Here is a 115,343-nt window from a genome sequence, read left to right as displayed (position 1 = left end):
TTGCGATTATTTGAGAGACTCTATTACAGGTTACTTTTTATCTCAGTACATCTACGGAGAGATAAATTTCAGCTGTAATGTTTCAATTTTCAGCTTGTTCCAGATTGTTAAAGAGCAATATTTCACAACACACTGTGCCTTACGGCCGCAGTACGTTTTGAAATAGTTTTTTTATATGGTGGAGCTAAGCGGGATCGAACCGCTGACCTCCTGCGTGCAAGGCAGGCGCTCTCCCAGCTGAGCTATAGCCCCATATAAAAAGCAAAATACCTTATCGGCATAACTCATTCTCAGACAAGGCGCAGTCACGCGACGTTTATGGGTATAAACGAGTGTGTCTGTAACGCACTATGAGGATGAGTTGGTGGGTCTGAGTGGACTTGAACCACCGACCTCACCCTTATCAGGGGTGCGCTCTAACCACCTGAGCTACAGACCCAACAAGGTACTAAAGCCCGACTAATCTCTCAGTCCGGCCTTATTTGCTCGTTACTTTCTATCAGACAATCTGTGTGGACACTGCGCAATGCGTATCGTTAGGTAAGGAGGTGATCCAACCGCAGGTTCCCCTACGGTTACCTTGTTACGACTTCACCCCAGTCATGAATCACAAAGTGGTAAGCGCCCTCCCGAAGGTTAAGCTACCTACTTCTTTTGCAACCCACTCCCATGGTGTGACGGGCGGTGTGTACAAGGCCCGGGAACGTATTCACCGTAGCATTCTGATCTACGATTACTAGCGATTCCGACTTCATGGAGTCGAGTTGCAGACTCCAATCCGGACTACGACAGACTTTATGTGGTCCGCTTGCTCTCGCGAGTTCGCTTCACTTTGTATCTGCCATTGTAGCACGTGTGTAGCCCTACTCGTAAGGGCCATGATGACTTGACGTCATCCCCACCTTCCTCCGGTTTATCACCGGCAGTCTCCCTTGAGTTCCCACCATTACGTGCTGGCAACAAAGGATAAGGGTTGCGCTCGTTGCGGGACTTAACCCAACATTTCACAACACGAGCTGACGACAGCCATGCAGCACCTGTCTCACAGTTCCCGAAGGCACCGAAGCATCTCTGCTAAGTTCTGTGGATGTCAAGAGTAGGTAAGGTTCTTCGCGTTGCATCGAATTAAACCACATGCTCCACCGCTTGTGCGGGCCCCCGTCAATTCATTTGAGTTTTAACCTTGCGGCCGTACTCCCCAGGCGGTCGACTTAACGCGTTAGCTCCGGAAGCCACGCCTCAAGGGCACAACCTCCAAGTCGACATCGTTTACAGCGTGGACTACCAGGGTATCTAATCCTGTTTGCTCCCCACGCTTTCGCACCTGAGCGTCAGTCTTTGTCCAGGGGGCCGCCTTCGCCACCGGTATTCCTCCAGATCTCTACGCATTTCACCGCTACACCTGGAATTCTACCCCCCTCTACAAGACTCTAGCTTGCCAGTTTCAAATGCAGTTCCCACGTTAAGCGCGGGGATTTCACATCTGACTTAACAAACCGCCTGCGTGCGCTTTACGCCCAGTAATTCCGATTAACGCTTGCACCCTCCGTATTACCGCGGCTGCTGGCACGGAGTTAGCCGGTGCTTCTTCTGCGAGTAACGTCAATCAATCGTGCTATTAACACGACTGCCTTCCTCCTCGCTGAAAGTGCTTTACAACCCGAAGGCCTTCTTCACACACGCGGCATGGCTGCATCAGGCTTGCGCCCATTGTGCAATATTCCCCACTGCTGCCTCCCGTAGGAGTCTGGACCGTGTCTCAGTTCCAGTGTGGCTGGTCATCCTCTCAGACCAGCTAGGGATCGTCGCCTAGGTGAGCCATTACCCCACCTACTAGCTAATCCCATCTGGGCACATCCGATGGCGTGAGGCCCTAAGGTCCCCCACTTTGCTCTTGCGAGGTCATGCGGTATTAGCTACCGTTTCCAGTAGTTATCCCCCTCCATCAGGCAGTTTCCCAGACATTACTCACCCGTCCGCCGCTCGCCGGCAAAGTAGTAAACTACTTCCCGCTGCCGCTCGACTTGCATGTGTTAGGCCTGCCGCCAGCGTTCAATCTGAGCCATGATCAAACTCTTCAATTTAAGATTTGTTTGATTTGCTGCTAATAAAAACAGCGATGCTCAAAGATTACTTTCTGCAAATAAGCATTCGAACCGAAGTTCAAATGTGTACTGCTTTGGTCACTCTTCAAGACTTTGATATTTCTTCTGCCTGCCGAAACAGGCTTCGATATCGTCTTGCGAGTGCCCACACAGATTGTCTGATAAATTGTTAAAGAGCGTTCGTTACCCGTTTGCCTTTCGGCGAATCTTACGGTAACGCGGGAGGCAGATAATACGCTTTCCCGCTGAAGAGTCAAGAGTTTCTTTGGTTTCTTTCGAAGTCAAAATCATTCTTTTCGCTTCCTGACCCGGCGAAGTCTGTTTCGTTGTTCCCGGTCAGTGGAGGCGCATTATAGGGAGTTCCTGACAGCCTGCAACCCCTAATTTGAAAAAACTTTTCAACCGCTGAATCTTTAGTCAAAACGCCTTTAAATTGGCAGTTTTTGCAGCACCGGGAAGCCATAACCCTGCAAAACGGGTAATAAAACGTCAGTATCTGCATTCAACGCCATGCAGTAAGCAATATTATCTTCCTGAGAAGAAACTACATTTTCTTGAGAAGAGATGAGCCAAGCAGTGCGACGAGCAATTGCGGCACCGGAATCGACCATGCGAGTACCTTCAGGCAACACTTGCGCCAACTCTTCTACTAATAGAGGGAAATGAGTGCACCCCAATACAATGGTGTCCGGCGGCTCACGCATTGCCAACCATGGGTGGAGGATTTTCTTTAATGTTTCGATAGGTACAGCACCACCATGCAACTTGGACTCTGCCAGTTCCACCAGCTCAGATGAACCCAGCAATTCAATTTTGCAATCGGTAGCAAAGCGCTCAATCAAGTCCCGTGTATAAGAAGCATGTACCGTGCCACGGGTAGCCAATAAGCCAACAACACCATTGCGGGTTAATCGCACCGCCGGTTTGATAGCAGGAACAACCCCAACCACAGGGAATGCAAAGCGTTCACGTAAAGCAGGAAGTACTACTGTGCTGGCGGTGTTACAGGCAATGACGACGATTGCCAGCGGATGGCGCTGCTGCACCGCAGTGACAATTTCCAGAACGCGTTCAACGATAAACTCACCGGACTTCTCCCCATAAGGGAAAGCGACATTGTCGAAAGCATATATATAGTGGAGATCCGGCAACAACTGCCGAATCTCTTGATAGACAGATAGCCCGCCAACACCTGAGTCAAAAATCAGTGCTGTCGGGCGAGGGGCAGTATCAGCCTTAGAAGTTATAGCTTCCGGTGAGGTAATACTCTCGTCCAGCGGTTTTATAGCCATAAGCCGTTTCGTAATCTTTATCAAACAGGTTAGCAATTCTACCACGAACTGTAAGATGAGAAGTAACCGGATAACTCGCTGAAACATCTACCGTGCTATAACTCGGTAATTCACGTTGAGTCGAGCTATAGGCTGAGGTGCTATTGTCATAGCGTTTACCGTAGTACTGATAAGAAACGTCCATATCCAGATTGAACATTGTCCAATCTAATTGATACTTGGCTTGCTGTTTAGAACGACGGGCTAAAACTTCATTATTCTTATCATTACGCGGATCCATATATTGCAATGTGATCTGGTGATTGAAAATGCCGGTATCGACGCTACCTGTCCATTCAACCCCTTTTATCGTTGCCGAATCAACATTGTAATACTGCCCTTTGTATGTATTTGGGTCGGAGAAGTAATCGATCAGGTTTTCAATTTTGTAGCGATAAGCAGACAAACGCCAATCAAGTGGGCCAGTCAATCCTTCCAGACCTGCCTCCCATTGGCGGGACTCCTCAGGTTTCAAATCACTGTTTGATATGATATCAAAGCGCTGCGAACCATACTGCTGACCCAGTGACGGGGCCAAAAATCCTGTTCCATAGGATAGTGTCGCACGATAATCGGGGATAAATTCCCAACCTGCGGCGGTTTGCCAGGTCTCATGCCAGCCAAACTGCTCATCTTTATCTTCACGGCCCGAGGCTTCCAGCGTCACACTACCTATCTTCTGCTGCCCGCTAAGATACAAACCGGTATTATCCCGCTTATATGTATCAGAGATAGTGGTACTCGATGAGGTCAAACGCTGTTGCTGCCAGTCAACGCCAGCACTCAGCGTTGCACTCTCAAAACTGTATGTATTACCCCATTGCACGTTACGCTGATCCATATCGTCCAGCGTAGTCGCCTCGCCATAACGCCCATATTGGCTGCTGTAGTTATAATCTTTGTATTTCTGATAGCTACCGATTAATTGAGAGGAGAAAGCCCCCGCAGCATAACGTAGCCCTGCGTCATAAGTATGGTTATATAATCGCTCCTCATCGCCACTGTAAGCAGGGGAAGAAATACTGCCAACATCGTAATCAGTATTGTTGGTGTAACCATAACCTCTGACGAAACCGGATATATCTTGGTTGAACTGATGCTCTAGCCCTGCCCAAAAATTTTTATTACGAAAACCATCCCGATCGCTATCCACTGGATTAGGTGAGTCGGGTTTAATGTTAAAACCGTTCGTGGTTTGATAGCCGCCCGCTATCGTCGCTAAAGTATCACCAAAACGTTGGCGAACGCTGCCGTCATATTGCTGGTAACCTTTAGAACCAACCCCGGCATTAATCTGCCCACCTTCCTGGTCTGACTGTGTAATCACGTTAATTACACCACCAATCGCCCCAGAGCCATATACGGCAGAGCGAGGCCCGCGAATATATTCAACACGTTGCACCAGAGAGAGAGGTATTTGATTAAAGTCGACACTATTGATGATACCGGTTCGCGCCAGAGGAATGCCATCGATCAGCACTAATACATGGCGGGCTTCGGTACCACGGATATACATAGAAGAGCCTTGGCCTAGCCCCCCGGTTTGGGCAATATCCACGCCAGGTAGCCGGCGCATCACTTCATTGAGGCTTTTTGCCTGCCAGCGGTCGATATCATCACGCGTTACTACATCGGTGGGTGCCAATACCGTGGAAACTGGCTGTTTGAAACGGTTGGCGGTAACCACCATTTCGTCTTTATTACCTGTTGTGGTGCTGTCCTGGGCCCATCCAGAAAATGCCGTCACAGAAAGGGCTGTGATCAGCGTATATTTTTTAATTGTCATGAATACAAGCATCCAAACTCAATTGGCGGATGCCGCAGTGCCATGGCCGATAGTTCGCGACGACCACGCATATTGCGACGTAATACCGGCAGGTCTTCGGGCTTGGGATCTCTGATGTCACGTCTTCTTCATTACTTAAATGAATTAATACCGTGAAATAGAGCTGGCGATGACTTCCCGCCCTTGCGGACAGTGTCTGGTTGAAACCTATCGCCGTAACTTCCCCTTACCGCTGCGCGTCAGCTCCGGATTTACACCGGATTCCCTTTTAACTCGTAGGTGTTTAAGTAACAGCATGAGGCCGGACCGCAATGCTACGATCAAGTAAAATAGATGTCTAGACTTCCATCCTCGTTATAGGGAATAAACACAACAAAACTGGACATCACTCCCACTTTCCCTACAATCCGCAGCAATACCTCTCTTTTATAATGGCCAGACGAGAAGAAACATGACTCCCGACATCCTGCCAACAGACAGTTACGACCAACAACTGGCGGAAAAATCTGCCCGTATTCAGACGATGATGTTGCCGTTTCAGGCACCTGCTGCGGAAATATTCCGTTCTCCGGCAGAGCATTACCGCATGAGAGCCGAGTTTCGCGTTTGGCACGATGAAGATGACTTGTACCACATCATGTTTGACCAGCAGACCAAACAGCGTATCCGTGTTGAACAGTTCCCGGTGGCAAGTTTGTTGATCAATCGTCTGATGAGTGCGCTGATGACGGCCATCAGGGCCGAACCGATTTTGCGGCGTAAACTGTTCCAGATTGATTACTTATCTACCCTAAGCGGTAAATTGATCGCCTCTTTGCTGTATCACCGTCAATTAGATGAAGAGTGGCAGCAGAAGGCGCTGGAATTGCGTGAAAAGCTACGCGAACAAGGTTTTGATCTGCAACTGATTGGCCGGGCATCGAAAACTAAAATCATGCTAGATCACGACTATATCGATGAAGTGTTACCGGTTGCTGGGCGTGAAATGATTTATCGTCAGGTGGAGAATAGTTTCACCCAACCGAATGCAGCGGTGAATATTCATATGCTGGAATGGGCGATTGATGCCACTAAAAACGCCAGCGGTGATGTATTGGAGTTGTATTGCGGTAATGGTAATTTCTCGTTGGCGCTAGCACGCAATTTTGCACGGGTGTTGGCAACAGAAATCGCTAAACCCTCAGTGGCAGCAGCACAATACAATATCGCGGCAAATAATATCGATAACGTGCAAATTATCCGCATGTCGGCTGAAGAGTTTACCCAGGCAATGCAAGGTGTACGCGAGTTTAACCGTTTGAAGGGTATTGATCTGAGCAGTTATAACTGCGAGACCATTTTTGTCGATCCCCCGCGCAGCGGGCTGGATAGCGAGACAGTCAAGCTGGTACAAGGTTATCCGCGTATCCTTTATATCTCCTGTAACCCTGAAACGCTGTGCGCCAATCTGGAACAGTTACAACAGACACATAAAATCAGCCGATTAGCACTGTTCGATCAGTTCCCCTACACCCATCATATGGAGTGTGGGGTATTGCTGGAAAAGCGCGGCTGACAGGCAATAGATAAGTAAAAGGGCAACGCGATGTTGCCCTTTTTCGTTTTAAAATATGTCGTTTTAAAACATATCGCTTTCAGGTTATTGCGGCTGCTGGTTATCCGAATTATCTGGCTCAGATTCTGATTGCACCAACTTACGTGCTTTTAGCTTAAACAAGATCCAGAACACCAACACGACACAGAGAATAGAAGGAACGAAATTAGAACCAATTGCCGGATGCTCAACCCGAACAATCGCGCTATACAGCAAAATCCCGAGCAGGAAACACGCGGAGGCCAGTACTGGCAAGCCATGTGGCATGGCGAAATTGAGGTAGCGCTGATGCAAACAATATACGGCTAATATTAACGTTAGCAGCGGAAAAACTGAAAAAGGCACAAACGCGCTGAATAACGTGTTAAATGAACCATTTATTGCCAGGCCAGTAATCAACGCCAGCAGCAGGGTGCCGATTTCACGGCGAGACTGTTCCATCATTTTCCTTACCTTATTAAGTGCGAGATACGGCGAGTTTTTCCTGCTCGCGGCGATACCAATAATAAGCGCCCTTGGAGATCATCCGCAGTTGTAAGACCAAGCGTTCCTCTAACTGTCGCCGTTGTTCAATATCCACGTCCAGCACTTCTGCACCAGCACTGAAGACAATTGTGACCATGGCCTCAGCCTGAGCTTCAGTGAAGCTGCGTGGCATGTGGTTTTCCAATTCGAGGTAATCTGCCAGCTCAGCAATAAAATGCTGAATTTCACGTGCCACTGCGGCACGAAATGCGGCGGACGTGCCGGAACGCTCGCGCAGCAATAAGCGAAATGCATTCGGGTTATTACCGATAAATTCCATAAATGTAGATACGGAGGTACGGATAACACTGCCGCCCTTGGCAATCCGCTGGCGAGCCTGACGCATCAGTTGGCGCAACATCAGGCCGCTTTCATCGACCATTGTCAGGCCAAGTTCGTCGACATCGCGAAAATGCCGGTAGAAAGAAGTCGGTGCGATACCAGCTTCGCGAGAGACTTCCCGCAAGCTAAGGCTGGCGAAACTCCGCTCAGCGCTCAGTTGGCTGAACGCCGCTTCGATAAGGGAACGACGAGTCCGCTCTTTTTGTTGTGCTCTGACGCCCATAATCGTGCCCAAGGGATATCCAAATTCTCAATCTAAGATATATAGTCAGCAATATACCAAACTTTATAGTAACAACCGTTATACAAACGTATCATCCCAATACTGAATTGCCGCTTTACAACACACATCACGGTGATTTACCCATGGTTGATTGATTTATACCTGTCATCTTTCAATTTACAGATGTGTTGGCTGCATCTTGAAATCTATTGGGTATCTGGTTGGGATGATGTTAATGTATCGTTGTAATTTTGTATAAGAATAGGTCTCTCCTACATGCAACAGCACTTCCATTTTGATGCCATTGTTATTGGCTCGGGTCCTGGCGGTGAAGGTGCCGCTATGGGGTTGGTCAAGCAAGGTGCCCGTGTTGCCGTAATTGAACGGTATAATAATGTGGGCGGTGGATGTACCCATTGGGGCACTATCCCTTCCAAAGCTTTGCGCCACGCCGTTAGCCGTATTATCGAATTCAACCAAAATCCACTCTACAGCGACAATGCCCGAACCATCAGTTCTTCTTTCGCTGATATTTTAAACCATGCTGATCGTGTTATTAATCAACAGACACGTATGCGTCAGGGTTTTTACGATCGCAATCACTGCCATATGTTTTCAGGCGATGCCAGCTTTATTGATGCCAATACTATCAACGTGCGTTATGCCGATGGCACCAACGATACACTACGCGCTGATAACATTGTTATTGCTACAGGTTCACGCCCCTATCGCCCGGCGAATGTTGATTTTAGCCATGAACGGATTTACGACAGCGATACCATTTTACAGCTCAGCCATGAACCTCAGCACGTCATTATCTATGGCGCAGGGGTTATTGGTTGTGAATATGCTTCAATCTTCCGTGGTTTGAGCGTCAAAGTTGATTTAATCAATACCCGCGACCGCCTACTGGCCTTCCTTGATCAGGAAATGTCAGATGCCCTCTCTTACCACTTCTGGAATAACGGTGTCGTTATCCGTCACAACGAAGAGTTTGAGCAAATTGAGGGAACCCTTGATGGGGTTATTGTCCATCTGAAATCAGGTAAAAAGGTCAAAGCAGACTGCTTGTTGTATGCCAATGGTCGTACCGGTAATACCGGCGGTTTAGGGTTGGAAAACATCGGCCTGGAAGCTGATAGCCGTGGTCTGCTGAAGGTCAATAGCATGTACCAGACAGCGCTGCCCCATGTGTATGCGGTGGGTGATGTGATTGGTTACCCGAGTCTGGCCTCTGCGGCCTATGATCAGGGGCGTATCGCGGCACAAGCAATGATCAAAGGCGAAGCCAACGTTCATTTGATCGAGGATATTCCGACGGGTATTTACACCATCCCGGAAATCAGTTCGGTTGGGAAAACCGAGCAAGATTTGACCGCGATGAAAGTGCCCTACGAGGTCGGCCGGGCGCAATTTAAACATCTGGCGCGCGCGCAAATCGTCGGGATGGATACCGGTAGCTTAAAAATCCTGTTCCATCGAGAAACCAAGCAAATCTTGGGTATTCATTGCTTTGGCGAACGTGCAGCGGAAATTATCCACATCGGACAGGCAATTATGGAACAGAAAGGAGAAGGCAATACTATCGAATATTTCGTTAATACAACCTTCAACTATCCGACGATGGCTGAAGCCTATCGTGTGGCAGCACTGAACGGTTTAAACCGCCTGTTCTAGCTTTTCCTTTATAACATCTGGATTCATACGCGGTTGCATGTGTTCACGTATCGCCTCGGCCAGTTGCTCATAGCGGCCACGCAGTGGGGAACCGGGGCGGTACACCAACGCGATAGTGCGTTTAGGCACAGGCTTGTAGCACTCCAGATAGCATACGCCATCACGCTTGCGCTCATTCGGTACCGCCAACGACGGCAGCAAAGTAATGCCGCTCCCCGCAGCCACCATATTACGCAGAGTTTCCAAACTGGTGGCGCGGAAATGGGTGTCTTCCTCTGCACCGGCCTGGAAACAGAAGCCCATCGCCTGATCGCGCAGGCAGTGGCCATCTTCCAACATCAATAATTTCTCACCCGCCAGCTCATGCATTTGCACTCTGTCACGATCGGCCCATGGATGATCGGCATAAATAGCCAGGCTCATCGGCTCATCAAATAGCGGAACTTCGATAAAAGCTTCGGTCTCTTTGACCAGTGCCAGAATGGCACAGTCCAGCTTGCCACTGTCCAACTGAGCCAGAAGATTCTGGGTTTGTGCTTCATGCAGATACATTTCCAATTTCGGGAATGCCTTATGCAACATGGGAATGATTTGCGGCAACAAATAAGGCCCGACAGTAGGTATCAGGCCGATATGCAGTGGACCGGACATGCTTTCGCCCTGCAAGCTGGCCATCTCTTTCAGTACCTTTACTTCTCGCAATATAGTTCTGGCTTGTTCCACTAGCAACAGCCCAGCCTGCGTAAACAAGACCTTACGGCTAGTGCGCTCCAGCAACATCACGCCCAACTCATCTTCCAGCTTACGAATCTGACCACTTAATGTGGGTTGGCTGACATGGCAAGAGTCGGCAGCACGCCGGAAATGCCTGAATTCAGCCAGCGCCACCAAGTATTCTAAATCACGAATATTCATCTGTGCTCCGCTTTATGATAGCCATTGACGATAGATAAGATAGCAATCAGTGATTAGATCTATCAAGTGATAAAATGAATAATGTGCCCCAACGAAAAGATATTCATAAAAATTTAAATATTTTATTTTTTAATTAAGGAGTTACAGATGTTTACTAGCCAAGAAGGTAAAAAAATCCCACAAGTAACTTTCCATACCCGTCAGGGGGACCAGTGGGTTGATGTAACCACCGACGATTTGTTCAGCAATAAAACAGTGATTGTATTTTCACTACCGGGTGCATTTACCCCGACTTGTTCTTCCAGCCATCTGCCACGCTATAACGAACTGGCCGCTGTGTTTAAACAGCACGGTGTTGATAGCATTCTGTGCGTATCAGTCAACGATACCTTCGTGATGAATGCCTGGAAAGCTGACCAGCATGCTGAAAATATTACTTTCGTTCCAGATGGTAACGGCGAATTCACCAAGGGCATGAACATGCTGGTTGAGAAAGCTGATCTGGGCTTCGGTCCACGTTCATGGCGTTACTCGATGCTGGTGCGTAACGGTGTGGTTGAGAAAATGTTTGTGGAGCCAAATAAGCCGGGTGACCCGTTTGAAGTGTCCGATGCCGATACCATGCTGAAATATCTGGCACCCGACTTTAAAGTACAGGAGTCGGTATCTGTCTTTACCAAACCGGGCTGCCCATTCTGTGCCAAAGCGAAACAAATGCTGCAAGAACGCGGGATTCAGTATGAGGAGATCGTGCTGGGTAAAGATGCGACAACCGTCAGCTTGCGTGCTGTCACTGGTCGTGGAACTGTGCCACAAGTATTTATTGGTGGCCGTCATATTGGTGGCAGTGATGATTTGGAAAATTACTTATCTGCTTAATAATATTAATAGAGTGAAGATAATGTGAATACCCAAAGTCATTGGAGTTACAGGTAGGCGGCAAGTGAACTCATCTCGATGAGCTTACTTATTTTTAAGGTCAAGACCAGTAAGTGATTCGGGTGACAAATCTGCCGGGAGCAGATTTGAACGCTGCTGGCAGCGGCCTCGCAGAGGCGAGGCCCAAGGATGGGCCGAGTAACAAATGTAGCCAGCAACCCTGTAGCTTCAAATACGAAGGGTATACTTGGTAGGCTTCGGCCTACCCTTTTTATGTTAGGAGCAGACATGAAAACCTTAAACGTTGATGTCGCCGTAATTGGCGGCGGCACTGCCGGACTTGGCGCTTATCGCGCTGCCAAACTGTCAACCCCAAGTGTGGTGATGATTGAAGGTGGCGAATACGGTACCACCTGTGCACGCGTTGGTTGCATGCCATCCAAACTGCTGATTGCAGCAGCCGAAGCCGTACATCATATTGAAAAAGCGCCTAAATTTGGTATTCACCCGCAAGGCGATATTCTGATTAATGGCCGTGAAGTGATGAGTCGTGTTAAACGTGAGCGCGACCGGTTTGTTGGTTTTGTGCTGGAGGGTGTAGATAACATTCCAGCCGCGGACAAAATTCAAGGCTATGCCCGTTTCATTGATGATAATACGCTACAAGTTGATGATCATACGCGTATTGTTGCGCAGCGTATCGTGATTGCGACTGGCTCCCGCCCAACCTGGCCCACAGCCTGGGATGAGCTGGGTGACCGACTGATAGTTAATGATGATGTGTTTAGCTGGGATGACCTACCCGAATCTGTTGCGGTATTCGGACCTGGTGTTATTGGTCTGGAACTCGGTCAGGCACTGCACCGGCTGGGCGTTCAAGTAAAAATGTTCGGTGTCGGTGGTGGTGTTGGCCCACTGACTGACAGCATTGTACGTAATTACGCCGCGAAAGCCTTGGGTGAAGAGTTCTATCTTGACCCAGACGTGAAAGTGGAAGTCATGCAGCGTGAGGGGGATAAAGTCTTTATCCGCTATCTGGATAAAACCGGTAAACCGCAAGAGACCATGGTTGATTACGTGTTAGCTGCCACTGGTCGTCGCCCTAATGTGGATAAACTGGGTCTGGAAAATACGTCCCTCATTCTGGACGAACGAGGGGTTCCGCAAGCTGATCGACTTACCCTGCAAACCAGCGTGCCACATATCTTTATCGCCGGTGATGCCAGTAACCAATTACCATTACTGCATGAGGCTAGCGATCAAGCCCGTATCGCCGGAGTGAATGCAGGTGGATTCCCTGAAGTGGTTCCCGGCTTACGTCGCAGCCCTATCTCGGTTGTTTTCTCTGACCCACAAATTGCGATGGTAGGCTCAACCTTCCGTGAGTTATCACAAAAATTCAGTGCATGTGGTTGTTTTGAAATCGGTGAAGTCTCTTTTGAAAATCAGGGGCGCTCGCGTGTCATGCTGAAAAACAAAGGTATTTTGCGCGTTTATGGCGAACAGGGAACCGGCCGTTTCCTCGGCGCCGAGATGATGGGGCCGAGTGCCGAACATATCGCACATCTGTTAGCTTGGGCACATCAACAACAGATGACCATCAATCAAATGCTGGATATGCCATTTTATCACCCAGTCATTGAAGAAGGCTTGCGTACTGCGCTGCGTGATTTACAGTCCAAGTTAAGGTTGGGTACCGATGAGGCTGAACGCTGCCTGCGCTGCCCAGGTGACTAATTTAACTCGCGGAAGTTTTTTTGTTTTCCCACACCGGGCTTTATGCCCGGTTTTTTATTCCTTATTTTGCGCACTGCTTCCATGAATTGAATCATCCCGCTTGGCATCTGAAGCCGTAATGCCCACTATTTGTTCAATTCTAGTCGTTTTAAAACGGCACTAGTGGGTCTATCACTATTGATTTGATACCACTAATGATACTAAAATGGAGGTACTATGAAAGACATGGACAGTCGGGTTGCTCAGATTAAAGCTAACCCCGCTGGGGTTAAATTCCGCGAACTCGTCAAAATCTGTAATTTTTACTTTGGCTTTCCCAGGCATTACTCCAGTAGTCATCATGTCTATGGTACTCCCTGGCAAGGAGACCCTCGGATCAACATTCAAAAGGACAGCAGCGGAATGGCCAAATTTTATCAGGTAAAACAGGTGATCGCTGCATTGGCTAAACTCGAGGAAATGGATAATGGTTAACATCGAACACTATACGTATCGGATTACTTGGTCGGCAGAAGATAATGAGTTTGTTGGTTTGTGTGCGGAATTCCCTGGCTTGTCATGGCTTGCAAAAGAGCGCTTCGAAGCCTTGGCAGGTATCACTGCGTTGGTTGCCGATATTCTGCGCGACATGCAGACTCATGGTGAAATACCACCACAACCCTTGGCAGAAAAGCATTATAGCGGGAAACTGGTTCTTCGCTTACCACCGGAACAGCACCGGCGTCTGGCAATTAATGCCTCGGAGGAAGGAATTAGTCTAAACCGCTATCTGTGCGCTCGGTTGGCTATCTGAATAAGACTAAACAGGGCGAAGTTTATCCCCTGTTTAGCCAAACTACTCGCCTTATAGATTGCCGTGCTCGTTACCGCTATTACTCGCGTTTATTTTTTAAATCAAAACCAATGGGCAGAGCTAATGTTATTTGCCCATGCAATAACAACTCGGCAGGTGGTTTAGGTAATGGCTGAGCACGTTTAATAAGTGCCAATGCTTCATGATCTAAAATAGCGGCCCCACTGCTTTTTATAAGCTGAGCAGATAGAACATGCCCATCTTTATTGACCACAAAACGGATAGTGGCGATGCCTTGTTGTCGCTGTTTTCTGGCTCTGGGTGGATAGCGTTTAAACTCCACCAGATGCCCTTGCAAGCGGCTTCGCCAATTCATTTTAACCTTTTGTTTATGCACGGAATCACTATTTGCTGCGGCAGCAATTTGATGGCTCTCGCCAGATAGTGTTGTGCTGGCTACGGCTGCTGGCGGAGAAGGCTTATTGCGGTTTTCTGGTGTTTCCTCAATGACAGGTTTACGCGGTTTCATTACTTGCTGTTGTGGACGTTTTATTTTCACTGGTTCTTCTACAGGTTCTTCTTCAGTGATTTCCACCTCTTTCTCAACTAGCAGTACAGCATTAGGTTGCTCAGGTGCTGTCAGCAAATTACTCACGTCTTCTGGTTGAGCTTCCTGTTGTTCAACCTGCGGTTCGTTAAAAGTCTGTTGTATTCCCACCACCGGATTTTGTTCCACGTTTTGGGTGAACTGCGTTTCTGCCGACAAGGTAAGCATCACTGCCGCCGGGGCGTCATCAGGATGTTTAACCAGTACAGATTCGGTACTCAGCAACCAGAGCAGGTACATATGGGTGCTGCTGGTAAACATGGCACTCCCCCACCAAAGAAGAGTGCGGGTATTATTTTTTCTTATCATCATGAATTAAATCGCCATATTCCTTTATCTTCCATGAGTTACCAACAGTGACTCGCCAAAAGCGTTATTCTTCAGCAAATGCTACATGCAGGCGATCCGCTAACGGTTTAAACAGATAATTGAGTAATGATCTTTCCCCGGTTCGGATAAAGACATCAACAGACATACCGGGCCGGATGGCCAACTCGGTTTGAGACATATCAATAGCGACGGTTAAAGGGTAATAAGGCTGTGAGGTTTGCGGATGCTGTATACGGTCGGCCCCAACATGTAATACAGAACCGTATAATTTAGGGGTATTACTCTGATTAAAAGCAGAAAAATTGAGATCAACGGGTAAGCCTGCTCTGGCCTTATCAATTAGCTCTACTGGTAACTGGGCTTCAACTAATAATGGTTGCCCACTGGGGACCAGTTCCATTAATGTTTGCCCGCTACTCACCACGCCTCCCACCGTATGCTGAGCCAGAGCAATAACCGCACCACTGACTGGGGCATATATCCGGGTATTATCCAACTCATATTCTGCTATGCTCAAACGCTGCTTCAAGTCTTGGGTATTTTGCTGCGCTTTCGCTAATTGCTCACGATTCTCACTTTGATACTGTTCACGCCGTTGTGAAATATGCTGTTCGGTTTCATCAATTAGTTTATGAGCCTCTTCAATATCACTGGTATCCTGCTCTACCCGTGCATGGAGTGATATCGCCTGACGCTCCATATCCAGTAACTGATTGTTAGCAACATGACCATTTTTCGCCAACAGTTGAACACCTTGTAATTGTCGTTGGAATAAGTCCGATTGACGCTGATTATTACGCCGCATCGCCTGCAAGCCATTCAACCGGTCTTGATGACGCGTAATTTGTACGGATAAGCGAGCAATCTCACTCAATTGAGCCTGGCGACGGTGATGGAAAAGTTGTTGCTGCAAGACAATATTACGTTCAACCAGCGGTTGGGTTGGATGCAGGAGTAATGTTTCAGGAAAAATAATTTCACTCACACCATCCTGCTCAGCGGTTAAGCGAGCCTCCTGCGCCAAAGCACTTAAGTACTGATTTTTCAGGCTATCCCGCTGACTACGAATCACTGAATCATCCATGGTGATGAGTAATTGCCCTATGGTTACCTCTTCCCCTTCAGCAATATGTAACTGTTGGATACGCCCCCCTTGCAGGGGCTGGATAACTTTGCGATTTTCAGCAACCACAACCTGGCCAATAACCGCAATCCCTTTATCCAGTGGTGCCAGCGCAGCCCAAAGTAAAAAACCAATAAAACCACCGACAACCAGTAACCCACCAAGATTTAGATAGTAGCAACTATTTATCTGTGGCCGTAATCGGTTTTGCTGCTGATGGTTTTCATCAGTAACTGGAAAACGGCTTGATTCAGGTAGCATTGTTTTATCTCCCTCCGTGGTGTTTATTTTTGTGATGCGGTGCGAATGGGAGCAACGTCATATGACACCCCACTACCCCAGCCATTACGCGTGTTAAATGCTTTGGTCTCAGGTTCAACTGCTGCTTTATCTTTTATTTTCAATATGCTCTGAGTACGATCAAACAGCTCTATTTGCCCACTTTTTAAAAACAATAAGTAATCACTACCCGATAACAGTTCTGGTTTATGGGTGACCATCACAATCGTGCTGCCCTGCTGTTTTAGCTGGCAAATGCCAGCTAATAAGGCTTTTTCACCTTCTTTATCCAAACTGGCATTTGGCTCATCTAATACGATAAGCCTTGGTATCCCATACACAGCCCGCGCCAAGGCGATTCGCTGCCGCTGGCCGCCGGATAACCCTTCGCCTTCGTCTCCTAGCTGAGAGTCATAGCCTTGCGGTAGATGCAGAATCAAGTCATGCACATCGGCTAATTGTGCGGCAGCAATAACTTTTGCATTATCAATCGGGCCAAAACGCGCAATGTTTTCAGCAATTGAACCGCGAAATAGCTGAATATCTTGGGGTAGATAACCAATAAAGGCCCCTAAATGGCTTTTATCCCACTGAGAAATGTCTGCACTGTCTAGACGAACCGAGCCACTGAATGCAGATTGGCTTGCGACCAACAACTTCGCCAGAGTGGATTTACCACTGCCTGACGGCCCCAAAATGCCAAGCACATCACCGGGTTGCAGTTCAAAGTTGATAGATTGCAATACCGGAATATGTGTTCCCGGTTTGCAAACTGTAAGTTGTGTGACGCTTAATTTGCCCTGTGGAGGCGGCAAAATCATACCAGTAGCGGGTTGAGGCTGTTGCGCCAACAGATAAGAGAGACGTTGGTAGGCCAGTCGCGTGTGACTCCACTGTTTCCAAACCGCAATCAGTTGATCAATTGGCCCTAACACCCGACCGACCAAGATAGAGCCAGCAATCATCACACCTGCGGTAATAGCACCATCGATTACCAACAACGCGCCTAGCCCCAACATCATAGATTGCAACGCCTGACGGCTAGATTTGGATAAAGCCGTCACGCGGCTGCTTTTATCGCTGGCAACATTTTGCTGATAGAGAAATTGAGAGTGTTGCCTCAGCCAGCGTTCACGTAAGGCTTTTAACATCCCCATTGCTTGGATGGCATCTGCATTGCGCAAATTCGCATTAGCATGCTGTGTTGCTTGTGCCGTGATTATTGAGGCTTCTTTTAGCGGCTTTTTACATATCCAATGATTGAGCCAAGCCAAAAATATCAATATACAAGCGCCGGCGGCTGCCAGTGCCCCCAGCCAAGGGTGGAGGAGAAAAATCACCAGCAAATACAACGGGAACCACGGCGCATCAAAAAAGGCAAACAAAGCACTGCCCGTCGCGAACTGGCGCAGAGAAGTTAAATCATTCAATGCCTGAGCCGCAGGTGTTTTATGGCCCATAAGTTGGGAAGCAAAAGCAGCATTAAAGACTCGTTGATTAAGCTGCATATCAATACGTGTGCCCAGCCGAATAACTACCGCACTGCGAATCCATTCTAATAGTCCAATAAAGGCAAATATGCTCAATACTAGAATCGTCAGCATTAATAGCGTCATGGTATTCGCTGAAGCGAGAACACGATCATAAACTTGTAGCATGTAGATTGCGGGTGCCAACATCAGCAGATTGATTACAGCAGTAAATAGCCCTATACCCCAGAGACTTTTTTTATGATGGGCCAGAGCTGAGAATATCGTTGGCGATGCCGACGAAGAGCTAGCGTTTTTGCTTGATTCCATGGCATCAATTTCCATACAGAATGTATATTCTTCGTAATAATTCCTGCGACTGATATTAAATTAAAGTAATATATATTTATCAGAACAGATTGATGTTCAAAAGAAAGTCATTTTCAGAAAAGCAACAAAATGAACTACCGCCTATATAGTAATAAAAAGTGAATTAGAGGATATGGCGGTAGTATTATTTTTCTAACCAGAAAGTCATTTGTCGGTTGTCTTTATTACGCGGCTAATAATATGTCACTCCCGTCAGTTACACCAATAGTGTCAATAACCGGCATATCAACAATAACGTCAAACTGAGTGGCAGTCGCCATATCGTTAAGTGGTATGTTTACATCAATACCTTGGGCTTTGAGGAGTTCCAGCATAGGGGTAGCATTACCTCTCAATAAATTGTAAATGCCTTCACCCTCGCCACCTTGGTAAGGTTTTCCTGGCTCTGCATGCATCGTTCTGGACAATGAACATACCGAATAATAAAAATCACCGTCAATACTTAAACTATCTAGTCTCAACTGTACTTGATCAAGCTGCTTAGGGGTATTAGAGGTGTTATCTGCATTAGGAACAAATGAATTACCAAATTCTAAGGATTGGATGTAATTCCCCCGTTCCATGAAGCCATTATCGCCCAATAGAGTTCCACCAATAATTAGCGCGGCTGGCCCATCTGGGTTTTGAAACTCAGCCAGAGCGATTCTATTATTATTCATATCAGTGCCGCTGGAAAAAGTATAATTATCATGGATGTTGGGTATGTTAATTAAGTCACCATAAGCCGCAGCCCACTGGTGAGTATAAGAGGAAATAGTTTCATATTTAATTGATTCATTGTATTTTAGAGTTACTGTCATAATGATATCCTTTTAATTTTAAATAATATTTAATCATTGAACTATCTTTACTACTGAATAAATTATTTAATCCACTTAAATAATTTTAAAGTTAATATACGACACTAACTTTGTTAAACGTTAAGCGGCTAATAATAGCTCACTGCTATCAGCCACGGTGTCAATGACGGGTATATCAACAATAACGTCAAACTGACTGGCAAGCGCCAAGTCTTTGAGTGGCGTGTTTACATCTACACCTTGGGATTCGAGTATTTTTAGTATGGAAGCGTTATTGCCTCTCAGCAAGCCATAGACACCAAGATCCATATCACTCGGATAGCTATTATCTCTAAGCATTGCATAAAGGATCTCTAAAACAGAGATATCAATATCACTTGAGATATCTAATCCGCTGAATTTCAGTTGCACTTGCTGGAGTTGAAGCTGATGAAACTGAGGATCCTCCAAGTTAATATCAGGAATAGGAATTAAATTCGCACCAAATTGCAGACTTTCGTTTTCACCGGGGATTATGGGAGACACTTCGGATAACTTCACTCCGTGAGCTTCCATAACCATCGCCGCGTGTACTCCCTTAGATTCCATCACTATTGCAGCTTTACTTTGAGGGGAGCTATTTTGAATCGCGAGTTTTATACCAACGGTGGGCGAATTTGGACCAGCCGAGTAAATACTATATCCTCCGTCACCCGACTTTTGAGCTATATCACCAAAATCAGTGGCCCACCAGTAGGTATAAGAAGAGATAGTTTCATTTTTAAATTCTTCATGATACTTAATCGTCACAGTCATATTAAAATCCCTTTAATTAAAAATATCACTCATCATTAAGTTATATTATTCTGTAGGTAAATTAATCTGCGAATTTTAATCTAATATTTAAAATATCAATATGAACCACCGCCGCAGCCAAGAAGAAACCAGATCTACCAGAGTACGGTGGTGGCGCACTTATACTCATTACAAATACACTGACACATATTACACAGCAGCGAGAATCAACCAGAAAATCCTTTCCCGGCGGTTCTATTTATTAAGCGGCTAACAACATATCGCTGCTTTCAATCACACCAACGGTATCAATCATTGGTGCATCTGACGCCATAACGTCAAATTGGCTGGCGATTGGCATATCCTTCAGTGGGGTATTCACATCAATACCCTTAGCGGCGAGGATTTCCAACAATGGTTCTGCATTGCCTCTCATCAAACCGTAGGTGGCTTTATGCATATCCCCTTGATGGTTTTCTACCATTGTTTTGGTAGGGTCAAATTCACCGGTCAGATCTATGCCACTCAATTTCACTTCCACTTGGTCAAGCTGTTTACCAGTGATATCTGAGTTATCTTTCAAGTTTTTACCCAACTCCAAGTTTGCCATTTTCCCGTGGAAGGTATGGTGGGCCATATTATAGTTCAAATCACCCTCTACGATCATTGCAGTACTAGCACCACTATGAGAGCTGCCAATTGAATATTGGTTACCACTAAACCACCCCCCGCCAGAAAATTGACCAACGTCCTTGGCATAGCCTGGTGCCTGCGTGTCTTTTATATCACCATGAATGGTAGCCCACTGCTGAGTATAAGAGGTTAGAGTGTCGTTACTGAATTGGCTTTGATATTGGATCGTTACTGTCATGATAAATTTCCTTATTGTTAACAACCATTATATGACTCATCACTGAGTCAGTGTGACTACAGACGAAGTTATTATTCCATCTGAAGATTTTAAATTCATATTTAGTATGTTTATTTAAGGCTTCATATTTAACATTGATAACTAAAATTTATATTCAAAACCGCCCTGAATAGTTCGACCACGATTTGGCGCAAAAGAAAGTGAATCACCATAACTGACTATATAAGCGCGATTAGTTATATTTTCTATTGTGCTACGCAAAGTTAAATTATTAGTTACCTTATAACTAGCATAAAGATCAAATAAGGTATATTTCGGCCAATCCGCAACATAAGCGGTATTAGCGTGGCCGTAGCTATTAATAACCGATGCGTCTTGATGTCCTTTGTTATAGCGAATAATGGTGCCGAGATCTAGCTTTTTATCAAATAATCTTCCACCTAAAGTTAAACTGCCACGATCACCGGGCAAATAAGCAGAAGAACCAAATAAGTTATTCCCCGCCAAGCAATCAATCATATTGTTCATGTTATCATTTTCGAGAGGATAAATACCATCCTTATTAGATGTAAAGGTTTGCGCTCCACCTAACCAAGCCCTTTTAGAACAAAAGTTATTAACACCAATCATTCTGGTATAATTTAAACTGGTATAAAAAAAACCCATGTCATAGCTTAATTGATATTCAAGACCACGAAAACGGGCTGCCAATAAATTATTAATGTAGGTAGCATTTGCAAAGGAACCGTAACCTAGCAGTGGTTTGGTCTTGGATAATTCAAGATTAATATAATTGCTGACGCGGGTATCAAAGTAGGCCATTTTGGCCACCAGGCGGTCTTGTTCACTAAACAGATTACTGTGTTGAATATTAATGCCCGCTTCCCAGGCTTTGGAATGCTCTGCGGCCAGAAACGGATTGGGCAAAATCCAGCCGTGACCATGTGCACTGCCGGTCGCCAGCACTTCGGTAATCGCCGGTGGCCGCCAGGATTTGCCGTAATTACCAAAAAACTCCAGCCACTGCACACCAGGTTTGATACCGATAGCCAAGGTGGGCGAAAGCTGTTGTTCACGGCGATCCACATCCCAGGTCATTTTGACCGTGTTATTATAGGAGCACCGCCTGTTTTCAGCGAGATGTTGCTCATGTATCTTTGTGTTGCATGGGTTTTCACGGGAATAGTTGCTAAGGAAAGATTTGCTCTGCATCCAGGTATTACCCTTTAAGCGAAATTGATCATAACGCAGGCCACCTTCCAGCCGCAGCCAGTCTGCATGTTCGTAATTCAACTGGGCAAAGGTGCTGGTCATGGTGCGCTTGCCGGGTGGGGTGACACCCAGCATTGTTTCTTGAGTTGAGTTGCCGGTGGAGCGGTCACTAAACCACTCGAGGCCATATTTGACTTGTAATTGATGGTGGTCGGCGAAGGTAAAGTAATTGGTATTTTGCAGTTGTAAACCACGGGTGTTCAAACGGGTTTGAGTCCAAAACTTTTTACAAAAAACGGCATCAGAACACAGGGTATCGGTTTCATCATTGGTATCAACGTAATAGATTTTAGCCGCCACATCCAGCCAGGCAATATGTTCAGGCTTGAGGCTATAATCCAACCCTATACTACGGTTCAGCACATCACTTACGCTGCTCTTTTTCCAGCCCATTTTAATTCTACGGTAGGGATCTGACTTATCGACAATCTGCGTTAACATACTGGCATTGGGGCTATTTATTTGCGTTTGCAAATAGCTGAGTACCAGCCGTTGGTCGGCGGGCAAATTCCAGCCCAGTTTAGCGAGCCGTGAGCTCATTTTATAGTTGGCAAATTCAACTTTGTTATTTGTAATTTCTCTGCCTAAAACTGGGGCGGCTTCTCTGCCAAAACGAAGAGCACCAATATCCCCTTTATTGCCGGGCCAATAATCTTTTAGATTGCGCTCACTGGCAGCAATTAATAGATCACCATATTCATTACCCAGCGCCAGGACACCACCACCAATAAACTGAGTGCCATTATCACCGGTCATGGCACGTATTTGCCCCCCCAGTTCTTTGCCCGGTTCGAGGAAATCACTGGCATTGACTGTATTAAAGGTGGCAACCCCACCAATGACGCCAGCACCGCCCATACCGCTGGTGGCCCCCTTTTCAATCACAACACTACTCAATATTTCTGGATCGATATACATCACACCATGGCGCTGACCATGACCGCTTTTCATAAAGTTTTGCCGCATGCCGTCAATATTCATATTGACGCGGCCGTAGTCTTGGATACCACGGATATTCACGGAAAGCGCGGGGTCTTGCTGGCTGACGCTGGAATAGACACCGGGAGTTTGTTCCAATATATCTGCCGCATGGCGGGCAGGGCGATTATCCAATTGTTCGCGAGAGATTTCACTGACTGAGTGCAGCTCATCATATACCCAGTCACCGTCCTGGGAGTTATTCGCTCCTTCTACCTTGAGTTTATCCAATAGCATATCATTTTCAGCCGAAGGGGTTACCGTTGCCTCCGCACGAACTTTGCCAGAATAGCCTTGCGCTGTTGCCAGAGCTATAAATATACCAAGGGCAATTTTATTCATTGAGGTTATTATTTTTCTTTTATCTCTCACTATATTGTCCATTTATTAGATTTCATCCTTACGATATGAATATAATTAACCTGTTAACTATTTTAGTTCTTGAATAGCAGACGTGATAATGGCCAGCAATAAATCTAATGCCGGATAACCAGAGATGTTTGAACAAAGGAAAGTCATTATCTATTAACGATATGACTGACCTTTTTCAAAATAGAAAAATCATAAAGAATTAAATCTAATAGCAGCCCAGCCACTTTATTAATGGATCAGGTAATGCAGGAATAAAATAGGTTTTCGGCTATTTTGAATTATATGTCTCTATTTTTAATCTTAGTAGAGGTTTCACTACAACGCCACTGGTTGATAATGATTATCATAATCACTAAGAGGTATAAACTCAACTGAATATTAAAATTAAAATCTTATTAGGCTGAAAATATTGGTTTTATAACGTAGATTAAATAAGAAAAATAATCGTTAGAGTAACGTCAATCAAAATAAAACAATATGAAAAATAACATGTAAATTATTTCAAATACGTTTAAATGTAAAATGGGCCACTATAAAGCGGCCCATTATCAATATTAATAGCTAACTAATTAAATTAGGCGTGCTTTCGCTTCGACAATAGCAGAAGCCACTTGCTGTGGTGAGACCCCACCTTTAGCAACACGTTTATCCAGGCAAGATTGCAATGCCAGAATCGGATAAACATCATCGCCAATCACTGCGCTGAACTTCTGCAAATCAGCCAGCAAGAGTGCTTCCAGCGCTTTACCCTGACGAATAGCTTCAACGACCGCTTCACCAACAATATGGTGCGCCTCACGGAAGGGTACGCCCTTGGCGACCAGATAATCAGCCAGTTCAGTGGCATTGGCGTAACCCTGTTCTGCCGCTTCTTTACAACGTGGCCGTTTTACCTGAATACCGTCTAATACCAGCGCCGCCATATGCAGGCAATCGAGCCAGGTATCCAACGCATCAAACAGCCCTTCTTTGTCTTCCTGCATGTCTTTGTTATAAGCAAGAGGCAAGCCTTTCAACGTCATCATCATTCCGGTCAATGCACCTTGTACCCGGCCACATTTACCACGGATTAATTCCAACGCATCTGGGTTTTTCTTCTGTGGCATCAAGGAAGAACCGGAGGTCACACGATCCGATAAATCAACAAAAGCCGCTTCGCCACTGTTGAAGAAGATCAGATCCTCAGCAAAACGAGACAAATGCACCATGCCGATGCTGGCATCAGACAGTAGCTCTAAGACGTGGTCGCGGTCTGAAACACTGTCGAGGCTGTTGCGAGTGGCAGAGGCGAAACCTAACCAGCTAGCCAGTTGTTCGCGATCGATGTCATAGGCAGTACCTGCCAATGCCCCACTGCCCAATGGGCTGACATCCAAGCGCGTCAGGGTATCTTGCAGTCGGCTTTGGTCACGCGACAGCATTTCTGCATACGCCAGACACCAGTGAGCAAAAGTCACCGGTTGAGCACGTTGCAAGTGGGTATAACCCGGCATGACGGCATCCTGATTCGCTTCGGCTGTGGCAACCAGCGCCTGCTGCAACTGCTTAACCGCAGTTTGTAATTCAGTAATCTGGAATTTGCACCACAATTTCAGATCGGTCGCCACCTGATCATTACGGCTACGGCCGGTATGCAGTTTTTTACCTAAATCGCCAACTTTATCAATCAGTTTGGTTTCGACCCAACTGTGAATATCTTCAGCATCACTGTGCAAGATAGCCTGCGGATCGGCCTGCACTTCTTTTTGCAATGCATCAAGTGCCTGTTCCAGTTGTTGCTGTTCGGTAGCCGTTAATACCCCAACCGTCACTAGCGCTTTCGACCAGGCAACAGAACCGATAATATCCTGCTCCGCCAGCCGATAATCAAACCGCAGTGAATCGTTGAATTGCTTGAAACGCTGATCTGCCGCCTGACTGAACCGCCCGCCCCACAATGCCATAATCTTTCTTCCCTAGTTTCAGAATAAAAACTCATAATATACCCAAAGTAGTTGGAGTGGCAGCAAGGCAGCAAACGCACGAATCCCGTTGAGCTGACTCAAGTCAGTGATTCGGGTGAGTAAGAGCCGCTAACAGCGCTGCAACTTCAAATAAGAAGGGTATTTAGGCCAGAATACGTGTGCCAATTGGCTCACCATTAAACAGTGCCGGTAACTGATCCGCATGACGCCAACTGGCAATATCTACCGGGCGGCCTAGTGAGCGTGCTGCATCCAGTGCTGCGTTCACTTTAACTACCATACCATCGGTGATGATGCCTTGAGCAATGAGTTGCTCGGCCTTTTGCGCCGTCATTTCAGCAATCCGTTGGCCTTTACCATCCAGTATGCCACTAACATCAGACAACAAGATCAAATCTGCCCCAAGGGTGGCGGCTAACGCGGTGGCTGCCTGATCGGCATTCACATTCATCAGTTGGCCGTCGGCAGTAATACCAATGGAGCTGATAATGGGCATGTAATCCGCAGCCAGCAAGGTATTCACCAAAGTAGGTGATCCCGGCTGAGCATTACCCACATGCCCCAGCTCGGCATCCAGTAGCGTTACCGAGACGGTTCCACCATCGCCCAGACACAAGCCAACAGCATTAATATTATGTTTCACCGCCCAAGACAGCAGGGTTTTGTTAGCGGTGCCAGCCAGTGCGCCGGTAATGATATCAATCTGATCAGCAGGGGTGACGCGTAAGCCGTTTTTCTTCACTACTGGCAAAGCGAGTTTTTTCATCAGAATGTCAACCAGACAACCGCCACCGTGCATAATCACTAGCGGGCGCTCATGCTTTTCGCGATAAGTCACCAATGCAGTAAACAGGCGTTCCAGCGCTTCTTCGCTGTCGAGCAACACGCCACCTAATTTAATGACTAACGGATTCATCATTTTTGCGCCTTATTTAATCGGGTAAAATTTATGGGTTTACAGGCATGACCGCAACCAGCAATTTCGGCTAGTGACTTACCTTGCCCCACAACAGAGACTCGGTTTCTGTAAAACCAAAACGTATATTCATGCATTGTACAGCCTGAGCTGCCGCACCTTTCAGTAGGTTATCTTCAGTAGCGACAATAATTAAATGTTCGCCTTGCACCGAGAAACCAATATCGCAGAAAGGCAAACCAACCACCGCTTTCAACGCGGGAACACCCTGCTGATACAACCGCACCAGCGGTTTATCCTGATAAGCATGGTGATACGCGTCGGCAATATCTTGCGCCGTAATACCCGCGTTCAGACGGCAGGTAATGGTCGCCAAAATGCCCCGGGCGAAATTACCCAAGTGCGGGGTAAAAATAACTGGCGTGCCAAGGTGAGCCACAATTTCTGGATGATGACGATGATTAAACAAGCCGTAGGGCTGTAAACTCACTTCACAGAAACTGTTGCCGATACTGGCCTTACGCCCTGCGCCGCTGACGCCACTGACCGCATTAATCACCGGCCACTGTGCTTCATTCAATAATTTGCTATCAACCAACGGCTTAAGCGCTAATTGCGATGCGGTTGGATAACAGCCTGGTACCGCGATCAACTGTGCCTGCTTAATCTCTTCTGCCTGCCATTCAGCAAGCCCATAGACGGCTTTATCCAGCCAATCGGGATGTTTATGTTCAAAACCATAATACTGACGGTAAAACGCCGTATCTTTAACCCGAAACGCACCGGAGAGATCGAATACTACACAACCGGCAGCTAAAAATTGCGGCGCTAAATCATGGCTGACCTCGTGGGCGGTAGCGAGGAACACAACATCAACCCCTTTTGCCGCCTGAGCCACATCCACCAAGGGTTGCAGCGGGAGATCAATAATGCCTTTTAGCTGCGGATGCAGGTCAGAAAGTAATTTTCCTGCATCTGCACTTTGCGCTGAAACCGTTAAACCGGTTATGTTCATATGTGGGTGACGACTCAGGTAAGCCGTAAGCTCCGCTCCGGCATAACCACTGGCACCAACAATTAGCGTATTCAACATGGGTTCAGTTCACCTTACCCTGCTTACTTGACGTTGCAGCAGTGCTTATTACTCACTTGCCGCCTACCTGCAACTCCAAGTACTTTGGGTATAAAAATGTAATTCGGTATAAAGACATAAGTAGTCAAAACCGGTATTTGGGTTTTCAGCAAGGTTTTGCTGTTCCCCTCGTGATTGAGCGTTGACATTTTCGTAAATTTAAGGGTGTTTTTCGGTTCCCTTACGCTCAAGCTTAATGTATTTTTATTCATAATTACTGCATGAATATTGATACTATCCTAACCAAAGGCTGTCAACAGTGAAGATGAAATTACCTCCATTTATTGAGCTGTATCGGGCGTTAATCGCGACGCCATCGATCAGCGCAACCGATAGCGCTCTCGATCAAAGTAATGAGGCGTTAATCAACTTGTTGGCCGGATGGTTTGCAGACTTGGGTTTTCGTGTCGAGATCCAACCCGTGCCCGATACACGCCACAAATTTAATCTGCTTGCCAGCATTGGAGAAGGCAATGGTGGATTATTGCTGGCGGGTCATACCGATACAGTGCCTTTTGATGAAGGGCGTTGGACGCGCTCACCGTTCACCCTGACCGAACATGACAATAAGTTGTATGGTTTGGGTACCGCCGACATGAAAGGCTTTTTCGCCTTTATTCTGGATGCGGTGCGCGATATCGATGCCAGCAAACTGAGCAAGCCGCTGTATATTCTGGCAACCGCCGATGAAGAAACCACCATGGCAGGCGCGCGCTACTTTGCCGCCTCCAGCCAGTTGCGCCCAGATTTTGCCATTATCGGTGAGCCAACCTCGCTGCAACCGGTGCGGGCGCACAAAGGGCATATTTCCAATGCTATCCGAATTACCGGTCAGTCTGGGCATTCTAGCGATCCGGCACGTGGGGTGAATGCCATTGATTTAATGCATGAATCTATCACTCAATTGATGAAGCTACGCACCAAGTTGCAAGAGCGTTATCACAATCCGGCGTTTACTATTCCGTATCCCACCATGAATTTTGGTCATATTAACGGCGGTGATGCGGCAAACCGTATCTGTGCTTGCTGCGAATTGCATATGGATATCCGCCCGTTGCCGGGCCTGACATTAAGTGATCTGAATGAGTTAATGACCGAAGCGCTGACACCGGTAAGCCAGCGCTGGCCAGGCCGTTTGAGCATTGACGAACTGCATCCACCGATCCCAGGCTATGAATGCCCAACCGATCACCATATGGTAGGGGTTATCGAGAAATTATTGGGTGAGCGTACCGCGGTGGTGAACTACTGCACCGAAGCGCCGTTTATCCAGCAAGTGTGCCCAACTCTGGTGCTGGGACCCGGTTCGATCGATCAAGCCCATCAGCCAGATGAATTTATCGATATGGCCTTTATCGAGCCAACCCGCGAGCTGATTGGTCAGTTGGTTGACCATTTCTGCCAGCAGTAATTACCTCTTATGGGGTAGGCGATCAATTTTGCCTATTAGGAAGACTGATAACCTGACCTTGGTAATTAAATTTCAGCAATATCCCTAAAATTGATGTTTTTTTGCTAAAAATAGTGTCAATTGGAGTATGGAATTGAACGTGGCGAGTGGAATTGTCCATCTCGGCCTTTTGGGTGAAATTAATTTACAAAAAGAAACCATAAAAGTTTATACCCAAAGTCATTGGCGTTGCAGGTAGGCAGCAAGTGAAAGACAAATCGGTTGAAGACCGATTTGAACAGCATTTATGCTAGCCCGCAGGGTGAGCCTCTTTGAGGCTCATTAATCCCGATAAGCTGACACCGGTCAGTGATTCAGGTGAGTAAGCGTCGCTAACCACCCTGCGGCGTCAAGGGCGAAGGGGATATGGGTCAGGGGTCATATGAACGAACAATATTCCGCAATGCGAAGTAACGTCAGTATGCTCGGTACGCTACTCGGGGACACCATCAAAGAAGCGCTTGGTGAACACATCCTTGAAAAAGTAGAAACCATCCGTAAATTATCCAAATCTTCGCGTGCTGGTAATGAAGCGAGCCGTCAAGAACTGCTGACCACGCTGCAAAATCTGTCCAACGACGAGCTGCTGCCGGTAGCCCGTGCTTTTAGCCAATTCCTCAATCTGACGAATACGGCAGAGCAATATCACAGTATTTCACCACACGGTGAAGCCGCAAGTAACCCAGAAGCTCTGGCCCAGCTTTTCACTCGCTTAAAAGATAAAAAGCTGAGTGAGAAAGATATGCGCAGCGCGGTTGATGAGTTATCCATTGAGTTGGTGTTAACCGCTCACCCAACCGAAATTACACGTCGCACCCTGATCCACAAACTGGTGGAAGTGAATACCTGCCTGAGCCAGTTGGATCACAATGACTTAGCCGATTACGAACGCAACAAGATCATGCGTCGTTTGCGCCAGTTAGTTGCACAATCGTGGCATACTGACGAAATTCGTAAAATACGCCCTTCCCCAGTAGATGAAGCCAAATGGGGCTTTGCCGTGGTTGAAAACAGCCTGTGGGAAGGTGTGCCCGCATTCCTGCGTGAGTTTAACGAGCAGTTACAAAACTCGCTCGATTACCGCTTGCCTGTAGAGGCCGTGCCAATACGCTTCACCTCTTGGATGGGGGGGGACCGTGACGGTAACCCGAACGTTACCGCTGAAATTACCCGCCATGTGCTGTTACTCAGCCGTTGGAAAGCCACCGACCTGTTCTTGCGTGATATTCAAGTGTTGGTATCAGAGCTGTCCATGTCGGAATGTACCCCGGAACTGCGTGAATTGGCCGGTGGCGAAGAGGTGGTCGAACCTTATCGCGAATTAATGAAACGCGTCCGTACCCAGTTGACCAATACTCAGGCTTATCTGGAAGACCGTCTGAAAGGCGAACGTGTCTTGCCACCGACTGATTTGCTGGTGAGTAATGACCAACTGTGGGACCCACTTTACGCCTGTTATCAGTCTCTGAAAGCCTGTGGCATGGAGATCATTGCTAACGGCCAACTGCTGGACACCCTGCGCCGCGTACGCTGTTTTGGTGTGCCATTGGTGCGTATCGATGTACGCCAGGAAAGTACCCGCCACACCGATGCCATCGCTGAACTGACCCGTTATCTGGGCCTCGGCGATTATGAAAGCTGGTCTGAGGCGGACAAACAAGCCTTCCTGATCCGCGAGCTGAACTCCAAGCGCCCACTGGTTCCGCTGAAATGGGAACCGAGTGCTAATACACAAGAAGTGCTGGAAACGTGCCGGGTGATTGCCGAAGCACCACAAGGCTCTATCGCCGCTTACGTTATCTCCATGGCTAAAGTGCCATCAGACGTGCTGGCAGTACATTTACTGCTGAAAGAAGCGGGTTGCCCATTCACGCTGCCAGTTGCGCCATTGTTCGAAACCCTTGATGACCTGAACAATGCCGACGAAGTAATGACCCAGTTGCTAAATATCGACTGGTATCGCGGCCTGATCCAAGGCAAGCAGATGGTGATGATTGGCTATTCCGACTCGGCAAAAGATGCCGGCGTAATGGCAGCATCCTGGGCGCAATATCGGGCGCAAGATGCGTTGATCAAAACCTGTGAGAAGGCTGGTATCTCTCTGACGCTGTTCCACGGTCGTGGCGGTTCTATCGGCCGTGGCGGTGCGCCTGCACATGCAGCTCTGCTCTCTCAGCCTCCGGGTAGCTTAAAAGGCGGCTTACGCGTCACTGAACAAGGCGAGATGATCCGCTTTAAATTTGGGCTGCCGGAAGTCACTATCAGCAGTCTGGCGCTGTATGCCGGAGCGATTCTGGAAGCCAATCTGTTACCGCCGCCAGAGCCGAAGAAAGAGTGGGTTGAGGTGATGGACATTCTATCGGACGCTTCCTGCGATATGTATCGCGGCTACGTGCGTGAGAATCCTGAGTTTGTCCCTTACTTCCGCGCCGCGACCCCAGAGCTGGAATTAGGTAAGTTGCCATTGGGTTCTCGCCCGGCAAAACGCCGTGCGGATGGCGGAGTCGAGAGCTTACGTGCCATTCCATGGATTTTCGCTTGGACACAAAACCGCCTGATGCTACCTGCCTGGCTGGGTGCGGGGGCCGGTTTGCAAAAAGCGATTGATGCCGGTAAGAAAGAAGTATTAGCCACGATGTGTCGTGACTGGCCATTCTTCTCTACCCGTATCGGGATGCTGGAAATGGTGTTCGCCAAAGCTGATTTGTGGCTGGCGGAGTATTACGACCAACGTTTAGTGGATAAATCACTGTGGCCGTTGGGTCAGCAATTACGTGACCAGTTAGCCGCGGATATTAAAGTGGTGCTGGCTATCGCCAACGATGACCACTTGATGGCTGATTTACCGTGGATTGCGGAATCGATCGCGTTGCGTAATGTGTATACCGATCCACTGAACGTGCTGCAAGCTGAGCTGTTGCACCGTTCGCGCCAGCATGAGCACCCAGATGCCCGTGTTGAGCAGGCATTGATGGTGACTATCGCCGGTGTCGCTGCGGGCATGCGCAATACAGGTTAACCATTGATTTTGGGGGAAGCGATTCCCCTGATTATCTTTTGTTTACTTGATGATTATGATGAAAAGGGGCCAGCGCCCCTTTAACAACTTACGGCCTCACCCCAAGAGTATGGCAAATCGCATAACTCAACTCTGCCCGATTCAAGGTATAGAAATGGAAATCCTTCACCCCTTCACGGCTTAAAATCTTCACCATATCCATCGCCACTGAGGCACCCACCATTTTGCGCGTCTCAGGATCATTATCCAGCCCTTCGAAAATACTGGTCATCCAGTGTGGTACCCGCACGTTGGTCATGGTGGCAAAGCGCTGAAGCTGTTTAAAATTGGATACCGGTAAAATGCCCGGCACGATTTCAACGTCGATGCCGGTAGCCACACAGCGGTCGCGAAAACGCAGATAGCTCTCAACATCAAAGAAGAACTGGGTAATTGCCCGGTTAGCACCCGCATCAATCTTACGTTTGAGGTTGATCAGGTCAGCTTGCGCGCTTTTAGCTTCAGGATGGACTTCTGGATAAGCCGCCACCGAGATATCAAAATCCCCTACGTCTTTCAGCAAGGTCACCAAATCAGATGCGTACATTTCTGGTTTACCACTATCCGGTGGCAAATCCCCTCGCAGAGCAACGATATGACGGATACCGCTGTTCCAGTAATCGGTAGCAATATCACGTAACTGAGTCGGTGAAGCATCAATGCAGGTCAGATGTGGTGCGGCTTCCAGGCCAGTGCGCTCTTTTATCCCTTTGATGATGCTGTGGGTACGATCGCGCTCGCCAGAGTTCGCGCCATAAGTCACCGAGACAAACTTGGGTTTCAGGGTGCTCAGACGATCAATCGAACTCCACAGGGTCTCTTCCATCTCGCTGGTACGCGGCGGGAAAAACTCAAAAGAAACATTAATCTGACCCTGCAACTCTGACAGACTTTGATTCAGCGCTTCCCGCTGGTTGGCGTGGAAAAAACTCATACCCTGTTACTCCATTGTCGTTATGACGACTTATGTTATCTGTTACCGCTCATTTATGAGCGTCTATACGTTTAGACGGCTAAATAGAAAATGACGGAAGTTGGCTAAAGAGTCAACTTTTAAATAAGTTTAGGGTGATGATTAATCTTCACACGCCATACGCGGAAAATTCATGTAGACCTCTAACCCTTGAAGTTACAGGGGTTCGCGGTATTCGCTTACTGCCTGTCAGCAATATGCGCTCTTGGGGACCGGCATTAAAGAGGGGATGGGTTAAAGAGGCAGTTTCGCCTCCTCCGCTTAAGCAGAAGAGGCGAGTTAATGCAAATTACAGCAATTGAGACAGGCGGTTTAAATCAGACTGAATTGCACCAGCAGTAACATCACGCCCGGCACCTGGGCCACGAATGACCAGTGGGTTATCGCGATACCAACGGCTCTCAATGGCAAAGACGTTATCGCACGGCAGCAATGAGGCCAGCGGATGGTCAGCACGGACTGCTTCAACGCCCACTCGAGCCTTACCATTAGCATCAAAGCGTGCCACGTAACGTAACACCAACCCCATCTCATTCGCGGCTTCTAAGCGCTGAATCATTTGCTGATTCAATGCTTCGCCATTTTCAAAGAACTGATCTACCGACCCCACATCAGCACCAGCAGGCACCAGCGACTCCACCCGCACCTGATTCGGTTCAATGTCATAACCCGCTTCACGGGCCAGAATCACCAGTTTACGCATCACATCCTGGCCTGAAAGATCCACCCGTGGATCTGGCTCAGTCAGACCTTGTTGCCAGGCTTGATCTACTAATTCGGTAAAGGGTACCGTGCCGTCAAATTGCAGGAATAACCACGACAGCGTGCCGGAGAAGATACCACTGATCGCCAAGATACTGTCGCCGCTATCACGTAGATCACGCACCGTGTGGTTAACCGGTAAGCCAGCGCCCACCGTGGCGTTGTACAGCCAGTGGCGGCCGGTTTTGGCAAAAGCATCGCGAATTTGGCGGTAGTTATTGCTACTGGATGCTCCGGCCAGTTTGTTGGCGCTGATAACGTGGAAACCGTAGCTGGCGAAATCCAGATATTGTCCGGCCAGCGACTCACTAGCGGTCACATCCAGCACCACCAAATCATCAAACGGGTGTGCTCGCATCCATAAAAACAGCGACTCTTCATCCTGCTCTTTGGCTTCGTCATCATAAAATGCCAATGTCCGACTGGCATCCAGCCCATCGTAACTTAACAGGCTGCGGCGGCTATCCACCACACCTGCTAGCACAAACTCAAAACCACTGCGCGCCGAGATATTCTTCTGCTCGCGGGCGAACAGTTCCAGCCAGCGGGCACCAATATTACCTTTGCCAAACAGCATCAGACCAATGCGTTTTTCTGCACGGAACAGTGACTGGTGCAAGCCCTGAATCAGGTGTTCAGTCGGACCAAGGCGCAAAACGGCCACCATGCTGATCCCATCTTCTGCCTGCCAAATAAACTCAACTGGCTGATCTTTTAACTGTTGGTAGAACCGGTGGCTGTGCAGTGGGTTCTTGCAAACCCCCGCGCCCACCAGTGCGACCAGTGCCAGCCCTTCGCGTAGGGATAATTTACCCGGCAGCGCGGCATCTTCCAGCACTCTTAGTGCACTGTTAACTACTTCGGAGGTATAGCAGAGTTGCAACAGATTGCGATCGGGATGAATACCGGTGGCTAGCGGTTTGATTTGCGCACGTTTGAGTAGCAAATCAATCTCTTTCTGCGCCAGCGAGAAATCGTGATGACCGGCAATCTGCAATTCGATCAGGCAGACATCATCATGGCTGGTAACGATTTTCGCCCCCGAACCTGATGCCAGTACGCGCTCAATGCGGGTTGAACCCTGCTCTGGCTGATAACTACAACGCAGTTGTAAATCGATATCGCTGCCTGAAACCGGCTGTAGCGTGCGGGTATGCAGCACCGGTGCTGCCAGACGGGCCAATTCACTGGCTTCATCCAATCGTAGCAACGGTAACAGACAGGCATCTTTTACTTTGCGTGGGTCAGCACTGTATACCCCAGCAACATCACTCCAGATGGTCACGCGCTCGACACCCGCCAGCGCCCCGACTTGTGTCGCCGAGTAGTCACTGCCGTTACGCCCCAGCAGCACGGTTTCACCGGAATTACTGCGCGAGATAAACCCTGTCACCACCAAACGTTGATGTGGGTGCTGGGCCATTAATTGTTGTAACAGCGGGTAAGAACGGCCTTCATCGATTTGTGGTTGTGCCGCACGCTCTGCACGCAGGAAACTACGGGCATCCAGCCAGGTGGCGTTCATATCCTGCTTGTTTAAAACCGCCGCCATCAAACGGGCGGACCAAATCTCACCGTGCCCCACCACTTCGGCGTAAATTGCATCGTCGACTTTGTTATCCAGCAGGCCCGCCAGACGCTCCAAATCATGGATAAACTCACTAATCAGCGGTTCGGCCATTTCTGGAGACAATAAACCACTGATCAGATCATGTTGATAACGACGTAAATTTTGTTGCACCTGATGAGCAGAAAGACGATCACTTTGGCTCAGTTTCAACCAGCTAATCAGTTGGTTGGTGGTACTGCCTGCCGCAGACACCACCATCAGATCACCAGGATGACTGTAATTGGCCATAATATTGGCCACCCGCAGGTAACACTTCACATCCGCAAGGCTACTACCACCAAACTTATGCAGTTGACGGCCGGTCACCGCCGCTGCTACCGCTGTTGCATTCATGCTTACCTCGTTCCCGCCAACTGGAAAGCATTTTCCAAATCGGCAATCAAATCTTCGCTGTCTTCAATACCCACGGAAATGCGCAACAAGCTGTCAGTAATACCTGCGGCAATGCGCGCTTCTGGTGCCATACCGGCATGGGTCATGGTCGCTGCATGGGAAATCAGACTTTCCACACCGCCCAAAGACTCCGCCAGAGTAAATAACTCAAGGGCTGAGAGGAAGCGACGCAGTAGCTGTTCATCACCATCAAGCTCAAAACTGAGCATCGCACCGAAACCAGACTGCTGACGGCAGGCAATTTCGTGGCCGGGATGTTGTGGCAGAGAAGGATGATACAGCTTTTTCACTAAAGGCTGCTGCTGTAAATAACGAACAATCTCATCCGCGTTACGTTGCTGCTGAGCCATACGTGGCGACAAGGTACGCAAACCGCGTAATAACAGGTAGCTATCAAATGCTGCCCCCGTTACCCCGATATTATTCGCCCACCATGCCAGCTCAACCGCCAGCTCAGGATCTTTGGCAATTACCGCACCAGCGACCACATCAGAGTGACCATTTAGGTATTTAGTACAGGAGTGAACCACCAAATCCGCCCCTAAAGAGAGTGGCTGCTGCAAGGCAGGGCTGAGGAACGTGTTATCACAAACCGTCAGAGCACCTACTGCATGTGCCGCCTTGCAGATAGCGGCAATATCTACCACCCGTAGCAGCGGATTACTGGGTGTTTCAATCAATATAAGCTTGGGTTTTTCCGCCAAGGCCCGGCTCAATGCCGTTTCATCACCCTGATCGACAAACAGCACCCGATAAGCACCGCGCTTGCTCAGACTATCGAATAAACGATAACTGCCGCCGTAACAGTCGTGTGGGGCGACCAGCAAGTCACCCGGTTTTAGGAATGTGGTGCAAACCAAATGAATCGCCGACATCCCGCTGCTGGTCATGACTGCACCCGCACCACCTTCCAGTTCCGCCAGTGCACGCTGTACCACATCGCGCGTCGGATTCCCGCGACGTGAATAATCATGTGCGCGCGGCTGATTAAAATCGATAAAATTATAGGTACTGGAGAGGTGAATCGGGGGGACAACGCAGCCGTATTGCTCGTCATCGTTCAACCCGCTACGGACTGCTATTGTTGCCTGTTTACGCGTCATATGGATTTCCACCAGCCGGTTATCAAGAAAATGTTACGCCAGATTAGACGCACAAATTACGGACGTCAATACATCTGGACATCTAAACTTCTTTGCGTATAGATTGAGCAATGGAATAATAACCGCTAAAATTGTAGAGGCTTTAACTATCTTAATGATGTCAGTGAGTTTTCGGTGGTGTTTTGTTTAACCGCAAAGACCATATCGAAAGGTAACGGCTATCAATAAGTAGTAAAATGATTAAATGGGTGATGTTGCTCTAGTAAAATCGACATTTATTTAGTGAGAACAGCGAAGATCGGGCATAATTGGCCGGTTTTCAGAATTTTGTATTTTCCCGACAAATTTAAGGTGTCCCATGGCTGAGTGGAACGGCGAGTATGTCAGCCCTTACGCTGAACACGGTAAGAAAAGCGAACAGGTCAAAAAAATTACGGTATCCATTCCGCTGAAGGTGTTAAAAATCCTCACCGATGAACGGACCCGCCGCCAGGTGAACAACCTGCGCCACGCCACCAACAGTGAATTGTTGTGTGAGGCCTTTTTGCATGCATTTACCGGCCAGCCGCTACCGAATGACGAAGACCTGCGTAAAGAACGTAGCGATGAAATCCCGGAAGCCGCGAAAATTTTAATGCGTGAGTTGGGTGTTGACCCCGATACCTGGGAATACTAATCCCCAGCTACCACTCGGTTCATTAGTCATAGTGAACCTGAAATGTAGAAACAAAAAAGGCACCCGAAGGTGCCTTTTTCATCTGACGGGCAATAATTACTTCTTAGCGCCCGGCATGCTGAAACGCTTGTTAAAGCGGTCAACACGGCCACCGGTAGCAACATCACGCTGCTTGCCAGTGTAGAACGGGTGGCATTCGCCGCACACGTCCAGATTCAGGTCATGACCAACAGTAGAGTTGATCTTGATAACGTTACCGCAAGAGCAAGAAGCAGTAACTTGTTCGTATTTAGGGTGGATACCTTGTTTCATGGAAAACCTCTATATTTAGGCCGTGTCGCTATCCAGCCCTGTTCCGCCAGACACCACACGATTGATAAATAACAATTTGATTGTTAACGAACAGCTGCGGATAAAGTAAGCAACGGTTGTTAACAGGATTTGATATCGAATTATACCAAAGGCGGCGAATCATACAGAATTTGACCAAACCGCGCAATCGAATCCGCACATTGTGAAGCACGCAGTGTAAACTGTTCAATCTTTATTTAGACCCGTCATACTTCAAGTTGCATGTGCGTTGGCTGTGCTCAATAACCCGAATCACTTACTCATGTAAGCTCATCGGGATTTTCTCGCTTGCCGCCTTCCTGCAACTCGAATTATTTAGGGTATAGGCCAATTGTACTTATTTAGACCAATTTTAGTTATCAGGATGAAAACACATGTCCGTTGTTCAAGTGGCATTACCCGTACCGTTGGCCCGTAGCTTTGATTACCGTTTAGACAGCGCCATGGCCTGCCCGGTGGTCGGTGCTCGCGTTAGTGTGCCATTTGGTAAACGCAAAGCCATCGGAATTGTGGTGGGTATCAGTGATACCAGCACATTCCCCCTTGAACAACTGAAAGCCATTGACGCCGTTCTGGATGAGCGCAGCTTATTCCCACCCAGCTTGTGGCGCATTCTCTGCTGGGCAACCGAGTATTATCATTACCCGATAGGTGAAGTGCTGTTCCATGCTCTACCTATTCTGTTGCGCCAAGGGAAGCCTGCCCAATCTGCGCCGTTGTGGCAGTGGTTCGCAACCGAACAAGGGCGAGCCACACCACCGGAAAGCTTAAAACGCGCCCCGAAGCAGCAACAAGCGCTTGCCGCATTATTGCAAAAACCGGTCTATCGCCATCAAGTTAATGAAATGGCACTCACCGAAAGCGCATTGCAGGCATTACGCAGTAAAGGGCTAATTGACCTGCGGGCACAGGAAATCGCGACTACCGATTGGCGCAACGGCTTCGCCGTTCTGGGTGAGCGCCTGCGGCTGAATACCGAGCAGGCAACCGCCGTTGGGGCGATTCGCAGTGAAGATACCCAGTTTGCAGTCTGGCTGCTGGCTGGGGTGACCGGCTCCGGTAAAACAGAAGTTTATCTGAGCGTGCTGGAAAATATTCTGGCACAAGGCCGCCAGGCGTTGGTTTTAGTCCCTGAGATCGGCCTGACCCCACAGACTATCGCTCGTTTTCGCGAACGGTTTAACGCCCCCGTTGAGGTGCTCCATTCAGGTTTAAATGACAGCGAACGTTTGTCCGTCTGGCTACGGGCGCGTAACGGCGAAGCCGCAATTGTTATTGGTACCCGCTCGGCACTGTTTACGCCGTTTTCCCGCCTCGGGGTCATTATTATCGATGAAGAGCACGACAGCTCTTATAAACAGCAAGAAGGCTGGCGGTATCATGCCCGGGATTTAGCCGTATTTCGGGCCCGTGAAGAAGGCATTCCTATCGTGATGGGCACGGCGACCCCGGCGCTTGAGACCCTGCACAATGTGCAAATGGGTAAATATCGCCAGTTGACGCTATCTAAACGGGCGGGGAATGCCAAACCCGCCGTACAGCATTTGCTCGATTTAAAAGGCTTACCGCTTAAAGTTGGCCTCTCTCAGCCACTGCTAAAACGGATGAAAACCCATTTACAGGCCGATAATCAGGTAATTTTGTTCCTGAACCGCCGTGGCTATGCTCCCGCGCTACTGTGCCATGAGTGTGGCTGGATTGCTGAATGCCAGCGTTGCGACCACTATTACACCTTGCATCAAAATCACCGTCAGTTGCGCTGCCACCATTGCGACAGCCAGCGCCCGGTGCCTCAGCAATGCCCAAAATGTGGTTCAACCCATCTGGTCTCTGTCGGTGTTGGCACTGAACAGTTAGAGAACGAACTGGCTCCTCTGTTCCCGGATACTCCCATCACTCGAATTGACCGCGATACCACCAGCCGCAAAGGCTCGCTGGAACAGCATTTGGCTGATGTCCATCAAGGGGGATCGCGCATCTTGATTGGTACCCAAATGTTGGCTAAAGGGCATCACTTCCCTGATGTCACGCTAGTGGCCTTGCTGGATGTCGATGGCGCACTGTTCTCGGCAGATTTCCGTTCGGCAGAACGGTTTGCCCAGCTTTATACACAAGTTTCAGGTCGTGCCGGGCGCGCGGGTAAGCAAGGTGAAGTTATTTTACAAACACACCACCCTGAGCATCCACTGCTGCAAATTTTGCTGCAACAGGGCTACGATGCCTTTGCCAAACAGGCCCTAGAGGAACGTAAAAGCGTATTTTTACCGCCTTATACCAGCCATATCATCGTGCGCAGTGAAGATCACGATAACCAGCAATCCGCGCTGTTCCTGCAACAATTGCGTAATTTGCTGGAGGCCAGCCCACTCAAAGATGATGCATTGTGGATTATGGGGCCAGTGCCCGCATTGCAGGCCAAACGCAGTGGACGCTTCCGTTGGCAATTGCTGTTACAGCACCCTTCACGGCAATTGCTACAACGGCTGATTAAAACCTCTCAGCCGCTAATCAATACATTGCCGCAGGCACGTAAGGTTAAGTGGACGTTGGATGTTGACCCAATAGACAGCTAATTCCCCGCCTTAATTAATGCCAATAACGTTGAGTACTCTCTCTTTCACTTGGGGAATTTATTGTTTGATCTGTGCCACAAAGCAATCGATTACCCCGCTTTCTGCGAGCCAGTTCGAAAAAACCTACTTATGTCACACTTTTTATGCAAATTAGGTAACAAATTACCCCCACTATCTGTATAGAATGACGGAAAGCCTGCATTAAGCATCAGTGCTGGCTCGGAGCCAGAGCAAGGAGAAAGGCGTTGGAACATAAGAAAGAATTCACGATGGCTACCATGAAAGACGTTGCTGAAATGGCAGGTGTTTCAACTGCGACGGTGTCACGCGCACTGATGAACCCGGAAAAAGTGTCAACAGTAACCCGGCAAAAAGTGGAGCAAGCTGTTCTGGCGGTGGGTTATTCTCCTCATGCTTTGTCCCGCAATATTAAACGTAATGAATCGCGCACGATTCTGGTTATTGTACCGGATATTAGTGACCCGTTTTTTGCTGATATCATTCAAGGGATTGAGTATGCGGCAGCCCAGCAAGGTTATCTGATCTTAATTGGCGATTGCGCACAACAAACCCAGCAAGAGCGTAGCTTCGTTAACCTGATCATTACCAAGCAAATTGATGGCATGTTGTTGTTAGGTTCCAATCTGCCTTTTGATGCCAGCAAAGAAGAGCAGCGCAATTTGCCGCCAATGGTGATGGCAAACGAGTTCGCTCCTGAACTGGAACTGCCAACGGTACATATCGATAATCTGACTGCCGCTTATGAAGCGGTTAATTATCTACATGAATTGGGGCACAAACGTATTGCCTGTGTTGCCGGGCCGGAAAGTTTGCCGCTAAGTCATTATCGGCTCCAGGGCTATATTCAGGCACTGCGTCGTAATGGTATCGCTGTCGACAGTGACTATATTATGCGCGGTGACTTTAGCTATGAAGCTGGCGCAGAAACCTTTGCGGTGCTGATGGCATTACCTCATCCCCCAACAGCAATATTTTGTCACAATGATGTGATGGCGATAGGCGCGATGTGGCAGGCAAAGAGAATGGGACTACGTATCCCGCAGGATGTCTCGCTGGTAGGCTTTGACGATCTGAAGTTGTCACAGTATTGTGATCCCCCTTTGACCACCGTGGCTCAACCACGTTATCAAATTGGTCAGCAAGCCATGTTACTATTACTTGAGCAGCTACAAGGGCATTCAGTACAAAGTGGCTCCCGGTTGTTAGACACCGAGTTAATTGTCAGGGAAAGTACTGCTGCGCCTAAACGCTAGGCAAATATTCAGGGGTTCAGTAACATGACGGACTTATTCCATCATCAAGACGCAGCGAAACGATAGTGGCACAAAGAGATTATGTAAGCCGAGGGCGCTCAGGAGCGCGGCGCAAAAGCACCAGCCGGAAAAAACGCAGTGCGCCAGCAGTATCTAAAACCGTGGTGGCGCTGGCCGTCGCGCTATTAGTGGTATTTGTTGGTGGCCTCTATTTCATCACCCATAATAAGCCGGGTGAGCTTCCGTTATTGCCCAGCCATGATCCTCGTACCGGTAATGGGTTACCGCCCAAACCCGAAGAACGCTGGCGTTATATTAAAGAGCTGGAAAACCGTCAGATTGGCGTCCCAACACCTACAGAGCCCTCTGCTGGTGGCGAAGCCAATTCTAAAACGCAACTGACTAATGAGCAGCGCCAATTGCTAGAGCAGATGCAGGCAGATATGCGCCAGCAGCCAACGCAGTTATCAGAGGTTCCGTATAACCAAGGGATGACGGTGCCACGCTCTGCTGTGACCATCAAACCACCGGTCACGACCCTGCAACAGCAGCCGCTAACACCGCCGCGCCAGACTACCGCGCCGGTACAGCAGCAGACGCAGGTACAATCGCCTGTGGCTACCCCACAACGCGCGCAACCGGCAGCTCCGGTAACACCGGCCGTTACACCGCCGAAACCGGAAAAAGAGAAAGAAAAAGCACAACGTTGGATGGTGCAGTGTGGTTCATTCAAAGCCATCGATCAGGCCGAATCTATCCGCGCCCAATTGGCATTTGGCGGTATCGAAAGCCGCATTACCAGCGGTGGTGGCTGGAATCGTGTGGTCCTTGGCCCTTACAGTACCAAAGCAGCCGCTGATAGTACCTTGCAACGTTTGAAAGGCGCGGGTCAATCAGGATGCATTCCCCTCGCTGTAGGGGGTTGAAAAGTCGCAATCCTCCCCCATTTATAATCTCAATATACCCCGTGCTGTTTTTTGACAGGCAGTACGGGGACTCATTCAGTCTGCAACGAGGGTCCGCTCGTGACAACAATTGTAAGTGTACGTCGTAATGGTCATGTCGTTATTGGTGGTGATGGCCAGGTCACTCTGGGTAATACCGTAATGAAGGGTAATGCCAAAAAAGTACGCCGCCTTTATAACAATAAAGTGATTGCGGGCTTTGCTGGCGGTACTGCCGATGCCTTTACGCTGTTTGAGCTGTTTGAGCGCAAACTGGAGATGCATCAAGGCCACCTGACTAAAGCGGCTGTCGAGTTAGCCAAAGACTGGCGTACTGATCGTATGTTACGCAAGCTTGAAGCACTACTGGCTGTAGCGGATGAAACAGCATCACTCATCATTACCGGCAACGGCGATGTTGTTCAACCAGAAGACGACCTGATTGCTATCGGTTCCGGTGGGCCTTATGCCCAATCTGCCGCGCGCGCGCTGTTAGACAATACTGAATTAAGTGCCAAAGATATCGTTGAGAAGTCTCTGAGCATTGCGGGGGATATCTGTATCTATACCAACCGCTTCCAAACCATCGAAGAATTAACGTATAAAGCGTAAGGATAGAGTGACATGTCTGAAATGACCCCACGCGAAATCGTCAGCGAACTTGATAGCTACATCATCGGCCAGGATAAAGCTAAACGTGCGGTGGCAATTGCCCTGCGTAACCGCTGGCGCCGTATGCAGCTCAATGAAGAGTTGCGTCACGAAGTTACCCCTAAAAACATTCTGATGATCGGTCCAACCGGTGTCGGTAAAACTGAAATTGCTCGCCGTCTGGCAAAATTGGCCAATGCGCCATTTATCAAAGTTGAAGCGACCAAATTCACCGAAGTGGGTTATGTTGGTAAAGAAGTGGATTCTATTATCCGCGATCTGACCGATGCGGCTGTGAAAATGGTTCGCCATCAATCAATTGAGAAAATGCGTTACCGGGCTGAAGAGTTAGCCGAAGAACGTATTCTGGACGTGTTGATTCCACCGGCCAAAAATAACTGGGGCCAGCCGGATGAAACACAAGAGCCATCCGCTACCCGCCAGGCTTTCCGCAAAAAATTACGTGAAGGGCAACTGGACGACAAAGAGATTGAAATCGATCTGGCTGCTTCGCCGATGGGGGTTGAAATCATGGCACCTCCTGGCATGGAAGAGATGACTAACCAGTTACAATCTATGTTCCAGAACATCGCCGGTCAGAAACAAAAACCGCGTAAAGTCAAAATCAAAGACGCGTTCAAACTGCTGATTGAGGAAGAAGGCGCGAAACTGGTCAATCCAGAAGAGCTGAAACAGCAGGCGATTGATGCCGTTGAACAACACGGGATCGTGTTCATCGATGAAATCGATAAAATCTGTAAACGCGGTCAAACGTCAGGCCCGGATGTGTCCCGTGAAGGGGTACAGCGTGACTTGCTGCCATTGGTCGAAGGTTGCACCGTATCAACTAAACACGGCATGGTGAAAACTGACCATATCTTGTTTATTGCCTCCGGCGCATTCCAGGTGTCCAGCCCGTCAGATCTTATCCCGGAATTGCAAGGCCGCCTGCCAATCCGCGTTGAATTGCAGGCGCTGACCACCGATGATTTCGAGCGTATCCTGACCGAGCCAAGTGCCTCATTAACCGAGCAGTACAAAGCGCTGATGGCTACTGAAGGGGTTACCGTTGAATTTACTCGCGAAGGTATCCGCAAAATTGCTGAAGCAGCATGGCAAGTTAACGAGCGCACCGAGAATATCGGCGCACGCCGCTTGCATACCGTGCTGGAGCGTTTGATGGAAGATATCTCCTATGACGCTAGCGAAAGTAATGGTCAATCCATCACTATTGATGCTGTATATGTTGGTAAGCATCTTGATGAGCTGGTAGCAGATGAAGATCTGAGTCGTTTTATCCTATAATTCGCTTTATATCTTTATGCTGGATAAAATAGTCCGTCAGGACAATATCGAGTGGGAGGCATCGCCTCCCACTGTTGTTTTTTGACAGACATAATGTTTTTAACACGCCGATATGGGCGGACCAGACTCCTAATATAATAAAATGAAGCGAAACATGAGCCTATCAACCAACACCAGCCAGACCCAGGCTTGGCTGGAAAGCCTGCGACCACGAACCCTGCCACTGGCCTTTGCCTCAATCGTTACCGGTTCAGCCCTTGCTGTCTGGCTCGATAGTTTTAAACCTGCCGTAGCACTCCTCGCCTTATTAACTGCTGGCCTGCTGCAAATTCTATCTAATCTGGCTAATGATTACGGTGATGCCATCAAGGGCAGTGATACTGAAGAGCGTATCGGGCCATTGCGCGGGATGCAAAAAGGGATGATTACCCGCCAGCAGATGAAAGTGGCGCTGATTGTCACCGTTATTCTGACGATTATTTCCGGTATCGCACTCATTGCTGTGGCCTGTGAAAAACCCAGCGATGTTTTAGGCTTTTTATTGCTTGGGTTAATGGCAATTGTGGCAGCTATTACCTATACCGTCGGTAGCAAACCCTATGGTTATATGGGGCTGGGTGATATTTCAGTACTGGTCTTCTTCGGCTGGCTGAGTGTCGCGGGGACTTACTATCTCCAGGCTGGGCACTTTGACACTATCGTGATGTTACCCGCCACGGCCTGCGGTTTACTGGCAACGGCGGTTTTGAATATTAATAATTTGCGCGATATTGAAAACGACGCAGCTAATGGTAAAAACACGTTGGCAGTGCGTTTGGGGCCGGTGGTCGCACGTTATTATCATGCCATATTAATCGCGGCAGCAATTTTGTGCCTGGCAATATTCACACTTCAGAATTTGCATAGCTGGGCCGGCTGGATCTTTATTCTAGCCGTTCCGTTACTGGTCAAACATGCGCTGTTTGTACTGCGTGAGCCTACTGCTGCGGGTATGCGCCCAATGCTTGAGCATATGGTTAAAGCCGCATTACTGACCAACGTTCTGTTTGCTGTCGGTCTGGTATTCAGTTAATCCCAGCGGTTTGTTCTTCAAACCTTCTCCGGGCCACACCCCATAAAGGCCAGCCCGGATAAATTTAACAATTGATGATTTTGCCAACAGCAGCCAGAAAGGGATATACTTAATCTCCCAGCCGCAACCAGACGTTAATCCTATGAAATATGATACTTCCGAACTCTGTGATACCTATCATGAAGAGGTAAATGTGGTAGAACCACTGTTCTCCAATTTTGGGGGGCGCACTTCATTTGGTGGCAAGATTACTACTGTAAAATGTTTCGAAGATAACGGCTTGTTGTTCGACCTGCTTGAAGAAAATGGTCTGGGCCGTGTTCTGGTCGTCGATGGCGGTGGCTCAGTGCGCCGTGCATTAATCGATGCTGAGTTAGCTGAATTAGCATTGAAAAACGAGTGGGAAGGCATTGTGGTTTACGGTGCTGTGCGTCAGGTAGACGATCTGGCGGAGTTAGATATCGGTATTCAGGCAATGGCTGCAATTCCGGTAGGTGCGGCAGATGAAGGCATTGGTGAGAGCGACATCCGTGTGAACTTTGGCGGTGTAACATTCTTCTCTGGTGACCACTTGTACGCAGATAACACTGGGATCATCTTGTCAGAAGAACCACTGGATATTGAATAATATCCCTCTGATTTTCATAAGAAAGGGCGATATTGATATCGCCCTTTTTGCTACTTCGTATTTGCAGTAGCTACGTGACAAGCCGCCTTCAACAACCGATTACGGTTGCGTTAAGCCAGCTAGCACTTAGACTTCTTCCATCTTTCCCAACAGTGCCCGCAGACGATCCTGCCAAACATGCTGCTCTTGTTTTAGTTGCTCATTTTCGCGCACTAAGGCTTCACGGCCACCAGCAGCATCCTGAACTTCTTGGGACAGGGTGTTATTCTTCTCTTTCAGCTCTTCAATTTCCATCTGTAGCAAAGTGATGGTATCAATCGCCTGCTGAACTTTAACTTCCAATTTCTCAAATACTTCAAATGACATTCTTCGGTCCCCTTATGGTAGCAAGGCGTACATCTTTTGGTCGCAGTCATCATTCTTAGCCGACGTCGCCGTATTAACTAAGTCACCGTATCTACTGAGCTGACACTCGGCAGATGAAACTGCTGTGAATACTTATCGCGCTATATATCCATCGAACTAGGTGTAACAAGCGCTATGTTCTAACGCGTTCCTTTGCAGAGGCAACGCAGCTTGATAAAAACGATGCTCTTGATAAACCGATTGTATGTAGCCAGCCCCCCCCTGTCTAGCGCCATACCGGTACAAACCACACTCTGTAGCAATTTCGTGTCAGTAACTATCAGCAAAAACCGAAAAACCGCTATGACCCATCCTGTAAAATTATACATGCCTTTAACAACTGATAGCGAAACCACTGGTCTGATCACACTTTCAAAGTCCCTTAACAGCCGTGAATAACGCGAAATCGCTCATTTTTATGACACACCACACACATTTTGATTTCGCTATTTCTCGTTTGTGCTCGTTAACGATAAATTTACATCACTCCCTTCGCGGTTCGAAGGGCAAAAATAAGAAATACCCTATAAATCTCTGTCTGTAGGACATCTACTATGAGCCAAACCGCTAGTTCGACGTTGAAGGGCCAGTGTATTGCGGAGTTTCTCGGTACCGGTCTGCTGATCTTTTTTGGTGTAGGCTGCGTTGCTGCATTGAAGTTGGCTGGAGCCAGTTTTGGGCAGTGGGAAATCAGTATCATTTGGGGCCTGGGTGTTGCCATGGCCATCTATTTGACAGCAGCAATCTCAGGTGCACATCTTAATCCGGCCGTAACCATTGCATTGTGGTTATTCGCTTGTTTCGATCGCCGTAAAGTTCTCCCTTACATTGTGGCGCAGGTTGCCGGCGCATTTTGCGCTGCCGCGTTAGTGTATGGCCTCTATTACAACCTGTTTGTCGATTTCGAACAAACGCACCAAGTGGTTCGCGGTAGCGCCGAGAGCCTGAATCTAGCCGGAATCTTCTCAACTTATCCAAATCCACATATTTCTGTGTTCCAGGCCTTCCTGGTTGAAACAGTGATTACTGCCATTCTGATGTGTCTGATTCTGGCACTGACCGATGATGGTAACGGTATTCCACGCGGCCCACTGGCTCCTCTACTGATTGGTATCTTGATTGCCGTTATCGGTGCATCTATGGGTCCATTGACTGGGTTTGCATTGAATCCAGCACGTGACTTTGGTCCAAAGGTATTCGCTTATCTGGCAGGTTGGGGCGAAATTGCCTTCACTGGCGGGCGTGATATTCCTTACTTCCTGGTCCCTATTTTCGGGCCTATCGTCGGTGCATTACTCGGTGCTTTCGGTTATCGCGCCCTGATTGGCCGCCATTTACCGTGCGATGTGTGCGTGGTTGATGATGAAGAAACCACGGTAACGACCACAGAACGTAAAGCATAAATAATAGATACTACCCAATAGATTTACGGCAACTTAAAAGTAGGCTAACTATGACAACTGAAAATACTACTCAAAAGAAATACATTGTCGCGCTTGATCAGGGAACCACCAGCTCCAGAGCCGTGGTGCTGGATCATGATGCCAATATCGTGAGTGTTTCTCAGCGCGAATTCACTCAAATTTACCCTAAAGCCGGTTGGGTTGAACATGACCCGATGGAAATCTGGGCGACGCAAAGCTCAACACTGGTTGAAGTACTGGCAAAAGCCGGTATCAGTTCTGACGAAATCGCCGGTATCGGTATTACCAACCAACGTGAAACCACCATTGTTTGGGATAAAGTAACTGGGAAACCAGTGTATAACGCCATTGTTTGGCAATGCCGTCGTACTGCTGATATCTGCGAAAAACTGAAAAAAGAAGGGCTGGAAGAGTACATCCGTTACAACACCGGCCTGGTGGTCGACCCTTACTTCTCCGGCACCAAAGTGAAATGGATCCTTGATAACGTCGAGGGTGCCCGTGAGCGCGCTGAACGCGGTGAGTTACTGTTTGGTACGGTGGATACCTGGCTGGTATGGAACATGACCCAAGGCCGCGTACACGTTACGGATTACACAAACGCATCACGTACCATGATGTTTAATATCCGTACCAAAGAGTGGGATGACCGTATGCTGAAAGCGCTGAATATTCCGCGCGCTATGCTGCCTGAAGTCCGTCCATCCTCAGAAGTTTACGGCCAGACCAACATTGGTGGTAAAGGCGGGACCCGTATTCCAATCGCAGGGATCGCGGGTGACCAGCAAGCGGCCTTGTTCGGTCAGCTTTGTGTACAACCCGGCATGGCTAAAAATACCTACGGAACCGGCTGTTTCTTGTTGATGAATACCGGTACAGAAGCCGTTCAGTCTACTCATGGCCTGCTGACTACTATTGCCTGCGGCCCACGAGGTGAAGTTAACTATGCACTGGAAGGCGCGGTATTTATTGGCGGCGCATCTATCCAGTGGCTGCGTGATGAGCTAAAACTGATCAGTGATGCTACCGACTCCGAATATTTCGCCACTAAAGTGAAAGACAGCAACGGCGTATACGTAGTGCCAGCGTTCACCGGCCTCGGTGCACCTTATTGGGACCCGTATGCCCGAGGTGCGATTTTCGGCCTGACACGTGGGGTTAACAGTAACCACATTATCCGTGCAACCCTTGAATCGATTGCTTACCAGACGCGTGATGTACTGGATGCGATGCAGGCAGATGCCGGCGAACGTCTGAAATCACTGCGTGTGGACGGTGGTGCGGTGGCGAATAACTTCCTGATGCAGTTCCAGGCCGATATTCTGGGTACCCGCGTTGAACGCCCAGCGGTTCGTGAAAGTACCGCTCTCGGTGCTGCGTTCCTGGCAGGTCTTGCGACTGGCTTCTGGAGTGATCTGGATGAAGTGAAAAGCAAGGCAACGATTGAGCGCGAATTCCGCCCAGGGATTGAAACCACTGAACGTGATGTTCGCTACCGTGGCTGGAAGAAAGCCGTGGCGCGTGCCCAGGCATGGGAAGAGCACGAAGAGTAACGGCCCGCTTGTTTTACACTGTTTTTTGTAAACCAAAGGCGCCATCATTCCTGATGGTGCCTTTTTATTGTGAAAAATCTCATCCCGCCAAAAGACACCCCTACGGCTTTACTTCGCAAAGATGGTAGAATTCCTGCTTACATCCTTCTTCTATTACCCTAAATAATTCGAGTTGCAGAAAGGTGGCAAGCGAGAAAAGCCCCAAGAGCTTACATTAAGTAGGTGACTGGGATGAAAAATCTGCTTGCAGCGGTCTCGCCTTGTGAGGCCCATTGACGAGCCAAGTAACGAGCGTAGCCAACGCACATGCAGCTTGAAGTATGACGGGGATACAGGTCTAACCATGAAACGTGAACTAGCCATCGAGTTTTCCCGTGTCACCGAAGCTGCCGCGCTGGCAGGCTATAAGTGGCTGGGCCGGGGCGATAAGAATGCCGCCGACGGCGCTGCCGTACGGGCCATGCGTATTATGCTCAATCAAGTCAATATTGATGGGCAGATTGTTATCGGTGAAGGTGAAATCGATGAAGCACCGATGCTTTTTATCGGTGAAAACGTGGGGACCGGTCAAGGTGATGCGGTTGATATTGCGGTTGACCCGATTGAAGGCACCCGTATGACCGCCATGGGCCAGGCAAATGCGCTGGCGGTGCTGGCGGTGGGAGATAAAGGGACATTTTTACATGCCCCGGATATGTACATGGAAAAGCTGGTAGTTGGACCGGGAGCCAAAGGGGCTATCGACCTTAACCTACCGCTGGAACAAAACCTGCGCAATATCGCCATCAAGCTCAATAAACCCTTGAGTGATTTAACTGTTATCACACTGGCTAAACCACGCCATGACGGTATCATCGCTGAAATGCAGCAACTTGGGGTGAAAGTGTTTGCCATTCCAGATGGCGACGTGGCAGCGTCCATTTTGACCTGCATGCCAGAAAGCGAAGTCGATGTGATGTACTGCATCGGTGGTGCGCCTGAAGGTGTCATTTCTGCTGCGGTGATCCGTGCACTGGATGGCGATATGCAAGGCCGCTTGTTGCCACGCCATCAAGTTAAGGGCGATAACGAAGATAACCGCCGTATGGGTGAACAAGAATTGATTCGTTGCAAATCCATGGGTATTGAAGCAGGTAAAGTGCTGTTATTGGGGGATATGGCCCGTAATGACAATGTGATTTTCTCTGCAACCGGTATTACCAAAGGCGACTTGCTGGAAGGGATTTATCGTAAAGGCAACATGGCGACCACTGAGACACTGCTGATCCGGGGTAAATCCCGCACTATCCGCCGTATCCGTTCGACCCATTTCCTTGATCGCAAAGACTCAGCATTACACGAGTTCTTGCTGTAAACCGCCCCGTGAATCTTTTTCGTCCTCTTTGAGCAAAAAATAAAACGGGTACCGCATTAAATCAGTACCCGTTTTTATCTGCCGACTTAAGCATGATGCTCTTGTGGTTGCATCCGATGAGATAACGGCCACCAACACAGCAAAATCAGAATTGCCATGGCAAACATCAGTAGCCCCAAACTAAATTGCCCGGTTTGTGGCAGCATAGCTGACAACCAGGTAGCCAATCCTGATCCCATATTCTGCAATCCCCCCACTAATGCCCCTGCCGCACCGGCCAGGTATGGAAACGGCTCCATGGCACCGGTAGTTGCCAGTGGGAACAGCATTCCGGCGCCAAAGAAGAACAACGCTGCCGGTATCACCAGCGTCCAGATATTCATGATGCCGAACCAACCAGGGATCCACATCATCAACCCGGCCAGCAGGCAACTGATAACCGAATGCCACATCAGGCTGTGAAAGGTTTTACCTTCGCGCCCGGCATACCATGCACCGAAAAATGCGGCTGGGATCGGCAAAATAAACAGAATACTGACCATCATACCGCTCAGCCCCAGCCCCCCCCCCATCAACACGCCGGCACTGGCTTCAAATACGGCAATCCCGGCCAACGCTCCAATCAACATGATTAAATAGCAGCTAAAGGCCCGGTCAGAGAGTAACAGGCGGAAGCTGGCCAACATTCGCCGCTTTTCAGTTTGCTGTGGCCGAGTCTCCGGCAACCAGCGGAACATACAAAACGCCACACCACCACACAGAAATAGCAAGAACGCATAGCAAGCGCGCCAGCCAAATAGACTGGCCAGCACTCCACCGATAACCGGTGCCATTAAAGGGCTGACTAAAATACCCATATTTAACATACTGTTGGCGTAGCGTAGCGCCGTACCGGCATATAAATCCCGTGGCATGGTGCGTGCCATCACACCTGCAACTCCCGTCCCCATCCCCTGCAAAGCGCTGGCAGCAACCAACATGGTCAGGCTATCCGCCAGCCAAGCCCCAAGCGCCCCCAACATGAATATCATCATACCAACCAGAATCACCGGCCGGCGACCAACCCGGTCTGATAGCGGGCCATAAATCAATTGTGAAAAACCATAGGTCAATAGATACGCTGCCATCACGCGCTGCACCACTCCGGTGCGAACCGATAAATCACGGGCGATATCCGAGATAACCGGCACATAAATGGTTTGCGCCATCTGACCAACGGCAACCAGGAGGATCAACATAACCAGCAGGTGGAAATTTTCTATTTTTCTCATTGTCTTAACTAGTCTATTAGCCGGACTACGTGCCACATTGATATTGAAAAAGTGACACACCTCACTATTGGCGCATAAGCTAACAAATCTAGAAATTTTAGCGAGCCAGCACGACATATTGCCAAATAGCCAACTGGCAGATAAAAACACCATGGCCGTAAAGTAAACTGTCCAGATGAACCTTGATGGAGAAGAGATGTGTTTAAATATTGGAAAATAATTATACGATAAGCCTGTTTTTTGAACAGAACAGATCGTTATATTAGGGTGCTCCAGCGCGGTAAAGCATTTATGCGGCAATCGTGAATAATGGCATAACCTAAAAGCAATACATGGAGAGAGATAATTTAAAAGCGGTAATCATTGACGCTAAATAAATCTGTTGCGTATCGATAGTGGTTAAATAATGTTCTAAACGAATGGAAGGGACTTCCCCTGGATATGCGCCTGATTAACTCTTATGCAATCATGGGGTAAACATAGCCCCGGAGGGATTCGTTATGACCATCACTACTGTCGGTATCGATCTTGCTAAAAATGTGTTTGCTGTTCACTGCGTTGACCAACACGGTAAAACTGTTCTGGTTAAACCCAAAGTACCGCGTGCTGCGCTTCCTGAGCTGATTGCCAGTTTACCTCCCTGTGTTATCGGGATGGAGGCATGCTCTGGGGCTCACTACTGGGCAAGGTTGTTTCGGCAGTATGGTCATGAACCGCGCCTGATGGCAGCTAAATTTGTATCGCCTTACCGTATGGCAGGTAAATCAGGGAAAAATGATGCTGCTGATGCTCAGGCTATCTGTGAAGCTGTTCGTCGTCCGCATATGCGGTTCGTACCAGTGAAAGACGAAAGCCAGCAGGCCATGCAGTGTTTACATCGTACCCGGCAAGGTTTTATCGAAGAGAAAACAGCAACATATAATCGCCTGCGAGGGTTGATCTCTGAATTCGGCGTCATCGCTCCACAAAGTACAGATGCCCTGCGCCACATGGTATCTGAACAGAAGAAATCTTTGCCGCTTCAGGTTCAGCAATGTGTTGATGACCTGCTGAAACACATTGATCGCATTGAAAATAACGTTACTGAATATGACCGGATCCTGTCCCGCATGGCAAAAGCGGATCACCGCAGCCAACGACTGATGGAACTGAAAGGGATTGGCCCCACAACAGCCTGTGCTCTGGTCGCCAGTATCGGTAATGCACACGATTTTAAAAATGGACGACAACTGGCAGCTTGGCTGGGACTAACGCCATCGCAATATAGTAGCGGCGGAAAATCAAAGCTTGGCAGGATAACGAAGGCGGGCGATTCGTATCTACGAACGCTGTTGGTCCAGGGCGCTCGTTCAGTTCTGATTGGCGCCGAGAAAAAGACAGACTCATTCAGTCGTTGGGTTTGCTCGCTAGTTGAGCGCAGAGGATACTGGCGTGCCGTTGTGGCCATAGCGGCTAAAAATGCAAGACTGTGCTGGGCATCACTACATTATGGTGATGATTTCAGGTTGTACTCAGTGAGCTAAAGCACGAAACTGATTAACCATCTTAACTGCAACTCGTTGATGATAAAGGGTTAGACCCCGTGAGATATATCTGACTATTGTACAGGATATACGTATCCGTTAAACGAACAAGAATCTCACGAGCGTCTTTCATCAGGGTCCGAATCGATTACGATTCCTCATGACCGTTTATAGTACCGCAGTCTCTCCCCTTTAATTTTAATGACGAGCAGACAGGAACCGAAAAAACCGGTGTTGACATGCCGGGGAAGCCCTTATAGTACAATAATTTCCGTTTCCTGAGCGGACCTCAAAATTAGCAATTGTATTAATAGAGTTCTGAATAAAAATGTGACTAAAAAATACTATAAAGACCCCACAAAATAGTCTATACCAATTAATATCCCCCCGGTATCATTCAGCGAGTTTTATATTTACTGATACACTTTGTTTTTTATTAAATTATTTTTCATACAATAACATCATATTATGAGTAACAGGATTTAAAATCACCGGTTGAATAAGCCAAATCATCAATATAAGATTTATTTGCACCACTCATGGCTAATAAAGTCGATGGGTGAAATCTCAACCTAAAGAGGTGATATATGTCTAACTGGAATGATATAGCAAGTATATATAAATTAAGTATTTATATTTCCAATGGTGAGAAATCGACTTCTATCTATGCCAATGGTAATAATCAAATACCCGTAGATATAATTATTGAAGCTAGAGATAAAAAAAATAACCCAGTATTTTTATCCAGCGATGAAATATACGACCATATTAATCTCGTCGATTATAAAAATACGCCTATTCCCAGCAGGATATTAACCAAATCAAAAGTGGCTAGGGAATATGTTTATCCTGTTCTCAAGCAAATATCACGAGACAATCCCGGTAACCCTTGTCACTTCTATTTATCTGTTCCTAAAGTTTCAGAGTCCCCACTCAAAGTATATGTTCAGGTTTTCATTAACGATCCCAATACTGAGACCAAAATAGAGTATACAACGGCACAAATAAACAATAATAACAATGCAATACCTGACTATATATCAATGAGAATTCTCCCGGCGAGAATATTCACTGATAATGATTTGGACATTTTGACTAAACAAGAAAACCGTGTTGACGGCTATAACAGTATCTTGAGAAAGTATTACGTCCGATTTAAATCGACAGATAATACCATTACCCATGATGCTTTATGTGATCAGAGATACTGGTTCTATTATAGACAGCAAGGCAACTATAAAGGCTGTTCTACCTCAACTGATAGCTCAATTGATATTAGCTCAGCTAACTATACTGCCAAATTTCAAGTGTCGAACTCCTGGACCATTAGCGTTACCTCGAAAAATCATGAGGAACGCGGTATCTGTTTCTGGTCTTATCGCCTATGGTACGGTGCGCTATGGTCTTATAACGATTGGTCTAAATCTCTGCATTTCTTCTTACATGACCAATACGGTAACAGAGCTGATATTGACGTAAAATCTAATGGCGACCAGGACATATCCTTCCATGTCTTGGCTTAGTTCACCTTGCATTCATCCCATTGCTTAACCGTGATTTATTATTAAAAGTAGTTTCAGTTTTACCGACTGGGCTACTTTCATTTCAATATTAAAAAAACTCAATGGAGGTCATTTATATGACTCAAGTGGCTAACTATTTCACTCAGAGTGGTAATTTCATCAGTGCAGCCTTAGGCGGCGTTGACCCGAGAACCGGTTTATATTCATTTTCTTTTCCTATTGCCAGTGTGGTGGCTAATAACAATTTAGGGCCGGAAATAGATGTATCACTACATTATAATATGTTTGATAATAATAACATTGGCCTTGGCATGGGGTTTTCATTTTCTTTCTCACAGTATGATGCACTAAATAAAGTTTTGTATTTATCAACAGGTGATAAATACCATATTTATGAAAGTGCTAACGGCGTAGAAATTGAGCAAAAAAAATTAAGCTCTTTTAAATTCGAGCGTAATAATGATAACTATATTATTACTTATAAATCAGGTGTGGTCGAAATATTAGAAGGCAGGAATTCAGGTCAAAATATTAAAAATGTTATTTCAGTAATTTCTCCGTTAGGGCATGAAGTTCATTTTAACTGGATATTTAAAGGTTTCAAGCGTCTAGCCAGCATCCGAGATGCCAATAGAGAATTACTTAAAATAAATTACGACGATGCGATATTCCCTGAAATTACTATTTTTTCAGGGACGCAGGAACAGCGCACGCTACAATTTCAGTTGTTCAACAAACGATTGCAAAAAATAACCTTAGTTGATAATAAGTATCAATGGGTTATGGCCTATACTGGCGAGGGTTATATTGAACAGGTGACTTATCCATCCGGCTTAATTGAAAACGTTGATTACCAAAATAACTTGATGCGCTTTCCTGAGAATGCCGTGCCCGCGTTGCCTGCCGCCGTCAGACACACTATCACCCCCGGAACTGGGCAGCAAAAGTTGGTCACCCTCTACGAATATACCAACACGAACTATTTAGGCTTTGCCAGTGGCGTGAATTTCTTACCAAATAGCGATAATGCTTATCGGATCCTGACGGATTACCAATATGGATCAACGGAAACTCAACTCGGTGATAAGCACAATATTGTTATTACCCGTAGATACAATAATTTCCATCTGATTACGCGGGAAAGCACCCAACAGGGCAGCTGTTCATGTACCGTAGAAACTGAGTATTATGCCAAAAAAGGCATCCCTTTTGGCCAACAGCCCGCACAATTTCAGCTCCCCAAACAAACCACAACGACGTTTCTTGATACCAGCAAACCAGCAACCGAACAACGCCGCGTTGAAATAACGAAAACTGAATTTGATCTCTGGGGCAACCCAACGAAGGAAGAAAATCCTGATGGTTCGGTGGTAGTGACCCGTTGGTACGCCAACCAGGGGGAGGAAAACTGCCCAGCGGAACCCAATGGTTTTGTGCGATTTATGAAACAACAAAAACTCATCCCTGCCGAATCCGCTTATACCACGCCAATCCGGACCTGCCGTTTTACCTACCAAAGACTCGGCAATACTCCGTATGTGGTGCAAGAGAAGAAATTCTTTTATCGCGACGACCAGTTGTTGTCGCAACAGAACCTAATGTCAATAAGTGACGCTAATGACGCCGAGTTTGGGCGAATTATTGCCATTAACGAGGACATGTATGAGCTGTCAGATAGCGGCAAGCAATTCACCAGCACTCAGCGTTTTACAACTCAAATACAAAGTGGTTTATTAACTCAAATAGCAAAATTTATCGGCTCTGACGGTGTAACCAGTACGGTAACTCACACTCGCTCCGCTTATACTGGGCTGTTGTATGCAAAAACCGATGCTCAAGGTATTACTACGCATTATCAATACGATGAAATGGGCCGTCTTACCTCCAGAGTTACCTGCCCTGGCACTCGCTATGAAAATACGACCCGTTGGGACTACCTGATCGATGGCGAAGGGAAGCTTTCCACTACTGAAACAGATGCCGCAGGTAATAAGCTTCGCACCTATTTTGATGGTCTGGGTCGCACATTACGCCAACAGCAGTCGAATGCGGGAGAGACACCTTCTTGGTATGAAATTCAGTCTTATAGCTATAACCTGTTAAATGAAATCACCGCAGAGAAAAGCAGTGATTGGTGGATAGCGAAAAATCAGCGGCCTGAACAATATGCCATTAACTCGGCTCATACTTATGATAATTGGGGGGAAATAACTAAAGCCGCTGGCAGCGACGGCATTACGCGTTGGCAAGTGAATGACCCTATTCAGCTTACCCAAACTCTCCACCAGAGTGGTAACAACAATAACCGTGAGATCGACAGTGGTAGCAGCAAAATTCAATACGATATCAATCTACGCCCTCTGAGCACGACCCGTATTGACACTGCCGGAAAGCCACAGGGAGTGTGCCACTATGCTTACGATGGACTGGGCCGCTTATGCCGAGAAGAAGATGAACTTGGGCATGTCACTTTACATACCTATGATGCTTACGACCGGCTAGTCAGCCAAACTACAGCAGACGGCAGCATAGTAACCCGCACCTACCCCGGCTATTTAAAGGGCAATTGTGTAGCCTCACTCACCCTTACGGGTAAGAATTCAGCAGGAAAAACCCAGCATTGGCTACTAGGTACTCAGAATTTTGATAGCCTGGGGCGGCTGATCGAAAGCTCCAGCTGTGGCCGAACTACGTCCTATCGCTATCAGGAAGCATCACCCGTTCCGTTCAGTATCATCACCCCTGAGAAGGAAGTGATTAATCTATCTTACATTCCCGAACTGAATAATTCGGTGCAATCTCTCAACGCAAACGGTGTCACCCAAGAGTTTAGCTATGACCCTATTAGTGGCCGGCAGTTGGACGCCAAAGAAACTGACAGTGTCGATACTCAATTTTCCTGGCACCCTTCCGGCAGTTTGAAAACCGAAACAGTGATCCATCACCAAGATTCCCCCCGTGCCAGTCATTATCGCTGGACGCTGCGTGGTAGCAACACCACTTTTACCGATATCACCGGCGCACAAACCCGCTATAACCGAAATACTGACGGCAGAATAATTGAAGTTGCGGATGATGATCTGAATGCACGGCTAAGTTATAACCCGTTAGGCTACCTTGCCAGCTTGCTGATTACCGATGGAACAACGCAGAACAGCCTGAAAACTCAGCTAGCTCACGATGATTTTGGCCGGGAAACATCCCGTAAGGTGACTGATAGCAAAGGCATAGAAATCATCATATTACAAACATGGCTGGCAAACGATCAGTTGGCTACTCGTATCACCAAACACAATAATATCACCATTCACACTGAAAATTACGGCTATGATAAACGTAATCGTTTGGTCAGCTATGTCGCGACCGGAAGCAACCTGTCACCCGCGCCTAATGGCATGATGTTATCTGCACAACGCTACGCTTATGATGCTCTGAATAATCTGACCCACCTGGAAACCACTTTCTCCGATGGCACTACCGACAGTGTAGTGTACCGATATCTCAATGATGACGATCCCACACAATTAACCTCAATAACTCATACGCATCCTAATTATCCCGCCAGTATTGCCCTCGACTATGATGCCAATGGGCGCATGATTAAAGATGAATCGGGCCGCACGCTCACCTACGACGTAACCGGTCGTCTTATTGGCATAAACGGAGAGAATATCGCAGGCGGTAGCTACAGTTACGATGCACTGAACCGACTGGTGGCCCAGAACGTCAGTGATGGCGATAAGCGAGTGTTGTATTACCAAGGAAATGAGTTAGTCAACGAAGTCATAACATATCAGGCAAGTAATAATCGATTGATTAAACTGGGTCATGCCTGTCTGGGGGTAAAAGAGCTCAGCCATCTTACCCTGACGGCCACCGATAACCATGATAATTTGCTCTGGTCACGAGAGGTAGCTAACAGCAGCGGTACTCTCAACACTTGGTCACCCTACGGCTATGGCTACACGCCTTCCCCGTTACCGGGGTTTAATGGCGAACGCCTCGATCCGGTTAGTGGAAGCTACCATTTAGGTAACGGTTATCGTGCCTACAACCCTTTACTAATGCGATTCAACTGCCCGGATAGCCTCAGCCCGTTTGGCGCTGGCGGCATTAATCCATATGCTTACTGCGCAGGAGATCCTATTAATCGCCTAGATCCAAGCGGTCACCTGAGCGGAAGCGCCATTGCTGGGATCGTGTTGGGCTCTCTGGGATTATTGGCAGCTATATTTAGCGCCGGTGCATCAATAATTGCCGCTGGCAGCGTGATGACAGCAATCAGCTCAGCTTCAGCAATATCACTGGTGGTTGGCTCGATGGGCGTTGCTTCAGATGTAATATCTATTGTGAGCAACGCTATTTCCGATAGTAATCCCGAAGCATCCTCAGTATTGGGATGGATATCACTGGGAACAGGGATTTCCGGGCTGGCAGGAGGCGTGGGCCATGGCGTTTATAAAGGTATCTCCCGCGCCACATCGGGGCTGAGAACACGAACTGCTAATATTCTGGAAAAAGGCTTATCAGGCCGTGGTAGCCCAGTTGCGGCCAGAACATGGGCTTCTGAAGATCTGATGACGTTTTATCGCGGTGACGATCGTTCACCGGAGGCCATCAGAAAAGCGGGTGGATTCTACCCCAGAAGCGGTGATTCCTCGAAAGACGTGCTTACGCGATTTAAAAAAGCCTTTAGTGAAGACGCCGCTGGGCATTCCCAGGCGCATGTACGTCAAGGCAATCCTGATTATATTTCCTTTGGTACCGATCTCGATTCAGGCGGCTATGCTGACACCCGCAGCTATTTTTATGAAGTTAAAATTCCAGGCATGCGTCAGCAAAACATTACCGCTGAGGTGATCGGCACTCAATCGGTTAGAACCGGCCCCAAAGTCAGTGCGCCGCGATTGCTGCTTGACGGTCATTCGGTGGATACGTCTAATTTTGTTGCCATGTTACCAGCACGTACCGTCGAGGCCACTTTCGTAACACCAGTACCGATACAATTCATTAGCCGTTATCGAATGAAAGGTGGTAGTTGGATGAGTTTTTGACCTGAGATAGTAATATGATGCCCCTATCAATTTGGATGAAACGGCAGTTCCTGCAAGACAAGGGGGACGCGATGATAATACCAGTAGAAATCATAGCCCAGTGTCATTTTCAGAATGATGACAGAGGTCCAAGGACGAAAGGCATAACATTTTATCGATAATGTTTTTCAACCAAATGCTCTAAAATATCGCCATCGCTTTAGGCATCACTTCAGATAAGTATATGATGGGAAAGAATTATGGCTGAATGGGTTAGTGGCAAAATTACTCACATCGAACACTGGACCGACTCGTTGTTCAGTATTCGGGTCAATGCGCCAATTGACTCCTTTACCGCCGGTCAATTTGCCAAGCTGGCATTAGATATCAACGGCGAGCGGGTACAGCGGGCTTATTCCTACGTTAATGCGCCAAGTGACGACAATCTGGAGTTTTATTTGGTCACAGTACCGGAAGGCAAACTCAGCCCACGGCTGGACCAGTTGCCCGTAGGCGGTGAAGTGATGGTTACCAAGCAAGCGGCGGGCTTCTTTGTGCTAGAAGAGATCCCCGATTGCGATACCTTGTGGATGTTAGCCACCGGCACCGCGATCGGCCCCTATCTGTCAATTTTACAGGAAGGGCGTGATTTAGAACGCTTCAAAAATCTGGTGTTGGTCCATGCGGCACGTTTCGCCCGTGATCTCAGCTACCTGCCACTGATGCAACAACTTGAACAGCGCTACAACGGCAAGTTACGTATCCAAACAGTGGTGAGCCGTGAAGAGTCCCACGGTTCATTGACCGGCAGAGTTCCGGCCTTGATTGAGAATGGCTCACTGGAAGCCGCTGTCGGCCTGAAAATTGACGCGCATGACAGCCATGTAATGCTATGCGGTAACCCGCAAATGGTACGAGACACCCAGCAATTGCTGAAAGAACAGCGTGAGATGCGTAAACATTTACGCCGCAAACCGGGGCATATGACCAGCGAGCAATATTGGTAATAGACAGTATTGTCAAAGCTAACCAACTGATAGTAAAGGGCCATATGGCCCTTTTGGCTTTATCAAACCCTATTCACTGTGGTGTTTTATCAGCCAGAAACTTCACCGGTACCGCTTCTGGGCCAAAACGATTGTCACCCTCGGTACCGAGAAATGCGCCACAATCAATAAACATCATGACAATAATTAGTGTGGGAATAAACCGCCCAACACCCCATTGCCAGATGGGCGCTAGCATCTGCCAGTTACCGGCCATCAGCATCCAGGCCAGTACCACCAAAAATGCCCACCAACCGGCTTTATTACGGTCATGAAGCCGTTTAACCACCACTGCCGCCGTTGGCCACAGCAAAAAAACTATCGCAAAAGCCGCAGTCTGAATGGGTAACCAATCCTTACCTGCCAGCGTAAAAACAACCAGCATCGCCAACAGCCACAAACTAATCCAGATCCAAAAGTCCCGCCGCCCGATACGGCCTTTAAACGAGAAACACCACTGCTGTATTGTCATCAATGAACCGATCCATTTACCTGATATAACCTAAAGTTGATGTATACCCTAAATAATTCGAGTTGCAGGAAGGCGGCAACTGAGCGAGTCCCCAAGAGCTTACACAAGTAAGTGACTGGGGTGAACGAAGGCAGCCAACACACATGCAGCTTGAGGTATGACGGGTATACACAATAGAGTACCCCAATGCCGCAACTAACCTATAATCTTTGCAGTGAATTTTGACAATCACACTCAATTACCGCTTTAATCCCCTACACACACTTCTAACGACGGCATAAGTCATGAGAAAAGAGAGAGTCGCGATACTGGCAATACTGCTGCTAATAGCAACAGTTAGCCGCGCTCATGCCGACCCCGCAGACGACAGCGGTCAGCCAACGGAAGAGGCTCAGCCGACCGCGCCTTATCTACTTTCTGGCGCGCCAACTTTTGATTTAACACTGGTCAAATTTCGTGAAAGCTATAACCGCACGAATCCAACACTGCCTCTCAGTGAGTTTCATGCGATTACAGTAAAAGATGATCTGCCCCCACTGACTCGGGCTGCCAGTAAGATTAATGAGAATCTCTATGCTTCAACCGCACTGGAAAAAGGTACCGGTAAGATTAAGACCTTACAAATTACCTATTTGCCGATAAAAGGGAGTGAAGAGAAAGCGGCCCGACTAGTGGCTGTCAATTATATGGCAGCCCTGATGCGCCAGTTTGAGCCCACACTCACGCTCCAGCAAAGTCTTGATAATGTGCAGCAACTGCTGACACAAGGTAAAGGTTCGCCTTTCTATGCCCATCCGGTTGGCGCAATTCGCTATGTGGTAGCGGATAACGGCGAAAAAGGGCTAACTTTCGCTGTTGAACCGATTAAGCTGTCACTATCTGAAGCATAGTCTTGCCGCAATTAATGACGAAAAGCAAAGCCATTGCCACTAATCATCTCTATACTGTTGGACAGGTAAACTGCCTGTCGGGCAGTCATTATTATTGACCCTCGCGTCCCCTTGTTGGAGGAAGAAACATGCGTCATCCATTAGTTATGGGTAACTGGAAGCTGAACGGTAGCACTAACATGGTCAAAGAGCTTATCGCTGGCCTGCGTACAGAACTGAGCACCGTTGACGGTTGTGGTGTTGCTATTGCCCCACCGACTATCTATCTGAATCAAGCTAAGCACGAGTTGGCAGGTAGCCGCATCGCTCTGGGTGCACAGAATGTTGATGTGAACCTGTCTGGTGCATTTACCGGTGAAACCTCTGCTGACATGCTGAAAGATATCGGTGCGCAATACATCATCATCGGTCACTCTGAGCGCCGTACTTATCACAACGAAAGTGATGAATTCATCGCCAAGAAATTTGGTGTATTGAAAGAAGCCGGTCTGATCCCCGTTTTATGTATTGGTGAATCCGAAGCAGAAAACGAAGCGGGCCAAACTGAAGCAGTCTGCGCCAAACAACTGGATGCCGTGCTGACTACTTTGGGCGTAAAAGCGTTCGAAGGCGCAGTCATTGCTTATGAACCAATTTGGGCAATCGGTACTGGCAAATCAGCCACTCCGGCACAGGCTCAGGCAGTTCATAAATTCATCCGTGACCATATCGCGAAACAAGATGCCGCGGTTGCAGCACAAGTTATCATTCAGTACGGCGGTTCTGTTAACGACAAAAACGCAGCAGAGCTGTTCACCCAGCCTGATATCGATGGCGCACTGGTTGGCGGTGCATCACTGAAAGCGGATGCTTTCGCGGTTATCGTGAAAGCAGCAGCGAAAGCTAAAAAAGCCTAATTCAGGTTCTAAGTTACTGATTAAGCTGGGGCAGATGATGCTCCGGCTTTTTTATTAAAATTTTCATGAAACTCTTTTTTATATAAATCAATTCCGTCAGTGCCAATTGGGCCAAGAAATTTGCTTATTTCCGCGCTTTTTCCTGCAATATTATTAAGGTGACATTCAACATAAGTCTTTTTCTGCGCATCAAAAATGTAAGTCCCATTTGATAATGTCACTTTTTAGCTAGTTTATAATGTCACCCAGATACGGCGCATTTTCCACCTTTCTGGGAGATCTCTTCTGATGCTGGTAACCATGTCCAATAAAGAACTTCACCGCTTGCCGGTGATCCAGGCCGTTGTTGAAAAGCGCCTGCGTCGCCGTGATGCCGCCTCTCAGTTGGATCTCACAGAACGTCAGGTACAACGTCTGATGAACCGCTTCAGGGAATCCGGTGCTGCCGGGCTGACGAACAGCCGTCGCGGTTTGCCCGGAACTCATCGCATTGATATTGCACTGCGCCATCGGATACTGACGCTGCTACGTGAAAATTACGTCGGTTTCGGGCCCACACTTGCCGCAGAAAAGCTTCAGGAGCGCCATGGGATTTCCGTTTCTGTCGAGACGTTGCGCTGCTGGATGACTGCCGACGGTCTCTGGGTGCCGCATGCCCATCGGCGACCGCGAGTTTATCAGCCCCGTTATCGACGCGACTGTTTGGGTGAACTCATTCAAATCGACGGTTCACACCACGACTGGTTTGAAGGACGTGCCTCCAAGTGCTGCCTGTTGGTTTACATCGATGATGCCACCGGTCGCCTGATGCATCTGCGATTTTGTCAGAGCGAATCAGCCTTCGACTACATGCTGGCAACGCGCGAGTACGTGGATAAACACGGCAAGCCGGTGGCGTTTTATAGCGACAAGCATGCTGTGTTCAGAGTCAGCCAGGCTGAGACTCGTCGGACCGGCATGACTCAGTTCGGACGTGCGTTGCATGATCTCAATATTGAACTGATATGTGCTAACAGCAGCCAGGCTAAGGGGCGCGTCGAGCGTGCCAACCTGACGCTGCAGGATCGGCTGATTAAGGAGATGCGGCTGGAAAACATCAGTGGCATTGACGCGGCCAATGCGTGGCTGGACGTTTTTATTCGCGACTTTAATCGTCGATTCGCCAGACCCGCAACCTACCCGAAAGACCTCCATCGACCTGTCAGCGAGAACCGCTCAGAGCTGGATGATATTTTTGCCTGGCAGACGCTGCGTACGCTCTCAAAATCGTTGACCTTTCAATATGATAAGATGCTTTATCTTGTTGAACCCTCGGGGGAAAATGCGCATATTGCGGGTGAGAAAATCCTGGCTTTTGACTATCCGGACGGCACGCTGGCGTTCCGCTATGGCAACAGAACGCTGAAGTATCAGGTATTCGACAAGCTGGCCTGTATCGATCAGGGCCGCATTGTGGACAACAAGCGACTGGGGGCAGTTCTGAAATTAGCGCAGGAAAAGCAGGACGAACTCGAGACAGCGGGGAAAAGAAATCGCAGCCAACATATGCCTAAAAGGCGTGCTCAGGTTCAGGAACAACTGAGGGCAATGAACCCGGTACTTGCCGACCCGCCCCTGTTCAAACCCAGTCTGAAAAGATGACCTGACTGCCCTTTTCTCTTCAGAATTTGGATAAAAAGTGACATTCAAAAATGGGAAATCAGGGTGACATTTTAAACTGGGATAGACAAAAAAAATGAATAATATTACTGCCTTTAAATTTAATCACATTACAGGCATGCCCTTGTGTCGCCCCCGGTAACATGCGCAACATAGCTGGCCGATGAATCACAAGGACACCATTTAACTCGTCAGTGGGTTGATATTGCTGTAGCTGAGTCAACAGTTCATCAACAGACTTAGCACTCTTATCTAGCAACCCCATATTCCCTTTGACATCCCCACCTCTCAGTTCGGGTATTGCAAGATAAACCGTATTCTTCTCAAATGTTTCAGCCACGGCGGTGGCACAAGAAGCACAGTTAGTTTGCCCAAAACCATGAATGCCGAAGTATGCCAGCAAAGCAGCGAGTGGTCGTAGTAACAGAGGCGGCTTACCCTTACTATTGCCTATATTTAACAAATAGCCTGTTAGATAATTCTCTTTGGTACCAAAAATGGAGTAGTTACTGGGCTTAATGCCAAAGGAGGCTTTCTCATTTGTTATGGCTAATGTTGGTGGTGTATAGCTCTCAGTGATAACTGCTGAAGCGGCATCCCATTCATCAGGTTCACATATAATTGACACGTTACTATACAGTGATTCAGTACTCCCACCCCTCGATAATGCCCTCAATGGCGGACTTAATGGGTCCAAACCTGGATTATCTATCAAGCTCGTACTTGAAACGCCACGAATGCTCATAATTCTCTCCGCATAATTTGCCACATTTATTAGACCAAATAACTCAATAGCGCATTTAACACGTGCTGGCGAATTACGCGGTTTTTATCTGTAAGAAAGAGATGAATTGTGAAAATAATCAGAGGGTTAAAATGGTTAATAAAACAAAGCGCCCGCAAGCATTAACCTACGGGCGCTGAGTCTACTACGGCTATAAAAATGTTATTATTTTATCGTTTACTTATTTCATCAAACACGCCACCAGTGGCGAAATGTGTCTGCTGTGCTTTGGTCCAGCCACCGAACACTTCATCGATAGTAAACAACTTCAATTTCGGGAACTCGTTGGCGAATTTAGCCGCCACTGCCGGATCCCGTGGCCGATAGTAATTCTTGGCAGCAATAGTCTGGCCTTCTGGCGAATAGAGGTATTTTAAGTAAGCATCCGCCACTTCCCGGGTACCACGCTTATCAACCACTTTATCCACTACAGATACCGTCGGTTCAGCTAAAATAGAGACACTTGGCGTGATGATATCAAACTTGTCTTTACCTACTTCATTCACCGCCAGCAGAGCTTCGTTCTCCCAGGCAATCAGCACATCGCCAATACCGCGTTCAACAAAGGTATTCGTGGCACCACGCGCGCCGGAGTCCAACACTTCCACATTCTTATACAGCGTTTTAACGAATTCCTGCGCTTTAGCCTGATCATTATTGTTGTGTTCTAACGCATAACCCCATGCCGCCAGATAGTTCCAACGCGCGCCACCCGAGGTTTTCGGATTAGGTGTAATGACCGAAATTCCTGGTTTCACTAAATCTGACCAGTCATGAATCTGTTTCGGATTCCCTTTACGCACCAAGAACACGATAGTTGAGGTATACGGCGCAGAGTTATCAGGCAGGCGCTTAATCCAGTTTTTATCAATACGACCACGCTCAGCAATAGCATCGACATCATATGCCAGTGCTAATGTCACCACATCAGCTTCAATACCATTAATAACCGAGGTCGCCTGCTTACCGGAACCGCCATGTGATTGACGCACCGTCACCTTATCACCGGTTTGCTGTTGCCAATGCTTACTGAATGCCTGGTTATATTCCTGATAGAATTCACGTGTCGGATCATATGACACATTCAATAGTTGGATATCTTTTGCCATGGCACCTGATGCCAGCAGCAGTAATGACAGACCTACACCCCATTTACGCATTGACCCGCTCCCATAAATATTGTTATTAATTAAATAGTTATTAACCTATACCCTAAATAATTCAAGTAGCAGGAAGGCGGCAAGGGAGATAATCCCGATGAGCTTACATAAGTAAGTGATTAGGGTTATTGAGTGTAGCCAACACATACGCAGCTTGAAGTATGACGGGTATAAATTGTAATCAACTAAATTGGTTGACCTGATACTGAGCGTGCCAGAAACTTCCCGCGCAATTAAAGAATAAAAAAGTTTTGATTATATCAATACGAAATATACAGGCAGCACGACCAATAAATATCAAGCAATCGACACACCGGTGGTCTGAGAAATAGCAGGCATAAATGCAAAAAGCCCCCGGCATGCGGAGGCTTTTATATTGGATAGCAGACTGTTTTAGAACAATTTTTTAGCTGTGTCGTACCAATCTTCTTTAAATTTACTTTTCTTGTTCTCTGGCGCAATACAAACAGAGATAAGTTCATGCACCATTTTCTCGTTTTGTACGCCAACGCAGAAACCACCTTGCGTATAGTCGTGGTCTTCCAACAACAAGTCGACGGCATAAGCACCCATACGGGAAGCCAGAATGCGGTCATAGGCTACTGGTGCACCACCACGCTGAATGTGGCCTAATACAGTGCCACGGGTTTCACGGCCGGTTTCTTTCTCGATATATTTAGCCAGTTCGTCGATATCATCCAGTTTTTCAGTAATAGCAACGATAGCGTGCTTTTTACCTTTCGCGATGCCAGCTTTGATTTCATCAACCAAATCATCACGTTTGAATTCGACTTCAGGAATAGCAATAAACTCACAACCACCAGCAATGGCAGCCGCCAAAGTCAGGTCACCACAATAACGACCCATCACTTCAACGATAGAGATACGTTGGTGTGAAGAGGAGGTATCACGCAGACGGTCAATCGCTTCAACCACGGTCCCCAGTGCAGTGAAGAAACCGATGGTATAGTCAGTACCGGCCACATCGTTATCGATGGTGCCCGGTAAACCTACACAGTGGATACCACCCTCTTTGGTCAGCAAGTCTGCACCGGCATAAGAACCGTCACCACCGATAACCACCAGGCCATCGATACCCCGGTCTTGCATGTTCTTCAGGGCCACTTTACGTTTTTCTGGATCACGGAACTCAGGAAAACGTGCAGAACCCAGGAAGGTACCACCACGGTTAATCATATCGGACACGCTATAGCGGTCCAGTTTTCTCATGCGATTTTCATACAAGCCCAGGTAGCCATCTTCAATACCGTAAACTTCTAATCCTGCTGACAAAGCGGCACGAACAACCCCACGAATGGCTGCGTTCATACCTGGCGCGTCACCGCCGCTTGTTAGTACACCGATTTTTTTGACCATGACTACCTCTAAACTTGTAGATGCGATTTTTAAAATTCTTTATTTGCTAATTTTGTCTTGCACAAGAGACCCGTACAGAAAACCAGCTTTATGAGATTAATATCGGATATTATAGCAAAAACACCAAGCTGAATTGATTCAAGTCATGCCATCTGGCGGTATTTTCTTCAACACTGAACCATAATGTAACCACAGTTTACCTGTCGTTAATGAAGAAATTATAACTCCCAATGCGCATGGCGCTCTTTCGGCACCACAGAGCAGGGATCTTGATGGATAAGTACATCGGCACCGGGGAATCGGTGCAACAGTGCGCGTTCAACTTCCTCAGCTAAGATATGTGCTTCCATCAATGGCATCATATCTTCCATTTCAAGATGAAGTTGAATAAAGCGTGTTGGCCCCGATTGGCGGGTACGCAGATCATGAGCACCAATCACGCCCGGCCATGACATCACAATATCAATAATCTGCTGGCGCTCGTCATCAGGCAATGCCCTGTCCAGCAAGGCTTGAACCGCTTCATATCCCATACGTAACGCACTATAGAGAATATAAACACCAATACCCAATGCAAACAACGCATCAGCCCAGTGAAAACCATACCAACTTAATGCCAATGCAATAAGAATAGCACCATTCATCATGACGTCAGATTGATAGTGCAACATGTCGGCGCGAATGGCCTGGCTGTGGGTTTTTCGTATCACCCAACGCTGAAAAGTGACTAATATCAATGTACTGAATAATGCAATTAAGGTGACCCAGATACCTATACCTGGATCTTGCACTGGTTGCGGTGACGCCAAATGCTGAAAACCCGTCAGGAACAGGAATAACGCCGAGCCGGAAATAAACATGCTTTGTGCCAGTGCGGCCAGTGACTCAGCCTTGCCATGACCAAAAGTGTGCTCTTCATCGGCGGGTTGCAGAGAGTAACGCACCACAAAAAGGTTTGTCAGAGAAGCGGCCAGATCCACCAGAGAGTCAACCAACGCCGCCAACAAACTTACCGAACCGGTATGCCACCAGGCAAAAATTTTAATAATCAGTAAGGTTGATGCCAGCCCTGTCGCACTGAGCGCGGCAGCTTTAACCAAACGCGCATATTGCGGATCCATAACTTATCCTAAATGATATTTTAGAATTATGAGTATACGGAAATGGAATAAAAAAAGCCCTCCATCATGGAGGGCGAAAGACAGGGATGGTGTCTATGGCAAGGAAAACAGGGTATTACAGGGTACTACTTACTTCTGGGCAGAAGAGGGTTGTGCTGCTGGCGCCTGCTGCATTTTCTCAATGCGCTGCTGGTGCTTTTGGTTCAAGACAGCTTTTTGCTCTGGAGTGAGCAAGTTAAACATTTGGTTACGAACTTTGGCCATTTCGACCTGACGTTCAATCTGGTCCTTGGACATTTTCTCAGCCTGCGCTCTTACCGCAGCTTCATCGAATTTATCGGCGGTAATCAGCTTGTGCATTGCGTCTCTGTCCGCCATATCAAGGCGTGGCTGGCCTTGGCGAGACTGGCGCATCAGGTCACGCATTTGCTGACGCTGTTGTTCTGTCAGATTGACGCCGTCAAACATGTTATGGTGACCGCGACCATCTTTCTTGTTCATCATCGCACTATCACCGTGGCACCAGCTATCAGTGGCCCCGGTCTTATCGGCGGCGAAGGCGGCTTGAGAGCCTAGAACTAACATTGACGCCATGATTAACGTTGTTACTTTAGTTACTTTGCGCATTATTAACTCCTGGGTTCTGTCTGCTAAGCGATTTGCTGCTATGCGATTCAATGTGAAGCAGTCTATCGCTCCTGCTGCAAACAAGCGTCAGCGCATGTAAAACTGGGGTCAGTGCATGTAAAGCTAAGTAAAGTCATGGAATACCGGCAATTGTTAACGTATTTTGCGTCAAGAGGAGAAATAACCATGCATAAAATCCTATTAGTTGATGATGATCGTGAATTGACGTCGCTGTTGAAAGAATTACTGGAAATGGAAGGCTTTAATGTTGTTGTTGCCTATGATGGCGAACAGGCGTTAAACCTGCTAGATAACTCTATCGACTTGTTATTGCTAGATATTATGATGCCGCGTAAAAACGGTATCGAAACTTTGAAAGAATTACGTCAACATCACCAGACCCCTGTCATTATGCTGACTGCTCGTGGCAGTGAATTGGATCGGGTGCTTGGCCTTGAGCTGGGCGCTGATGATTATCTGGCAAAACCGTTTAATGATCGTGAGCTTGTGGCGCGTATCCGTGCCATTTTGCGCCGCTCGAACTGGAGCGAACAACAGCAAAATGTCGATCAAGGTGCGCCAACACTGGACGTTGATTGCCTGCAATTGAATCCAGGCCGTCAAGAGGCTACCTTTGAAGGCCAATCGCTGGAATTGACCGGGACTGAATTTACCTTGCTCTACCTGCTGGCTCAGCATCTCGGTCAGGTAGTCTCGCGGGAGCATCTCAGCCAGGAAGTGCTGGGGAAACGGTTAACACCTTTTGACCGTGCTATTGATATGCACATTTCAAACCTGCGCCGTAAGCTGCCGGATCGCAAAGACGGGTTACCTTGGTTTAAAACTCTGCGTGGTCGCGGATATCTGATGGTATCAGAAACATGATTAACAGTTTAACGACGCGAATTTTTGCTATTTTTTGGTTCACCTTAGCACTGGTATTAATGCTGGTATTGATGGTGCCAAAGCTCGACTCGCGTCAACTGACTGCCTTGCTCGACAGTGAACAGCGCCAGGGAACAATGCTCGAGCAACATATCGAAGCTGAACTGGCCAGTGACCCCGCCAATGACCTGATGTGGTGGCGCAGGCTTTATCGCGCCATCGAAAAATGGGCACCACCGGGCCAACATCTCGTGTTAGTCACCACTGAGGGCCGTGTCATTGGCGCTCAACGTCACGAAATGCAAATTGTCCGTAATTTTATCGGCCAGTCTGATAACTCAGATCAGCCGAAAAAGAAGAAATATGGCCGTGTCGAGATGGTCGGCCCCTTCTCTATCCGCGATGGTGAAGATAACTATCAGCTCTATCTGATACGCCCGGCCAGTAGCCCGCAATCTGATTTTATCAATTTGATGTTTGACCGCCCGCTGCTGCTATTGATTGTCACCATGCTTATCAGTGCGCCACTGCTGCTATGGTTGGCTTGGAGTCTGGCAAAACCGGCTCGTAAGTTGAAGAATGCCGCCGATGATGTGGCGCGGGGTAATTTGAAACAGCACCCTGAGCTGGAGTCCGGCCCACAAGAGTTTTTGGCCACCGGTGCCAGTTTTAATCAGATGATCAGTGCGCTCGATAGAATGGTTTTGGCCCAACAACGGCTGATTTCTGATATCTCCCATGAGTTGCGCACGCCACTTACCCGCCTGCAACTGGCGACCGCGTTGATGCGACGTCGTCATGGTGAGGGGAAAGAGCTGGAACGTATCGAAATGGAAGCACAGCGACTGGATAGCATGATCAATGATTTACTGGTGTTATCCCGTAGCCAACATAAAAACGAGCTACATCGCGAACCCATTAAAGCGAATGATTTATGGTCTGACGTGCTGGAAAATGCCCAGTTTGAAGCAGACCAAATGGGCAAAACTCTGGAAGTCACCGCACCTCCCGGGCCATGGACCCTATTTGGCAATCCCGCAGCACTTGATAGCGCGCTGGAGAATATCGTGCGTAACGCACTGCGTTACTCTCATCATCACATTGCGGTGGCATTCAGCTCTGATAATCAGGGTATTACTATCACTGTCGATGATGATGGCCCCGGTGTTAGCCCGGAAGACCGCGAACAAATATTCCGGCCGTTCTACCGCACTGATGAAGCGCGGGATCGCGAATCAGGTGGTACGGGTTTGGGATTGGCGATTGTCGAAACAGCCGTCAATCAGCATCGCGGATGGGTGCGGGCTGAAGATAGCCCATTAGGGGGCTTGCGCTTGATACTGTGGTTGCCGCTGCATCCACTTAAGTCTTAATCTATCGTACCTCTGCCCGATCATCTGGGATCGGGCAGATCTCTGCTATCACGGTTTGCTGACCTCTTCTCCCTGCCCCTCTTTTTCCAGCAACAGCTTTTTGCGCTCAATACCCCAACGATAGCCTGACAACGTGCCATCCTGGCGAATAACCCGGTGACAAGGAATAGCAATCGCCAGCATATTGGCAGCACAGGCACCAGCTACCGCACGCACCGCTTTGGGCGAACCTATTCTGGCGGCGATATCAGCATAACTGGCGGTCTCACCTACCGGTATTTCCCGCAGTGCCTGCCACACCCGCTGCTGAAAAGCGGTGCCCTGAATATCCAGTGGCAAATCTAGCCCGAGCTGAGGAGCCTCAACCAACCCCACCACCTGCGCGAACCATTGCTCAAACTCAGCATCGCCGCCAATTAACTCTGCTTGTGGAAACTTATCCTGTAGCTGCTGCACCAACAGCGCTGGGGAGTCACCCAGCAAGATGGCGCAAATACCCAGCTCACTTTTTGCCATCAGAATCGCACCGAGAGAACTTTCTCCGACGGCAAAATGCAACGTGACATCACGCCCGCCACTGCGGTAGCGGGTCGGTGTCATCCCCAACAACTGATTCGATTGCTCATAAAATCGGCCATTAGAGTTATAACCGGCTTCAAAGATAGCGTCAGTTACCGAGCCTTGCCCCGCTAATTGTGCACGAATACGCGCACTGCGCGTTGCACTGGCATATGCCTTAGGGGTCAACCCGGTAATGGCTTTAAATAAACGATGGAAATGAAAAGCACTGAGATTCACCTGCGCCGCTAGCTCATCAAGTTTAAGTGGCGTCTCGGCCTGCTCAATTAAGCGGCATGCCCGACTGATTTTGTCTGCATGCTGCTGTGACAGTGGTAATTCAGTGGGCTGACATCGTTTACAGGGCCGATAACCGGCCTGTTCAGCAGCATGATTATCGGCAAAGAATTCAACATTCTCTGCTTTGGCCTGACGGGACGGGCAAGAGGGGCGACAATAAACACCGGTCGTTTTCACTGCATAAACGAACTGGCCATCGGCTGTTTTATCCCGATTAACGATCGCATCCCAGAATGTATCTTTCGTCCGGATCATGGTAAATACCCCGTTGGTAGTGACTGTGGTAATCAGCATATAAAACCGCCACTGCTTACACTCTCCGCTGCTTGCTTTTAAATTATTGTGCGTGCTACTGACATTAGCAACCGCTGCACAGAGGGGAGGTTTCTGATATCCTGCGCCCCTCATTATTGGGGGACATATGCTTAATATCGTTTTATTTGAACCTGAAATTCCGCCCAATACCGGTAATATCATCCGGTTATGTGCGAATACCGGCTGCCAGCTCCATCTGATTAAACCTTTAGGTTTCACCTGGGATGACAAACGCTTACGCCGTGCAGGTCTTGATTATCATGAGTTTGCCAGTATTAAGCATCACCATGATTATCAAGCCTTTTTAGATTGTGAAAATCTCGACAGTGCGCAGCCTGCCCGATTATTTGCACTAACCACCAAAGGGACGCCAGCCCACAGTGCAGTAAGCTATCAAGCTGATGATTACCTGTTGTTTGGCCCTGAAACCCGTGGCTTGCCCGCCAGTGTTTTGGATGCATTACCTGCTCAACAGAAAATCAGGATTCCGATGCAAGCCGATAGCCGTAGCATGAATCTGTCAAACGCGGTGTCAGTGGTGGTGTATGAAGCCTGGCGGCAATTAGGTTATCCGGGTGCGTTACTGAGAGAGTCGTTGTTTTAGCCAAAATGTGTCGGTGATCAGCTAGCAACCCAATAGAAAGGTGTACATCCAAGGTAATTGGAGTTGTAGCCAGGCAGCAAACGAACTCATCCCGATGAGCTGACATAAGTCAGTAATTCGGGTGAGTAAGAGCAGCTAACACCGCTACAGCTTCAAGTACGAAGGAGATGATCAGATGCCGTCGCCGTACTCAAACCCATGGGTAATCCCATTGAAATGCTGGTCCATATCCAATGACGGCTTATCACTTTCGGGTTTACCAACGATGCGGGCAGGTACCCCTGCTGCGGTGGTATGAGCGGGAACCGCCTGCAATACAACGGACCCGGCACCAATTTTCGCACCGCGTCCAACCTCGATATTCCCCAAAATTTTTGCCCCAGCCCCAATCATCACACCTTCACGGATCTTCGGATGACGATCACCGCTGGTTTTACCGGTCCCCCCTAAAGTAACCGATTGCAGGATCGATACATCATTCTCAACTACTGCCGTTTCGCCAATAACAATACCGGTCGCGTGGTCCAACATGATGCCGCAACCAATGGTAGCCGCAGGGTGGATATCAACCCCAAAAGCAACAGAGACTTGATTTTGAAGGTAAATAGCTAACGCTTTACGATCCTGCGCCCACAACCAATGACCGATACGATAAGCCTGTAAAGCGTGGAAACCTTTGAGATACAGCAGTGGTGTAGAGTATTTATCAACGGCCGGGTCACGCAGCCGCACCGCCAGAATATCCCGCGCGGCCGAAACTATCATCTGAGCATCTGCACGATAAGCATCCTCAACCACCTCACGGATGGCAATAGCAGGCATGATCGGATTAGCCAGTTTATTCGCGAGAATATAACTCAGGGCACTGCCTAAATTCTCATGCTTCAATAATGTCGCGTGAAAAAAGCTCGCCAGCATGGGTTCACACTCAGCCAGTGCTCTTGCTTCTGATTTAATGCTACTCCAGACCAGTTCTAACTCTTCTGACGACATTACCTACTCCTGCCCATAAAAAATTGCCCAAGGGAACGACCAAGGCAACTATACCCATATTCGTTGAGGTCACCGCAGTGTTAGCGGCAACACCAATGACTTTAGGTATGTAATTATTATTTTATTCCGCCAAACCCGCGTAACCGATCAAATGCCGCTTTTCTCATCTTTTTTGGTCCGACCCAATAAGGTCAATGCCGCTTCACGGGCATTTTTGTGACAATAGAGCACTTGATAGATCTGTTCAGTTATCGGCATTTCAACACCATGGCGCTGGGCTAATGCCAGAACTTCTTTGGTATTGCGGTAACCTTCAACCACCTGACCAATCTTGTCCTGCGCTTCTTGTACCCCTAACCCTTGGCCCAGCATAATACCAAACCGGCGGTTACGAGATTGGTTATCTGTGCAGGTTAGCACCAAATCACCCAAGCCTGCCATGCCCATAAAGGTGGAAGGGTCGGCACCCAATGCAGAACCCAGCCGCGTCATTTCGGCCAAACCTCGGGTTATCAGTGCAGTACGGGCATTCGCACCAAAACCAATGCCATCGGACATCCCGGCACCAATCGCAATCACGTTTTTCACCGCACCGCCAAGCTGCACCCCGATAAAATCAGCATTACTGTAAACCCGGAAGCTTTTGCCACAGTGCAATAACTGTTGCAGGTCTTCGCTAAATTGCGCATCGGTTGATGCCAGCGCAATTGCCGTCGGTAACCCTGCTGCCAACTCTTTAGCAAAGGTTGGGCCAGACACCACCGCCAGCGGGATAGTTTCACCCAACACTTCGCGCGCCACATCCGCCAGCAAGCGGCCAGTTTCGGCCTCAAGCCCTTTGGTCGCCCAAACGATACGTGCATCTTTGCGTAAATGTGGTTTCAACTGATGCAATACCGCACCGAAGACATGGCTAGGTACCACGACTAACACATCGCGGCTGGCTGCCAGCGCACGTGCCAGATCGGTTTCCAGTAATAAGGTATCTGGGAAAGGAACATCGGGTAGGAAAGCTTGGTTACAACGATCACGTTGCAAAACCTGAATATGCTTAGGGTCATGACCCCATAACACGACTTGATGGCCATTACGCGCCAGCGTAATGGCTAATGCGGTGCCGTAAGATCCGGCACCGATTACAGTCATTGAAGCATTGATGGTGTTCATCAGGCATCCTGACGTTGTTCAGCACCTTCGCCGTCAGCCTGCTGTTGCAGATAGTTCATGAACAGGGCATCAAAGTTAACCGGTGCCAAATTAAGCTGTGGGAAAGTACCACGAGAAACCAGGCTGGTGATGCATTCGCGAGCATACGGGAACAAAATGTTCGGGCAGTATGCACCTAAGCAATGCGCCAACTGGGTACCATCGATACCCGCGATGGAGAAGATACCACCCTGCTGAACTTCACACAGGAATGCAGTTTCTTCACCCAAAGAGGCGGTTACCGTCACTCGCAGTACCACTTCATACACATCTTCAGCCAGTTGACTAGAAGCAGTATCAAGATCAAGTTTAACTTCTGGTTGCCAATCCTGCTGGAAAACCTGCGGGGCATTTGGTGCTTCGAAAGAGATATCTTTGGTGTAGATACGCTGGATCTGGAAAGCCATCTCTGTGTTGTTTTGTTCGGACATGTGTATAAATACCCTAAGTTAGACGTCTGTATTAAATAGCACTGCCGCCGTGGGCTCTGTCCATCAAATTAATGGGACCCACTGACGAGTTAAAGCAGCGGATCAAGCCCACCGCGCGCATCCAGGGCGTGTAAATCATCACAGCCACCGATATGCTGCCCATCAATAAATACCTGAGGCACAGTCGTCCGCCCACTCCGAGCAATCATCTCTTCGCGTTTGGCCGGATCACTATCAATTGCGATTTCATGGAAAGCAGCACCTTTGTGGTTCAGCAGTGCTTTGGCACGATGGCAGAACGGGCAGGTTGCTTTGGTATAAATCTCAATCTTCGCCATGGATACACCTCAGTTAACATTATAATTTATTGATATAGCGAATTTTTATAACAAATACGGGTACAGCTCAATACTCATATCACTAAAACGCAGGCAATATGATTACTTGCCGCGCGCCAGTGGTAGATTCTCGCCACTCCAACCGGAGATACCTTCTTTCAAGGTAAATACGCGTTCAAAGCCTGCTTTGTTCAGCAGTTCAGCCGAAGCACGAGAGGTTGTCCCAGTAGCACAAACCACAATGATAGGCTGTGTTTTGTGTTTTTCCAATTCAGCCAAATTACCGTTTTTAATGTCGCTTGGCAGCAAATTAATAGAACTGGCGATATGGCCTTTGCGATAATCATCACGTGTGCGGATATCAACCACAACCGCATCTTCTTTGTTAATCAGACGCGTCGCTTCACCACGGGTAATCTCTTTCACTTTAGAGAGAGAGGTTTTAAAGCTGGTGAAAATTACGGCGACGAACAACGCCACCCAAGCCAGACTCAAAACCGGATGCTGGCTAATGAATTGCATAATTTCTTGCAACATGGGGGTAAAAACTCCCGTTAGTTAGGGGATAATATTCAAGGTCACAGAGTATACCTGCGCGTTGCGGCAAATACAGCCAATATGCAAGTGCTATTGCAGAAACTGCGAGCCATTTCGGAAACTTTTGTCGTCTAAATGATGACAATTACGCAAAACCCCACGCCAATGTTGATCTCTTTGGGCTATTTTTAACCGGTTTTGTAGTAAATTACCGCCTTCGTTCTGGCGGTGTAAATACGTTAACGTAAATAGCCGAGTGTACATAGCCGCGCATATCGTTGGATGTTCGCTGCTATTTGACACTTGGACTTATAAGAAAGAGGTTATGCAATGTCGAGCACTAAAAAACCACTGGTACTGACTATTCTTGATGGCTATGGTCACCGCGAAGAGCAGCAGGATAATGCCATTCTGAATGCTAAAACGCCGGTTATGGACCGTTTATGGCAGCAACAGCCTCATACTTTAATTGCCGCGTCCGGTCTGGATGTTGGCCTGCCAGATGGGCAAATGGGTAACTCTGAAGTGGGCCACGTCAACCTGGGAGCTGGTCGCATTGTTTATCAGGACTTGACCCGTCTCGACAAAGAGATCAAAGACGGCGACTTTTTCACTAACTCAACCTTAACAGCAGCGATTGATAAAGCGGTTAAAGCAGGCAAAGCGGTCCACATTATGGGTCTGTTATCTGCCGGTGGTGTACACAGCCACGAAGACCACATTCTGGCGATGGTTGAACTGGCCGCCAAACGCGGTGCGACGGCTATTTATCTGCACGCATTCCTCGATGGACGTGACACTCCGCCGCGCAGTGCGGAATCTTCACTGAAACGATTCACTGAGAAATTTGCCGCGCTGGGTAAAGGTCGCATCGCTTCTATTATTGGTCGTTACTATGCGATGGACCGTGATAACCGCTGGGATCGCGTACAACTGGCTTACGATTTGCTGACTCAGGCAAAAGGTGAATTCACCGTCGATAACGCCGTCGCAGGTTTGCAAGCAGCTTATGCCCGTGATGAAAACGATGAATTTGTCCGACCAACTGTCATTCAGGCGGCTGGCGAAGCCGATGCGGCGATGAACGATGGCGACGCGCTGATCTTCATGAACTTCCGCGCTGACCGCGCCCGTCAAATCACCCGCAGCTTTGTTAATGCCGATTTTGACGGTTTCAAACGCGATAAAGTAGTTAATTTCGGCGATTTCGTTATGCTGACCGAATATGCAGCGGATATTAAAGTGGCCTGCGCTTACCCACCAGCATCACTACAGAATACCTTCGGTGAGTGGCTGATGAAGCATGACAAAACCCAGTTACGTATTTCCGAAACTGAAAAGTATGCTCACGTCACTTTCTTCTATAACGGCGGCGTTGAAGAACCATTTAAAGGCGAAGACCGTATCCTGATCAACTCACCGAAAGTGGCCACTTATGACCTGCAACCGGAAATGAGTTCAGCAGAACTGACTGAGAAACTGGTCGGCGCTATCGGCAGTGGCAAATATGATGTGATAATTTGTAACTATCCGAACGGCGATATGGTTGGTCATACCGGTGATTACGATGCTGCGGTGAAAGCAGTAGAAACACTGGATAATTGTATTGAACAAGTGGTTGCTGCCGTAAAAGCCGCCGATGGCCAATTGCTTATCACCGCCGACCACGGCAACGCTGAGCAGATGCGCGACCCGGCAACCGGTCAGGCCCATACCGCCCATACCAGCCTGCCAGTGCCACTGATTTATGTCGGCAATAAAGGGGTTAAAGCGGTGGAAGGTGGCAAACTTTCAGATATCGCACCAACCATGTTGTCACTGATGGAAATGGAAATCCCGCAAGAGATGACTGGTAAGCCGCTGTTCATCGTGGAATAATCCTTCGTTATGAAGGAAAAGGCGTCATTTGCAAAATTAATGGTTACGGAAGATGCCATTACCACCAGCCGAGATACAGTTTCTCGGCTGTCCGGTCAGTTGGTGCGTCGCCCGTGGTCAGCACTGTACGCCAGCGTTTTTTGCGCTGGCGTATTGCTATTGCCATTATCCGGCACGGCAGCAGATGCCCCCGCTACAGCAAAAACCGCACAAAGCAAAGACCAGTTGAAGACCATTCAGCAGGATATTGCCGAAAAAGAAAAAAGTGTTCAGCAACAAAAGCAGCAACGCAGTTCATTGCTGGATCAGTTGAAACAACAGGAAAATACCATTGCTCAGGCCAGCCGCAGCCTGCGTGACACCCAAGGTACCCTGACTGAGTTAGACCAAGAAATATCCCGTCTCACCTCCTCGATTGAGAAACTCGAGAGTAAACAATCCCAGCAACAAAATATTCTGTCTAAACAACTTGATGCTGCCTTTAAACAGGGCCAACACAGTGGTTTACAGCTTATTTTAAGTGGCGAAGAGAGCCAGCGCAGTGAGCGTATTCTGGCTTATTTCAGTTACCTCAATGAAGCACGACAGCAATCTATTGAAGAGCTGAAACAGACTCGTACCCATCTCTCTGCCGAGAAAAAAACGCTGGAGCAAAAGCAAAATCAGCAAAAAACCGTGTTGAATGAGCAGAAAACTCAGCAGCAAAAACTGGAACAAGCACGTACCGCACGCAAGAAAACCCTGACCTCGCTGGAAGCTTCACTGGAAAAAGATCAGCAAGGCCTGGCTGAGTTAAAACTAAACGAAACCCGCTTGCGTGATCAAATAGCCAAAGCAGAACGAGAAGCGAAAGCTCGCGCCGAACGAGAGGCCAAAGAAGCCGCTCGGGTACGCGAACAGATAAAAGTTAAAGAACAACAAGCCAAGAAAACCGGTTCTAGCTACAAACCAAGTGAAAGTGAGCGCTCATTAATGGCACGCACTGGCGGCCTTGGTCGCCCGGATGGGCAAGCTGTCTGGCCGGTCCGTGGTAATGTAACTCATCGTTTCGGTGAAGCCTTACAAGGTGAACTACGCTGGAAAGGCATGGTTATCTCTGCACCAGAAGGCAGTGAAGTAAAAGCGATCGCCGATGGCCGTGTCTTATTGGCTGACTGGCTGCAAGGCTATGGTTTGGTTGTGGTTATCGAGCATGGTAGAGGGGATATGAGTTTGTATGGCTACAATCAGAGTGCACTAGTCAATGTGGGTGCTCAGGTGAAAGCTGGTCAACCGATCGCCCTTGTTGGTACCAGTGGCGGCCAAGGTGAGCCATCACTCTATTTCGAAATCCGCCGTCAGGGACAAGCTGTTAACCCACAACCTTGGTTAGGACGATAGCGAACAACCTTAGGGAACTTGTATTGCACTATTTCAACACACGCCGATTTATCATTGTAACCGCCCTACTCATCGCTAACGCCGCACAGGCGGGCAAACTTTCTATTGTGATTGATGACTTTGGTTATCGCCCCCAGAACGAAAACAAGATTTTACAGATGCCACTGCCTATTTCGGTGGCTATCCTACCGAATGCACCTTATGCCAGAGAGATGGCCGTCAAAGCCCATAATCAAGGGCGCGAAATACTGATTCATTTGCCGATGGCTCCCCTAAGCAAACAACCGCTGGAGCGCGACACATTACAGCCATCAATGAGCAGCGAAGAGATTCAGCGCATCATGCGCCAGGCGGTGAATAATGTCCCCTATGCCAAGGGCATGAATAACCATATGGGCAGCGCAATGACCTCCAGTTTCTCCGGCATGCAGAAAGTGATGCGGGAGCTGGACCACTATCAGCTCTATTTCCTCGATAGCGTGACCATCGGTAATAGCCAAGCGAGCCGTGCCGCAGAGGGGACTCAGGTTAAGGTCATTAAGCGCAAAGTCTTTTTGGATGACCCACAAAATGAAGCGGCGATCCGCCAACAGTTTAACCGTGCGGTAGAACTGGCTCGTCGTAATGGTTCGGCTATTGCTATCGGGCACCCCCATCCGGCCACCATTAAAGTGTTGCAACAAATGTTGCCTCAGTTACCTGCTGATATCGTATTAGTCCGGCCAAGTGCACTTCTCAATGAGCCGGTACAAAACAATACGCAAAATAACAGTGGCGGCAGGTTGTCGGGTAAAACCAAACTACCTGGCTCAACCCAAGGCGATCGCCTGAAAGCTATCAAGCAATGCAAAGCGAAAGAGGGCTATGTAGCGGAGAAAATCTACGCAGACAGGATGTTTAGCATCATAGGTGAGAGCTTGATGCAAAGCCCTGCGGTGGTCTTTGTTCAGCGGCATTGGCAGCAATACTTCCCGCCAGTAGCGCCAGTTATTCCGGTGGATAAACCAAAATCGAATAACCAAGACGGCGATAAACCGAAAGCGGATAAGCCTTAATAAAACGGGGCAATCATCACCTGACTGCCCCGCTCTCAATCCTGCAGCTTCAAGGCCGAAGGGAATTCCCAAAGTCATTGGAGGTGCAGGTAGGCGGCCAGCAAACTCATCCCGATGAGCTTATTCATGTAAGGTCAACTACAAGTAAGTGATTCGGGTAACAAATCTGTCGGGAGCAGATTTGAACGCTGCTTGCAGCGGCCTCGCAGAGGCGAGGCCCATGGATGGGCCGAGTAACGCGCGCAGCCAACACCCCTGCAACTTCAAGGCCCGAAGGGAATATTTTAGTCCCAGCTTAAAACCACCTTACCCGACTTACCCGAACGCATCGCATCAAACCCTTGCTGGAACTCATCAATAGAGAAACGATGAGTGATTATCGGGGTTAAATCCAAGCCAGATTGAATTAGTGCTGCCATTTTGTACCAGGTTTCAAACATTTCACGGCCATATATTCCTTTGATAAACAGCCCTTTGAAGATCACCTGATTCCAGTCGATAGACATATCAGAGGGAGGTATCCCCAGCATTGCGATACGCCCACCATGATTCATTGAGTTAAGTAATGAACGGAACGCCGGTGGCGCACCTGACATTTCCAGACCGACATCAAACCCTTCAGTCATGCCCAGTTCAGCCATCACATCCGTCAGATTCTCTTTACTAACGTTAACGGCACGGGTTACACCCATTTTACGCGCCAGATCCAGGCGATATTCATTCACATCAGTGATAACAACATGGCGAGCGCCAACATGCTTACACACGGCTGCGGCCATGATACCAATCGGGCCAGCACCGGAAACCAGCACATCTTCACCCACTAAATCAAAGGATAACGCGGTATGCACCGCATTACCGAAGGGGTCAAAAATAGCGGCTAGCTCATCAGAAATATTGTCTGGAATTTTGAACGCATTGAAGGCAGGAATGACCAAATACTCAGCAAAAGAACCAGGGCGGTTAACCCCAACCCCCACGGTATTACGGCACAAATGAGTACGACCACCACGGCAATTACGGCAATGACCGCAGGTAATATGACCCTCGCCAGACACCCGATCACCAATATTAAAGCCTTTCACTTCCTGACCAATGGCGACAACTTCACCAACATATTCGTGGCCAACCACCATTGGGACGGGGATCGTTTTTTGCGACCATTCATCCCAATTATAAATATGCACATCGGTACCACAGATAGCGGTTTTGCGAATTTTGATCATGATATCGTTGTGCCCCAGCTCTGGTGGCGGCACATCGGTCATCCAGATACCTTCTTCGGCCTTCAGTTTAGACAATGCTTTCATGAACATTCCTTACGCAATAACGTTAAGTTGTTTGCCGATACGCACAAAGGCTTCAATAGCCCGCTCGACTTGCTCTGTCGTATGATCCGCCGACATTTGGGTACGGATCCGCGCCTGGCCTTTCGGTACCACCGGATAGAAGAAGCCGGTAACGTAAATACCCTCTTTCAGCAAGGCATTGGCAAATTTTTGCGCAAGTGCCGCATCACCGAGCATGACAGGAATGATGGCATGATCAGCGCCAGCCAATGTGAATCCGGCGGCACTCATTTTCTCGCGGAATAAACGCGCATTCGACCATAAGCGATCACGCAGTTCAGCGCCGTCTTCCAATAGCGATAACACTTCAATAGAAGCCGCTACTATTGCTGGAGCCAATGAATTTGAGAACAAGTAAGGCCGTGAACGCTGGCGCAACCACTCAACCACTTCTTTGCGGCCAGCGGTATAACCGCCTGACGCCCCACCCAGTGCTTTACCCAAAGTACCGGTGATAATATCAACGCGATCCATTACTTCGCAGTATTCATGAGTGCCACGACCATTAGCCCCCACAAAACCCACAGCATGGGAGTCATCGACCATCACTAATGCCTGATACTCATCCGCCAAATCACAAACACCTTTCAGGTTGGCAATGACACCATCCATGGAGAACACACCGTCAGTGGCAATCATAATATGACGCGCACCATCTGCTTTGGCTTGTTTGAGTTGGACTTCCAGTTCGCTCATATCGTTATTGGCATAACGGTAGCGCTTGGCTTTACATAACCGTACACCATCAATGATTGAAGCATGATTCAGCGCATCAGAAATAATGGCATCTTCTGGCCCCAGCAGGGTTTCAAACAAACCGCCGTTAGCATCAAAACAAGAAGAGTAAAGAATGGCATCTTCCATACCGAGGAAACTGGCTAGCTTCTGCTCTAACTCTTTATGTGTGTCTTGGGTACCACAAATAAAACGAACCGACGCCATACCAAAACCATGAGTATCCATGCCTTGCTTAGCGGCTGCGATCAACCTTGGGTGGTTGGCCAGGCCCAAATAGTTATTGGCGCAGAAATTAATAACACGGCTTCCATCAGCTACAGCAATGTCTGCTTGCTGGGCGGTGGTGATAATTCGCTCGTTTTTATACAACCCTTCAGCACGGGTAGTTATGAGTTGTTGTTCTAATTGCTGATAAAAAGGGTGTCGATTAAATGGCTGGGACATTCAGTTATCTCCAAGATGGGCAATTTCACAGTACATTTTACTGATTAGTGAGTGAACTGACGAGGAACCTTGTCTTATATTATAAAAAATGCAGTACATATCACGGTGAACAATCCTAAAGCGCATAGAAACCGTGAGATTAAGCCCCTTGCGGCTGTGCGCTATCCTATGAAATGTTATGATAACGCCAACTAGAGTGTGGGGCATTGTGCCCGACCAAGAAGATTAGCAAGGGTGAACCTGATGATTATCGTCACTGGCGGCGCCGGTTTCATTGGCAGCAATATCGTTAAGGCACTGAATAATATCGGTTATAAAGATATTCTGGTTGTTGATAACCTGAAAGACGGCACTAAATTCGTCAATTTGGTTGATCTGGATATCGCTGATTACATGGATAAAGAAGATTTTGTCGCCAGTATCGTTGCCGGTGATGACATGGGTGATATTGATGCTATTTTCCATGAGGGTGCCTGTTCTTCCACCACCGAGTGGGATGGCAAGTACATGATGGATAACAACTATCAATACTCTAAAGATATCCTGCACTTCTGTCTGGATCGCGGCATTCCGTTTTTATATGCCTCTTCTGCTGCCACTTACGGTGGGCGTACCGATAATTTCATCGAAGATCGTCAGTACGAACAACCACTTAACGTTTATGGTTATTCCAAATTCTTGTTTGATCAGTATGTGCGCGAGATTCTGCCGCAAGCTGATTCGCAAATTTGTGGTTTCCGTTATTTCAACGTTTATGGCCCACGCGAAGGGCACAAAGGCAGCATGGCAAGCGTTGCCTTCCACCTGAATAACCAGATCAATGCGGGTGAGAATCCTAAACTCTTCTCCGGCAGTGAAAACTTCAAACGCGATTTCATCTATGTGGGTGATGTGGCTGACGTTAACCTGTGGTTCTGGCAAAACAATGTCTCCGGCATTTTCAACTGTGGTACCGGTCGCGCAGAATCTTTCCAGGCTGTTGCCGATGCGGTAGTAGACTTCCACCACAGTGGACCTGTGGAATACATTGAATTCCCTGAAAAACTGAAAGGTCGTTATCAGGCATACACCCAAGCTGACCTCACCAAGTTACGTGCTGCGGGTTACGACAAGCCGTTCAAAACCGTCGCTGAAGGCGTCAACGAATACCTGGCCTGGCTCAATCGCTCAGTCTAAATTACTTGCTGCAAGGAATTGATAAACGGTATGAAAATACTGGTCATCGGCCCTTCTTGGGTTGGCGATATGATGATGTCGCAAAGTCTTTACCGTACCCTGAAGGCCGAATATCCGGCAGCAGATATTGATGTGATGGCACCTGCGTGGTGCCGTCCGCTTTTGGCCAGAATGCCAGAAGTGCGTCATGCAATCCCCATGCCCTTAGGCCATGGGGCTTTTGCTTTTGATGAACGTCGTCGCTTGGGTTTAGCCTTACGTGAAACCGGCTATGACCGTGCCTATGTGCTGCCAAACTCATTTAAATCCGCCCTGATACCTTATTTTTCAGGGATTAAGCAACGCATTGGCTGGCGTGGCGAAATGCGCTACTTCTTGCTCAATGATATGCGTATCTTGGATAAACAAGCCTTCCCTATGATGGTTCAGCGCTATGTCGCACTGGCCTATGATAAAGAAAAAATCCATTCAGCCGACGATTTACCGCAACCTTTGCTATGGCCGCAATTGCAGGTTCGGGATGAAGAAATTGCCGAGATTACTGCGTCATTCAATTTGACTGATAACCGGCCAATCGTGGGTTTCTGCCCAGGCGCTGAGTTTGGTCCGGCAAAACGCTGGCCACATTATCACTATGCTACGCTGGCCCAGAAACTGATTGATACTGGCTATCAGGTCGTCTTATTAGGTTCAGCTAAAGATAACGAAGCCGGTGAAGAGATCCGCCAGACTTTGGGCGAAAATTCCCGCGAATTCTGCCTCAATCTGGCGGGGCAAACCTCGCTGGAACAAGCGGTGGTATTGATTGCAGCCTGTAGTGCGGTAGTCAGTAATGACTCCGGTTTAATGCATGTTGCTGCTGCATTAAATAAGCCATTAGTGGCCTTATATGGCCCAAGCAGCCCGGATTTCACCCCACCACTGTCCGATAAAGCTACGGTCATTCGCCTCATTACCGGCTATCACAAAGTGCGCAAAGGCGATAGCGCGCAAGGCTATCATCAGAGTTTGATTGATATCCAGCCAGAACAAGTGATGGCGGCCCTTGAGAAACAATTATCGGCTCGCCAAAGCACTGTCAGTGAGGCCGATTAATGCATGTATTGATCGTTAAAACCTCTTCAATGGGCGACGTTTTACACACGTTGCCCGCACTGACCGATGCGATGAATGCTATGCCAGAGATTCGCTTTGATTGGGTGGTAGAGGAAGGGTTCAGCCAAATACCCAGTTGGCACCCGGCGGTGGATCGAGTGATTCCGGTTGCCATCCGCCGTTGGCGTAAGAATTGGTTTGGTAGTGATACCCGGCAGGAACGCTGTGATTTTAAACGTGTTGTGCAGCAGCGCCGTTATGATGTGGTGATTGATGCTCAGGGGCTAATTAAAAGTGCCGCACTGATTACCCGTATCGCCAAAGGGGTTAGACATGGCCCAGATTGCAAAAGTGCCCGCGAACCCTTTGCCAGTTGGTTTTATAACTGCCGTCATGAGATTGATACTAAACAACATGCTGTTGAGCGCATACGCCAACTGTTTGCCAAAAGCCTTGGCTATGACAAACCTGACAGCTATGGCGATTATGCTATCGCGCAGCGCTTTTTAAGCCAATTACCCAGCGATGCTGGCCAGTATTTGGTTTTTCTGCACGCAACAACCAGAGACAGCAAGCACTGGCCTGAAAGCCATTGGCTGCAATTGATCGAGCTGGTTGCACCCACCGGTTTAAAAATCAAGTTACCATGGGGGGCGGAACATGAGTATCAACGCGCGTTACGATTAGCGGAGCATTTTCCGCATGTTGAGGTCTTGCCTAAACTCAGCCTCCAGCAGGTGGCAGAGGTTCTGGCGGGTGCAAAAGCCGTCGTTTCCGTTGATACCGGCCTCAGCCACCTAACCGCAGCGTTGGATCGCCCCAATATTACCCTGTTCGGTCCAACTGACCCTGGGTTAATTGGTGGCTACGGGAAAAACCAGATTGCGGTGATTTCCGAACAAAAAAGCATGGATACTATTACGGCTGAAACTATTATGGCGCGATTGGAAGCACTGATTTCATAAGCGACTATTGTTTGTTTTCCGTGATTTATTCATGCCAGGAATTCTATCTGCCAGTATTTATCATGTAATAACAAGCGACTCTGGTAATTATCAGATTCGCTTGTTATGGGTTGTCTGATTATCTTTCTAACCTATTATCCAACAAGAGATGGCGGCTAATACATAGCTTCAATTAACATCAACACCTGACTGTTAAGAATTTCTAATTAATTATTTAAATAATTAATAACGCGACTCACTGATATCCTCCGAATAACGGCTCACCAATTTATCGGTCACACCATTAATTACTAAATATCATTCCATCAAAGTAGAGGCTTCAATAAATAGCGATATACCGCCAAAAATAGGCATATTTCCAGATAAAAATATCACCAAATAATAACTTACTGGTATCTATGGCTATACATTTAAGCGCAACAAGAAATAATGATAATCACTCTCATCTTTAAGCACGCAAAATCAATTTTATCGCTGCCCAATTACTGAAATTTGTTAAAAATTATATTCTTTTTTATGAATAGTCTGGCCCTACTCCGGCTATCAGGCTGGCCCAGTTGAAAAGAGCCTTTCTTGCTCAAATATGGTATTATTCTTAATAATCCATATTAATGAAATTGATAGAATGTTGCTGCGTTTATATCAGGTACTGCTCTACCTTATTCAACCTTTGATTTGGCTGCGGTTGCTGTTACGTAGCCGTAAAGCCCCCGCTTATCGCAAGCGTTGGGGGGAACGCTATGGTTTTTGTGCCGGTAAAGTTGTCGCTGGCGGTATCATGCTGCATTCAGTTTCAGTCGGTGAAACACTGGCCGCGATCCCTTTAGTCAGGGCATTACGTCATCGCTACCCATCACTGCCCATTACCGTGACCACCATGACACCTACCGGTTCTGAGCGTGTCCAATCTGCGTTTGGTAAAGATGTTCACCACGTTTATCTGCCTTACGACCTCCCCGGCTCGGTGAACCGTTTTCTTGATCAGGTCAATCCTAAGCTGGTCATTATCATGGAAACAGAACTGTGGCCGAATCTTATCAATGCGCTGCATCGTCGCAAGATCCCACTGGTGATTGCCAATGCACGTCTTTCTGCCCGTTCTGCCGCTGGCTATAAGAAAATCGGTAGTTTTATCCGTAATATGTTGCAACGCATCACACTGATTGCTGCACAAAATCAAGAAGATGGCGACCGTTTCATCGAACTGGGCCTAAGACGTTCTCAGTTGACGGTAACGGGCAGCCTGAAATTTGATATTTCCGTCACCCCTGAATTAGCAGCCAGAGCCGTAACATTACGCCGCCAATGGGCACCGCATCGCCCGGTGTGGATTGCAACCAGTACTCATGACGGCGAAGAAGCCATTTTGCTGGAGGCTCACAGCCAATTGCTGCAACACTTCCCGACATTATTGTTGATTTTGGTACCTCGTCATCCCGAACGTTTCCCGACAGCGGTTGAACTGACACAGAAAGCAGGGCTGAGTTATACCTTACGTAGCAAAGGTGAAATCCCTTCTGGCAGTACACAGGTTGTGATTGGCGATACCATGGGTGAACTGATGCTGCTATATGGTATTGCCGATCTGGCCTTTGTCGGTGGAAGCCTGGTTGAACGTGGTGGTCATAATCCATTGGAAGCCGCGGCCCATGCCATTCCGGTGTTGATGGGGCCACATACATTTAACTTTAAAGACATCTGTGCCAAGCTGGAGCAGGCTGAAGGGTTGATAACCGTAACAGATACCCTATCGCTGGTAAAAGAAATCACCGTGCTGCTAACAGATGAAGATTGCCGCCTCTATTATGGTCGCCATGCAGTTGATGTGTTGCATGAAAACCAAGGTGCACTACAGCGGCTATTACACTTGCTGGAGCCTTATCTGCCGCAACGGAGCCACTAAATGAGTGCAAGAAAACGCCTGTCAGTGGTGATGATTGCCAAGAATGAAGCCTCATTGCTGGCGGATTGCCTGGCATCAGTGAGCTGGGCTGATGAAATAGTGGTATTGGATTCAGGCAGTGAAGATGAAACCATCGCGCTGGCTCAGCAATATGGCGCTAAAGTCTACTGTAACGAGCAATGGCCGGGTTATGGTAAACAGCGGCAATTAGCTCAACAGTATGCCAGTGGTGATTATATTCTGATGCTGGATGCCGATGAACGAGTAACCCCTGAGCTTAAAGCAGCTATTGAAGCGGTACTTATCGCACCGGAGGAAGGCGCGGTTTATAGCTGTGCACGGCGGAACCTGTTTTTAGGCCGTTTTATGCGCCACAGTGGCTGGTATCCAGATCGAGTAACCCGGTTATATCCGCATCATCAGTTCCAATATAACGATAATTTGGTGCATGAATCGCTCAATAGCGGCTCAGCAAAAGTTATCCCGTTGAGCGGTGATTTATTGCATCTAACTTGCCGTGATTTCTTTGCTTTTCAACGTAAACAACTGAATTATGCAAAGGCGTGGGCCACTCAGCGCCATCAGCAAGGTAAGAGTTGCAGCTACTTCTCTATTCTCAGCCATACTCTTGGGGCTTTCTGTAAAACATGGTTATTACGTGCAGGTTTCCTCGATGGTAAACAAGGGCTATTGCTGGCAGTCGTAAACGCGCAATATACCTTTAATAAATATGCGGCTCTGTGGGCATTGAGCCACCAATATCAGAAAAGCGAGAACTCATGACCACCAAAGCCATCTATCCGGGGACATTTGATCCCATAACCAATGGGCATTTGGACTTAGTGACACGTGCCGCTGCCATGTTCAGCCATGTCATCCTGGCTATTGCCGACAGTTCCAGCAAAAAACCGATGTTTACACTGGCAGAACGCGTGGCATTGGCCAAAGAAGTGACCGCACCTTTGAAGAATGTAGAGGTTTTAGGATTCAGTGAACTGATGGCTGAGTTCGCCAGAAAACACGATGCTAATATTTTGGTACGAGGCTTACGCTCAGTATCAGACTTTGAGTATGAATGGCAACTGGCCAATATGAACCGTCACCTGATGCCAAAACTGGAAAGTGTGTTCCTGATGCCATCAGAAAAATGGTCGTTTATCTCTTCCTCATTGGTGAAGGAAGTGGCGCGCCATGGGGGAGATATCACGCCGTTCCTTCCGGTACCGGTCACCAAAGCGCTAATGAGTAAACTGGCCTGACTCTTTATTTACGCGATACCCTATATAGCCAAAGTTAATTGGCGTTACCGGTAGGTGGTAAGCGAACATAGCTCACAACCCAGCGGCTTCAAATACGAAGGGTATACGATTAATGCTGGCAGTGGCGGCAAAAAAACGTGCTGCGCTGCCCATGTTTCGCAATTTCAATCAGATGCCCACAACGGCGACATGACTCGCCTGCCCGCCCGTACACCTGCAACTCCTGCGCAAAGTAACCAGGCTTACCGTCTGACTGTAGAAAGTCGCGCAATGTAGTGCCCCCCTGCTCAATGGAATGCAGCAACACGGCTTTTATTGTGGCCACTAGCAGTACAATTTCAGCGTTGGTTAATGAACCGGCGGCACGGTCAGGCAAAAGACCCGCGGCAAACAAGGATTCACTGGCGTAAATATTGCCAACACCAACTACCACTTTATTATCCATCAGCCACTGTTTAATCACGGTGCGCTTATTACGTGATTTATCAAACAGATATTGGGCAGAAAATTCGTCGCTCAGTGGTTCTGGCCCTAAATGTGCTAATACATTGCTGGTTTCAAGGTCTTTTGCCCACAACCAGGCACCAAAGCGCCGTGGGTCGGTATAACGCAATATTTTGCCATTACTGATCACCAAATCGACATGGTCGTGTTTTTCAGCTTCAGTTTCTTCAGATAATATCCGTAAGCTACCTGACATCCCCAGATGGACGATAATCCAGCCAGTTGGCAGTTCTATTAGTAAATACTTGGCCCTACGCTGAACACTGAGCACCGGCTGATCACTCAAAGCCAGAATTTCATCGGATACCGGCCAACGCAAACGGGCATTTCTAACCACCGCGTAAAGAATAGTTTGGCCGACAAGATAAGGTTCGATCCCGCGTCGGCTGGTCTCAACTTCTGGTAATTCAGGCATGTAACCTCCCTAAACGTATCTCACTGAACTTTATATAATAAAAAACCCGGCCGAAGCCGGGTTTTCATAATCCACCAAAATTAAAATTATTTAATTTTAGCTTCTTTATAGATCACGTGTTGACGGACAACTGGATCGAATTTCTTCAATTCCAATTTTTCCGGCTTAGTACGCTTGTTCTTCGTAGTGGTATAGAAGTGACCAGTACCAGCAGAAGAAACCAGCTTGATCTTCTCGCGAACACCTTTAGCCATGATTCAGTTCCTTAATACTTCTCACCGCGGGCACGAATTTCGGCCAAGACCGTTTCGATACCCTTCTTATCAATAACACGCATACCTTTAGCAGATACACGCAGAGTTACAAAGCGCTTCTCGCCCTCAACCCAAAAACGGTGAGAGTGAAGGTTCGGCAGAAAACGGCGTTTGGTCGCGTTCATTGCGTGGGAACGGTTGTTACCGCTCACCGGGCGCTTGCCAGTAACTTGGCAGACTCGGGACATGTCTATTCTCCAAAAATCAAATCAGCTCGAGCTTCGTATAGGATTTGGCCGCCTCGTCAGGCTTTAGAGCCCATCTCAGCAAATTCACTGAGAAGACTCACTGTCATCAGGTCAGAAACCCCTGCCACCAGGCTATAAACCTGCTGAGATAGGCTCTTCACGCCAAACCCAAGATTCTCAAAGGTGGCGTAGTATACGCTCTGAAGCGTAAGTGCTCAAGTCCCGAACAGCTAAAGATCCTGAAAGGATCAATTATTATTGCTCTAAAGCCATCCCCGTTCAGCAAATGAGACACATTCACCCCGGCCAACCACTAAATGATCGAGCACACGAATATCTAATAATGAGCAGGCTTTTATCACCTGCGTAGTAATCAAACGGTCGGCTTGGCTCGGTTCAGCCTTACCCGAGGGGTGATTATGCGCCAGAATCAGCGCGGCGGCATTAACCTTCAGCGCTTCACGCACAATTTCTCTCGGATGGACCTCAACGCTGCTAATGGTACCAGTAAACATCTCCTCATGGCGAATAACACGATGCTGGTTATCCAAAAACATGACTAAAAAAATCTCTCGTTCGCGGTGGGAAAGAATATTTTGTAGAAACTTTTGGGTAATTTCGGGATTTTGCAGAACACTTTCCCGCATCAGGTGGGATGAAAAACAACGGCAGGCTAGTTCTGCAATAGCTTGAATTTGGCTGTATTTAGATGCACCAATCCCTTTTTGAGCACATAACGTCTGATAATCCGCCGACATCAGCCCATGAAGTGAGCCAAACTCTTCAATCAGATATTCAGCCATCTGCATTACGTGTACTCCCGGAATACCGGTACGCAGAAAAATAGCGAGTAACTCGGCATCGGTCAGCATGGCTGCACCGTATTTCAGTAATTTCTCCCTTGGGGCTATCTGCCCATACCATTCATCCATCCTTTGGCTCCTGTAATCCCAGAACAGCACATGCAGCATGACAGAAGGCTTTCTGCCTGGCGAACTCATGATTAAGTGCATGCGAAACGCTTCGCAAATTTGATGATTGATGACATCAAGCGACAGCCCGATAGCTAATCTACTCAGTGGTTATGCTAAAATATTGCCTCTTACAGCTTTCATTCGGACAATCATGATGACGGGACTTTCCGGCAAACATATTGTGCTCGGGATTAGCGGAGGTATTGCCGCGTATAAATCTCCTGAGCTGGTACGCCGCTTGCGCGACAGGGGCGCAGAAGTGCGTGTGGTGATGACGACCGCCGCCAAAGCGTTCATTACGCCGCTCACGTTGCAGGCAGTCTCGGGCTATCCCGTCTCAGATGATTTACTCGATCCGGCGGCAGAAGCCGCCATGGGCCATATTGAGTTAGGTAAATGGGCTGATCTGGTCATCATGGCTCCGGCTACGGCTGATTTGCTGGCCCGGGTTGCTGCGGGGATGGCAAATGACCTACTGACCACGGTTTGCCTGGCCACGGCAGCCCCTATTGCGGCTGTTCCGGCCATGAATCAACAGATGTACCGTGCTACGGCCACCCAAGCGAACTTGCAGACTCTCGCTAATCGCGGAATGTTGCTGTGGGGGCCGGACAGCGGCAGCCAGGCTTGTGGTGATGTGGGGCCGGGAAGAATGCTGGACCCGCTGGAAATCGTCGCACTGGCAGACAGTCATTTTTCTGCAAAACAAGACCTGCAACATTTGAGTGTCATGATTACCGCAGGGCCAACCCGTGAAGCACTTGATCCGGTGCGCTTTATCAGTAATCAAAGTTCGGGCAAGATGGGCTTCGCAATTGCTCAGGCCGCCGCCGCGAGAGGCGCTAAAGTCACGCTGATTGCAGGCCCGGTGAATCTCTCCACGCCGACGGGTGTTAATCGCATTGATGTTGTCAGTGCTCTTGAGATGCAGCAGGTCGTGCAGAACACCGTAGCCCAGCAGAATATTTTTATTTCTTGTGCTGCGGTAGCAGATTACCGTGCAGAGCAAGTTTCTGATGAGAAAATAAAAAAACAGGGTGATGAAATCACCCTTAAGTTGGTGAAAAACCCGGATATTGTTGCTGGCGTGGCTTCGATGGCTAAAAATCGACCATTTGTGGTTGGATTTGCTGCCGAAACCCAGAATGTGGAAGAATACGCGCGACAAAAACTAGTGCGAAAGAAGCTGGATCTGATTTGCGCTAATGATGTATCGCTCGCAGAGCATGGTTTTAACAGTGATACCAATGCCTTGCACCTTTTTTGGCTGGCTGGAGAGAAACGTTTACCGCTCAGCGATAAACACCTCCTCAGTCAGCGTTTAATAGACGAGATTGTCAGCCGTTATGATGAAAAAAATCGACATTAAAATTCTGGACCCACGTGTTGGCAATGAATTTCCTTTACCAACCTATGCTACAGAAGGTTCTGCCGGGCTGGATTTACGTGCCTGTCTGGACGAGGCAGTTGATTTACTGCCGGGGCAAACCACATTGTTACCTACCGGCTTAGCCATACACATCGGTGATAGTGCTTTAGCCGCCGTCATTCTGCCGCGCTCCGGTTTGGGGCATAAGCATGGCGTGGTATTAGGTAATCTGGTGGGGCTGATTGATTCCGATTATCAAGGGCAATTGATGGTGTCAGTCTGGAACCGTGGTCAACAGGCTTTTACCATCGAACCCGGTGAACGCATCGCTCAGATGGTATTTGTTCCCGTAGTACAAGCAGAATTCAATTTGGTTGAGGATTTTGACCAAAGTGAACGTGGTACCGGTGGTTTTGGTCATTCTGGGCGCCAATAACCTACCCTAGACCTCAATATCGTAAAAAAGCTATCACATAAGCCGCCGGGGCTTGGTACCCAGTGCGGCCGATATTTGGGTTTTTGTTATTAAGTCATTTTTAGCAAGGGTCTACTCGGACATGGCAGAAAAACAGAATACGAAAAGGAACAGGCGCGAGGAAATTTTGCAGGCTTTAGCGCAGATGCTGGAATCCAGTGATGGTAGCCAACGCATTACTACCGCTAAACTTGCCGCCAATGTGGGGGTTTCTGAAGCAGCGCTTTATCGACATTTCCCCAGTAAAACGCGGATGTTCGATAGCCTGATCGAGTTTATTGAAGATAGTCTGATGTCCCGCATTAATTTGATTCTGCAAGATGAAAAAGAGACGTTTAATCGCCTCCGGCTAATCCTGCTACTGGTATTAGGGTTTGCAGAACGCAACCCCGGCCTGACCCGAATCATGACCGGGCATGCACTGATGTTTGAACAAGATCGTCTGCAAGGGCGGATTAATCAACTATTTGAACGTATTGAAGTGCAATTGCGTCAAGTTTTGCGCGAGAAAAAACTGCGTGATGGGCAAGGTTTTATACATGATGAAGCGCTATTGGCGACTCAACTACTGGCATTTTGTGAAGGGATGCTTTCGCGCTTTGTCCGTTCAGAATTCCGCTACCGGCCAACACAAGAGTTTGACGCCCGCTGGCCACTGATTGTGGCGCAGTTGCAATAAGCTCAGTCGCGGCAGTCACAAAACCTATAAAAAAAGGGCCTGATGGCCCTTTTTGCTGGCTTAGCAATAGAGTGGCTAGATACCGTATTCCTTGCGATATTCACGCACCGCGGCCAGATGATCAGCCATTTCTGGTTTTTCTTCCAGATAACTTATCACATCACTCAACGTCACAATCGCAATCACTTTGCAGTGATAATCACGTTCAACTTCCTGAATCGCTGAAATCTCACCACGGCCACGTTCCTGACGGTCCAATGAAATCATTACGCCAGCCAGGGTCGCGCCCTGTGCATTGATAATCTCCATTGATTCACGAATAGCAGTACCAGCGGTTATTACATCATCCACCAGCATGACTCGGCCTTGTAACGGGCTACCTACCAGACTGCCGCCTTCCCCGTGATTTTTCGCTTCTTTACGGTTAAAACAGTAAGGCACATCGCGTTCATGATGCTCTGCCAATGCAACAGCCGTCGTCGTCGCAATTGGGATACCTTTGTATGCTGGCCCGAACAACAGATCGAACTCCACACCACAATCTACTAAGGCAGCGGCATAAAAACGCCCGAGTTTTGCCAGATCCAGCCCGGTATTAAACAATCCGGCATTAAAGAAATAGGGGCTAATCCGCCCAGACTTCAGGGTAAATTCGCCAAACTTCAACACCTGCTTGTTAAGCGCAAACTCGATAAAATCGCGCTGATAGGCTTTCATGGGTACTTCTCCTCTCCAGATTGTGACTGTTCTTGTTAACTGCTTTATTAACTGACTCGATATCTAAATTGCAGGCAAAAAAAAGGCGACTAGCAAGTCGCCTTAATCAATTATTGTGCTAACACTGCTTTCTGCGCCTGGAAAATAGTCTCTATTCCCCCACGGGCCAGAGCCAGCAACGACAAGAGTTCTTCGTGACTGAATGGTTCGCCTTCTGCGGTGCCCTGCACCTCAATCATCCGGCCATCTTCCATCATCACCACATTCATATCCGTTTCTGCGGCAGAATCTTCTACATATTCCAGATCGCAAAGGGCCTCGCCTTTAACGATACCGACAGAAACCGCAGCAACCAGACCTTTCATTGGGTTCGCTTTCAATTTACCCGCCGCGACCAGTTTATTCAGTGCATCGGCCAGAGCCACACAAGCACCACTGATTGAAGCAGTACGGGTACCACCATCAGCCTGCAACACATCGCAGTCTAAGGTGATAGTGAACTCACCTAATTTTTTCAAATCAACCGCAGCACGTAAAGAACGGGCAATCAGGCGTTGAATCTCTAAAGTACGGCCACCTTGTTTACCTTTCGCGGCTTCACGGGCATTACGGCTATGAGTAGCACGCGGCAACATGCCATATTCAGCAGTTATCCAGCCCTGCCCTTGGCCTTTGAGAAAGCGCGGAACACCCTCTTCGACCGTGGCGGTACACAATACTTTGGTATCGCCAAACTCAACCAATACTGAACCTTCAGCGTGTTTCGTGTAATTACGGGTCAGGGTGAGTGGGCGGACTTGTTGTGCTGCTCGGTCTGCTGGACGCATGGGCTTTCTCCGGCTTTAAATCGATATTGGTCGCGCATTATACGGCCTTAGTGATGTAATGCCTATCCTGCCTGCGCCTCGGAGGCTATAATCGCTGCATCTTTTCTTTAAAACGGGTACGCAACAATGATCCGCAGCATGACCGCTTACGCTCGGCGTGACATTAAGGGTGAATGGGGTAGCGCAGCCTGGGAGCTGCGTTCCGTTAACCAACGCTATTTAGAAACCTATATTCGCTTACCTGAACAATTTCGCAGTCTGGAACCAGTTATCCGCGAACGCATCCGTGGCCGCTTAACGCGCGGCAAAATTGAGTGCAACCTGCGTTTTGAACTGGATGCTAACGCACAAAGCTCTCTGATCCTTAATGAAAAACTGGCAAAGCAGTTAGTTGAGGCCGGTAACTGGGTCAAAATGCAAAGTGATGAAGGCGAGATAAATCCGGTGGATATTCTGCGCTGGCCGGGTGTCATGGCCGCTGAAGAGCAGGATCTGGACGCAATCAGTACCGAGCTAATGCAAGCATTGGATATCGTGCTGGATGACTTTATCGTTTCCCGCGAAACAGAAGGTGCGGCACTGAAAACCCTTATTGAACAGCGCCTTGATGGTGTTAGTGCGGAAGTGATTAAAGTCCGTGCGCATATGCCAAATATCTTGCAGTGGCAACGTGAACGCTTGCTCAATAAGCTGGAAGAAGCGCAAGTCCAACTGGAAAATACCCGTCTGGAGCAGGAATTGGTGCTGATGGCGCAACGTGTCGATGTTGCCGAAGAGCTAGATCGCCTGGAAGCGCACGTTAAAGAAACGCACAATATTCTGAAGAAGAAAGAAGCGGTAGGCCGTCGCCTTGATTTTATGATGCAAGAATTTAACCGCGAATCGAATACGCTGGCATCAAAGTCTATCAATGCCGACGTGACCAACTCCGCTATCGAACTGAAAGTACTAATCGAGCAAATGCGCGAGCAGATTCAAAACATCGAGTAATATTTCATAAGCTATCACTAGAACGCAAAAAACCAGCAAAGCCCGCATATAGACGGGCTTTTTTATTATCATTAGCTATCATAAAGACGCATTAAAGCGCATGATTACCGTGTACACAAAGGTGTACCCAATGCGTTTTGTGTACATCACTTTGGGTACACCCTTCTATTCAATGTTTAGGTAGTCGTTATGGCAAAACTCACAGACATGCAGATTCGGGCTTGGATAAAGGCCGGAGAACGATTTGAAGGCCGGGCAGATGGCAATGGGCTGTATCTGCGACACAGGGAAGCTGACAGATCACCAAGCTGGCGTTTCCGCTATAAGTTCTCTGGTAAGTCCCGCATCATGCTCATTGGTTCATATTCTGAAATATCACTGTCCAAAGCCCGTGACATAGTAAAAGAGCTATCAGCACGTGTATCGCTTGGCTATGACGTTGCTGGAGAGAAACAAGAGCGGAAAACGGAAGCGCTGGCGAAGATGGAAGCCGAAAAGAACGCCATGCGCGTTTCAGAGCTTGCCGCTGAATACTTTGAGCGCCAGATCCTTCCTCGCTGGAAGCACCCAGACATTTTGCGCCGCCGTATCGACAAAGATATAAACCCGCATATTGGCAGCATGAAGGTAGAAGATGTAAAGCCACGACACATTGACGACATGCTAAAGGCCATCGTAGACCGTGGAGCACCAACCATAGCCACAGATGTTTTACGTTGGACGCGGCGCATATTCGATTACGGTATCAAGCGTCACGCATTAGAAGTCAACCCATGCTCAGCCTTTGAGGTGGCAGACGCTGGCGGGAAAGAAGTGAGCCGCGATCGCTGGCTAACTCGTGATGAATTAATCCGGTTATTCCAAGCTATGCGCATGGCTAAAGGGTTCAGCCGTCAGAATGAAATAACATTTAAGTTATTGTTGGCTCTGTGCGTGAGAAAAATGGAACTATGCGCCGCCCGTTGGGAAGAATTCGACTTAGACGCCGCTATATGGCACTTGCCAGCAGAGCGCAGTAAGAACGGCGATGCTATCGATATTCCATTACCACCACCAGCGGTTGAGTGGCTTAAAGAGCTTCATACATTCTCATGCAACAGCGCATGGGTACTGCCAGCCAGAAAAATGCAAAACAGGATGATTCCCCATATCCAAGAAAGCACCTTACCCGTGGCATTGGCAAAAGTACGGGCTGAAATGGCGGACGTTGAAAATGTCACTATTCACGACTTCCGACGCACGGCTCGCACACACTTAGCCTCGCTTGGAGTTGATCCGGTAGTAGCCGAACGTTGCCTTAATCACCGTATAAAGGGCGTTGAGGGCATCTACAACCGGCACCAATACTTTGATGAACGTAAGGCAGCTTTGGCGCAATGGGCAGCGTTGCTGGTGGCACTAGAGAGGGGTGAGGATTACAATGTTACTCCTATCAATAGGACGCACAAAACAGCATAAAAGAACAGATTGAGCCTAGCTCGACGGAGTGAAAAGCGGAAAACCTTACCGCCCGGCTCAATCCACTTTTCAAAGGTTAGCGTATAAAGGTAACGCCATGAAAAATGGAAAAAATGAAAGATCAAAAAGCATATGGGAAGAAAGCGGAATTCCAGCACTCGAATACTGCCGGTTAAATAGGGCAGCAGAATTGCTAGATTGTAAAATTGACGATCTGCTCCATTGGGCTGAAATTGGAGCTATCGAACTTTGCTTAAAATTTAATGGTTTTGAATCAGTTATCCGTCCACCATTCAGCTATGAAGATAATCCCGATCAATGGATAAAAGAAAATTCGGGCATATCATCAATAATTGGCATATCAGCAAGGTATATCGGGGAGTATCCTCTTAGCGGTTTTAAACCAAAAGTAGATTTTAACCTTGAAGCTGAATCAGAAGATGATGCCTACCAATACCATTTTGAATATGAAAATCATCCGGCGCTAAAAAAACCGCTAGTCTATCTTGTTGGGTTATGGGCTATTTTCCCAGAATTTGACGGACACCTGTATTCTGTGTTGAGCGATAAAAATCACTACGCATTTAATGCTATAAATATCACACTCAAAATCGCTGACGAAACTAACAAAAAAGACATGATTACTGCTCATCCACCCACCGAGCAGGCTTACGATGAAAACATGAGATTAATTACCCCTGTAAAAACCTTATTTGAAATCACCACAAATGATTTATTTATAACTAAGCAACAAATAGAAACTATTCACTCAAGAAAGGGGGGATACCTTCCAAGTTTCATTAGTGGTGAGGTTAAAGGCGTCGATCGGGAACAGGGAAAAGAAATAATTACCGATAATACTAGAACCACGGCAAAGCAATCAGATTATATTGTTGGCTTGTTAAAATCACTCGGATTCAAAGATACTGATTTAACTGGCAGCATCTCAGAACTTAGGGCAAAAATTGCCAGACAATCCAAAAATAACCTATTACCAGACGTTGACGACAACACCCTCATAAGCTGGCTACGCAGAGGTGGGATAAATCGATAGCTGAATTATCAAAACTCCGCTGAATTTTCGCATAACCTCGCCACTTTGTTCTAAAGACACTCATTATTGACGCATACCCTATCAAGTAGAGGCATGAACAATAATGAACACAAATACAGAACCATCCTTTCCTATCAGCGGATACATTCGACCTAAGCGCCTGGCTAAACTGCTGGGCGTGAGTGAGGCCACAATCTGGCGCAAAGCCAAAAACGGCACCCTTCCCCGTCCTATCAAGCTATCAGAACGAGTAACGGCATTTGACGCGGTGGAAATCAACGCTTGGATTGAATCTAAGAAGGAAGCCGCATAATGCAAAAGAAAACCCGCAACGAGGCGGGCACTATCGGACAGGTTAGCGCCAAAGATAATACCGCTGTTCATCATATTAAGCCACCGCCGAAGAAACACCGCGCACGTTGCTACATGATGCGCACAGGCATTGAGGGCTGGACAGAAAACGATATTCTCAAATTTGCGCGTTTATCATCTGGCCGTAATTATGCGACTGAACTTGAGCGCCTTCTCAATATTCGCCTGGAACGCATTGACGAGCGCAACCCTGATAATATTGGTAGTCATTTCCGTTATCGCTTTGTAAGCCGCCATGACGTCCTGCTCGTTATTCAATTAGTTAATTACAACGCCTTATATAACGGCCACCAGCAATTAACCGAAAGTGAAATTAGCGATATTTTATATTTATACCCGGACACACCAGCCGCCGCATAACGGAGCATAAAAATATGAAAACTGAAAATGTGACCGAATCCGGTCAGGGACAAACTCACGCTAAAATTCAGAATGTAGTTAATTTTGCAGAACGCATCCCCGTACTGATCTGCAATATTGGCAACAAAGATATTCAATCCGTTAGTGGGAGGAAGTTGCATGTGTTTTTGAAAGTTGGCCGTGATTTCACCAACTGGATTAAAGGGCGGGTTAAGCAGTTCGGATTTATTGAAGATGTTGATTACGTCATTGCGGAAAATTTGAGCACGCCAAAACGGGCGAGCGCAAAATCACGCCAGCAGGTCGAGCATGATTACATTCTCAGTTTGGATATGGCTAAAGAGCTATCGATGGTCGAACGCAACGATCAAGGCAAAGCCGCCCGCCGATACTTCATCGACTGTGAAGAACGCCTTCGCCGTGTAGATCCAGAGGAATACAGCGCCGCACTGATGGATTGGCGCAAGAACCGTGTTGCGGCCTGTGAAGACCACAAAAGCATGTCTGAGGCCGTGAAGGGTTATATCGAGCGCACCGGCGACACACAGCATGGTTTCGCCTACAGCAATGAATGCACGTTTATCAATCGCCTGGTACTTGGTATGCACCCACCTGTATGGGCGAAGAGAAATGGTATCAGCGGGAAAGTGCGCGACCACATGAATACTGAGCAGTTGGCGCTGGTGGCCTATCTGGAAAGCCGTGATTGTGCGTTGCTTGATCTGGATACATCTACAGCCACTCGGAAAGTAAAGCTCACCGAACTGGCTCAACGTTGGCTTACTAAGCGACTGGAGGTATTGGCATGATGCTCACAACTCCAGCAGCCAGCCAGAATAAAGCCTTTCCCTTGGCTGGCTCCCTGAACCGACTATCTTTGAGCGAGTCGCATACTAACCTAGTAATTTCGGGCCAGTTGCACAAAACTTTGTGGGTGACTTTCGGCTACTCACAAACATCACGCAATTCATTGATTCTTGCACAAACCTGCCGCGCAGGGAGTCGGGAAATCAAACACCGCGATTCACCGAGTTTACCGGTACGCCGTAACCCGTTGATTAAACTTAATTGTGCTAAAACAAAACAATTACCTAACTCATTGATTCTTTCGAGGAACGCACAGTCCGTTTGTCGGGAAATCAAAGACGAACAGTATTCGGGTTCGGCTGAACATAAACATTGCTCAGGTTCGGCAGTCATTCAAAACGGATGTAACAACGAAAATCAGCAGGTTACAGGCAAAGAAAAAGGCGGTACTGAGAATACCGCGCTTTGGGGTTATGGGTTTTTCCATCATGAGTTAAATCAACATCTTGCAGCGCGGCAGGATTTGCAGCTAGTTAAAAACTATTTGCAAAACCCACACATGCTAAATGATAACGCAAATTTGCGTAATTATAAAAATCAACACCTTGCAGAACAGCCTGTTCGTATCTGCGAAACTTTCGTAGGTCACAGAGTTACTGTAAGTAAGCCTGTTCAGCCCTCTGGTGCTTCTTTGGCCTTCTTGCGTTGCTCACCCTTGAGTTTGCGGCCACAGGCATCGAGCACCCATGCGGAAAAGTTTGCCCCCGGATTATCTGCCTTTTCACGCTCTACGCTAGCGTCAATATCATCGATTAACTCATACGGAAAGCGAATTCCTTTAAAACTCGATTTATTGTTTTTGTTACCCGTTGCCATTAGAGCCTCGAAAATAAAACTTGATTTATGTTTACACACTATACGCAATAATTATTTATTTAAAAGACTTGACGTGTTTATACATCATAACCTATCGTGTTTACACACCTTATCCACAGGTGGCGCACATATAACGAAGCCCGGAAGTGTCTCACCACTAACCGGGCCTCTCACCACCAACGTTAACGCAAGTAACGAGGCAGCTATGTTAAATCATACCCCAACTCGCTTTAAATTTCTCTTTCTCGCCGTGTGCCGTTCTGACCTGAACGCCAAGCCGCACCGTGAATCAGTCACTGCCCATTCCGAACAAGATGCCCGCCGCTCTCTGGCTGGTCAGTTTGTGCTTTCTTTCGCTGGACGTCTGCCGGAGGTGAGTCATGCGTAAGCCTATTTCCTTGGAACTGGCGGCGTATCGCAGCGGTTTAGCCTGTTCGCTTTATGAAACCATTATGGAAAAAGCCAGTAATGAATGCTCAGAGCATCTTATCGACCTGATATGCCTAGATTGTGACATCAACCATGAGGTTCATCAATCACTCAGCGCCGCAATGGAGGTCACTCATGGATAAGCTGATTCCCTGTGAAGTATCTGACTTGCTGTTTAACCTCTCTCGTATGCTGGAAGTCGCTCAAATGCTGATAGGTGATCCTGAAGGTGGGGACATCGGTTGCGAACTTCTTGTATTTGTACAGCAACGTGCAGCAAAAGCGGCAAATAATATCGAGGGGGTGAACTATGCGCGAACCGCTTCCTAATGACCGCTATAAAGACCGCCAAGGCGATAAGGTCACTGTACAGTCCGTAGCTTTTAACCGAATAACCTTTAGCCGTGATGGATATCCAGCCCCTTGCACTGTGCCACTGGCGCGGTTCGTTGCTGAATTTACCTTTATTGGGAGTAATTAACTATGACTGATATCTATAACCACTTGGCGAGAAATGATTTCAGTCAGATGGACAGCAAGACGCTGAATGAGGTGCGTAATCAAAGTGAAGCAGCATTCGACGGGATTATGTCCGGCATTCAGAGTATGGGTAGTATGGCGTTCTGGGCGACAGGTGGTGAGAATTACAGCGATGATTTAGCCGCCAAAGATTTGCGCTCGCTGGGTGAGGCGCTGATGTATTTGCCACGTATTGCCGCGGCGTTAAACGATAACGCACAAAATGCACAGTTCGAAATCTGGCACCGTGAGGGCTTTCCCAAATGGTAAAAGATAACTTTGTTAATGACGTTCGCGGCAAGGCTAAAGGCCACTGGGAAGCTATTTTCCGGCGTCTGGATATTCCAACCAATCGTAGTGAGGCCGAATGTCCAAGCTGTGGCGGTAAAACCCGCTATCGATTTGATGATCGGGAGGGGCGAGGAACCTACCATTGTTCACACTGTGGCGCGGGTACCGGACTGGATTTAGTGATGAAGGTTAATCAATGTGACGCCCGTTCAGCGGCTGAAATGGTTGCGGGTGTGATGGCACTGCCCTTACCAGAACCGAAGCCAGCCAGAAAGAAGCCTCAATCCAATATCGCCATTGCGGACAAGGTGGCGGCGCTGGTGGCTAAAACGGTATCAGGTGAATCTCAGTACCTGCTAAATAAGGAACTTCCAAGCTCCTCGAAAGCCTTGCTCAGTGACGGCTCGCTATTATTGGTGCTGCAAGCGATGGACGGCACCACCACCGGCGCACAGGTGATAAACCCTGACGGTTCGAAACGGCTATTAGCGGGTACCACGAAAAAAGGTTCGTTTATTCCGGTAAGGCACCAACCATCAACGGAGGTCGAGCCTGTAACGGTGTTGATCACTGAGGGTTACGCTACTGGCGTTACCGTTTCGTTACTGGATGATGGGGTGGTCATTGCCGCACTAGATGAAGGCAACCTTATCCACGTTGCGAAAGTCTGCCGGGCAAAGTGGCCACAAGCAAAAATCATCATTGCCGCAGATAACGACTGGCACGAACCGGGAGAATGTGACGAAAAAGGCAAACCCAAGCAGAATATTGGCGTTATCTCCGCTGAAAAAGCCGCTATTTCCGTTTCTGGCTGGGTAGCCACGCCACCCACTGACCACAAAGCTGACTGGGACGACTATCGCCAACAGAACGGCACAGAAGCCACTAAACGCGCTTTTACTGAATCACTGTATCAACCAAAGGGGGCGAGCATGTCCGTTCAACTCAAAGCGATAGAGGGCGGCAAAAAAGACCGCCAACAGACTGACCCGCTCAAGCCTCATATTATCAGCCGGAAAGACGGGGTTTATTGGATCACGCCGAAGGTGGACAAAGAAAGCGGCGAGATTATCAACAATGAAAGCTGGTTGTGTTCGCCCTTAGAGGTAATAGGCACTGGCAGGGATGATAAAGACCAATACCTGATTATCCGTTGGCTACCGATAGGTGAAGATATACCGACTACAGCAGCAATCCCCTTGGCTGACATTGGTGAGCGTGAGGGCTGGCGCACTCTAAAGGCTGGTGGGGTGAACGTGACCACCAAAAGCACACTCAGGGCGATACTGGCCGACTGGCTACAGCGTAGCGGCTCCCTTGAAATATGGCGCGTTGCTCAGGCTACCGGCTGGCAGTGCGGGGCGTACATCATGCCGGACGGGGAAATCATCGGTACGCCTGAAAAGCCGGTTCTGTTCAATGGTCGCAGTGCTGCCGCTGCCGGGTACATAGTGAAAGGTACACAGGAAAGCTGGCGTGATTCGGTGGCAAGGCTGGCGCGGGGCAATCCATCCATGATGGCGGGGATAGGTGCCGCACTTGCCGCGCCGCTGATTGGCCTTGCTGGTGCTGATGGGTTCGGTATTCACTTCTACGAACAATCGAGTTCAGGAAAAACCACTACCGCTAATATTGCCAGCAGCCTATACGGTGAACCGGATGCCCTGCGTTTGACATGGTTCGGAACGGCGCTAGGTATTGCCAATGAAGCCGCCGCACACAATGACGGGCTGATGCCATTGGATGAGGTCGGGCAAGGCGCTGATCCTGACAGTGTCGCTAAGTCTGCCTATACGTTGTTTAACGGTGTTGGCAAGCTCCAAGGGGCCAAGGAAGGCGGCAACCGTGACTTAAAACGCTGGCGCACTGTCGCACTCAGTACCGGGGAAATGGACATTGAAACCTTTATCGCCAGCTCAGGGCGCAAGGTGAAAGCCGGTCAACTGGTTCGCTTGCTAAATATCCCACTGGAGAAGGCGCAACAGCATCATGAAACCCCCAACGGCAAAGCCCACGCCGATGCGCTGAAAGATGCCTACCAACACAACTATGGGGCCGCTGGGCGTTACTGGATTAAGCACCTTGCAGACCACCAGCAACAGGCCGTAGCCGCTGTTAGAGAAGCGGAAAGCCGTTGGCGCTCATTGATACCGGCTGATTATGGGGAACAGGTTCACCGTGTAGCGGCCCGTTTTGCAGTGCTTGAGGCGGCATTGCTGTTTGGGCGGGTTGTCACGGGCTGGGATGAGCAAGAGTGCCGAGATGCGATACAGCATAATTTCAATGCCTGGATAAAAGAATTTGGCACCGGCAACAAAGAGCACCAGCAGGTTATAGAGCAGACGGAAGGGTTTCTGAATGCTTACGGCCTGAGTCGGTTCGCGCCACTGCCTTATGACCCGCAGAGCCTCCCTATTCGTGATTTAGCGGGGTATCGGGACAAAGGCAAGCATGACCGTGACGCAATGGTGTTCTACACCTTCCCGGCTGCGTTCGAAGATGAGATAGCACGGGGCTTCAATGTAAAACACTTTGCCAAAGCATTAGCGGGCGCAGGGATGTTAACCCCACCAGCAAGCGGGCGAGGCTATCAGCGTAAATCACCGCGCATTGATGGCCGTCAGATCAATGTCTACGTGATCCAGCACATGCCGGAAAGCAGCCAGCCAGACGAATAATATTTGTCACATGCGAGGTTTTTATGTTGGTTCAGTTGGTTCAGTTGGTTCAATACGTAAAGATGTTTGTTTTATAAGGAATTTAATTTCCATTTTGAACCAACACTGAACCAACAAACAGGGCTTTTGAACCAACATTTGAGGCGGTGAACTGTGGGGGTCTTCACTGGCTGGCTAAGAATCACACAGCACATCCACTGAACCAACACGAAAATAGCGTTTGTTGGTTCAAAAAGAGGCTTTGTTGGTTCAAAGATTCACATTTTTTCTTTTAAAAACAATTGTCTTTACAAATTGAACTAACTGAACTAACTGAACCAACATACTTTTGCTTATATATACAAAAAATTTCTATAAAAATGGAGCAAATTAAAAATGACTGATGAATTATCAGTGTTACCGGTAGAGCGACGTATCGCAATACACGAGGCCGGCCATGCCGTTGCCGCTTGGTTTAACGGATGTCGTGATATAGAAATCGCCCTTGCCGATGCTAACCGTATCGCACGGTCTAAATCTACAAACGACATTGCTGATGATTGCCTTGCGGTTTGCTTCCATTCACACCTGCATTATTTAGGCGCCGCGGTGGTAAAAATATCAGAAATTACAGGTAGGCCAGTCCGCATACTTGAAACCGAAGGGAGATTGAGAAAATTAATGATTATACTGGCTGGTGTAGTAGCGGAGTCTCACTTTAATGGTAAAGATATTAACGAGATATTAGATAAAGGTATCGATAAAAAGGGTAGCGATAAAGCAATGGTGGTAGAAATGTTGGGTAAGTTCCACCAGCAAGGTGCAAGCGATAAGGACTGTATTGAGTTTTATGAAAAAGGGTTGGAACTTACCAAAAAACTCATCCACCTACAGTGGGACAGAGTTTATGCTATAGCTGACTTTTTTCAGAGAGAAAGACATGCTTCTTACTCTCAAATTAAAACCATAATGTATTTATTCGAGCAAAATACGATAAATGAAATTAGTTTAGAATTAGAAAATCAAGGCCAACTTATCATTCATGGATGCTAAAATGTCGCTACTTAAAACCACTAAGATATTAGCACTTGCGCTTATTCCGTTAATTATTACAGGTTGCGTAAGAGGACAACTCGACCCAAACCCAACGCTAACAGCCCTCCACTTAAAGAAAAGCGATGAGTATAAAAAGCGCCCGGGCTGGCAAGTGTTCGAGAGGCTGGCGACTGATGATTGCCGAGTTTACAAAAGCGGTGGCAGCAGCTTGCTCAAGTGGCAGGATCTACCTTGCGACGCAAGTGGAGGGATTAAATACATAAACGAGACACCGAGCGTTATACCTGTCTTTTATGCGGCATATCATGAATATGGCAGTTATGGCGTTGGTGCTTTGTCTTCATTTGAAGATTCTGGGCGATTGTCTGAGGAAACGGTAGGTTTTTTTGCCAATCTGGCTAAAGCACTCAACACTCCAACAAAGGTTGACGCCATATATGCAGATTATGAATCTGACCGTTGGAGTATGGGGCTTGACGAAATTAGCGAGTCCGATTTCAAAAAACATATTTCATCTTTCGCCGCTAAACAGCAAGAATTTATGTCTCAATATCAGAAAGCACAGAATGATAATCAGCTGCGATATAAGGCTGAACATGAAGCAGCAGACAAGCAAAAGCGCGAACAAAATATCGCATCAGAAAGGCCAATCAACTTAGTTTTATGGGATAACCCAACATCAGCACAGAAGCTGGTCACGAACGCCCTAGGCACGATAAAATTCACCATCCGTAATGATGGGGTGGCTTATGCAAATGGCCGTAGATTCATGAGCGTTAGCGGGCTTGAATATTTCAGAAATAGCCTAGATATCAGCCTGTCCTCTTGCGCTGATGTGGGCGCATACATAGGGGAAAACTCCATTGGGATGAGTTGTGCCAATGGGCTGGCACAAGATATCGTTGAATGGGGTAAGACTGCAAAGAATAGCTCTATTTCAGACCCTGCATGGAACGCCGCCGCCGTTGATAGCAGCATTAACTACAACGTTATCAAATACGAATTATCCTTTTCCCACTGGGTAGGAATGGCTAGGGTATATTCAGCAAGAGGTATGTAATCAGTAAGGTATTTCCATATTTGTACCGCAGTGCGGAAGATAAGTAACTGGCTGAAAGCTATAATATTGACACCCATTGAATGGATAGAAAATCCGCAGGCAGTCCGCAATCTTCCGCACGATATCTAATACTCATTTAACCTGTGAAGCGGCAAAGTATGAGTTAGTCAAACCCTAACGTTTATGTGCTTACTTACGCAGTCAGAATTGCGCACTGCGCAGAATACAGCGATTAGTGCGCAAATGCGCCAACCGATTGTAAAACAATAAAATAAAAGCAAAATAGTGTGCATTTAGTGCCAAGGGATACCCACGTTTCACGCGATGTTCTGCGCAAGAAATCGCTATTCCTCAGATTTTTAGTGCGCAGTGAATTACGACAAATTGCGACATTTTTCGGTGATGGATGGTAAGAAATGGTAAGGTTGAGAACGTTTCACTGTTGAAGGTAAGGCACTTTGCTCATAGGGTTTCGGGACAACAGAATGTATGCAAATGTTAACGTTTAAGGCCCCTCACCTAGCCCACCAGATAGCGACAAATATAGACATTCAAGCTCGCCAGATAGGAACGTAGAAGCGGGACGGATGATAACATTTGATAACGCTCAAGCCCTTTCACTGGCTGGCGGTTGCGCGTGAAACGATGGCAAGAATAAGGCGTGGTGTACGGTAAGAGGTAACGCTGAAAATGGCCTAAACCCTAATAGGGTTGCGGTAGTTAGTGCGAACCTGCGAACCAAGTCTAAACATCAACTTCTAAAATCAATTCAAGTTAAAAAATACGCCCATAATTAACGTAAGCCCTTACGGATAGGCTGTTGGGGGAATGAGATTAGATAACTGTATGTAACTCAGCATGAATAAATACGAACGATTGACCGGTATAGTGACTTTTTCCGATTGTATCGTTATGTCTCGCATGTACAGAAATGCTAAGGCTAATTTGTTTTTGCTGGTAGTTATTCCCATAAGATAGTAACTAATAGTAACGTTCGTTGCTGGTGCGCAAGCAGGTACGCAGCAAAATCATACTTTTGAGTGCGTCACTTAAAGCTGGCAACCGTCATGAATTTAAGACTGGTTATGACGGATTGGTAAGGCTAAAAGGGTGCCAGCCAGCGCCGAGCATAGCCTTGAACATGATTCACGCCCTGGCTCGTCAAAGTAAATTATATGGGTGGATTGATACCCTACGGCTCATTTGTGGTAGTTAGCATCTTCTGTGCTCTATCTCTGATGGGTTAGCCAATATTTGAGCGCGTGAAACAAAACAAACCACCACCAGAGGAAAAACCATGCTAAGTCATAACGCTATTGAAATGACGCTCATCAACGCAGCCAAGCGGCAAGGGGTGGATCTGGACAATAAGGATTTGCTGGATATACGCACTAAGGTAGCGGCAACATTGGCAGCTAAAGAACGTCACCGCCAGAGGATAAGTGCGCCAGCTTACCAGTGGACGAAGCCAGCACCTCGTAGGTAGCCACCAAAGGCAACATCTAATCAATCCGCACCACTTCCCCGTCGATTGCCTCACGCTTGCCTCCATCATCACGCATAATCACACAAGAGCCAGGCAAGCCATAACGCGAAACGTTACACCACACGCCATTCCCACCACCTGACTGTGTAGTATCCTGCCTTTGCTCATAGCTGGTTATCTTTTCCAGCAGGCCCGCTTTAACCATTGATTCCAGCGTTCGCCGAGTTGATTCGAGCTGGTGGCGCTTATCGAATGACGCCATGCCATTAATCAAATAGGTCACACCCGACACATCGAGAGGAGGCGGGCCAATCTCACCCGTTACCCATTCGAGGTTGTCCGGTTCGTAGAAACTCAATATCTCTTTTTTGCGGCTGGTCATTCTCATGGCTGGTGAATTCCTTAATGTGGGATACATCTATCCTACATTAAGAGCCAATATAGCGATATTTAAACATGAGGGAATTGGCTACCAATAGTCCACTATCAGAGATCCATAACAACAATAAAAATGCTATCTTATGCTTTGTTATGCACCTACCTTAAGGCGAAATATATGGCTAAAGACCTCACTACGTCAGCGCATGATAGACAAAATATTCTGAATAATTCTTATGCACTGAAACATGCAGAAAATCACCTCGCCTTAGGTGGGATCGAGTTTAATGGCGAGAAAGTCTTTACGAAGAATCAACTGAGTGAACTCTTTGGTATCAGTGATGCCACCATTGAGCGATATGTAACCAGCCATAGTGACGAGTTAAAAAACAATGGATACGTTCTCCTTAGAGGTAAAATATTAAAAGATTTCAAGGAGATAGTAGATGGTACCCTCGTCAATGAGGGTACCAAAACATCAATACTAGGAGTTTTCAAGTTCAGAGCCGTACTCAACCTTGCCATGCTTCTAGTGGAAAGCGAACAAGCTAAAGCTATACGAACCAGGTTACTTGATATCGTTATAGATACACTTGCTGAACGCTCAGGAGGACATACAAAGTATATAAATCAGCGCGATGAAAACTATTTGATGGCAGCTTTCCAAGAAGATAGCTATCGAAAACAATTTACTGACGCATTAGAGGAATGCGTTGAGGGCAATGACTGGAAATACGCTAAATTTACTAACTTGGTATATCAAAGCATTTTTCATGAGGATGCTGCTGAATACCGCAAAATTTTAAAACTTGCCCAAAAAGATAAAATTCGAGACACCATGTACTCGGAGGTATTAACTCTTATTGCTGGTTTCGAATCCGGCATTGCTCACGAACTAAAAAAAGAACTCGAGCGCCTTGGCAGAAAGCTAACTCAATCAGAAGCTGAATCTCTTTTTCATCAGTTCGAATCGCACCCATTATTCAAACCAATGATGCTTGATGCTAGGACTAAGATGGCAAGCCGTGATCTATGCTTTCGCGATGCCTTACATGAGAAACTCGAAGCATATGTACGGGCAGTGCCTGAGGGCGATTTCGAACGTTTCTTGGGCGAGAAGAGTAAATCGCTAGAAGAACGTTTGAACGACCCAGATACTTTAGAGGTGTTTAAAAGGCTAAAGGATCGCTAGGGGCTTGCTATGGATGAAATACAGTTTAATTATTTTGATATTCACCATGCAGTGAAAGTACACGACTGGATTATCGAGAATTCTGGTGGGCTTTCTGGTGTGAGGGATATAGGTGTATTAGAGAGTGCCTTATATCATATTCAAAACGATTGGTACTATCCGGGTTTCGTTGAAAAATTGAGTCATTTATTTTTTGCCATTAATAAGTTTCATACTTTTAGTGATGGTAACAAGCGGTCAAGTATCGCCCTTTCAACTTATTTCCTTGAAATTAATGGGTTCGGCCATTGTGTCAAACTATTTGTAACAGAGATGGAAAACATAGCTGTTTGGGTGGCGGATGGGGCTATAGATAAAGACCTTCTCAATCTGATTATCCACGACCTAGTTCTCTGTGAAGAACTGTTAGAAGGAACCAAGCTGGAAATCACATTAGCCGTATCAGCTCATCAACGCTAACCAACTAGCACCTCAATTTAGAGTGTACACAAGGGTGTACCTAAAGATAAAACGCATTATCGCAAACCCTTATAGAAAAAGGCTTAAAGCCACCTACTCTACAAACAGATTCAATATTGAGTAAGTTATCACGCTAGCACTCACTAAGTCTCACTGCCCCTCGAAGTACACCTCAAGCCCGTGTCACTACGGGCTTTTTTAGCGCTATAAATTTTTATGGTCGAATACTTTCTACAACCATATATTCCCCCTTGGGTTGATTGAATTTTCAGCAATGGAAATGTAAATTTAAGAAGTAACAACATGCGTACATATGCCTCAATCCAAGCCAGAGCCAATACTTCAGAAGTTCTGAACTCTGCAACTCACGATGAACCGATGGGAATTGCTTGCAAAGAGAGTAGCGCCGTAGTGGTGAAAAGGTTATTTAATGGTTTGTGATATACACTAACCACAGCTCATGCTTAGTATCACCCGTCCTAGGTTACTATTCAGTCTGAGTCAGGTGAATCAATGGGAAAGGTTTCCCCTCGCCATCCAATTCTGAGCGACCGATTTTTATAAATCCGCATTTTAGATAAAAAGTTAATGCCGCTGGATTTTGCTCATTCACATCCACACGCAACTTTCCCTTTAAATGCTGAGCATGAACCAGCAACGCTTTACCAATACCTTTACCGTGATAAGCGGGATCAATAAACAACGTTTCTACTTTGTTACTATCCAGGCCGATAAATCCTACGATCTCGGTACTATTTTCAAATAACCACACCTCCAGAGCAGGTAAATAGATATCCCGCACCTGTGGCAAATAAAACTGAATATCAGTTTCGGTTAAGAATAAATGTGTTTCTCTTACTGCGAGTTCCCAAACCTCAACCAAACGGGATATATCCGCAAGTGTCGCCTTTCTTATCATCTATACCTCAAATTTTCACCTCAGAGACAAGCGTAATTATCACTGACCGTAGAAGGATGAAACAAGACCGTATTTGTTCCAAACAACGCGAGGTGAGCACTTTTTTCCCTAGCCATCAGGTGTATGTTGAATAAATATAATCAGTTACTGATTAATCGCTTAATGATAGTCGCAAATAATACTCATGTCAGTGTAGAGTATGTAGGTAAGGAGAAAACATGCAGTTAACCGTATTAGTTGATAATAATACCTTGATAGATAAGTACCTTACCGCCGAACCTGGTGTCTGCTATCACTTACGAATTGACGAAAAATCATTTCTTTTTGATACCGGTTACTCCGATGTTTTTCTGAGTAATGCGGCCATTTTAGGCATTAACCTGACTGAGATAGACAGTATTGTCCTTTCTCATGGGCATAACGACCATAGCTGGGGGCTAAACCACCTTGCACAGCATCTTGATCGGGTAAACCATCAATATGCCAAGAAAATAAAGATTGTTGCTCATCCCAATGCTTTTCTGCCGAAATACTATGAAGATAAATCTATAGGGGCTAATTTACCGGCGGATGGTTATCCGATGCTTTTCGAACGGGTCGAACAGCCTGGGGTATATTACCTTACCGATAATTTACTCTTTTTAGGGGAGATTGCGCGTAACAACGATTTCGAAGGGCTAGAGCCTATTGGCGAAACTGTCGATTGCTGCGGCCATAAAGTTGAAGATTTTGTTACCGATGATAGTGCAATGGTTTATACCAGCCCTGAAGGTATCGTAATAATCACAGGCTGCTCTCACTCTGGTATCTGCAATATTATCGATTATGCTATTAAAGTTACCAACGATAAACGTGTGCGTGCAGTTATTGGCGGCTTTCATTTATTAAATGCCAGTAGTGAGATTCTATCCAGAACATCTGACTATTTTAAACAACTCAATGCTAAAGCAGTTTATCCCTGCCACTGTACTGATCTTAAAGCCAAAATAGCCCTAGCTAATACAGTTAATATTGAAGAAGTCGGCGTTGGCATGATACTGAACTTTTAGTAATTAAAGTGCCCAATTTGAGCAGTAATAACGAGAATCATCTGATTATTATAATTCCATAATATTTGTAAGTGTTTGTGTATGGCAAGAGGTTTAAAGCTAATGCATAATCCCTGCTGGAATTTTAACGCTCAAATAAGAAGGATTTCGTAATGCTTAAGAATGTACTTTTTTTCGATGCTTTGCTAACACCAAAAATTCTTACTGGTTTATATTGGCTTTTACTGGTGCTCATCATTATTTCCGGCGTATTTGTAATGATAAATACCAGCGTCATCGGCGGCTTTTTTAGCATCCTTGCTGGTGGCCTTACTTCTCGAATCTGTTTTGAAATGATCATGATCGCATTCAAAAACAATGAATATCTGAAAAGAATCGCAGAAAAACCATAATTGGGATTTGGGTATTCTTACTTCATTTGAAATGGAATACCCTAATTGCTCACCATTTTGCTGTTGTAGTGATGTTAACCCGCCCAAAGTCACACTTCTCTCCCTCGAACAAGCGGCTCTTCTTCATTATTTTATCAATTAAAATATTTT

At 47.6% G+C, this 115,343-nt stretch carries 106 protein-coding genes, 2 tRNA genes, 1 rRNA gene, 5 pseudogenes and 1 riboswitch; of the genes and pseudogenes, 62 read left to right on the top strand and 52 right to left on the bottom strand.

Annotated elements, in window-relative coordinates; translation table 11 throughout:
* Window positions 1-176: 176 nt before the first annotated feature.
* The 3 genes from A6J66_017830 to A6J66_017820 all read right to left on the bottom strand — a co-directional run bounded on the left by A6J66_017830 (window position 177) and on the right by A6J66_017820 (window position 2,084).
* Window positions 177-252: transfer RNA gene (locus A6J66_017830), tRNA-Ala, on the bottom strand.
* A gap of 110 nt (window positions 253-362) precedes the next feature.
* Window positions 363-439: transfer RNA gene (locus A6J66_017825), tRNA-Ile, on the bottom strand.
* Between the two features lie 99 nt (window positions 440-538).
* A 16S ribosomal RNA gene (locus tag A6J66_017820) occupies window positions 539-2,084 on the bottom strand.
* A gap of 5 nt (window positions 2,085-2,089) precedes the next feature.
* Here A6J66_017820 and A6J66_017815 point away from each other — a divergent pair.
* Window positions 2,090-2,267 (top strand): annotated as a pseudogene (locus A6J66_017815) (hypothetical protein).
* 266 nt (window positions 2,268-2,533) lie between these two features.
* Here the strand turns inward: A6J66_017815 and A6J66_017810 are convergent.
* Entirely contained in the window at window positions 2,534-3,397 is an 864-nt protein-coding gene (locus tag A6J66_017810) for a glutamate racemase (protein ID PNM25868.1), read from the bottom strand.
* Window positions 3,342-5,222, bottom strand: coding sequence for a TonB-dependent vitamin B12 receptor BtuB (gene btuB, locus A6J66_017805; GenBank protein ID PNM27064.1), 1,881 nt, complete (start codon window positions 5,220-5,222; stop codon window positions 3,342-3,344). The genes A6J66_017810 and btuB overlap by 56 nt, the downstream gene beginning before the upstream one ends.
* 69 nt (window positions 5,223-5,291) lie before the next feature.
* A riboswitch (cobalamin riboswitch) is annotated at window positions 5,292-5,543 on the bottom strand.
* Window positions 5,544-5,673: 130 nt separating this feature from the next.
* Between btuB and trmA the strand changes: the two genes are divergently transcribed.
* A complete protein-coding gene (trmA, locus tag A6J66_017800) occupies window positions 5,674-6,777 on the top strand; it encodes a tRNA (uridine(54)-C5)-methyltransferase TrmA (protein ID PNM25867.1) in 1,104 nt (367 codons plus the stop codon).
* 84 nt (window positions 6,778-6,861) lie between these two features.
* Here trmA and A6J66_017795 read toward each other — a convergent pair whose 3' ends face one another.
* Both A6J66_017795 and A6J66_017790 read right to left on the bottom strand, forming a co-directional pair.
* Window positions 6,862-7,257 carry a hypothetical protein gene (locus A6J66_017795; protein PNM25866.1) on the bottom strand — a complete coding sequence of 132 codons (396 nt, stop codon included), beginning with the start codon at window positions 7,255-7,257 and terminating at the stop codon, window positions 6,862-6,864.
* A gap of 16 nt (window positions 7,258-7,273) precedes the next feature.
* Window positions 7,274-7,918: an HTH-type transcriptional repressor FabR gene (locus tag A6J66_017790; GenBank protein ID PNM25865.1), complete on the bottom strand. Its 645-nt coding sequence runs from the start codon at window positions 7,916-7,918 to the stop codon at window positions 7,274-7,276.
* Window positions 7,919-8,182: 264 nt separating this feature from the next.
* Here A6J66_017790 and A6J66_017785 point away from each other — a divergent pair, with 264 nt between their 5' ends.
* Entirely contained in the window at window positions 8,183-9,583 is a 1,401-nt protein-coding gene (locus tag A6J66_017785; GenBank protein PNM25864.1) for a Si-specific NAD(P)(+) transhydrogenase, read from the top strand.
* Here the strand turns inward: A6J66_017785 and A6J66_017780 are convergent.
* A complete protein-coding gene (locus A6J66_017780; protein ID PNM25863.1) occupies window positions 9,566-10,498 on the bottom strand; it encodes a DNA-binding transcriptional regulator OxyR in 933 nt (310 codons plus the stop codon). The genes A6J66_017785 and A6J66_017780 overlap by 18 nt on opposite strands.
* Before the next feature lie 147 nt (window positions 10,499-10,645).
* Between A6J66_017780 and A6J66_017775 the strand changes: the two genes are divergently transcribed.
* Window positions 10,646-11,377, top strand: a complete 732-nt coding sequence (locus A6J66_017775) for a glutathione peroxidase (protein PNM25862.1) — start codon at window positions 10,646-10,648, stop codon at window positions 11,375-11,377.
* Between the two features lie 47 nt (window positions 11,378-11,424).
* Here the strand turns inward: A6J66_017775 and A6J66_017770 are convergent, their stop codons facing one another.
* Complete coding sequence (locus A6J66_017770) at window positions 11,425-11,667, bottom strand: hypothetical protein (protein PNM25861.1); 243 nt, start codon at window positions 11,665-11,667, stop codon at window positions 11,425-11,427.
* Between A6J66_017770 and A6J66_017765 the strand changes: the two genes are divergently transcribed.
* The 3 genes from A6J66_017765 (at window position 11,666) to A6J66_017755 (ending at window position 13,907) form a co-directional block, all read left to right on the top strand.
* Entirely contained in the window at window positions 11,666-13,114 is a 1,449-nt protein-coding gene (locus A6J66_017765) for a dihydrolipoyl dehydrogenase (GenBank protein ID PNM25860.1), read from the top strand. The two genes, A6J66_017770 and A6J66_017765, sit on opposite strands and share 2 nt — an antisense overlap.
* A 216-nt stretch (window positions 13,115-13,330) precedes the next feature.
* Window positions 13,331-13,588, top strand: a complete 258-nt coding sequence (locus A6J66_017760) for a toxin HicA (protein ID PNM25859.1) — start codon at window positions 13,331-13,333, stop codon at window positions 13,586-13,588.
* Complete coding sequence (locus tag A6J66_017755) at window positions 13,581-13,907, top strand: toxin-antitoxin system HicB family antitoxin (GenBank protein ID PNM25858.1); 327 nt, start codon at window positions 13,581-13,583, stop codon at window positions 13,905-13,907. The genes A6J66_017760 and A6J66_017755 overlap by 8 nt, the downstream gene beginning before the upstream one ends.
* A 79-nt stretch (window positions 13,908-13,986) precedes the next feature.
* On the opposite strand, the gene A6J66_017750 is transcribed toward A6J66_017755, so the two are convergent.
* The 10 genes from A6J66_017750 to A6J66_017705 form a co-directional block, all read right to left on the bottom strand.
* Entirely contained in the window at window positions 13,987-14,775 is a 789-nt protein-coding gene (locus tag A6J66_017750) for an energy transducer TonB (protein PNM25857.1), read from the bottom strand.
* 112 nt (window positions 14,776-14,887) lie between these two features.
* Window positions 14,888-16,120, bottom strand: a complete 1,233-nt coding sequence (locus A6J66_017745) for an HlyD family type I secretion periplasmic adaptor subunit (protein ID PNM27063.1) — start codon at window positions 16,118-16,120, stop codon at window positions 14,888-14,890.
* A 131-nt stretch (window positions 16,121-16,251) separates the two neighbouring features.
* A complete protein-coding gene (locus A6J66_017740) occupies window positions 16,252-18,045 on the bottom strand; it encodes a type I secretion system permease/ATPase (GenBank protein PNM27062.1) in 1,794 nt (597 codons plus the stop codon).
* 224 nt (window positions 18,046-18,269) lie between these two features.
* The gene (locus tag A6J66_017735) at window positions 18,270-18,905 is read right to left on the bottom strand and encodes a hemophore (protein ID PNM25856.1); all 636 of its coding nucleotides are present in this window, start codon (window positions 18,903-18,905) and stop codon (window positions 18,270-18,272) included.
* 120 nt (window positions 18,906-19,025) lie between these two features.
* Window positions 19,026-19,700 (bottom strand): hypothetical protein, encoded by a 675-nt coding sequence (locus tag A6J66_017730; GenBank protein PNM25855.1) that lies wholly within the window; start codon window positions 19,698-19,700, stop codon window positions 19,026-19,028.
* Between the two features lie 241 nt (window positions 19,701-19,941).
* Complete coding sequence (locus A6J66_017725; GenBank protein PNM25854.1) at window positions 19,942-20,550, bottom strand: heme acquisition hemophore HasA; 609 nt, start codon at window positions 20,548-20,550, stop codon at window positions 19,942-19,944.
* 141 nt (window positions 20,551-20,691) lie between these two features.
* Entirely contained in the window at window positions 20,692-23,037 is a 2,346-nt protein-coding gene (locus A6J66_017720; GenBank protein ID PNM27061.1) for a TonB-dependent hemoglobin/transferrin/lactoferrin family receptor, read from the bottom strand.
* Window positions 23,038-23,741: 704 nt separating this feature from the next.
* Window positions 23,742-25,115 carry an argininosuccinate lyase gene (locus A6J66_017715; protein PNM25853.1) on the bottom strand — a complete coding sequence of 458 codons (1,374 nt, stop codon included), beginning with the start codon at window positions 25,113-25,115 and terminating at the stop codon, window positions 23,742-23,744.
* A gap of 163 nt (window positions 25,116-25,278) precedes the next feature.
* The gene (gene argB, locus A6J66_017710) at window positions 25,279-26,052 is read right to left on the bottom strand and encodes an acetylglutamate kinase (GenBank protein ID PNM27060.1); all 774 of its coding nucleotides are present in this window, start codon (window positions 26,050-26,052) and stop codon (window positions 25,279-25,281) included.
* Window positions 26,053-26,122: 70 nt separating this feature from the next.
* Entirely contained in the window at window positions 26,123-27,145 is a 1,023-nt protein-coding gene (locus A6J66_017705) for an N-acetyl-gamma-glutamyl-phosphate reductase (protein PNM25852.1), read from the bottom strand.
* Window positions 27,146-27,443: 298 nt separating this feature from the next.
* Here A6J66_017705 and A6J66_017700 point away from each other — a divergent pair, with 298 nt between their 5' ends.
* The gene (locus tag A6J66_017700; protein ID PNM25851.1) at window positions 27,444-28,595 is read left to right on the top strand and encodes an acetylornithine deacetylase; all 1,152 of its coding nucleotides are present in this window, start codon (window positions 27,444-27,446) and stop codon (window positions 28,593-28,595) included.
* Between the two features lie 421 nt (window positions 28,596-29,016).
* Complete coding sequence (locus A6J66_017695; protein ID PNM25850.1) at window positions 29,017-31,653, top strand: phosphoenolpyruvate carboxylase; 2,637 nt, start codon at window positions 29,017-29,019, stop codon at window positions 31,651-31,653.
* An 88-nt stretch (window positions 31,654-31,741) separates the two neighbouring features.
* Here the strand turns inward: A6J66_017695 and metF are convergent, their stop codons facing one another.
* The 3 genes from metF to A6J66_017680 form a co-directional block, all read right to left on the bottom strand.
* Window positions 31,742-32,626: a methylenetetrahydrofolate reductase gene (gene metF / locus A6J66_017690; protein PNM25849.1), complete on the bottom strand. Its 885-nt coding sequence runs from the start codon at window positions 32,624-32,626 to the stop codon at window positions 31,742-31,744.
* Window positions 32,627-32,954: 328 nt separating this feature from the next.
* On the bottom strand, window positions 32,955-35,390 hold the full coding sequence (metL, locus tag A6J66_017685) for a bifunctional aspartate kinase/homoserine dehydrogenase II (GenBank protein ID PNM25848.1): 2,436 nt from the start codon (window positions 35,388-35,390) through the stop codon (window positions 32,955-32,957).
* A gap of 2 nt (window positions 35,391-35,392) precedes the next feature.
* Entirely contained in the window at window positions 35,393-36,553 is a 1,161-nt protein-coding gene (locus A6J66_017680; GenBank protein PNM25847.1) for a cystathionine gamma-synthase, read from the bottom strand.
* Between the two features lie 358 nt (window positions 36,554-36,911).
* On the opposite strand from A6J66_017680, the gene A6J66_017675 reads away from it, so the two are divergent.
* Entirely contained in the window at window positions 36,912-37,229 is a 318-nt protein-coding gene (locus tag A6J66_017675; GenBank protein PNM25846.1) for a met repressor, read from the top strand.
* A 96-nt stretch (window positions 37,230-37,325) separates the two neighbouring features.
* Here the strand turns inward: A6J66_017675 and A6J66_017670 are convergent, their stop codons facing one another.
* Window positions 37,326-37,541, bottom strand: a complete 216-nt coding sequence (locus tag A6J66_017670) for a 50S ribosomal protein L31 (protein PNM25845.1) — start codon at window positions 37,539-37,541, stop codon at window positions 37,326-37,328.
* A 413-nt stretch (window positions 37,542-37,954) separates the two neighbouring features.
* Between A6J66_017670 and A6J66_017665 the strand changes: the two genes are divergently transcribed.
* The 7 genes from A6J66_017665 (at window position 37,955) to rraA (ending at window position 46,027) form a co-directional block, all read left to right on the top strand.
* Window positions 37,955-40,153 carry a primosomal protein N' gene (locus tag A6J66_017665; protein PNM25844.1) on the top strand — a complete coding sequence of 733 codons (2,199 nt, stop codon included), beginning with the start codon at window positions 37,955-37,957 and terminating at the stop codon, window positions 40,151-40,153.
* Window positions 40,154-40,398: 245 nt separating this feature from the next.
* The gene (locus A6J66_017660) at window positions 40,399-41,427 is read left to right on the top strand and encodes a DNA-binding transcriptional regulator CytR (protein ID PNM25843.1); all 1,029 of its coding nucleotides are present in this window, start codon (window positions 40,399-40,401) and stop codon (window positions 41,425-41,427) included.
* Window positions 41,428-41,492: 65 nt separating this feature from the next.
* Window positions 41,493-42,353, top strand: coding sequence for a cell division protein FtsN (ftsN, locus tag A6J66_017655; protein PNM25842.1), 861 nt, complete (start codon window positions 41,493-41,495; stop codon window positions 42,351-42,353).
* Window positions 42,354-42,452: 99 nt separating this feature from the next.
* A complete protein-coding gene (locus A6J66_017650; GenBank protein PNM25841.1) occupies window positions 42,453-42,983 on the top strand; it encodes an ATP-dependent protease subunit HslV in 531 nt (176 codons plus the stop codon).
* A 12-nt stretch (window positions 42,984-42,995) separates the two neighbouring features.
* Window positions 42,996-44,327: an ATP-dependent protease ATPase subunit HslU gene (hslU, locus tag A6J66_017645; GenBank protein PNM25840.1), complete on the top strand. Its 1,332-nt coding sequence runs from the start codon at window positions 42,996-42,998 to the stop codon at window positions 44,325-44,327.
* A gap of 154 nt (window positions 44,328-44,481) precedes the next feature.
* The gene (locus A6J66_017640; protein PNM25839.1) at window positions 44,482-45,399 is read left to right on the top strand and encodes a 1,4-dihydroxy-2-naphthoate polyprenyltransferase; all 918 of its coding nucleotides are present in this window, start codon (window positions 44,482-44,484) and stop codon (window positions 45,397-45,399) included.
* Between the two features lie 142 nt (window positions 45,400-45,541).
* The gene (gene rraA, locus A6J66_017635) at window positions 45,542-46,027 is read left to right on the top strand and encodes a ribonuclease E activity regulator RraA (GenBank protein PNM25838.1); all 486 of its coding nucleotides are present in this window, start codon (window positions 45,542-45,544) and stop codon (window positions 46,025-46,027) included.
* 126 nt (window positions 46,028-46,153) lie between these two features.
* Here the strand turns inward: rraA and A6J66_017630 are convergent, their stop codons facing one another.
* Together A6J66_017630 and A6J66_017625 are read right to left on the bottom strand one after the other, a co-directional pair.
* On the bottom strand, window positions 46,154-46,393 hold the full coding sequence (locus tag A6J66_017630; GenBank protein PNM25837.1) for a cell division protein ZapB: 240 nt from the start codon (window positions 46,391-46,393) through the stop codon (window positions 46,154-46,156).
* A 179-nt stretch (window positions 46,394-46,572) separates the two neighbouring features.
* The gene (locus tag A6J66_017625) at window positions 46,573-46,800 is read right to left on the bottom strand and encodes a hypothetical protein (GenBank protein PNM25836.1); all 228 of its coding nucleotides are present in this window, start codon (window positions 46,798-46,800) and stop codon (window positions 46,573-46,575) included.
* Here A6J66_017625 and A6J66_017620 point away from each other — a divergent pair.
* The 4 genes and pseudogenes from A6J66_017620 (at window position 46,736) to glpX (ending at window position 50,763) form a co-directional block, all read left to right on the top strand.
* Window positions 46,736-46,976: pseudogene (locus A6J66_017620) on the top strand (hypothetical protein). The gene A6J66_017625 and the pseudogene A6J66_017620 overlap by 65 nt on opposite strands.
* Before the next feature lie 10 nt (window positions 46,977-46,986).
* Entirely contained in the window at window positions 46,987-47,835 is an 849-nt protein-coding gene (locus A6J66_017615) for an aquaporin family protein (GenBank protein PNM25835.1), read from the top strand.
* Window positions 47,836-47,885: 50 nt separating this feature from the next.
* A complete protein-coding gene (gene glpK / locus A6J66_017610; GenBank protein PNM25834.1) occupies window positions 47,886-49,409 on the top strand; it encodes a glycerol kinase in 1,524 nt (507 codons plus the stop codon).
* A gap of 343 nt (window positions 49,410-49,752) precedes the next feature.
* Window positions 49,753-50,763 (top strand): fructose-bisphosphatase class II, encoded by a 1,011-nt coding sequence (gene glpX / locus A6J66_017605; GenBank protein PNM25833.1) that lies wholly within the window; start codon window positions 49,753-49,755, stop codon window positions 50,761-50,763.
* Window positions 50,764-50,849: 86 nt separating this feature from the next.
* On the opposite strand, the gene A6J66_017600 is transcribed toward glpX, so the two are convergent.
* Window positions 50,850-52,034, bottom strand: coding sequence for a multidrug transporter EmrD (locus tag A6J66_017600; protein PNM25832.1), 1,185 nt, complete (start codon window positions 52,032-52,034; stop codon window positions 50,850-50,852).
* Between the two features lie 500 nt (window positions 52,035-52,534).
* On the opposite strand from A6J66_017600, the gene A6J66_017595 reads away from it, so the two are divergent.
* The 4 genes from A6J66_017595 to A6J66_017580 all read left to right on the top strand — a co-directional run bounded on the left by A6J66_017595 (window position 52,535) and on the right by A6J66_017580 (window position 61,120).
* On the top strand, window positions 52,535-53,557 hold the full coding sequence (locus tag A6J66_017595; protein ID PNM25831.1) for an IS110 family transposase: 1,023 nt from the start codon (window positions 52,535-52,537) through the stop codon (window positions 53,555-53,557).
* Window positions 53,558-54,144: 587 nt separating this feature from the next.
* Complete coding sequence (locus A6J66_017590; GenBank protein ID PNM25830.1) at window positions 54,145-55,080, top strand: transferase; 936 nt, start codon at window positions 54,145-54,147, stop codon at window positions 55,078-55,080.
* Between the two features lie 116 nt (window positions 55,081-55,196).
* Window positions 55,197-60,134: a type IV secretion protein Rhs gene (locus tag A6J66_017585; protein PNM25829.1), complete on the top strand. Its 4,938-nt coding sequence runs from the start codon at window positions 55,197-55,199 to the stop codon at window positions 60,132-60,134.
* Window positions 60,135-60,373: 239 nt separating this feature from the next.
* Window positions 60,374-61,120 (top strand): ferredoxin--NADP(+) reductase, encoded by a 747-nt coding sequence (locus A6J66_017580; GenBank protein PNM25828.1) that lies wholly within the window; start codon window positions 60,374-60,376, stop codon window positions 61,118-61,120.
* A 73-nt stretch (window positions 61,121-61,193) separates the two neighbouring features.
* Here the strand turns inward: A6J66_017580 and A6J66_017575 are convergent, their stop codons facing one another.
* A complete protein-coding gene (locus A6J66_017575) occupies window positions 61,194-61,631 on the bottom strand; it encodes a DUF805 domain-containing protein (protein PNM25827.1) in 438 nt (145 codons plus the stop codon).
* A gap of 16 nt (window positions 61,632-61,647) precedes the next feature.
* Window positions 61,648-61,863 carry a hypothetical protein gene (locus tag A6J66_017570; GenBank protein ID PNM25826.1) on the bottom strand — a complete coding sequence of 72 codons (216 nt, stop codon included), beginning with the start codon at window positions 61,861-61,863 and terminating at the stop codon, window positions 61,648-61,650.
* A 52-nt stretch (window positions 61,864-61,915) separates the two neighbouring features.
* Between A6J66_017570 and A6J66_017565 the strand changes: the two genes are divergently transcribed.
* The gene (locus A6J66_017565; GenBank protein ID PNM25825.1) at window positions 61,916-62,521 is read left to right on the top strand and encodes a DUF1454 domain-containing protein; all 606 of its coding nucleotides are present in this window, start codon (window positions 61,916-61,918) and stop codon (window positions 62,519-62,521) included.
* A 128-nt stretch (window positions 62,522-62,649) separates the two neighbouring features.
* Entirely contained in the window at window positions 62,650-63,417 is a 768-nt protein-coding gene (locus A6J66_017560; GenBank protein PNM25824.1) for a triose-phosphate isomerase, read from the top strand.
* A gap of 20 nt (window positions 63,418-63,437) precedes the next feature.
* Here A6J66_017560 and A6J66_017555 read toward each other — a convergent pair.
* Window positions 63,438-63,629: pseudogene (locus tag A6J66_017555) on the bottom strand (hypothetical protein).
* A gap of 88 nt (window positions 63,630-63,717) precedes the next feature.
* Between A6J66_017555 and A6J66_017550 the strand changes: the two are divergent.
* The gene (locus A6J66_017550) at window positions 63,718-65,058 is read left to right on the top strand and encodes an ISNCY family transposase (protein PNM27059.1); all 1,341 of its coding nucleotides are present in this window, start codon (window positions 63,718-63,720) and stop codon (window positions 65,056-65,058) included.
* Window positions 65,059-65,146: 88 nt separating this feature from the next.
* On the opposite strand, the pseudogene A6J66_017545 reads toward A6J66_017550, so the two are convergent.
* From A6J66_017545 to cpxP, 6 genes and pseudogenes are all read right to left on the bottom strand, one after another.
* Window positions 65,147-65,623: pseudogene (locus A6J66_017545) on the bottom strand (hypothetical protein).
* Window positions 65,624-66,030: 407 nt separating this feature from the next.
* Window positions 66,031-67,020 carry a sulfate ABC transporter substrate-binding protein gene (locus tag A6J66_017540; protein PNM25823.1) on the bottom strand — a complete coding sequence of 330 codons (990 nt, stop codon included), beginning with the start codon at window positions 67,018-67,020 and terminating at the stop codon, window positions 66,031-66,033.
* A 181-nt stretch (window positions 67,021-67,201) separates the two neighbouring features.
* Window positions 67,202-67,381 carry a hypothetical protein gene (locus A6J66_017535; protein ID PNM25822.1) on the bottom strand — a complete coding sequence of 60 codons (180 nt, stop codon included), beginning with the start codon at window positions 67,379-67,381 and terminating at the stop codon, window positions 67,202-67,204.
* Window positions 67,382-67,413: 32 nt separating this feature from the next.
* On the bottom strand, window positions 67,414-68,397 hold the full coding sequence (gene pfkA / locus A6J66_017530; GenBank protein ID PNM25821.1) for a 6-phosphofructokinase: 984 nt from the start codon (window positions 68,395-68,397) through the stop codon (window positions 67,414-67,416).
* Between the two features lie 218 nt (window positions 68,398-68,615).
* Window positions 68,616-69,518 (bottom strand): cation-efflux pump FieF, encoded by a 903-nt coding sequence (locus A6J66_017525; protein ID PNM25820.1) that lies wholly within the window; start codon window positions 69,516-69,518, stop codon window positions 68,616-68,618.
* A 129-nt stretch (window positions 69,519-69,647) separates the two neighbouring features.
* Window positions 69,648-70,145, bottom strand: coding sequence for a stress adaptor protein CpxP (gene cpxP / locus A6J66_017520; GenBank protein PNM25819.1), 498 nt, complete (start codon window positions 70,143-70,145; stop codon window positions 69,648-69,650).
* A gap of 186 nt (window positions 70,146-70,331) precedes the next feature.
* Here cpxP and A6J66_017515 point away from each other — a divergent pair, with 186 nt between their 5' ends.
* A complete protein-coding gene (locus tag A6J66_017515; GenBank protein PNM25818.1) occupies window positions 70,332-71,030 on the top strand; it encodes a DNA-binding response regulator in 699 nt (232 codons plus the stop codon).
* The gene (locus A6J66_017510) at window positions 71,027-72,403 is read left to right on the top strand and encodes a two-component system sensor histidine kinase CpxA (protein PNM25817.1); all 1,377 of its coding nucleotides are present in this window, start codon (window positions 71,027-71,029) and stop codon (window positions 72,401-72,403) included. The genes A6J66_017515 and A6J66_017510 overlap by 4 nt, the downstream gene beginning before the upstream one ends.
* Before the next feature lie 48 nt (window positions 72,404-72,451).
* On the opposite strand, the gene A6J66_017505 is transcribed toward A6J66_017510, so the two are convergent.
* Window positions 72,452-73,516, bottom strand: coding sequence for a bifunctional DNA-binding transcriptional regulator/O6-methylguanine-DNA methyltransferase Ada (locus tag A6J66_017505; GenBank protein ID PNM27058.1), 1,065 nt, complete (start codon window positions 73,514-73,516; stop codon window positions 72,452-72,454).
* Between the two features lie 166 nt (window positions 73,517-73,682).
* Between A6J66_017505 and A6J66_017500 the strand changes: the two genes are divergently transcribed.
* Window positions 73,683-74,180: a tRNA (uridine(34)/cytosine(34)/5-carboxymethylaminomethyluridine(34)-2'-O)-methyltransferase TrmL gene (locus tag A6J66_017500; GenBank protein ID PNM25816.1), complete on the top strand. Its 498-nt coding sequence runs from the start codon at window positions 73,683-73,685 to the stop codon at window positions 74,178-74,180.
* 171 nt (window positions 74,181-74,351) lie between these two features.
* Here A6J66_017500 and A6J66_017495 read toward each other — a convergent pair whose 3' ends face one another.
* From A6J66_017495 to A6J66_017475, 5 genes are all read right to left on the bottom strand, one after another.
* Entirely contained in the window at window positions 74,352-75,173 is an 822-nt protein-coding gene (locus tag A6J66_017495; GenBank protein ID PNM25815.1) for a serine O-acetyltransferase, read from the bottom strand.
* A 147-nt stretch (window positions 75,174-75,320) separates the two neighbouring features.
* Window positions 75,321-76,340: an NAD(P)H-dependent glycerol-3-phosphate dehydrogenase gene (locus tag A6J66_017490; GenBank protein PNM25814.1), complete on the bottom strand. Its 1,020-nt coding sequence runs from the start codon at window positions 76,338-76,340 to the stop codon at window positions 75,321-75,323.
* Window positions 76,340-76,810, bottom strand: a complete 471-nt coding sequence (locus A6J66_017485) for a protein-export protein SecB (protein PNM25813.1) — start codon at window positions 76,808-76,810, stop codon at window positions 76,340-76,342. The genes A6J66_017490 and A6J66_017485 overlap by 1 nt, the downstream gene beginning before the upstream one ends.
* Window positions 76,811-76,899: 89 nt before the next feature.
* Window positions 76,900-77,148 carry a glutaredoxin 3 gene (locus A6J66_017480; protein PNM25812.1) on the bottom strand — a complete coding sequence of 83 codons (249 nt, stop codon included), beginning with the start codon at window positions 77,146-77,148 and terminating at the stop codon, window positions 76,900-76,902.
* A gap of 102 nt (window positions 77,149-77,250) precedes the next feature.
* The gene (locus A6J66_017475) at window positions 77,251-77,685 is read right to left on the bottom strand and encodes a rhodanese-like domain-containing protein (GenBank protein ID PNM25811.1); all 435 of its coding nucleotides are present in this window, start codon (window positions 77,683-77,685) and stop codon (window positions 77,251-77,253) included.
* A 330-nt stretch (window positions 77,686-78,015) separates the two neighbouring features.
* Here A6J66_017475 and A6J66_017470 point away from each other — a divergent pair, with 330 nt between their 5' ends.
* The 3 genes from A6J66_017470 to A6J66_017460 are packed head-to-tail and all read left to right on the top strand — an operon-like array spanning window position 78,016 to window position 81,998.
* Window positions 78,016-79,563, top strand: a complete 1,548-nt coding sequence (locus A6J66_017470; GenBank protein PNM25810.1) for a 2,3-bisphosphoglycerate-independent phosphoglycerate mutase — start codon at window positions 78,016-78,018, stop codon at window positions 79,561-79,563.
* A 9-nt stretch (window positions 79,564-79,572) separates the two neighbouring features.
* Entirely contained in the window at window positions 79,573-80,943 is a 1,371-nt protein-coding gene (locus tag A6J66_017465) for a murein hydrolase activator EnvC (GenBank protein ID PNM25809.1), read from the top strand.
* A 23-nt stretch (window positions 80,944-80,966) separates the two neighbouring features.
* Window positions 80,967-81,998 (top strand): divergent polysaccharide deacetylase family protein, encoded by a 1,032-nt coding sequence (locus A6J66_017460; GenBank protein ID PNM25808.1) that lies wholly within the window; start codon window positions 80,967-80,969, stop codon window positions 81,996-81,998.
* Between the two features lie 284 nt (window positions 81,999-82,282).
* Here A6J66_017460 and A6J66_017455 read toward each other — a convergent pair whose 3' ends face one another.
* Both A6J66_017455 and kbl read right to left on the bottom strand, forming a co-directional pair.
* Complete coding sequence (locus A6J66_017455) at window positions 82,283-83,308, bottom strand: L-threonine 3-dehydrogenase (GenBank protein PNM25807.1); 1,026 nt, start codon at window positions 83,306-83,308, stop codon at window positions 82,283-82,285.
* 9 nt (window positions 83,309-83,317) lie between these two features.
* The gene (gene kbl, locus A6J66_017450) at window positions 83,318-84,529 is read right to left on the bottom strand and encodes a glycine C-acetyltransferase (protein PNM25806.1); all 1,212 of its coding nucleotides are present in this window, start codon (window positions 84,527-84,529) and stop codon (window positions 83,318-83,320) included.
* A 243-nt stretch (window positions 84,530-84,772) separates the two neighbouring features.
* Here kbl and A6J66_017445 point away from each other — a divergent pair, with 243 nt between their 5' ends.
* From A6J66_017445 to A6J66_017420, 6 genes are all read left to right on the top strand, one after another.
* Window positions 84,773-85,705 (top strand): ADP-glyceromanno-heptose 6-epimerase, encoded by a 933-nt coding sequence (locus tag A6J66_017445; GenBank protein ID PNM25805.1) that lies wholly within the window; start codon window positions 84,773-84,775, stop codon window positions 85,703-85,705.
* Window positions 85,706-85,735: 30 nt separating this feature from the next.
* Window positions 85,736-86,800, top strand: a complete 1,065-nt coding sequence (locus A6J66_017440) for an ADP-heptose--LPS heptosyltransferase RfaF (GenBank protein PNM25804.1) — start codon at window positions 85,736-85,738, stop codon at window positions 86,798-86,800.
* Window positions 86,800-87,765, top strand: a complete 966-nt coding sequence (locus tag A6J66_017435; GenBank protein ID PNM25803.1) for a lipopolysaccharide heptosyltransferase RfaC — start codon at window positions 86,800-86,802, stop codon at window positions 87,763-87,765. The genes A6J66_017440 and A6J66_017435 overlap by 1 nt, the downstream gene beginning before the upstream one ends.
* A 625-nt stretch (window positions 87,766-88,390) precedes the next feature.
* The gene (locus tag A6J66_017430; GenBank protein PNM27057.1) at window positions 88,391-89,668 is read left to right on the top strand and encodes a 3-deoxy-D-manno-octulosonic acid transferase; all 1,278 of its coding nucleotides are present in this window, start codon (window positions 88,391-88,393) and stop codon (window positions 89,666-89,668) included.
* Window positions 89,669-90,451 carry a glycosyltransferase family 2 protein gene (locus A6J66_017425; GenBank protein PNM25802.1) on the top strand — a complete coding sequence of 261 codons (783 nt, stop codon included), beginning with the start codon at window positions 89,669-89,671 and terminating at the stop codon, window positions 90,449-90,451.
* A complete protein-coding gene (locus A6J66_017420) occupies window positions 90,448-90,927 on the top strand; it encodes a pantetheine-phosphate adenylyltransferase (GenBank protein PNM25801.1) in 480 nt (159 codons plus the stop codon). The genes A6J66_017425 and A6J66_017420 overlap by 4 nt, the downstream gene beginning before the upstream one ends.
* A 109-nt stretch (window positions 90,928-91,036) precedes the next feature.
* On the opposite strand, the gene A6J66_017415 is transcribed toward A6J66_017420, so the two are convergent.
* From A6J66_017415 to A6J66_017405, 3 genes are all read right to left on the bottom strand, one after another.
* Entirely contained in the window at window positions 91,037-91,846 is an 810-nt protein-coding gene (locus A6J66_017415) for a bifunctional DNA-formamidopyrimidine glycosylase/DNA-(apurinic or apyrimidinic site) lyase (GenBank protein ID PNM25800.1), read from the bottom strand.
* An 86-nt stretch (window positions 91,847-91,932) separates the two neighbouring features.
* A complete protein-coding gene (gene rpmG, locus A6J66_017410; protein PNM25799.1) occupies window positions 91,933-92,100 on the bottom strand; it encodes a 50S ribosomal protein L33 in 168 nt (55 codons plus the stop codon).
* Window positions 92,101-92,111: 11 nt separating this feature from the next.
* Complete coding sequence (locus tag A6J66_017405; GenBank protein PNM25798.1) at window positions 92,112-92,348, bottom strand: 50S ribosomal protein L28; 237 nt, start codon at window positions 92,346-92,348, stop codon at window positions 92,112-92,114.
* Between A6J66_017405 and A6J66_017400 the strand changes: the two are divergent.
* Window positions 92,347-92,559, top strand: a pseudogene (locus A6J66_017400) (hypothetical protein). The gene A6J66_017405 and the pseudogene A6J66_017400 overlap by 2 nt on opposite strands.
* Before the next feature lie 52 nt (window positions 92,560-92,611).
* On the opposite strand, the gene A6J66_017395 reads toward A6J66_017400, so the two are convergent.
* The gene (locus tag A6J66_017395) at window positions 92,612-93,280 is read right to left on the bottom strand and encodes a JAB domain-containing protein (GenBank protein PNM25797.1); all 669 of its coding nucleotides are present in this window, start codon (window positions 93,278-93,280) and stop codon (window positions 92,612-92,614) included.
* A 196-nt stretch (window positions 93,281-93,476) separates the two neighbouring features.
* On the opposite strand from A6J66_017395, the gene coaBC reads away from it, so the two are divergent.
* The 3 genes from coaBC to A6J66_017380 all read left to right on the top strand — a co-directional run bounded on the left by coaBC (window position 93,477) and on the right by A6J66_017380 (window position 95,845).
* Window positions 93,477-94,691, top strand: a complete 1,215-nt coding sequence (coaBC, locus tag A6J66_017390; GenBank protein ID PNM25796.1) for a bifunctional phosphopantothenoylcysteine decarboxylase/phosphopantothenate--cysteine ligase CoaBC — start codon at window positions 93,477-93,479, stop codon at window positions 94,689-94,691.
* On the top strand, window positions 94,672-95,127 hold the full coding sequence (locus A6J66_017385) for a dUTP diphosphatase (protein PNM25795.1): 456 nt from the start codon (window positions 94,672-94,674) through the stop codon (window positions 95,125-95,127). The genes coaBC and A6J66_017385 overlap by 20 nt, the downstream gene beginning before the upstream one ends.
* A 121-nt stretch (window positions 95,128-95,248) precedes the next feature.
* Window positions 95,249-95,845 (top strand): nucleoid occlusion factor SlmA, encoded by a 597-nt coding sequence (locus A6J66_017380; GenBank protein PNM25794.1) that lies wholly within the window; start codon window positions 95,249-95,251, stop codon window positions 95,843-95,845.
* A gap of 75 nt (window positions 95,846-95,920) precedes the next feature.
* Here A6J66_017380 and A6J66_017375 read toward each other — a convergent pair whose 3' ends face one another.
* Together A6J66_017375 and A6J66_017370 are read right to left on the bottom strand one after the other, a co-directional pair.
* Window positions 95,921-96,562: an orotate phosphoribosyltransferase gene (locus tag A6J66_017375; GenBank protein ID PNM25793.1), complete on the bottom strand. Its 642-nt coding sequence runs from the start codon at window positions 96,560-96,562 to the stop codon at window positions 95,921-95,923.
* A 110-nt stretch (window positions 96,563-96,672) separates the two neighbouring features.
* Window positions 96,673-97,389, bottom strand: coding sequence for a ribonuclease PH (locus tag A6J66_017370; GenBank protein ID PNM25792.1), 717 nt, complete (start codon window positions 97,387-97,389; stop codon window positions 96,673-96,675).
* A 126-nt stretch (window positions 97,390-97,515) separates the two neighbouring features.
* Between A6J66_017370 and A6J66_017365 the strand changes: the two genes are divergently transcribed.
* From A6J66_017365 to A6J66_017340, 6 genes are all read left to right on the top strand, one after another.
* The gene (locus A6J66_017365) at window positions 97,516-98,379 is read left to right on the top strand and encodes a YicC family protein (protein ID PNM25791.1); all 864 of its coding nucleotides are present in this window, start codon (window positions 97,516-97,518) and stop codon (window positions 98,377-98,379) included.
* A gap of 189 nt (window positions 98,380-98,568) precedes the next feature.
* On the top strand, window positions 98,569-99,837 hold the full coding sequence (locus A6J66_017360) for a site-specific integrase (GenBank protein PNM25790.1): 1,269 nt from the start codon (window positions 98,569-98,571) through the stop codon (window positions 99,835-99,837).
* A gap of 97 nt (window positions 99,838-99,934) precedes the next feature.
* Window positions 99,935-100,891, top strand: a complete 957-nt coding sequence (locus A6J66_017355; GenBank protein PNM25789.1) for a hypothetical protein — start codon at window positions 99,935-99,937, stop codon at window positions 100,889-100,891.
* A gap of 103 nt (window positions 100,892-100,994) precedes the next feature.
* A complete protein-coding gene (locus A6J66_017350; GenBank protein PNM25788.1) occupies window positions 100,995-101,204 on the top strand; it encodes an AlpA family phage regulatory protein in 210 nt (69 codons plus the stop codon).
* Window positions 101,204-101,623, top strand: coding sequence for a hypothetical protein (locus A6J66_017345; GenBank protein ID PNM25787.1), 420 nt, complete (start codon window positions 101,204-101,206; stop codon window positions 101,621-101,623). The genes A6J66_017350 and A6J66_017345 overlap by 1 nt, the downstream gene beginning before the upstream one ends.
* Window positions 101,624-101,637: 14 nt before the next feature.
* Window positions 101,638-102,432, top strand: a complete 795-nt coding sequence (locus A6J66_017340) for a phage antirepressor Ant (protein PNM25786.1) — start codon at window positions 101,638-101,640, stop codon at window positions 102,430-102,432.
* Between the two features lie 670 nt (window positions 102,433-103,102).
* Here the strand turns inward: A6J66_017340 and A6J66_017335 are convergent.
* Window positions 103,103-103,306, bottom strand: a complete 204-nt coding sequence (locus A6J66_017335; protein ID PNM25785.1) for a hypothetical protein — start codon at window positions 103,304-103,306, stop codon at window positions 103,103-103,105.
* Window positions 103,307-103,511: 205 nt separating this feature from the next.
* Here A6J66_017335 and A6J66_017330 point away from each other — a divergent pair, with 205 nt between their 5' ends.
* The 8 genes from A6J66_017330 (at window position 103,512) to A6J66_017295 (ending at window position 109,318) form a co-directional block, all read left to right on the top strand.
* Window positions 103,512-103,694, top strand: a complete 183-nt coding sequence (locus A6J66_017330; protein ID PNM25784.1) for a host cell division inhibitor Icd-like protein — start codon at window positions 103,512-103,514, stop codon at window positions 103,692-103,694.
* Window positions 103,687-103,878, top strand: coding sequence for a hypothetical protein (locus A6J66_017325; GenBank protein PNM25783.1), 192 nt, complete (start codon window positions 103,687-103,689; stop codon window positions 103,876-103,878). The genes A6J66_017330 and A6J66_017325 overlap by 8 nt, the downstream gene beginning before the upstream one ends.
* A complete protein-coding gene (locus tag A6J66_017320; protein ID PNM25782.1) occupies window positions 103,871-104,065 on the top strand; it encodes a hypothetical protein in 195 nt (64 codons plus the stop codon). The genes A6J66_017325 and A6J66_017320 overlap by 8 nt, the downstream gene beginning before the upstream one ends.
* The gene (locus A6J66_017315; protein PNM25781.1) at window positions 104,046-104,216 is read left to right on the top strand and encodes a DUF4222 domain-containing protein; all 171 of its coding nucleotides are present in this window, start codon (window positions 104,046-104,048) and stop codon (window positions 104,214-104,216) included. Before A6J66_017320 ends, A6J66_017315 begins: the two co-directional genes overlap by 20 nt.
* Window positions 104,217-104,218: 2 nt before the next feature.
* A complete protein-coding gene (locus A6J66_017310; protein ID PNM25780.1) occupies window positions 104,219-104,524 on the top strand; it encodes a hypothetical protein in 306 nt (101 codons plus the stop codon).
* Window positions 104,518-107,223 (top strand): DUF927 domain-containing protein, encoded by a 2,706-nt coding sequence (locus A6J66_017305; GenBank protein ID PNM25779.1) that lies wholly within the window; start codon window positions 104,518-104,520, stop codon window positions 107,221-107,223. The genes A6J66_017310 and A6J66_017305 overlap by 7 nt, the downstream gene beginning before the upstream one ends.
* A 375-nt stretch (window positions 107,224-107,598) precedes the next feature.
* Window positions 107,599-108,255 carry a hypothetical protein gene (locus A6J66_017300; GenBank protein ID PNM25778.1) on the top strand — a complete coding sequence of 219 codons (657 nt, stop codon included), beginning with the start codon at window positions 107,599-107,601 and terminating at the stop codon, window positions 108,253-108,255.
* Window position 108,256: 1 nt separating this feature from the next.
* Complete coding sequence (locus A6J66_017295; protein ID PNM25777.1) at window positions 108,257-109,318, top strand: hypothetical protein; 1,062 nt, start codon at window positions 108,257-108,259, stop codon at window positions 109,316-109,318.
* A gap of 1,502 nt (window positions 109,319-110,820) precedes the next feature.
* Here A6J66_017295 and A6J66_017290 read toward each other — a convergent pair.
* Window positions 110,821-111,192, bottom strand: a complete 372-nt coding sequence (locus tag A6J66_017290; GenBank protein PNM25776.1) for a hypothetical protein — start codon at window positions 111,190-111,192, stop codon at window positions 110,821-110,823.
* A gap of 168 nt (window positions 111,193-111,360) precedes the next feature.
* Here A6J66_017290 and A6J66_017285 point away from each other — a divergent pair, with 168 nt between their 5' ends.
* Complete coding sequence (locus A6J66_017285; protein PNM25775.1) at window positions 111,361-112,374, top strand: DNA-binding protein; 1,014 nt, start codon at window positions 111,361-111,363, stop codon at window positions 112,372-112,374.
* 9 nt (window positions 112,375-112,383) lie between these two features.
* Window positions 112,384-112,833, top strand: a complete 450-nt coding sequence (locus tag A6J66_017280) for a type II toxin-antitoxin system death-on-curing family toxin (protein PNM25774.1) — start codon at window positions 112,384-112,386, stop codon at window positions 112,831-112,833.
* Window positions 112,834-113,320: 487 nt separating this feature from the next.
* On the opposite strand, the gene A6J66_017275 is transcribed toward A6J66_017280, so the two are convergent.
* Window positions 113,321-113,752, bottom strand: a complete 432-nt coding sequence (locus tag A6J66_017275) for a GNAT family N-acetyltransferase (GenBank protein PNM25773.1) — start codon at window positions 113,750-113,752, stop codon at window positions 113,321-113,323.
* Between the two features lie 218 nt (window positions 113,753-113,970).
* Here A6J66_017275 and A6J66_017270 point away from each other — a divergent pair, with 218 nt between their 5' ends.
* Together A6J66_017270 and A6J66_017265 are read left to right on the top strand one after the other, a co-directional pair.
* Window positions 113,971-114,801, top strand: a complete 831-nt coding sequence (locus tag A6J66_017270) for an MBL fold metallo-hydrolase (GenBank protein PNM25772.1) — start codon at window positions 113,971-113,973, stop codon at window positions 114,799-114,801.
* A gap of 152 nt (window positions 114,802-114,953) precedes the next feature.
* Window positions 114,954-115,193, top strand: a complete 240-nt coding sequence (locus tag A6J66_017265; protein PNM25771.1) for a DUF4282 domain-containing protein — start codon at window positions 114,954-114,956, stop codon at window positions 115,191-115,193.
* Window positions 115,194-115,343: the final 150 nt, after the last annotated feature.

This window comes from Yersinia enterocolitica, from assembly GCA_002082245.2.
GTDB classification, from domain to species: Bacteria; Pseudomonadota; Gammaproteobacteria; order Enterobacterales; family Enterobacteriaceae; genus Yersinia; species Yersinia enterocolitica_E.
The sequence above is the reverse complement of the archived record's forward strand: the minus strand, read 5'-3'. Positions and strand labels throughout refer to the sequence as shown.

Excerpts from the sequence above, each read along its gene's own strand:
- A6J66_017750 (PNM25857.1), bottom strand. The coding sequence starts at position 14,775 with ATGTTTACCAGCAGCACCCATATGTACCTGCTCTGGTTGCTGAGTACC.
- A6J66_017600 (PNM25832.1), bottom strand. The coding sequence starts at position 52,034 with ATGAGAAAAATAGAAAATTTCCACCTGCTGGTTATGTTGATCCTCCTG.
- A6J66_017395 (PNM25797.1), bottom strand. The coding sequence starts at position 93,280 with ATGGATGAATGGTATGGGCAGATAGCCCCAAGGGAGAAATTACTGAAA.
- A6J66_017775 (PNM25862.1), top strand. The coding sequence starts at position 10,646 with ATGTTTACTAGCCAAGAAGGTAAAAAAATCCCACAAGTAACTTTCCAT.
- A6J66_017375 (PNM25793.1), bottom strand. The coding sequence starts at position 96,562 with ATGAAAGCCTATCAGCGCGATTTTATCGAGTTTGCGCTTAACAAGCAG.
- btuB (PNM27064.1), bottom strand. The coding sequence starts at position 5,222 with ATGACAATTAAAAAATATACGCTGATCACAGCCCTTTCTGTGACGGCA.
- A6J66_017355 (PNM25789.1), top strand. The coding sequence starts at position 99,935 with ATGAAAAATGGAAAAAATGAAAGATCAAAAAGCATATGGGAAGAAAGC.
- metL (PNM25848.1), bottom strand. The coding sequence starts at position 35,390 with ATGAATGCAACAGCGGTAGCAGCGGCGGTGACCGGCCGTCAACTGCAT.
- A6J66_017420 (PNM25801.1), top strand. The coding sequence starts at position 90,448 with ATGACCACCAAAGCCATCTATCCGGGGACATTTGATCCCATAACCAAT.
- A6J66_017345 (PNM25787.1), top strand. The coding sequence starts at position 101,204 with ATGCAAAAGAAAACCCGCAACGAGGCGGGCACTATCGGACAGGTTAGC.
- A6J66_017680 (PNM25847.1), bottom strand. The coding sequence starts at position 36,553 with ATGACGCGTAAACAGGCAACAATAGCAGTCCGTAGCGGGTTGAACGAT.
- A6J66_017340 (PNM25786.1), top strand. The coding sequence starts at position 101,638 with ATGAAAACTGAAAATGTGACCGAATCCGGTCAGGGACAAACTCACGCT.
- A6J66_017265 (PNM25771.1), top strand. The coding sequence starts at position 114,954 with ATGCTTAAGAATGTACTTTTTTTCGATGCTTTGCTAACACCAAAAATT.
- A6J66_017465 (PNM25809.1), top strand. The coding sequence starts at position 79,573 with ATGAAGGAAAAGGCGTCATTTGCAAAATTAATGGTTACGGAAGATGCC.
- A6J66_017425 (PNM25802.1), top strand. The coding sequence starts at position 89,669 with ATGAGTGCAAGAAAACGCCTGTCAGTGGTGATGATTGCCAAGAATGAA.
- A6J66_017795 (PNM25866.1), bottom strand. The coding sequence starts at position 7,257 with ATGGAACAGTCTCGCCGTGAAATCGGCACCCTGCTGCTGGCGTTGATT.
- A6J66_017735 (PNM25856.1), bottom strand. The coding sequence starts at position 18,905 with ATGACAGTAACTCTAAAATACAATGAATCAATTAAATATGAAACTATT.
- A6J66_017285 (PNM25775.1), top strand. The coding sequence starts at position 111,361 with ATGGCTAAAGACCTCACTACGTCAGCGCATGATAGACAAAATATTCTG.
- glpX (PNM25833.1), top strand. The coding sequence starts at position 49,753 with ATGAAACGTGAACTAGCCATCGAGTTTTCCCGTGTCACCGAAGCTGCC.
- A6J66_017565 (PNM25825.1), top strand. The coding sequence starts at position 61,916 with ATGAGAAAAGAGAGAGTCGCGATACTGGCAATACTGCTGCTAATAGCA.
- A6J66_017675 (PNM25846.1), top strand. The coding sequence starts at position 36,912 with ATGGCTGAGTGGAACGGCGAGTATGTCAGCCCTTACGCTGAACACGGT.
- A6J66_017550 (PNM27059.1), top strand. The coding sequence starts at position 63,718 with ATGTCCAATAAAGAACTTCACCGCTTGCCGGTGATCCAGGCCGTTGTT.
- A6J66_017595 (PNM25831.1), top strand. The coding sequence starts at position 52,535 with ATGACCATCACTACTGTCGGTATCGATCTTGCTAAAAATGTGTTTGCT.
- A6J66_017665 (PNM25844.1), top strand. The coding sequence starts at position 37,955 with ATGTCCGTTGTTCAAGTGGCATTACCCGTACCGTTGGCCCGTAGCTTT.
- hslU (PNM25840.1), top strand. The coding sequence starts at position 42,996 with ATGTCTGAAATGACCCCACGCGAAATCGTCAGCGAACTTGATAGCTAC.
- A6J66_017325 (PNM25783.1), top strand. The coding sequence starts at position 103,687 with ATGCGTAAGCCTATTTCCTTGGAACTGGCGGCGTATCGCAGCGGTTTA.
- A6J66_017615 (PNM25835.1), top strand. The coding sequence starts at position 46,987 with ATGAGCCAAACCGCTAGTTCGACGTTGAAGGGCCAGTGTATTGCGGAG.
- trmA (PNM25867.1), top strand. The coding sequence starts at position 5,674 with ATGACTCCCGACATCCTGCCAACAGACAGTTACGACCAACAACTGGCG.
- A6J66_017755 (PNM25858.1), top strand. The coding sequence starts at position 13,581 with ATGGTTAACATCGAACACTATACGTATCGGATTACTTGGTCGGCAGAA.
- A6J66_017780 (PNM25863.1), bottom strand. The coding sequence starts at position 10,498 with ATGAATATTCGTGATTTAGAATACTTGGTGGCGCTGGCTGAATTCAGG.
- A6J66_017715 (PNM25853.1), bottom strand. The coding sequence starts at position 25,115 with ATGGCATTGTGGGGCGGGCGGTTCAGTCAGGCGGCAGATCAGCGTTTC.
- A6J66_017535 (PNM25822.1), bottom strand. The coding sequence starts at position 67,381 with ATGCCGGGGGCTTTTTGCATTTATGCCTGCTATTTCTCAGACCACCGG.
- A6J66_017275 (PNM25773.1), bottom strand. The coding sequence starts at position 113,752 with ATGATAAGAAAGGCGACACTTGCGGATATATCCCGTTTGGTTGAGGTT.
- A6J66_017515 (PNM25818.1), top strand. The coding sequence starts at position 70,332 with ATGCATAAAATCCTATTAGTTGATGATGATCGTGAATTGACGTCGCTG.
- cpxP (PNM25819.1), bottom strand. The coding sequence starts at position 70,145 with ATGCGCAAAGTAACTAAAGTAACAACGTTAATCATGGCGTCAATGTTA.
- A6J66_017540 (PNM25823.1), bottom strand. The coding sequence starts at position 67,020 with ATGCGTAAATGGGGTGTAGGTCTGTCATTACTGCTGCTGGCATCAGGT.
- A6J66_017695 (PNM25850.1), top strand. The coding sequence starts at position 29,017 with ATGAACGAACAATATTCCGCAATGCGAAGTAACGTCAGTATGCTCGGT.
- A6J66_017380 (PNM25794.1), top strand. The coding sequence starts at position 95,249 with ATGGCAGAAAAACAGAATACGAAAAGGAACAGGCGCGAGGAAATTTTG.
- A6J66_017510 (PNM25817.1), top strand. The coding sequence starts at position 71,027 with ATGATTAACAGTTTAACGACGCGAATTTTTGCTATTTTTTGGTTCACC.
- A6J66_017320 (PNM25782.1), top strand. The coding sequence starts at position 103,871 with ATGGATAAGCTGATTCCCTGTGAAGTATCTGACTTGCTGTTTAACCTC.
- A6J66_017270 (PNM25772.1), top strand. The coding sequence starts at position 113,971 with ATGCAGTTAACCGTATTAGTTGATAATAATACCTTGATAGATAAGTAC.
- A6J66_017370 (PNM25792.1), bottom strand. The coding sequence starts at position 97,389 with ATGCGTCCAGCAGACCGAGCAGCACAACAAGTCCGCCCACTCACCCTG.
- A6J66_017310 (PNM25780.1), top strand. The coding sequence starts at position 104,219 with ATGACTGATATCTATAACCACTTGGCGAGAAATGATTTCAGTCAGATG.
- A6J66_017585 (PNM25829.1), top strand. The coding sequence starts at position 55,197 with ATGACTCAAGTGGCTAACTATTTCACTCAGAGTGGTAATTTCATCAGT.
- A6J66_017490 (PNM25814.1), bottom strand. The coding sequence starts at position 76,340 with ATGAACACCATCAATGCTTCAATGACTGTAATCGGTGCCGGATCTTAC.
- A6J66_017590 (PNM25830.1), top strand. The coding sequence starts at position 54,145 with ATGTCTAACTGGAATGATATAGCAAGTATATATAAATTAAGTATTTAT.
- A6J66_017440 (PNM25804.1), top strand. The coding sequence starts at position 85,736 with ATGAAAATACTGGTCATCGGCCCTTCTTGGGTTGGCGATATGATGATG.
- A6J66_017350 (PNM25788.1), top strand. The coding sequence starts at position 100,995 with ATGAACACAAATACAGAACCATCCTTTCCTATCAGCGGATACATTCGA.
- A6J66_017305 (PNM25779.1), top strand. The coding sequence starts at position 104,518 with ATGGTAAAAGATAACTTTGTTAATGACGTTCGCGGCAAGGCTAAAGGC.
- A6J66_017525 (PNM25820.1), bottom strand. The coding sequence starts at position 69,518 with ATGGATCCGCAATATGCGCGTTTGGTTAAAGCTGCCGCGCTCAGTGCG.
- A6J66_017330 (PNM25784.1), top strand. The coding sequence starts at position 103,512 with ATGTTAAATCATACCCCAACTCGCTTTAAATTTCTCTTTCTCGCCGTG.
- A6J66_017300 (PNM25778.1), top strand. The coding sequence starts at position 107,599 with ATGACTGATGAATTATCAGTGTTACCGGTAGAGCGACGTATCGCAATA.
- rraA (PNM25838.1), top strand. The coding sequence starts at position 45,542 with ATGAAATATGATACTTCCGAACTCTGTGATACCTATCATGAAGAGGTA.
- A6J66_017445 (PNM25805.1), top strand. The coding sequence starts at position 84,773 with ATGATTATCGTCACTGGCGGCGCCGGTTTCATTGGCAGCAATATCGTT.
- A6J66_017475 (PNM25811.1), bottom strand. The coding sequence starts at position 77,685 with ATGTTGCAAGAAATTATGCAATTCATTAGCCAGCATCCGGTTTTGAGT.
- kbl (PNM25806.1), bottom strand. The coding sequence starts at position 84,529 with ATGTCCCAGCCATTTAATCGACACCCTTTTTATCAGCAATTAGAACAA.
- A6J66_017640 (PNM25839.1), top strand. The coding sequence starts at position 44,482 with ATGAGCCTATCAACCAACACCAGCCAGACCCAGGCTTGGCTGGAAAGC.
- A6J66_017480 (PNM25812.1), bottom strand. The coding sequence starts at position 77,148 with ATGGCGAAGATTGAGATTTATACCAAAGCAACCTGCCCGTTCTGCCAT.
- A6J66_017295 (PNM25777.1), top strand. The coding sequence starts at position 108,257 with ATGTCGCTACTTAAAACCACTAAGATATTAGCACTTGCGCTTATTCCG.
- A6J66_017630 (PNM25837.1), bottom strand. The coding sequence starts at position 46,393 with ATGTCATTTGAAGTATTTGAGAAATTGGAAGTTAAAGTTCAGCAGGCG.
- A6J66_017730 (PNM25855.1), bottom strand. The coding sequence starts at position 19,700 with ATGACTGTGACGATTAAGTATCATGAAGAATTTAAAAATGAAACTATC.
- A6J66_017335 (PNM25785.1), bottom strand. The coding sequence starts at position 103,306 with ATGGCAACGGGTAACAAAAACAATAAATCGAGTTTTAAAGGAATTCGC.
- A6J66_017725 (PNM25854.1), bottom strand. The coding sequence starts at position 20,550 with ATGACAGTAACGATCCAATATCAAAGCCAATTCAGTAACGACACTCTA.
- A6J66_017415 (PNM25800.1), bottom strand. The coding sequence starts at position 91,846 with ATGCCTGAATTACCAGAAGTTGAGACCAGCCGACGCGGGATCGAACCT.
- pfkA (PNM25821.1), bottom strand. The coding sequence starts at position 68,397 with ATGGTCAAAAAAATCGGTGTACTAACAAGCGGCGGTGACGCGCCAGGT.
- A6J66_017385 (PNM25795.1), top strand. The coding sequence starts at position 94,672 with ATGAAAAAAATCGACATTAAAATTCTGGACCCACGTGTTGGCAATGAA.
- A6J66_017485 (PNM25813.1), bottom strand. The coding sequence starts at position 76,810 with ATGTCCGAACAAAACAACACAGAGATGGCTTTCCAGATCCAGCGTATC.
- A6J66_017315 (PNM25781.1), top strand. The coding sequence starts at position 104,046 with ATGCGCGAACCGCTTCCTAATGACCGCTATAAAGACCGCCAAGGCGAT.
- A6J66_017505 (PNM27058.1), bottom strand. The coding sequence starts at position 73,516 with ATGATCCGGACGAAAGATACATTCTGGGATGCGATCGTTAATCGGGAT.
- A6J66_017705 (PNM25852.1), bottom strand. The coding sequence starts at position 27,145 with ATGTTGAATACGCTAATTGTTGGTGCCAGTGGTTATGCCGGAGCGGAG.
- A6J66_017365 (PNM25791.1), top strand. The coding sequence starts at position 97,516 with ATGATCCGCAGCATGACCGCTTACGCTCGGCGTGACATTAAGGGTGAA.
- metF (PNM25849.1), bottom strand. The coding sequence starts at position 32,626 with ATGAGTTTTTTCCACGCCAACCAGCGGGAAGCGCTGAATCAAAGTCTG.
- A6J66_017770 (PNM25861.1), bottom strand. The coding sequence starts at position 11,667 with ATGTCTGCTCCTAACATAAAAAGGGTAGGCCGAAGCCTACCAAGTATA.
- A6J66_017280 (PNM25774.1), top strand. The coding sequence starts at position 112,384 with ATGGATGAAATACAGTTTAATTATTTTGATATTCACCATGCAGTGAAA.
- A6J66_017495 (PNM25815.1), bottom strand. The coding sequence starts at position 75,173 with ATGTCGTCAGAAGAGTTAGAACTGGTCTGGAGTAGCATTAAATCAGAA.
- A6J66_017760 (PNM25859.1), top strand. The coding sequence starts at position 13,331 with ATGAAAGACATGGACAGTCGGGTTGCTCAGATTAAAGCTAACCCCGCT.
- coaBC (PNM25796.1), top strand. The coding sequence starts at position 93,477 with ATGACGGGACTTTCCGGCAAACATATTGTGCTCGGGATTAGCGGAGGT.
- A6J66_017500 (PNM25816.1), top strand. The coding sequence starts at position 73,683 with ATGCTTAATATCGTTTTATTTGAACCTGAAATTCCGCCCAATACCGGT.
- argB (PNM27060.1), bottom strand. The coding sequence starts at position 26,052 with ATGAATCCGTTAGTCATTAAATTAGGTGGCGTGTTGCTCGACAGCGAA.
- A6J66_017405 (PNM25798.1), bottom strand. The coding sequence starts at position 92,348 with ATGTCCCGAGTCTGCCAAGTTACTGGCAAGCGCCCGGTGAGCGGTAAC.
- A6J66_017470 (PNM25810.1), top strand. The coding sequence starts at position 78,016 with ATGTCGAGCACTAAAAAACCACTGGTACTGACTATTCTTGATGGCTAT.
- A6J66_017435 (PNM25803.1), top strand. The coding sequence starts at position 86,800 with ATGCATGTATTGATCGTTAAAACCTCTTCAATGGGCGACGTTTTACAC.
- A6J66_017740 (PNM27062.1), bottom strand. The coding sequence starts at position 18,045 with ATGGAATCAAGCAAAAACGCTAGCTCTTCGTCGGCATCGCCAACGATA.
- A6J66_017290 (PNM25776.1), bottom strand. The coding sequence starts at position 111,192 with ATGAGAATGACCAGCCGCAAAAAAGAGATATTGAGTTTCTACGAACCG.
- A6J66_017810 (PNM25868.1), bottom strand. The coding sequence starts at position 3,397 with ATGGCTATAAAACCGCTGGACGAGAGTATTACCTCACCGGAAGCTATA.
- A6J66_017560 (PNM25824.1), top strand. The coding sequence starts at position 62,650 with ATGCGTCATCCATTAGTTATGGGTAACTGGAAGCTGAACGGTAGCACT.
- A6J66_017455 (PNM25807.1), bottom strand. The coding sequence starts at position 83,308 with ATGAAAGCATTGTCTAAACTGAAGGCCGAAGAAGGTATCTGGATGACC.
- A6J66_017575 (PNM25827.1), bottom strand. The coding sequence starts at position 61,631 with ATGACAATACAGCAGTGGTGTTTCTCGTTTAAAGGCCGTATCGGGCGG.
- A6J66_017360 (PNM25790.1), top strand. The coding sequence starts at position 98,569 with ATGGCAAAACTCACAGACATGCAGATTCGGGCTTGGATAAAGGCCGGA.
- rpmG (PNM25799.1), bottom strand. The coding sequence starts at position 92,100 with ATGGCTAAAGGTGTTCGCGAGAAGATCAAGCTGGTTTCTTCTGCTGGT.
- glpK (PNM25834.1), top strand. The coding sequence starts at position 47,886 with ATGACAACTGAAAATACTACTCAAAAGAAATACATTGTCGCGCTTGAT.
- A6J66_017720 (PNM27061.1), bottom strand. The coding sequence starts at position 23,037 with ATGCTATTGGATAAACTCAAGGTAGAAGGAGCGAATAACTCCCAGGAC.
- A6J66_017430 (PNM27057.1), top strand. The coding sequence starts at position 88,391 with ATGTTGCTGCGTTTATATCAGGTACTGCTCTACCTTATTCAACCTTTG.
- A6J66_017580 (PNM25828.1), top strand. The coding sequence starts at position 60,374 with ATGGCTGAATGGGTTAGTGGCAAAATTACTCACATCGAACACTGGACC.
- A6J66_017785 (PNM25864.1), top strand. The coding sequence starts at position 8,183 with ATGCAACAGCACTTCCATTTTGATGCCATTGTTATTGGCTCGGGTCCT.
- A6J66_017670 (PNM25845.1), bottom strand. The coding sequence starts at position 37,541 with ATGAAACAAGGTATCCACCCTAAATACGAACAAGTTACTGCTTCTTGC.
- A6J66_017765 (PNM25860.1), top strand. The coding sequence starts at position 11,666 with ATGAAAACCTTAAACGTTGATGTCGCCGTAATTGGCGGCGGCACTGCC.